This is a genomic window from Ramlibacter henchirensis (assembly GCF_004682015.1).
In the GTDB taxonomy this organism is placed as follows: domain Bacteria; phylum Pseudomonadota; class Gammaproteobacteria; order Burkholderiales; family Burkholderiaceae_C; genus Ramlibacter; species Ramlibacter henchirensis.
The window spans coordinates 667,093-777,931 of sequence record NZ_SMLM01000001.1 but is presented as its reverse complement, the minus strand read 5'-3'; the positions used below and the strand labels follow the sequence as shown (position 1 = coordinate 777,931).

107 protein-coding genes and 2 tRNA genes (2 of these 109 running past the window's edge) are annotated in these 110,839 nt (G+C 68.8%); 62 read left to right on the top strand and 47 right to left on the bottom strand.

The window, feature by feature from the left end:
• The 3 genes from rfaE1 to EZ313_RS03845 all read left to right on the top strand — a co-directional run.
• On the top strand, window positions 1-183 hold the end of the coding sequence (rfaE1, locus tag EZ313_RS03855) for a D-glycero-beta-D-manno-heptose-7-phosphate kinase (protein ID WP_135261885.1). Its footprint begins 747 nt before the window's first position; the window shows 183 of its 930 coding nt (coding positions 748-930); the start codon falls outside the window, past its left edge; its stop codon occupies window positions 181-183.
• An 82-nt stretch (window positions 184-265) separates the two neighbouring features.
• Window positions 266-1,261 (top strand): ADP-glyceromanno-heptose 6-epimerase, encoded by a 996-nt coding sequence (gene rfaD, locus EZ313_RS03850; protein WP_135261884.1) that lies wholly within the window; start codon window positions 266-268, stop codon window positions 1,259-1,261.
• 72 nt (window positions 1,262-1,333) lie between these two features.
• Entirely contained in the window at window positions 1,334-1,840 is a 507-nt protein-coding gene (locus tag EZ313_RS03845; RefSeq protein ID WP_135261883.1) for a ComEA family DNA-binding protein, read from the top strand.
• 54 nt (window positions 1,841-1,894) lie between these two features.
• Here the strand turns inward: EZ313_RS03845 and EZ313_RS03840 are convergent, their stop codons facing one another.
• Window positions 1,895-2,440 carry a DinB family protein gene (locus tag EZ313_RS03840; RefSeq protein ID WP_135261882.1) on the bottom strand — a complete coding sequence of 182 codons (546 nt, stop codon included), beginning with the start codon at window positions 2,438-2,440 and terminating at the stop codon, window positions 1,895-1,897.
• A gap of 81 nt (window positions 2,441-2,521) precedes the next feature.
• Window positions 2,522-3,232 carry an aspartate/glutamate racemase family protein gene (locus EZ313_RS03835; protein WP_240788522.1) on the bottom strand — a complete coding sequence of 237 codons (711 nt, stop codon included), beginning with the start codon at window positions 3,230-3,232 and terminating at the stop codon, window positions 2,522-2,524.
• A 50-nt stretch (window positions 3,233-3,282) separates the two neighbouring features.
• Between EZ313_RS03835 and EZ313_RS03830 the strand changes: the two genes are divergently transcribed.
• Window positions 3,283-4,251 carry a TRAP transporter substrate-binding protein gene (locus EZ313_RS03830; protein ID WP_135261881.1) on the top strand — a complete coding sequence of 323 codons (969 nt, stop codon included), beginning with the start codon at window positions 3,283-3,285 and terminating at the stop codon, window positions 4,249-4,251.
• Between the two features lie 54 nt (window positions 4,252-4,305).
• Here EZ313_RS03830 and EZ313_RS03825 read toward each other — a convergent pair whose 3' ends face one another.
• The 3 genes from EZ313_RS03825 to EZ313_RS03815 form a co-directional block, all read right to left on the bottom strand.
• Complete coding sequence (locus EZ313_RS03825) at window positions 4,306-5,265, bottom strand: alpha-E domain-containing protein (RefSeq protein WP_135261880.1); 960 nt, start codon at window positions 5,263-5,265, stop codon at window positions 4,306-4,308.
• Window positions 5,266-5,267: 2 nt separating this feature from the next.
• Complete coding sequence (locus EZ313_RS03820; protein ID WP_135261879.1) at window positions 5,268-6,764, bottom strand: circularly permuted type 2 ATP-grasp protein; 1,497 nt, start codon at window positions 6,762-6,764, stop codon at window positions 5,268-5,270.
• Between the two features lie 111 nt (window positions 6,765-6,875).
• The gene (locus tag EZ313_RS03815; protein WP_135261878.1) at window positions 6,876-9,329 is read right to left on the bottom strand and encodes a ComEC/Rec2 family competence protein; all 2,454 of its coding nucleotides are present in this window, start codon (window positions 9,327-9,329) and stop codon (window positions 6,876-6,878) included.
• Between the two features lie 135 nt (window positions 9,330-9,464).
• Here EZ313_RS03815 and EZ313_RS03810 point away from each other — a divergent pair, with 135 nt between their 5' ends.
• From EZ313_RS03810 to EZ313_RS03765, 10 genes are all read left to right on the top strand, one after another.
• Window positions 9,465-12,698: an AfsR/SARP family transcriptional regulator gene (locus EZ313_RS03810; RefSeq protein ID WP_135261877.1), complete on the top strand. Its 3,234-nt coding sequence runs from the start codon at window positions 9,465-9,467 to the stop codon at window positions 12,696-12,698.
• Window positions 12,699-12,756: 58 nt separating this feature from the next.
• Window positions 12,757-13,167 (top strand): pentapeptide repeat-containing protein, encoded by a 411-nt coding sequence (locus tag EZ313_RS03805; protein WP_135261876.1) that lies wholly within the window; start codon window positions 12,757-12,759, stop codon window positions 13,165-13,167.
• 16 nt (window positions 13,168-13,183) lie between these two features.
• Entirely contained in the window at window positions 13,184-13,867 is a 684-nt protein-coding gene (locus tag EZ313_RS03800; RefSeq protein WP_338106309.1) for an ADYC domain-containing protein, read from the top strand.
• 72 nt (window positions 13,868-13,939) lie between these two features.
• Window positions 13,940-17,446 (top strand): transglutaminase family protein, encoded by a 3,507-nt coding sequence (locus tag EZ313_RS03795; RefSeq protein WP_135261874.1) that lies wholly within the window; start codon window positions 13,940-13,942, stop codon window positions 17,444-17,446.
• Window positions 17,447-17,608: 162 nt separating this feature from the next.
• Window positions 17,609-17,980, top strand: coding sequence for a DUF4148 domain-containing protein (locus tag EZ313_RS03790; RefSeq protein WP_135261873.1), 372 nt, complete (start codon window positions 17,609-17,611; stop codon window positions 17,978-17,980).
• Window positions 17,981-18,119: 139 nt separating this feature from the next.
• A complete protein-coding gene (locus EZ313_RS03785; protein ID WP_135261872.1) occupies window positions 18,120-19,379 on the top strand; it encodes a phospholipase D-like domain-containing protein in 1,260 nt (419 codons plus the stop codon).
• Window positions 19,380-19,407: 28 nt separating this feature from the next.
• Entirely contained in the window at window positions 19,408-20,166 is a 759-nt protein-coding gene (locus EZ313_RS03780) for a ZIP family metal transporter (RefSeq protein ID WP_205960327.1), read from the top strand.
• A gap of 37 nt (window positions 20,167-20,203) precedes the next feature.
• Complete coding sequence (locus tag EZ313_RS03775; protein ID WP_135261870.1) at window positions 20,204-22,777, top strand: circularly permuted type 2 ATP-grasp protein; 2,574 nt, start codon at window positions 20,204-20,206, stop codon at window positions 22,775-22,777.
• 16 nt (window positions 22,778-22,793) lie between these two features.
• Window positions 22,794-23,723: a transglutaminase family protein gene (locus tag EZ313_RS03770; RefSeq protein WP_135261869.1), complete on the top strand. Its 930-nt coding sequence runs from the start codon at window positions 22,794-22,796 to the stop codon at window positions 23,721-23,723.
• The gene (locus tag EZ313_RS03765; protein ID WP_135261868.1) at window positions 23,720-24,175 is read left to right on the top strand and encodes a RidA family protein; all 456 of its coding nucleotides are present in this window, start codon (window positions 23,720-23,722) and stop codon (window positions 24,173-24,175) included. Before EZ313_RS03770 ends, EZ313_RS03765 begins: the two co-directional genes overlap by 4 nt.
• Window positions 24,176-24,223: 48 nt before the next feature.
• Here EZ313_RS03765 and EZ313_RS03760 read toward each other — a convergent pair whose 3' ends face one another.
• From EZ313_RS03760 to EZ313_RS03740, 5 genes are read right to left on the bottom strand one after another with little or no spacing between them, the layout of a single operon-like run.
• The gene (locus tag EZ313_RS03760; protein WP_135261867.1) at window positions 24,224-24,640 is read right to left on the bottom strand and encodes a PaaI family thioesterase; all 417 of its coding nucleotides are present in this window, start codon (window positions 24,638-24,640) and stop codon (window positions 24,224-24,226) included.
• A gap of 2 nt (window positions 24,641-24,642) precedes the next feature.
• Entirely contained in the window at window positions 24,643-26,970 is a 2,328-nt protein-coding gene (parC, locus tag EZ313_RS03755; protein WP_135261866.1) for a DNA topoisomerase IV subunit A, read from the bottom strand.
• A gap of 3 nt (window positions 26,971-26,973) precedes the next feature.
• Complete coding sequence (locus EZ313_RS03750; protein WP_135261865.1) at window positions 26,974-27,750, bottom strand: lytic transglycosylase domain-containing protein; 777 nt, start codon at window positions 27,748-27,750, stop codon at window positions 26,974-26,976.
• Complete coding sequence (locus EZ313_RS03745) at window positions 27,747-28,307, bottom strand: GNAT family N-acetyltransferase (protein ID WP_135261864.1); 561 nt, start codon at window positions 28,305-28,307, stop codon at window positions 27,747-27,749. The genes EZ313_RS03750 and EZ313_RS03745 overlap by 4 nt, the downstream gene beginning before the upstream one ends.
• Window positions 28,308-28,320: 13 nt before the next feature.
• Entirely contained in the window at window positions 28,321-30,294 is a 1,974-nt protein-coding gene (locus EZ313_RS03740; protein ID WP_135261863.1) for a DNA topoisomerase IV subunit B, read from the bottom strand.
• A gap of 182 nt (window positions 30,295-30,476) precedes the next feature.
• Between EZ313_RS03740 and EZ313_RS03735 the strand changes: the two genes are divergently transcribed.
• The 7 genes from EZ313_RS03735 to EZ313_RS03710 all read left to right on the top strand — a co-directional run bounded on the left by EZ313_RS03735 (window position 30,477) and on the right by EZ313_RS03710 (window position 36,137).
• Window positions 30,477-31,670, top strand: coding sequence for an MFS transporter (locus EZ313_RS03735; protein WP_135261862.1), 1,194 nt, complete (start codon window positions 30,477-30,479; stop codon window positions 31,668-31,670).
• Complete coding sequence (locus EZ313_RS23180) at window positions 31,667-31,807, top strand: hypothetical protein (protein WP_167772492.1); 141 nt, start codon at window positions 31,667-31,669, stop codon at window positions 31,805-31,807. The genes EZ313_RS03735 and EZ313_RS23180 overlap by 4 nt, the downstream gene beginning before the upstream one ends.
• A 66-nt stretch (window positions 31,808-31,873) precedes the next feature.
• Entirely contained in the window at window positions 31,874-32,713 is an 840-nt protein-coding gene (locus EZ313_RS03730) for an SDR family oxidoreductase (protein WP_135261861.1), read from the top strand.
• 1 nt (window position 32,714) lies between these two features.
• Window positions 32,715-33,287 carry a class I SAM-dependent methyltransferase gene (locus tag EZ313_RS03725; RefSeq protein ID WP_135261860.1) on the top strand — a complete coding sequence of 191 codons (573 nt, stop codon included), beginning with the start codon at window positions 32,715-32,717 and terminating at the stop codon, window positions 33,285-33,287.
• Window positions 33,284-34,171 carry a 4-hydroxy-tetrahydrodipicolinate synthase gene (dapA, locus tag EZ313_RS03720; protein ID WP_135261859.1) on the top strand — a complete coding sequence of 296 codons (888 nt, stop codon included), beginning with the start codon at window positions 33,284-33,286 and terminating at the stop codon, window positions 34,169-34,171. The genes EZ313_RS03725 and dapA overlap by 4 nt, the downstream gene beginning before the upstream one ends.
• 20 nt (window positions 34,172-34,191) lie before the next feature.
• Window positions 34,192-35,280, top strand: a complete 1,089-nt coding sequence (gene bamC, locus EZ313_RS03715; RefSeq protein WP_135261858.1) for an outer membrane protein assembly factor BamC — start codon at window positions 34,192-34,194, stop codon at window positions 35,278-35,280.
• Window positions 35,281-35,363: 83 nt separating this feature from the next.
• Window positions 35,364-36,137 (top strand): MBL fold metallo-hydrolase, encoded by a 774-nt coding sequence (locus EZ313_RS03710; RefSeq protein WP_135261857.1) that lies wholly within the window; start codon window positions 35,364-35,366, stop codon window positions 36,135-36,137.
• A gap of 538 nt (window positions 36,138-36,675) precedes the next feature.
• On the opposite strand, the gene EZ313_RS03700 is transcribed toward EZ313_RS03710, so the two are convergent.
• Both EZ313_RS03700 and EZ313_RS03695 read right to left on the bottom strand, forming a co-directional pair.
• The gene (locus tag EZ313_RS03700; protein WP_135261855.1) at window positions 36,676-37,167 is read right to left on the bottom strand and encodes a hypothetical protein; all 492 of its coding nucleotides are present in this window, start codon (window positions 37,165-37,167) and stop codon (window positions 36,676-36,678) included.
• Complete coding sequence (locus EZ313_RS03695; protein WP_135261854.1) at window positions 37,164-38,291, bottom strand: JmjC domain-containing protein; 1,128 nt, start codon at window positions 38,289-38,291, stop codon at window positions 37,164-37,166. The genes EZ313_RS03700 and EZ313_RS03695 overlap by 4 nt, the downstream gene beginning before the upstream one ends.
• Window positions 38,292-38,320: 29 nt before the next feature.
• Here EZ313_RS03695 and EZ313_RS03690 point away from each other — a divergent pair, with 29 nt between their 5' ends.
• Window positions 38,321-38,815, top strand: coding sequence for an FKBP-type peptidyl-prolyl cis-trans isomerase (locus EZ313_RS03690; protein ID WP_135261853.1), 495 nt, complete (start codon window positions 38,321-38,323; stop codon window positions 38,813-38,815).
• A gap of 46 nt (window positions 38,816-38,861) precedes the next feature.
• Here the strand turns inward: EZ313_RS03690 and EZ313_RS03685 are convergent, their stop codons facing one another.
• From EZ313_RS03685 to coaBC, 3 genes are all read right to left on the bottom strand, one after another.
• Complete coding sequence (locus EZ313_RS03685; protein WP_135261852.1) at window positions 38,862-39,446, bottom strand: glycine zipper 2TM domain-containing protein; 585 nt, start codon at window positions 39,444-39,446, stop codon at window positions 38,862-38,864.
• Between the two features lie 165 nt (window positions 39,447-39,611).
• Window positions 39,612-40,058: a dUTP diphosphatase gene (gene dut, locus EZ313_RS03680; RefSeq protein ID WP_135261851.1), complete on the bottom strand. Its 447-nt coding sequence runs from the start codon at window positions 40,056-40,058 to the stop codon at window positions 39,612-39,614.
• Entirely contained in the window at window positions 40,055-41,281 is a 1,227-nt protein-coding gene (gene coaBC / locus EZ313_RS03675) for a bifunctional phosphopantothenoylcysteine decarboxylase/phosphopantothenate--cysteine ligase CoaBC (RefSeq protein WP_135261850.1), read from the bottom strand. The genes dut and coaBC overlap by 4 nt, the downstream gene beginning before the upstream one ends.
• 196 nt (window positions 41,282-41,477) lie before the next feature.
• Between coaBC and EZ313_RS03670 the strand changes: the two genes are divergently transcribed.
• From EZ313_RS03670 to EZ313_RS03645, 6 genes are all read left to right on the top strand, one after another.
• A complete protein-coding gene (locus EZ313_RS03670) occupies window positions 41,478-43,148 on the top strand; it encodes a CTP synthase (RefSeq protein WP_135261849.1) in 1,671 nt (556 codons plus the stop codon).
• 1 nt (window position 43,149) lies between these two features.
• Window positions 43,150-44,004, top strand: coding sequence for a 3-deoxy-8-phosphooctulonate synthase (kdsA, locus tag EZ313_RS03665; protein ID WP_135261848.1), 855 nt, complete (start codon window positions 43,150-43,152; stop codon window positions 44,002-44,004).
• Window positions 43,997-44,287 (top strand): DUF1330 domain-containing protein, encoded by a 291-nt coding sequence (locus tag EZ313_RS03660; protein ID WP_135261847.1) that lies wholly within the window; start codon window positions 43,997-43,999, stop codon window positions 44,285-44,287. Before kdsA ends, EZ313_RS03660 begins: the two co-directional genes overlap by 8 nt.
• A 136-nt stretch (window positions 44,288-44,423) precedes the next feature.
• Window positions 44,424-45,707: a phosphopyruvate hydratase gene (gene eno / locus EZ313_RS03655; protein ID WP_135261846.1), complete on the top strand. Its 1,284-nt coding sequence runs from the start codon at window positions 44,424-44,426 to the stop codon at window positions 45,705-45,707.
• Between the two features lie 11 nt (window positions 45,708-45,718).
• Window positions 45,719-46,000, top strand: a complete 282-nt coding sequence (ftsB, locus tag EZ313_RS03650) for a cell division protein FtsB (RefSeq protein WP_135261845.1) — start codon at window positions 45,719-45,721, stop codon at window positions 45,998-46,000.
• Between the two features lie 34 nt (window positions 46,001-46,034).
• Entirely contained in the window at window positions 46,035-46,655 is a 621-nt protein-coding gene (locus EZ313_RS03645) for an AAA family ATPase (RefSeq protein ID WP_135261844.1), read from the top strand.
• A 4-nt stretch (window positions 46,656-46,659) separates the two neighbouring features.
• On the opposite strand, the gene hslO is transcribed toward EZ313_RS03645, so the two are convergent.
• Together hslO and EZ313_RS03635 are read right to left on the bottom strand one after the other, a co-directional pair.
• Window positions 46,660-47,637 (bottom strand): Hsp33 family molecular chaperone HslO, encoded by a 978-nt coding sequence (hslO, locus tag EZ313_RS03640; protein WP_135261843.1) that lies wholly within the window; start codon window positions 47,635-47,637, stop codon window positions 46,660-46,662.
• 35 nt (window positions 47,638-47,672) lie between these two features.
• Window positions 47,673-48,197: a gamma carbonic anhydrase family protein gene (locus tag EZ313_RS03635; RefSeq protein ID WP_135261842.1), complete on the bottom strand. Its 525-nt coding sequence runs from the start codon at window positions 48,195-48,197 to the stop codon at window positions 47,673-47,675.
• Between the two features lie 38 nt (window positions 48,198-48,235).
• Here EZ313_RS03635 and EZ313_RS03630 point away from each other — a divergent pair, with 38 nt between their 5' ends.
• Complete coding sequence (locus EZ313_RS03630; RefSeq protein ID WP_135261841.1) at window positions 48,236-49,057, top strand: ferritin-like domain-containing protein; 822 nt, start codon at window positions 48,236-48,238, stop codon at window positions 49,055-49,057.
• On the opposite strand, the gene EZ313_RS03625 is transcribed toward EZ313_RS03630, so the two are convergent.
• The 5 genes from EZ313_RS03625 to EZ313_RS03605 are packed head-to-tail and all read right to left on the bottom strand — an operon-like array spanning window position 49,043 to window position 54,204.
• Window positions 49,043-50,281: an MFS transporter gene (locus tag EZ313_RS03625; protein WP_338106285.1), complete on the bottom strand. Its 1,239-nt coding sequence runs from the start codon at window positions 50,279-50,281 to the stop codon at window positions 49,043-49,045. The two genes, EZ313_RS03630 and EZ313_RS03625, sit on opposite strands and share 15 nt — an antisense overlap.
• 17 nt (window positions 50,282-50,298) lie before the next feature.
• Window positions 50,299-51,267 carry a threo-3-hydroxy-L-aspartate ammonia-lyase gene (locus EZ313_RS03620; RefSeq protein WP_135261840.1) on the bottom strand — a complete coding sequence of 323 codons (969 nt, stop codon included), beginning with the start codon at window positions 51,265-51,267 and terminating at the stop codon, window positions 50,299-50,301.
• Window position 51,268: 1 nt separating this feature from the next.
• Window positions 51,269-52,246, bottom strand: a complete 978-nt coding sequence (locus EZ313_RS03615; protein WP_135261839.1) for a Bug family tripartite tricarboxylate transporter substrate binding protein — start codon at window positions 52,244-52,246, stop codon at window positions 51,269-51,271.
• Between the two features lie 40 nt (window positions 52,247-52,286).
• Window positions 52,287-53,219, bottom strand: coding sequence for a site-specific tyrosine recombinase XerD (xerD, locus tag EZ313_RS03610; RefSeq protein ID WP_135261838.1), 933 nt, complete (start codon window positions 53,217-53,219; stop codon window positions 52,287-52,289).
• A 13-nt stretch (window positions 53,220-53,232) separates the two neighbouring features.
• Window positions 53,233-54,204, bottom strand: coding sequence for a tripartite tricarboxylate transporter substrate binding protein BugE (locus tag EZ313_RS03605; RefSeq protein WP_135261837.1), 972 nt, complete (start codon window positions 54,202-54,204; stop codon window positions 53,233-53,235).
• Between the two features lie 113 nt (window positions 54,205-54,317).
• On the opposite strand from EZ313_RS03605, the gene EZ313_RS03600 reads away from it, so the two are divergent.
• Window positions 54,318-55,223 carry an AEC family transporter gene (locus EZ313_RS03600; protein WP_135261836.1) on the top strand — a complete coding sequence of 302 codons (906 nt, stop codon included), beginning with the start codon at window positions 54,318-54,320 and terminating at the stop codon, window positions 55,221-55,223.
• 16 nt (window positions 55,224-55,239) lie between these two features.
• Here the strand turns inward: EZ313_RS03600 and queG are convergent, their stop codons facing one another.
• On the bottom strand, window positions 55,240-56,310 hold the full coding sequence (queG, locus tag EZ313_RS03595; RefSeq protein ID WP_420849277.1) for a tRNA epoxyqueuosine(34) reductase QueG: 1,071 nt from the start codon (window positions 56,308-56,310) through the stop codon (window positions 55,240-55,242).
• Window positions 56,311-56,328: 18 nt separating this feature from the next.
• Between queG and tsaE the strand changes: the two genes are divergently transcribed.
• From tsaE to EZ313_RS03580, 3 genes are all read left to right on the top strand, one after another.
• Entirely contained in the window at window positions 56,329-56,835 is a 507-nt protein-coding gene (tsaE, locus tag EZ313_RS03590; protein WP_240788611.1) for a tRNA (adenosine(37)-N6)-threonylcarbamoyltransferase complex ATPase subunit type 1 TsaE, read from the top strand.
• A complete protein-coding gene (locus EZ313_RS03585; protein WP_135261834.1) occupies window positions 56,832-58,139 on the top strand; it encodes an N-acetylmuramoyl-L-alanine amidase in 1,308 nt (435 codons plus the stop codon). Before tsaE ends, EZ313_RS03585 begins: the two co-directional genes overlap by 4 nt.
• A 154-nt stretch (window positions 58,140-58,293) precedes the next feature.
• The gene (locus EZ313_RS03580; protein ID WP_135261833.1) at window positions 58,294-58,506 is read left to right on the top strand and encodes a glycine zipper 2TM domain-containing protein; all 213 of its coding nucleotides are present in this window, start codon (window positions 58,294-58,296) and stop codon (window positions 58,504-58,506) included.
• Between the two features lie 6 nt (window positions 58,507-58,512).
• On the opposite strand, the gene EZ313_RS03575 is transcribed toward EZ313_RS03580, so the two are convergent.
• From EZ313_RS03575 to EZ313_RS03560, 4 genes are all read right to left on the bottom strand, one after another.
• The gene (locus EZ313_RS03575; RefSeq protein WP_135261832.1) at window positions 58,513-59,037 is read right to left on the bottom strand and encodes an aromatic-ring-hydroxylating dioxygenase subunit beta; all 525 of its coding nucleotides are present in this window, start codon (window positions 59,035-59,037) and stop codon (window positions 58,513-58,515) included.
• A complete protein-coding gene (locus tag EZ313_RS03570) occupies window positions 59,034-60,359 on the bottom strand; it encodes an aromatic ring-hydroxylating dioxygenase subunit alpha (RefSeq protein WP_135261831.1) in 1,326 nt (441 codons plus the stop codon). The genes EZ313_RS03575 and EZ313_RS03570 overlap by 4 nt, the downstream gene beginning before the upstream one ends.
• Window positions 60,360-60,453: 94 nt before the next feature.
• The gene (locus tag EZ313_RS03565; RefSeq protein WP_135261830.1) at window positions 60,454-60,915 is read right to left on the bottom strand and encodes a tetratricopeptide repeat protein; all 462 of its coding nucleotides are present in this window, start codon (window positions 60,913-60,915) and stop codon (window positions 60,454-60,456) included.
• An 88-nt stretch (window positions 60,916-61,003) separates the two neighbouring features.
• The gene (locus EZ313_RS03560; RefSeq protein WP_135261829.1) at window positions 61,004-63,400 is read right to left on the bottom strand and encodes a UvrD-helicase domain-containing protein; all 2,397 of its coding nucleotides are present in this window, start codon (window positions 63,398-63,400) and stop codon (window positions 61,004-61,006) included.
• Between the two features lie 31 nt (window positions 63,401-63,431).
• Between EZ313_RS03560 and EZ313_RS03555 the strand changes: the two genes are divergently transcribed.
• Together EZ313_RS03555 and EZ313_RS03550 are read left to right on the top strand one after the other, a co-directional pair.
• Window positions 63,432-64,124, top strand: coding sequence for a hypothetical protein (locus EZ313_RS03555; RefSeq protein WP_135261828.1), 693 nt, complete (start codon window positions 63,432-63,434; stop codon window positions 64,122-64,124).
• 122 nt (window positions 64,125-64,246) lie between these two features.
• Window positions 64,247-65,224: a GMP reductase gene (locus tag EZ313_RS03550; protein WP_135261827.1), complete on the top strand. Its 978-nt coding sequence runs from the start codon at window positions 64,247-64,249 to the stop codon at window positions 65,222-65,224.
• On the opposite strand, the gene EZ313_RS03545 is transcribed toward EZ313_RS03550, so the two are convergent.
• Window positions 65,225-66,076: an alpha/beta hydrolase gene (locus tag EZ313_RS03545; protein ID WP_135261826.1), complete on the bottom strand. Its 852-nt coding sequence runs from the start codon at window positions 66,074-66,076 to the stop codon at window positions 65,225-65,227. It abuts the gene before it with no gap.
• A gap of 67 nt (window positions 66,077-66,143) precedes the next feature.
• Between EZ313_RS03545 and EZ313_RS03540 the strand changes: the two genes are divergently transcribed.
• The 4 genes from EZ313_RS03540 to EZ313_RS03525 all read left to right on the top strand — a co-directional run bounded on the left by EZ313_RS03540 (window position 66,144) and on the right by EZ313_RS03525 (window position 69,194).
• Entirely contained in the window at window positions 66,144-66,827 is a 684-nt protein-coding gene (locus EZ313_RS03540) for a GntR family transcriptional regulator (RefSeq protein WP_135261825.1), read from the top strand.
• Between the two features lie 10 nt (window positions 66,828-66,837).
• Entirely contained in the window at window positions 66,838-67,719 is an 882-nt protein-coding gene (locus tag EZ313_RS03535) for a phytanoyl-CoA dioxygenase family protein (protein ID WP_135261824.1), read from the top strand.
• The gene (locus EZ313_RS03530; RefSeq protein ID WP_135261823.1) at window positions 67,719-69,077 is read left to right on the top strand and encodes an NAD(P)H-dependent oxidoreductase; all 1,359 of its coding nucleotides are present in this window, start codon (window positions 67,719-67,721) and stop codon (window positions 69,075-69,077) included. The genes EZ313_RS03535 and EZ313_RS03530 overlap by 1 nt, the downstream gene beginning before the upstream one ends.
• A 41-nt stretch (window positions 69,078-69,118) precedes the next feature.
• Window positions 69,119-69,194, top strand: a tRNA-Ala gene (locus tag EZ313_RS03525).
• Window positions 69,195-69,262: 68 nt separating this feature from the next.
• Here EZ313_RS03525 and EZ313_RS03520 read toward each other — a convergent pair.
• Window positions 69,263-69,709, bottom strand: coding sequence for a CopD family protein (locus EZ313_RS03520; protein ID WP_135261822.1), 447 nt, complete (start codon window positions 69,707-69,709; stop codon window positions 69,263-69,265).
• Window positions 69,710-69,877: 168 nt separating this feature from the next.
• On the opposite strand from EZ313_RS03520, the gene EZ313_RS03515 reads away from it, so the two are divergent.
• A complete protein-coding gene (locus tag EZ313_RS03515; RefSeq protein WP_135261821.1) occupies window positions 69,878-70,432 on the top strand; it encodes a hypothetical protein in 555 nt (184 codons plus the stop codon).
• Here the strand turns inward: EZ313_RS03515 and EZ313_RS03510 are convergent.
• Window positions 70,429-71,931: a leucyl aminopeptidase gene (locus EZ313_RS03510; RefSeq protein ID WP_135261820.1), complete on the bottom strand. Its 1,503-nt coding sequence runs from the start codon at window positions 71,929-71,931 to the stop codon at window positions 70,429-70,431. The two genes, EZ313_RS03515 and EZ313_RS03510, sit on opposite strands and share 4 nt — an antisense overlap.
• A gap of 30 nt (window positions 71,932-71,961) precedes the next feature.
• Window positions 71,962-73,443: a RimK family protein gene (locus tag EZ313_RS03505; RefSeq protein WP_135261819.1), complete on the bottom strand. Its 1,482-nt coding sequence runs from the start codon at window positions 73,441-73,443 to the stop codon at window positions 71,962-71,964.
• 297 nt (window positions 73,444-73,740) lie between these two features.
• Here EZ313_RS03505 and EZ313_RS03500 point away from each other — a divergent pair.
• Window positions 73,741-73,816: transfer RNA gene (locus EZ313_RS03500), tRNA-Lys, on the top strand.
• A 254-nt stretch (window positions 73,817-74,070) separates the two neighbouring features.
• Here the strand turns inward: EZ313_RS03500 and EZ313_RS03495 are convergent.
• From EZ313_RS03495 to EZ313_RS03480, 4 genes are read right to left on the bottom strand one after another with little or no spacing between them, the layout of a single operon-like run.
• The gene (locus EZ313_RS03495) at window positions 74,071-75,522 is read right to left on the bottom strand and encodes an aldo/keto reductase (RefSeq protein ID WP_135261818.1); all 1,452 of its coding nucleotides are present in this window, start codon (window positions 75,520-75,522) and stop codon (window positions 74,071-74,073) included.
• The gene (locus tag EZ313_RS03490) at window positions 75,522-76,829 is read right to left on the bottom strand and encodes an ABC transporter substrate-binding protein (RefSeq protein WP_135261817.1); all 1,308 of its coding nucleotides are present in this window, start codon (window positions 76,827-76,829) and stop codon (window positions 75,522-75,524) included. The genes EZ313_RS03495 and EZ313_RS03490 overlap by 1 nt, the downstream gene beginning before the upstream one ends.
• A 22-nt stretch (window positions 76,830-76,851) precedes the next feature.
• On the bottom strand, window positions 76,852-77,874 hold the full coding sequence (locus EZ313_RS03485; protein ID WP_135261816.1) for an aldo/keto reductase: 1,023 nt from the start codon (window positions 77,872-77,874) through the stop codon (window positions 76,852-76,854).
• On the bottom strand, window positions 77,871-78,209 hold the full coding sequence (locus EZ313_RS03480) for a TIGR04076 family protein (protein ID WP_135261815.1): 339 nt from the start codon (window positions 78,207-78,209) through the stop codon (window positions 77,871-77,873). The genes EZ313_RS03485 and EZ313_RS03480 overlap by 4 nt, the downstream gene beginning before the upstream one ends.
• Before the next feature lie 32 nt (window positions 78,210-78,241).
• On the opposite strand from EZ313_RS03480, the gene EZ313_RS03475 reads away from it, so the two are divergent.
• The 4 genes from EZ313_RS03475 to EZ313_RS03460 are packed head-to-tail and all read left to right on the top strand — an operon-like array spanning window position 78,242 to window position 81,598.
• Window positions 78,242-78,997, top strand: a complete 756-nt coding sequence (locus EZ313_RS03475) for an ABC transporter ATP-binding protein (protein WP_135261814.1) — start codon at window positions 78,242-78,244, stop codon at window positions 78,995-78,997.
• Window positions 78,994-79,722 carry an ABC transporter ATP-binding protein gene (locus tag EZ313_RS03470; RefSeq protein WP_135261813.1) on the top strand — a complete coding sequence of 243 codons (729 nt, stop codon included), beginning with the start codon at window positions 78,994-78,996 and terminating at the stop codon, window positions 79,720-79,722. Before EZ313_RS03475 ends, EZ313_RS03470 begins: the two co-directional genes overlap by 4 nt.
• Window positions 79,722-80,630 carry a branched-chain amino acid ABC transporter permease gene (locus tag EZ313_RS03465; RefSeq protein WP_240788520.1) on the top strand — a complete coding sequence of 303 codons (909 nt, stop codon included), beginning with the start codon at window positions 79,722-79,724 and terminating at the stop codon, window positions 80,628-80,630. The genes EZ313_RS03470 and EZ313_RS03465 overlap by 1 nt, the downstream gene beginning before the upstream one ends.
• Before the next feature lie 14 nt (window positions 80,631-80,644).
• Window positions 80,645-81,598 (top strand): branched-chain amino acid ABC transporter permease, encoded by a 954-nt coding sequence (locus EZ313_RS03460; protein ID WP_135263556.1) that lies wholly within the window; start codon window positions 80,645-80,647, stop codon window positions 81,596-81,598.
• Between the two features lie 159 nt (window positions 81,599-81,757).
• Here the strand turns inward: EZ313_RS03460 and EZ313_RS03455 are convergent, their stop codons facing one another.
• From EZ313_RS03455 to EZ313_RS03425, 7 genes are read right to left on the bottom strand one after another with little or no spacing between them, the layout of a single operon-like run.
• Entirely contained in the window at window positions 81,758-82,471 is a 714-nt protein-coding gene (locus EZ313_RS03455; RefSeq protein WP_135261811.1) for an MBL fold metallo-hydrolase, read from the bottom strand.
• The gene (locus EZ313_RS03450; RefSeq protein WP_135261810.1) at window positions 82,468-83,280 is read right to left on the bottom strand and encodes an alpha/beta fold hydrolase; all 813 of its coding nucleotides are present in this window, start codon (window positions 83,278-83,280) and stop codon (window positions 82,468-82,470) included. The genes EZ313_RS03455 and EZ313_RS03450 overlap by 4 nt, the downstream gene beginning before the upstream one ends.
• The gene (locus EZ313_RS03445; RefSeq protein WP_167772491.1) at window positions 83,273-83,599 is read right to left on the bottom strand and encodes an NIPSNAP family protein; all 327 of its coding nucleotides are present in this window, start codon (window positions 83,597-83,599) and stop codon (window positions 83,273-83,275) included. The genes EZ313_RS03450 and EZ313_RS03445 overlap by 8 nt, the downstream gene beginning before the upstream one ends.
• Entirely contained in the window at window positions 83,596-84,435 is an 840-nt protein-coding gene (locus tag EZ313_RS03440) for a sulfurtransferase (RefSeq protein WP_167772490.1), read from the bottom strand. Before EZ313_RS03440 ends, EZ313_RS03445 begins: the two co-directional genes overlap by 4 nt.
• Window positions 84,436-84,452: 17 nt before the next feature.
• Complete coding sequence (locus EZ313_RS03435; protein WP_240788519.1) at window positions 84,453-85,430, bottom strand: Bug family tripartite tricarboxylate transporter substrate binding protein; 978 nt, start codon at window positions 85,428-85,430, stop codon at window positions 84,453-84,455.
• 36 nt (window positions 85,431-85,466) lie between these two features.
• Window positions 85,467-85,946: an aromatic-ring-hydroxylating dioxygenase subunit beta gene (locus tag EZ313_RS03430; protein ID WP_135261807.1), complete on the bottom strand. Its 480-nt coding sequence runs from the start codon at window positions 85,944-85,946 to the stop codon at window positions 85,467-85,469.
• 1 nt (window position 85,947) lies between these two features.
• Window positions 85,948-87,237, bottom strand: a complete 1,290-nt coding sequence (locus EZ313_RS03425) for a Rieske 2Fe-2S domain-containing protein (RefSeq protein ID WP_135261806.1) — start codon at window positions 87,235-87,237, stop codon at window positions 85,948-85,950.
• A 110-nt stretch (window positions 87,238-87,347) separates the two neighbouring features.
• Here EZ313_RS03425 and EZ313_RS03420 point away from each other — a divergent pair, with 110 nt between their 5' ends.
• Genes EZ313_RS03420 through EZ313_RS03410 form a run of 3 tightly spaced genes read left to right on the top strand, consistent with a single transcriptional unit; the run spans window position 87,348 to window position 89,842 of the window.
• On the top strand, window positions 87,348-88,310 hold the full coding sequence (locus EZ313_RS03420; RefSeq protein ID WP_135261805.1) for a LysR family transcriptional regulator: 963 nt from the start codon (window positions 87,348-87,350) through the stop codon (window positions 88,308-88,310).
• 27 nt (window positions 88,311-88,337) lie between these two features.
• Complete coding sequence (locus tag EZ313_RS03415) at window positions 88,338-89,372, top strand: ABC transporter substrate-binding protein (RefSeq protein WP_135261804.1); 1,035 nt, start codon at window positions 88,338-88,340, stop codon at window positions 89,370-89,372.
• A 26-nt stretch (window positions 89,373-89,398) separates the two neighbouring features.
• Entirely contained in the window at window positions 89,399-89,842 is a 444-nt protein-coding gene (locus EZ313_RS03410; RefSeq protein WP_135261803.1) for a cupin domain-containing protein, read from the top strand.
• Window positions 89,843-90,123: 281 nt separating this feature from the next.
• Here EZ313_RS03410 and EZ313_RS03405 read toward each other — a convergent pair whose 3' ends face one another.
• Window positions 90,124-90,729: an amino acid synthesis family protein gene (locus EZ313_RS03405; RefSeq protein WP_135261802.1), complete on the bottom strand. Its 606-nt coding sequence runs from the start codon at window positions 90,727-90,729 to the stop codon at window positions 90,124-90,126.
• Window positions 90,726-91,409, bottom strand: coding sequence for an isochorismatase family protein (locus tag EZ313_RS03400; RefSeq protein WP_167772489.1), 684 nt, complete (start codon window positions 91,407-91,409; stop codon window positions 90,726-90,728). The genes EZ313_RS03405 and EZ313_RS03400 overlap by 4 nt, the downstream gene beginning before the upstream one ends.
• A 105-nt stretch (window positions 91,410-91,514) precedes the next feature.
• Between EZ313_RS03400 and EZ313_RS03395 the strand changes: the two genes are divergently transcribed.
• On the top strand, window positions 91,515-92,471 hold the full coding sequence (locus EZ313_RS03395; protein ID WP_135261800.1) for a Bug family tripartite tricarboxylate transporter substrate binding protein: 957 nt from the start codon (window positions 91,515-91,517) through the stop codon (window positions 92,469-92,471).
• Between the two features lie 3 nt (window positions 92,472-92,474).
• Here the strand turns inward: EZ313_RS03395 and EZ313_RS03390 are convergent, their stop codons facing one another.
• Window positions 92,475-93,305 carry an alpha/beta fold hydrolase gene (locus tag EZ313_RS03390; RefSeq protein ID WP_135261799.1) on the bottom strand — a complete coding sequence of 277 codons (831 nt, stop codon included), beginning with the start codon at window positions 93,303-93,305 and terminating at the stop codon, window positions 92,475-92,477.
• Between the two features lie 53 nt (window positions 93,306-93,358).
• Here EZ313_RS03390 and EZ313_RS03385 point away from each other — a divergent pair, with 53 nt between their 5' ends.
• On the top strand, window positions 93,359-94,168 hold the full coding sequence (locus EZ313_RS03385; protein ID WP_135261798.1) for an alpha/beta fold hydrolase: 810 nt from the start codon (window positions 93,359-93,361) through the stop codon (window positions 94,166-94,168).
• A 447-nt stretch (window positions 94,169-94,615) separates the two neighbouring features.
• Complete coding sequence (locus EZ313_RS03375) at window positions 94,616-95,446, top strand: alpha/beta hydrolase (RefSeq protein ID WP_135263554.1); 831 nt, start codon at window positions 94,616-94,618, stop codon at window positions 95,444-95,446.
• A gap of 87 nt (window positions 95,447-95,533) precedes the next feature.
• On the opposite strand, the gene EZ313_RS03370 is transcribed toward EZ313_RS03375, so the two are convergent.
• Window positions 95,534-96,424, bottom strand: a complete 891-nt coding sequence (locus tag EZ313_RS03370; RefSeq protein WP_135261797.1) for a LysR family transcriptional regulator — start codon at window positions 96,422-96,424, stop codon at window positions 95,534-95,536.
• Window positions 96,425-96,543: 119 nt separating this feature from the next.
• Between EZ313_RS03370 and EZ313_RS03365 the strand changes: the two genes are divergently transcribed.
• The 7 genes from EZ313_RS03365 (at window position 96,544) to EZ313_RS03340 (ending at window position 103,113) form a co-directional block, all read left to right on the top strand.
• Window positions 96,544-97,749, top strand: a complete 1,206-nt coding sequence (locus EZ313_RS03365) for an MFS transporter (protein WP_135261796.1) — start codon at window positions 96,544-96,546, stop codon at window positions 97,747-97,749.
• 16 nt (window positions 97,750-97,765) lie between these two features.
• The gene (locus EZ313_RS03360) at window positions 97,766-98,260 is read left to right on the top strand and encodes a (R)-mandelonitrile lyase (protein ID WP_205960324.1); all 495 of its coding nucleotides are present in this window, start codon (window positions 97,766-97,768) and stop codon (window positions 98,258-98,260) included.
• Between the two features lie 4 nt (window positions 98,261-98,264).
• On the top strand, window positions 98,265-98,996 hold the full coding sequence (locus tag EZ313_RS03355) for a carboxymuconolactone decarboxylase family protein (RefSeq protein WP_420849274.1): 732 nt from the start codon (window positions 98,265-98,267) through the stop codon (window positions 98,994-98,996).
• Window positions 98,997-99,012: 16 nt separating this feature from the next.
• The gene (locus EZ313_RS23175) at window positions 99,013-99,150 is read left to right on the top strand and encodes a hypothetical protein (protein ID WP_167772488.1); all 138 of its coding nucleotides are present in this window, start codon (window positions 99,013-99,015) and stop codon (window positions 99,148-99,150) included.
• A gap of 113 nt (window positions 99,151-99,263) precedes the next feature.
• Window positions 99,264-99,905: an aldehyde dehydrogenase iron-sulfur subunit PaoA gene (paoA, locus tag EZ313_RS03350; RefSeq protein WP_135261794.1), complete on the top strand. Its 642-nt coding sequence runs from the start codon at window positions 99,264-99,266 to the stop codon at window positions 99,903-99,905.
• Window positions 99,902-100,852, top strand: coding sequence for an FAD binding domain-containing protein (locus EZ313_RS03345; protein ID WP_135261793.1), 951 nt, complete (start codon window positions 99,902-99,904; stop codon window positions 100,850-100,852). The genes paoA and EZ313_RS03345 overlap by 4 nt, the downstream gene beginning before the upstream one ends.
• 2 nt (window positions 100,853-100,854) lie before the next feature.
• Window positions 100,855-103,113 (top strand): xanthine dehydrogenase family protein molybdopterin-binding subunit, encoded by a 2,259-nt coding sequence (locus EZ313_RS03340; RefSeq protein WP_135261792.1) that lies wholly within the window; start codon window positions 100,855-100,857, stop codon window positions 103,111-103,113.
• A 123-nt stretch (window positions 103,114-103,236) separates the two neighbouring features.
• On the opposite strand, the gene EZ313_RS03335 is transcribed toward EZ313_RS03340, so the two are convergent.
• On the bottom strand, window positions 103,237-104,196 hold the full coding sequence (locus EZ313_RS03335; RefSeq protein ID WP_135261791.1) for a LysR family transcriptional regulator: 960 nt from the start codon (window positions 104,194-104,196) through the stop codon (window positions 103,237-103,239).
• 146 nt (window positions 104,197-104,342) lie between these two features.
• Here EZ313_RS03335 and EZ313_RS03330 point away from each other — a divergent pair, with 146 nt between their 5' ends.
• From EZ313_RS03330 to EZ313_RS03315, 4 genes are all read left to right on the top strand, one after another.
• A complete protein-coding gene (locus EZ313_RS03330; RefSeq protein ID WP_135261790.1) occupies window positions 104,343-105,161 on the top strand; it encodes an alpha/beta hydrolase in 819 nt (272 codons plus the stop codon).
• Between the two features lie 117 nt (window positions 105,162-105,278).
• Window positions 105,279-106,493: an efflux RND transporter periplasmic adaptor subunit gene (locus EZ313_RS03325; RefSeq protein ID WP_135261789.1), complete on the top strand. Its 1,215-nt coding sequence runs from the start codon at window positions 105,279-105,281 to the stop codon at window positions 106,491-106,493.
• A gap of 19 nt (window positions 106,494-106,512) precedes the next feature.
• A complete protein-coding gene (locus tag EZ313_RS03320; RefSeq protein ID WP_135261788.1) occupies window positions 106,513-109,743 on the top strand; it encodes an efflux RND transporter permease subunit in 3,231 nt (1,076 codons plus the stop codon).
• 14 nt (window positions 109,744-109,757) lie between these two features.
• Window positions 109,758-110,839, top strand: partial view of an efflux transporter outer membrane subunit gene (locus EZ313_RS03315; RefSeq protein WP_240788517.1) — the 5' portion only. 358 nt of this gene lie beyond the right edge of the window; 1,082 of the gene's 1,440 nt are visible here — the first part of the coding sequence; it begins with the start codon at window positions 109,758-109,760; the stop codon falls past the right edge of the window.

Genomic DNA, 110,839 nt, shown 5'->3' with positions numbered 1-110,839 from the left:
GCACAGGCGCGCGAGGTGTTCGACGTCACCGGCGCCGGCGACACCGTCATCGCCACGCTCGCGGCGATGGTCGCGGCGGGCCTGCCGCTGCGCGACGCCGTGCCCATCGCCAACCGCGCCGGCGGCATCGTGGTGGGCAAGTTCGGCACCGCCACCGTTTCGTACGAGGAGCTCTTTTCATGAGCGCAGCGCAGAACCGCTTCAGGCAAGCTCGCGCCCCCTTGTGGGGCAGCGCAGTACACGAAGTGACAAGCGTGGGGGCCCTATGACGCGTGTCGTGGTCACCGGAGCCGCCGGCTTCATCGGCAGCAACATCGTCAAGGGCCTCAACGAGCGCGGCATCGACAACGTCATCGCGGTCGACGACCTCACGCAGGGCGACAAGTTCCGCAACCTGGCCGACCTGAAGATCGAGGACTACCTCGACGCCGACGAGTTCTACGGCGCGTTCGCCGAAGGCGCGTTCGGCAAGGTCGAGGCAGTGTTCCACGAGGGCGCCTGCAGCGACACGATGGAGCAGGACGGCAAGTACATGATGGACAACAACTACGGCGTGTCCTGCTCGCTGTTCGAGTCCTGCCGCGAGCGTGGGACCCGGCTGCTGTACGCATCGTCCGCCGCGGTGTACGGCGGCTCCGCCACCTTCCGCGAGACGCCGGAGTTCGAGCGCCCGCTCAACGTCTACGGCTATTCCAAGCTGCTGTTCGACCAGCGCATGCGGCGCGAATGCGGTCGGGATTTCCGCCGCACCAAGCGGCAGGTGGTGGGCTTCCGCTACTTCAATGTCTACGGCCCGCGCGAGCAGCACAAGGGCCGCATGGCCAGCGTCGCCTTCCACCAGTTCAACCAGTTCCGCGAACAGGGCAAGGTCAGGCTGTTCGGCGATTACGGCGGCTACGGGCCCGGCGAGCAGAACCGCGATTTCGTTTTCGTCGACGACGTCGTGGCCGTGAACCTGTGGTTCTTCGACCGGCCGGAGAAGTCCGGCATCTTCAACCTGGGCACCGGCCGCGCGCAGCCCTTCAATGACGTGGCCACGGCGGTCGTGTCTTCGCTCACCGGCAAGGCGCACACGGCGGAATCGGCGGCGCAGGAAGGTTTGCTCGAATACATCCCGTTCCCGGATGCGTTGCGCGGCAAGTACCAGTGCCACACGCAGGCCGACCTGGGCGCCCTGCGCGACGCGGGCTGCGAGCACGCCTTCGCGGACGTGCAGACAGGCGTCGCACGCTACATGGCGGCGCTGGGCGCGCACGGCTGAGCTGGGCCCAGGGTCAACGGGCATGGCGAATGCCCCGTTGAGGAAATCCCAACCCCAGCGAAGGAGACGCGAATGTTCAAGAAGATCCTGGCCATCGTGGCCATGCTGTTCTACACGGCGCTGGCCCTGGCCGCCGTCGACGTGAACAAGGCCACCGAGGCCGAGCTCGACAGTGTCAAGGGCATCGGCCCCGGCACCAGCAGACTCATTCTGTCCGAACGCAAGAAGGGCGAATTCAAGAGCTGGGAAGACTTCATCAGCCGCGTCAAGGGTGTCGGCGAGACGCGCGCGGCCAACCTGTCCGAAGCGGGCCTGACGGTCGGCGGCAAGTCGTACAAGCCCACGACGACGACCGGCGCGAAGAAGGACGACAAGGCGGCCACTGCCAAGTCCGAAGCCAAGGCGGAGAAGAAGGAAGCGAAGGCCGAGGCCAGTGCCGAGAAGAAGAAAGCCAATGCGGACGCCAAGGCGAAGGAAGCGCGCGCCGAAGCCAAAGCCGAGCGCAAGGAGGCCAGCGCGGAGAAGAAGGAAGACCGCGCCACCGCTTCCCGCCCCGCTGCGAGCGCCGCCAGGAAGTAAGCGGACCCCGCATCAGGAAGACGACCCGCCTCGGCGGGTCTTTTTCTTTAGCGCTCAGGGCATCGCGAGCATGTCCGTCACGCCGGGGTCCACGCCGGCTTGCATCAGCAGCGTGGTCACCTGCCCGCGGTGGTGCGTCTGGTGGTTGAAGAAATGCGTCATCGCCTTCCATGCCGCGTGCTCGCGTCGCACGCCCTTCGTGTTCGCGTAGCGCATGGTGCTGGCCAGGAAATCCGGCGACATGGCGCCGACCCAGCTTTCGATCGCGTCATCCAGTTGCCGCCTGGCGGCGCGCAACTGCCCCCAGTCTTCGTACAGCTGCGTCTCGTAGAGGGCGCCCTCCGGCACCCAGAGCACCTCCTCCGTCAGCGCCTCGAAGCGCACCCCCTGCTCCGCGAACCGCCGCAGCCAGACCCGATCGCCCCACATCAGGTGGTTCAGCGTGCCGTGGACCGAGCGGAAGAAGGCGCCGCGGTCGCGACGCCGCTCCTCGTCCGGCAGGCGTTCGCACGCGTCGTACAGGCGCGCGTTGAACCAGCGGTTGTAGGTGGCCAGCCAGCGGTACTGGTCGAGGAAGAGGTGCGGCACGGGGTTGTCCATGCGCTGATTCTCTCGAAGATCGAGCAGGGCGCGCCCCGCTCAGGTCATTGGTCCAGGCCCCCGCCGATGGCGTGACGATGCTCAGCGCCGCAGGCGCTCGTCATCCAAGAGGGACAGCAGGCGCAGCCCGCTGGCCTGGCTCGCCGCGGCCGCATGCGGAGGCATGTTCGTGCATTCCAGGACGGCAGTGCGCAGGTGCGGAGCGCGCTCGCGCAAGGCCCGGGCCGCGTTGACGACGTCGGCGCATGCGCCTTCGACATCCATGTCCGGCTGGTTGCCCAGGATGGCGCTCGCGAAAGGCCCGGCGGCATCGACGCCCTGCACGATGACGTCGGCCAGCCGTTCGCGCGGCACGCCTGCCGCCAGCAGGTGATCCGGCCCCAGGCGCTGCGAGCTGATCGTGAGCACGCCCACCTGTGGCTCGCTCGCCAGCAGTCCCGGCAACTGCAGCAGGCTCGACGTCACCACCGGAACCGGCACCGCGGCCTGAAGCTCATCCTGCAGCAGCACCAGGAAGCCGCAGCTGGTGGTGATGGCCCTCGCTCCCTGTGCGGCGAGGGCGCGCGCCGCTTCGATGAAGGGCGCGGCAAGGCCGCTGTCCCGCAGCGCCTGCGCATCCGCGACCACCCGGCGAGGCACCGCGCCCTGGATCACGGCGTGACGCACCGCGCCCCCGAAGCATTGCGGATGGCCGACGTCACCCGGCAGGCGCGGAAACCTCGTGTCCAGCATCAGCACGCCCACGAAGCCCCCGCCCGCTTGGGGTAACACCGCATCCGCCGGCGCGGACATTGCACCTATCCTGACCCGGCTTTCCATCACCCCATTCTCCCGGAGCGACCATGAAACTCAAGTTCGCGATCACCGCGGCGGCCCTGGCCCTGTCAGGCCCGGCCATGGCACAGACCAAGTGGGACCTGCCCGCGGCCTATCCCGCCTCCAACTTCCACACCGAGAACCTGGTGCAGTTCGCCAATGACGTGGAGAAGGCCACCGGCGGCAAGCTCAAGATCACCGTGCACCCCAACGCGTCGCTTTTCAAGGCGCCTGAGATCAAGCGCGCCGTGCAGGGCGGGCAGGCGCAGATCGGCGAGATCCTGCTGGTGAACTACCAGAACGAGTGGCAGATCTTCGGCGCCGACGGCATCCCCTTCCTGGCCGACAGCTACGACGCCTCGATGAAGCTGTGGCGAGCCCAGAAGCCGGTGCTGGAGAAGAAGCTCGGCGAGCAGGGCATGATGGTCCTGTTCGCGGTGGCCTGGCCGCCGCAGGGCATCTACACCAAGCGCCAGCTCAACTCCGCCGCCGACATGAAGGGCCTGAAGTGGCGTGCCTACAGCCCGGCGACGGCCCGCATCGCGGAACTGGTGGGGGCGCAGCCCGTCACGGTGCAGGCGGCCGAACTTTCGCAGGCCCTGGCCACGGGCGTGGTGGACTCGTACATGTCGTCCGGCTCCACCGGCTACGACTCCAAGACCTACGAGCACATCAAGAACTGGTACGACACGCAGGCCTGGCTGCCGAAGAACGCGGTCATCGTCAACAGCGCGGCTTTCAAGGGGCTGGACAAGCCCACGCAGGACGCCGTGCTCAAGGCCGCGGCGGACGCCGAGAAGCGCGGATGGGAGGCCAGCAAGAAGGCCAACAGCGACACGCTGGAAAAGCTCAAGGCCAACGGCATGCAGATCCTCACCCCGCCGGCGCAGCTCAAGGCCGACATGAAGAAGGTCGGCGACACCATGCTCAAGGAATGGCTGGAGAAGGCCGGCCCCGAAGGCCAGCAGCTCGTCGACGCCTATCGCAAGCTGTAAACCATCCCGCCCATGGACAAGGCGCCGCATGCGGCGCCTTTTTTCATTCGCGCTTCAGGTCGTCGCGGGCACCAGGAAGTCGCGGCTGATTCGCACGCCCAGCTCGTTCACGCGATCGAGGAACTGGGTCAGGAAGGCGTGCAGCCCGGTCGCGAGGATCTCGTCGATGCTGCCGTACTGCAGGTCGGCCCGCAGCTTGCCGGCGCGGCGCAGGGTTTCGGCCGACTGGTCGTTGGCCACCATGCCCAGGTTCTGCACCACCTCGTTCATGCTGGCGTGCAGCGAGCGCGGCATGTCCGCCCGCAGGATCAGCAGGTCGGCCACGCGCTCGGGCTTGATCACGTCGCGGTACACCTTGCGGTAGATCTCGAAGCCGGACACGCTGCGCAGGATCGCGCTCCAGTGGTAGAAGTCGTACTCCTGGTCCTGCTCCGTGGCGGCGCCGAAGAAGTCGCTCTGCACCGCGTGGAACTTCACGTCGACCAGGCGCGCCGTGTTGTCGGCGCGTTCGAGGAAGGTGCCCAGCCGCATGAAGTGCAGCGCCTCGTCCATCAGCATCGTGCCCACCGTCACGCCGCGAGACAGGTGCGAGCGGAACTTCACCCACTCGAAGAACTGGCCGGGGTCGCGCTCGAACTCGCCGATGCGCAGCATCCGGTTGAGCTCCAGCCAGGTCTGGTTCTGCGTCTCCCAGGCCTCCGTCGTCAGTGAGCCCCGCACGGCCCGCGCGTTCTCGCGCGCAGCGCGTATGCACGACAGGATGGACGAAGGATTGGTCTCGTCCTTCACCATGAACTCCATCACCCGCGAAGGCTCGATGTCGCCATGCCGCGCCGTGTACGAAGGCACCAGTTCGCTGATCGACAGCAGCCCCTGCCAGCCGACCTGCGCGACGGCCGCCGATTGCGGCAGCAGCGAGGTCTGGTAGTTCACGTCGAGCATGCGGGCCGTGTTCTCCGCGCGCTCGGTGTAGCGGGCCATCCAGAAGAGGTGATCGGCGGTCCTGGAAAGCATGGTCACACCTCCAGCACCCACGTGTCCTTGGTGCCGCCACCCTGGGACGAGTTGACCACCAGCGAGCCTTCCTTGAGCGCCACGCGCGTCAGGCCGCCGGGCACCATCTGCACCTGCTTGCCGGAGAGCACGAACGGCCGCAGGTCGATGTGGCGCGGCGCGACGCCGCTTTCCACGAACGTCGGGCACGAGGAGAGGCTCAGCGTCGGCTGCGCGATGTAGCCGGCGGGGTTCGCGATCAGCGCCTGCCGGAAGTCCTCGATCTCCTGCTGCGTGGAGGCCGGCCCCACCAGCATCCCGTAGCCGCCGGCGCCGTGCACTTCCTTGACCACCAGGTCCTTGAGGTTGGACAGCACGTACTTGAGGTCGTCCGGGTTGCGGCACATCCAGGTGGGCACGTTCGAGAGGATCGGCTTTTCGCCCAGGTAGAACTCGATCATCTTCGGCACGAACGGATAGATCGACTTGTCGTCCGCCACCCCGGCGCCGATGGCATTGCAGATCGTGACGTTGCCCGCGCGATAGGCGTCCACCAGACCGGGGCAGCCCAGCGTGGAATTGGGGCGGAACACCTTGGGATCGAGGAAGTCGTCGTCCACGCGGCGGTAGATCACGTCGACTCGGCGGGGCCCGCGCGTGGTGCGCATGTAGACGTAGCGGTCCTTGACGAACAGGTCCTGCCCTTCGACCAGCTCCACGCCCATCTGCTGCGCGAGGAAGGCGTGCTCGAAGTACGCGCTGTTGTACATGCCGGGCGTGAGCACCACCACCGTGGGATCGGGCGCGCCGGGCTGGGCCGAGGCGCGCAGCGTCTCCAGCAGCAGGTCCGGGTAGTGCGCGACCGGCGCCACGCGGTACTGGCTGAAGAGGTCGGGGAAGAGCCGCATCATCATCTTGCGGTCTTCCAGCATGTAGCTCACGCCGCTGGGCACGCGCACGTTGTCTTCCAGCACGTAGTACTCGCCCTCCCCCTTCGCGTTGGGGGCACGCACGATGTCGACGCCCGCGATGTGCGAGTACACATGGTGCGGCGTGTAGACGCCCATCATCTCCTTGCGGTACTGGGCGTTGTTCAGCACCTGGTCGGCCGGGATCACGCCCGCCTGCAGGATCTCCTGCTCGTGGTAGACGTCGTGCAGGAAGCGGTTGAGCGCGGTCACGCGCTGGATCAGACCCTTCTCGATCTCGGCCCACTCCTGCGCGGGAATGATGCGGGGGATCAGGTCGAAGGGGATCAGCCGCTCGGTGCCGGCGCCGTCCTCGTCCTTGGCGCCATAGACGGCGAAGGTGATGCCCACGCGGCGGAAGATCATCTCCGCCTCCTCGCGCCGCGCGGCCATGGCCTCTTTCGGCTGCCGGCCCAGCCAGCCGGCGTAGCGCTCGTAGTGGGCACGCACGCCCTGCAGCTGGGTCTGCGTCATCCCGCCCAGCGTCTGGGTCTGGAACTGCAGCGGACCCGAATCGGGCAGCTGCCGGAACATCTCGTCGAATCGAAGCATGCGGCCTTCTCCGTCAGCCACAGGATAGCAACAACCGGGCCTGCGAAAGGGCGGCCAACGCGCCATCGCGCAATTGCGATGCGTGCGCGGCAAGCTCTTCCGTGGGCGCGATCAGGGCGGCTGCGGCGCGGTCGCACCCGATCCGCCCTCGTCCGCTGCGGGCGGGCGGTGGTGCCAGTAGCGGCGCGCCACTTCGCGCTCGCACCGCATCTCCTGCGGGCGCGCCGACGTCCACCAGGCCGCCCCGCAGCGGTCGGATGGCACCACGGCTGCCCCGCGCTCCACGTAGCGCTCGACCACCGACGCGGCCGGATGCCCGAACCGGTTTCGGTAGCCCGCCTGCACCAGCGCCCAGCGCGGTCGCACCGCGTCCAGGAATGCGGCGCTCGACGAGGTCTTGCTCCCGTGATGCGGCACCAGCAGCACCTGCGCCTGCAAGGGCGCGACCCGATCGAGCAGCGCCCGCTCCTGCGCCGCTTCGATGTCGCCGGCCAGCAGCGCCGATGCGCCGTTGCCCGAGACCCGCAGCACGCAGCTGATGGCGTTCGCCTTCCCCGCTTGCTCCTGTCCCGTCGGGTGCAGCACGTCGAAGCGGATGCCGTCCCACTCCCACCGCTGTCCCGCCTGGCACGGTGTCACCGGCCGCAACGAAGCCAGCGGATGCCCGGGCTCCAGCGACGCGAACAGATCCGCGTCGGGATGCGCCGCCAGCACGGCGGCCGCGCCTCCGGTGTGGTCGCTGTCGCGGTGGCTCAGCATCAAACGGTCGACGCGCTCGCCCAACGCGCGCAGGAGGGGCACGAGCACGCGCTCTCCCGCGTCGCTGTCGGTGCTGAATCGCGGGCCGGTGTCGTAGACCAGCGTGTGCCGCGCGGTGCGGACGATCACGGCATTGCCCTGGCCGACGTCGGCGCCGAGCAGTTCGAACTCACCTTGCACCGGCCGCGGCGGCTGCCACAGCAACGCCGGCAGCAGCAGCGGCACGCCCAGGGCGCGCAGGGGCGGCGGCCACCGCAGCGACAACAGCAGCCCGCCCACCACGCCTGCCGCGCCCGCCCACAGCGGCGGCGCGGCGCCGCTCCACACCGCGAAGGGAAATCCCGCCAGCCATTGCAGCGCGCCGCCGAGGGTCTGCACCGCCCAGGCCGCCAGGTCCCACACCGGCGAAAGCAGCACGCCCGCCATCGCGAGCGGCGTGACGACCAGCGTCACCCACGGGATCGCCGCGAGGTTGGCCACCAGGCCGACCAGCGAGACCTGCCCGAAGAGCAGCAGCGACAGGGGCGCCAGCGCCACGGTGACGACGGCCTGCTCGCGCAGCAGCGTTCGAAGCCTCGCCAGCCCACCGGCCGCGGCGGACTCACCGGCGGCGGTGGCGAACAGCACGCCGACGGCCACGAAGCTCAGCCAGAACCCGGCGTGCATCAGTGCCCAGGGATCGGCCGTGACCACGACGGCGCACGCGAACAGCCAGGTGACCGGCCACGGCCACCGCCGCCCCGAGAGCCGCAGCCAGCCGACCGCCGCCAGCATCAGCACCGTGCGTTGCGCGGGAACGCCCCAGCCGCTGAACAGCGCGTACGCGGCGGCCAGCACCAACCCGCCCGCGAGCGCCGCGTGCGGCGCGGGCCACAGGAGACACAGGCGCGTGCTGCGTCTCCAGGCCGCGCCCAGAACGGCGGCGGCAAGCCACGCGAACATGGTGACGTGCAGTCCCGAGATCGACATCAGGTGGGCCACACCGGTGGCGCGGAACACGTCCCAGTCGGCCCGGTCGATCGCGGCCTGGTCGCCGGTCACCAGCGCGGCCACGACACCGGCTGCCTGTCGATCGACCAGGCGGGCAAGGATCGAATCACGCACCGCTTGCCTCGCCTGCTCGACCGGATATCGAAAGCTCGATCCGAGCTTTCGGGGCGCCAGATGCGCCGGGCCCGCGCGGACGTACCCGGTCGCCTGCACGCCCTGCTCCCACAGCCACAGCTCGTGGTCGAAGCCATGCGGATTGAGCTGGCCGTGCGGCGCGCGCAGCCGGACGGTGAACTGCCAGCGATCGCCGGCGCGCAGCACGGGGCCGCTCGGCTGGTCTTCGAGGCCTGCGGCAGCAGCCGGCGCTCCGGCGAACCACGCCAGCGACAGCCGCCGTGGAACCCGCACCGCGCCCGAACGATCACCGGCCCCCTCGGTTTCGAAGCGGAACCGCGGCCCGAGTTCGCTGTGCCGGGGCATGGCCGCGATGGTCCCGACAACAGTGATGTCGCGACCTTCGACAACGGGATCGAGCCCCCGGCCGGCGAAATCGCACGCGCGCAATCCCGCCAGCGCGAAAGCGATCAGCCCCGACGCCAGCACCACCAGCCCGAACGCCACGAAGCGTCCCGCGACACCCTCACGCCGCGCGCGCGCGACGCAGCCCAACAGCAGGGCAGCCACTGCGCCGGCAACGCCGAGCGCCGAGTACACCTCGCTTGACCACAGCGCCGCCTGGTGCACCTGCACCACGGCCCCGAGCACGGCGCCGCCGAGCAGCGCCTCCAACAGCCGTCGATCACCGGATGCATTCATGAGCAGCACGAGTTTGCGGCGGCATCCACGTGCGGCGCTCGTCCAGTCGCAGGAGGGCTGCGCCTCTCGGGATTTCCACCAACCCGCGCGGCGCAGCGCTGGACATCCCGCGGCGCGCCTCCCCAGAATGAATCCATGGCCAACGCCGAAGCAGTTGCGCGCGTCGTCCCCGCGAAAGTGACCCGCCCCGGCGGCAGCGACGTGCTGGTGCGCGAACGGCTCTTCCAACTGCTCGATGACCCGCGCCATCCGGTGGTGTGGATCAGCGCCCCGCCGGGGTCGGGCAAGACAACGCTGGCGAGCAGCTACATCGCGCAGCACGGCCTCACACACCTCTGGTACCAGCTGGATGCCGGCGACGAGGATCCCGCGACGTTCTTCCACTACCTCGGGCTCGCGGCCAAGCATGCGGCGCCGCGGATGCGCAAGCCGCTCCCCGCGCTCACCGCCGAGTACCTGGCGGGCCTGCCGGTGTTCGCGCGCCGCTACTTCGAGGCGCTCGCTTCACAGCTGAAGCCACCGGTCTTGCTGGTGCTGGACAACTACCAGGACGTCGCGCCGGGCGCGCCGCTTCATGCGTTGCTGCGGGACGGGATCTCGGCGCTCCCCGAAGGATTCCGCACGCTGGTGCTCAGCCGCACGCCGCCGCCGCCCGAACTGTCGCGGATGCTCGTCAACGAACGCATGCGCCTGCTGGGCTGGGAAGAGCTGCGGCTCACCGTCGACGAGGTGCGGGGGTTCGAGCAGCTTCGCCAGCGTGGGGCGCGCCAAGGCCGCTCGCTGTCATCCGAGGAACTGCATGGAAGGACGTACGGCTGGGCGGCGGGCCTCGTGCTGCTGCTGGAGCACGACGTGCGGACCGCCCCGCAGGGGCCGGCCGGCGGCGGCCACCAGATCCTGTTCGACTACTTCGCGGACGAGATCTTCCTGCGGCTGGATGCACGGGTGCAGAAGATCCTGCTGGCCGCCGCGTTGCTGCCGAAGATGCGCGCGCAGACGGTCGCAGCGCTGACAGGTGATGCTTCGTCCGAGGCGCTGCTCGCGGACTTGCACCGTCGCAACTACTTCACCCTGCAACACGGCGGCGCGCCCGCGTACGAATTCCATCCGCTGTTCCGCGACTTCCTGCTGGGTCGCGCGAGGGCGACATTCACTCCGGCCGAACTTGCCGACCTGCAACGCAAGGCCGCCGCGCTGTCGGAGGCCGAGGGGCAGATCGAAGTCGCGGCGGAGCTGCTGCGCGAGGCGGCGGACTGGGATGGGCTCGCCCGCCTTGCGCTCGGCCATGCGCAACCCCTGCTGGAGCAGGGGCGCAGCCAGGTGCTGCAGGGCTGGATCACCAGCCTGCCACCGGACAGGTTGGCAGCGAACGCATGGCTGTCCTACTGGCTGGGGCTGTGCCGGCTCGCCTTCAACCCGGCGGAGGCGAGAGGGCATTTCGAACGCGCCTACGACGCCTTCAAGGCGGCCAATGACCTGGCAGGCCGCTGCGTCACCTGGTGCGCGCTGGTGGACAGCGTTGTCTTCGAATGGGGCAACTTCAAGCCGCTGGCCCCCTTGCTGGCGGACATGGAGCCGCTGCTTGCGCACGCAAGCCAGCTGCCGCCGCCACTCGACGCGGAGCTGGCCTGCGGCATGTTCCTCGCCACGATGTATGCCCGCCCGCAGCACCCCGACATGCCGTTGTGGGAGCAGCGGGTGCGCGAGGTCATCCTGCGCGGCGGCAACCCGCGTCTCCAGGTGAAGATCGGCAACCACCTGATCCTCTACCACACGTGGTGGATCGGCGACTTGGCGAAGGCCGAGTTGCTCGTCAACACGCTTCGCGCGCAGGTCACCGCCCCGGGCGTGGCGCCGCTCGTGCGGATCACGTGGGATGCGATGGCGGCGGCCTACTACTGGATGTCGGCCGAGAACGCCGAGTGCGTCGCCTGCGTCGACCACGGCCTGCAGACCGCCCAGTCCACCGGCGTGCACCTGTGGGACATGCTGCTTTGCTCGCAGGGCGTGTTCGCGACGCTCTCGTCAGATGACGCCGCAGCGGGGGCGCGCTACCTGCAACGGATGGAGGCGGGCCTGAGCAACAGCCGGCCGATGGACCAGGCCATGTACAGCTATCTCTCGGCATGGTTGCGAGTGATGCAGGGCAGCCTTCCGTCCGCGCGCGAGTTCGCCGAGACGGCCGTGGCGATGGCGACGCAGGCGGGAGCGGAATTTCCCGCCGCCGTGATGCGCATCGACCTCGGGCGCGTCCGGCTCCGTCAGGGCGACGCGGCCGGCGCGCTGTCGCTCGTGCGCCAGGCGCGGGCCGAAGGGCGCACGATGAATGCGCGCACCGTCGAATACCTCAGCCTGCTGGCGGAGGCGGAGATCGCGATGCACATGGACAACGAGGCGCTGTGCCTGGAGACGCTGCGGCTTGGCCTGCAGGTCGGCGCCGCGCAGCAATTCCGCAACCAGACCTGGTGGTTGTCCTCGACGATGGCGCGGCTCTATGCGAAGGCGCTCGAGCACGGCATCGAAGTCCCGTATGTCACGGCGGTGATCCGCAAGCGGCGCCTCGCGCCACCCGCCAACGTGAGCGGGCTCGACCGCTGGCCCTGGCCGCTGCAGATCCGCACGCTGGGTGAATTCGCCGTGCTGAAGGACGGCGAGCCGATGCGGTTCGCCGGCAAGGCGCCGAGGAAGCCGCTCGAGCTGCTGAAGGCGCTGATCGCTTTCGGCGGCAGCGACGTGAGCCAGGAGCTCCTGACCGATGCGCTCTGGCCCGATCTCGAAGGGGGTCATGCCCAGCAGGCCTTCGAGACCACGCTGTATCGGCTGCGCAAGCTGTTCGGAGACGAAGCGCCGTTCGTGCTCAAGGACGGCAGGCTCACGCTGGACGCAAGCGCGGCCCATGTCGACGTCCGGGCCCTGGAGCGGCTGCTGGACACCACCGACGAGGAGCTGCGCGGACGCGCCCTCGCACCTGCTGAACTGGACGAGCGCCTGCGCCGCCTGTGCACGCTCTACGCCGGCCACTTCCTTGCGCAGGAGAGCGGGCCCTGGGCGCTGCCGCTGCGCGAACGCCTGCGCAGCCGCTTCCTGCGCACGATCGAGGAACTCGGCCGCGCGTTCGAAGGCCGGCAGGACAGCACGGGCGCGGTGCGTTGCTACCAGCGCGGGCTCGAAGTCGAGCCCACCGCGGAAACGCTGTACCTGCGCCTGATGTGCTGCCACCAGGCCGTCGGGCAGCCCGCCGAAGCGCTGGCGGTCTACCGCCGCTGCCGCCGCGCCCTGTCCACCCTGCTGGGCGTGCCGCCGTCGCGCGACATCGAGGCCGTGGTCGCCTTGCTCAACCGGTCCGCCGCGCCATCGCCGGATCCGTGAGCTTTCCGTGAGCCCGCGGGCCGCACGATGGGTGTCACCACGAAGCAAGGAGATCGCAATGAAGACACTCTTGGCGGCCATCATCAGCTCTGCCTTGTTTGCCGCGGCCACGGCGCACGCGGGCCTTGAGGCGAATGGGACGGGTTTCCAGGGCACGGATTTCCAAGGCACTGATTTCCAGGGCACTGATTTCCAGGGTACAGATTTGCAGGGGGTCAGCGCTCAAGCCCTCGACTCTCAAGGAGTCGATGGGCAAGCCATGGACTCGCAAGGCATTAGTCCGCAGGCCGCCGACACGCAGGGCGTCGATGGCCAAGGGGTCGACGCGCAAGCCACGCAACCCCCCGCGCCCCTCTCGCACGAACTCGACACGCTCAAGCTGAAGGGCGAACCGCTGGCGGACGCACAAGTGGTCGAAGGCGAGCTGACGGCCCGCACGGCCCAACAGGTGTCGCTTCCAGGGCAGTGAGCTCGAAGGCGCGGAGATCCTCGGCGGCCGGCCCGGTCAGCCGCGCGCGCTGTTCCGCATAGCCCAGGTCGTTCCGGAGCAGCACGCGCTGCCGGACGGCTATCCCTATCGCCCCGGCAGGACGTCCCTCTACGTCCTGCAGTACAAGGCCCGCGACGGCGAATGGAAGCCGTTCTGCGCACCGGACGCTCAGGGCGAACGCACGGCGGTCGTGCTGCCCGGCACGTACGACGCGCAGAACAAGGCGCGCGCGGATGCGGCGCGCGTGACGTTCGCGTGCACGCGCGGTGTCCTCGCGAAGTGCTATCGCTGGGGTTACCGGCCGTGGCTCGGGGAGCGCCTGGCGGGGGCCCACCAGGCCTGCGTCCGCATGGCCATGGCCGACTACTGCGGCGATGGCCGCTCCTGGACGCGCGATGGAACACTGATCGACAAGTGGGACACGCTCGTGCCGCCGGTCCAGCGGCGCGACGGCACCGACCGCGACATGTTCTTCGAGGCCGCCTGGACGCCCGCGGGCGCGGCCTGCCTGGCGCACCGCCGCTGGACCGGACTTCCCGAGGAGTTCTATCCGCAACGCTGTGCAAGGCCCCTGCCCTCCTGCGCGTCCGCACAGGAGGCGCGACGGCGGTTCGGTGACCCGCTGCTGTTCAACGATTCGCGCCACAACCGTCTCGGCGATCACCAGCAACGGGATTGAGGCGCCTTGCGAGGCCTACGCATCGTCGCGCAGCCCGTTGATGTGCACGCTCCTTGCTAGGATGCGACGGCCATGTCCATCCACGCCGCGCTGAACCACGTCACCCGCTACAAGTACGACCGACCGGTTCGGCTGGGGCCCCAGGTGGTGCGGCTGCGGCCCGCGCCGCACTCGCGCAGCAACGTGCTCTCGTACTCGCTGCGCGTCGAGCCCGCGCAGCACTTCATCAACTGGCAGCAGGACCCATTCGCCAACTACCAGGCGCGGCTGGTGTTTCCGGAGCCCGCGACCGAGTTCACCGTCACGGTGGACCTGGTCGTGGAGATGGCGGTCTACAACCCGTTCGACTTCTTCCTCGAGCCCAGCGCCGACAAGTTCCCCTTCAAGTACGAGAAGACGGTGGCCGATGAACTCGCGCCCTACCTCGCGTGCGAGCCGCTGACGCCGCTGGTGCGGCGCTACCTGGACAAGATCGACCGCACCCCGCGCACCACGATCGACTTCCTGGTCGAGCTCAACCAGCAGGTGCAGAAGGATGTGCGCTACCTCATCCGCATGGAGCCGGGCGTGCAGTCGCCCGAGCAGACGCTGGCCAATGCCAGCGGCTCCTGCCGCGACTCGGGCTGGCTGTTGGTGCAGCTGATGCGCAACCTGGGCCTGGCGGCGCGCTTCGTATCGGGCTACCTGATCCAGCTCACGCCCGACGTCAAGGCGCTGGAAGGTCCCAGCGGCACCGCGGTCGATTTCACCGACCTGCACGCATGGTGCGAGGTGTACCTCCCCGGCGCGGGCTGGATCGGGCTCGATCCCACTTCGGGCCTCCTGGCCGGCGAAGGCCACATCCCGCTGGCCTGCACGCCGCAGCCTTCGGGCGCCGCGCCGATCGAAGGCCTGGTGGACGACGCCGAAGTCGAATTCAGCCACCACATGAAGGTCACGCGCATCCACGAGTCGCCGCGCGTGACCAAGCCGTACACCGAGGAGCAGTGGCAGGACGTGCTGGTGCTGGGCGAGAAGGTCGACGCCGACCTGCGCGAAGGCGACGTGCGACTGACCATGGGCGGCGAGCCGACATTCGTCGCGACCAGCGACCGCGATGCGCCCGAATGGAACACCGACGCGCTCGGCCCCACCAAGCGCGGTTACGCCACCGAACTGGTGCACAAGCTGCGCAAGCGCTACGGCCAGGGCGGCTTCCTGCACTTCGGCCAGGGCAAGTGGTACCCGGGCGAGCAGCTGCCGCGCTGGGCCCTCTCCATCTACTGGCGCGCCGACGGGCAGCCGTGCTGGCGGAACCCGGCGCTCTTCGCCGACGAGCGCCGGCCGCAGCAGTACACGAGCGACGATGCGAAGCGCTTCGTCCAGCATCTCGCTCGGCACCTCAACCTCAGCGACAGCTATATCCAGCCCGGCTACGAGGACGTCTTCTACTACCTGTGGCGCGAGCGGCGCCTGCCGGTCAACGTCGATCCCTTCGACTCGCGCGTGGACGACGAGCTGGAGCGTGCACGCCTGCGCCGCGTGTTCGAGCAGAAGCTCGATGCGGTCGTCGGCTACGTGCTGCCGCTGCAGGCCAATCCGCAGCCGCGGCGGCGGCGCGACGGGCCCGTGTGGTCCACCAGTCCCTGGTTCCTGCGCGATGAGCGCATGTACCTCGTGCCGGGTGATTCGCCCATGGGCTATCGCCTGCCGCTCGACTCGCTGCCGTGGGTGAGCAAGTCCGACTACCCGTACATGATCGAGCTCGATCCGATGGAGCCCCGCGCGCCCCTTCCGCCGGCGGGCGAGGACAAGGCGCAGCGCGTGCAGGGGCCGGTGCCCCGTGGAGGCGAGACGCCGCGCGTCTCGCAGGACGCATCCGGTCGCCAGGAGACCCGTGGCGACGCGCGCGCCCGCGGACCGGCGCAGCCCGAGGACTTCTCGCCGCCGGACCGCTTCGAATCCGACCGCGATACCCCGCGCACGGCGCTTTGCGTGGAAGCGCGCGACCCGCGCCGCGCCAACGGTCCGCAGGCCGAGAAGGCTGGCGAGAAGTCCGGCGTGCTGTACGTCTTCATGCCGCCGCTGGCCGATGCGCAGGACTATCTCGAGCTGCTCACCGCGGTGGAGGACACGGCGCAGGCGCTCGGCGTGCAGATCGTGCTGGAGGGCTATCCGCCGCCGCGCGACCCGCGCCTGAAGCTGCTGCAGGTGACGCCCGACCCCGGCGTGATCGAAGTCAACATCCATCCGGCGCACGACTGGCGCGAGCTGGTCGACCACACCGAATTCCTCTACCAGGCGGCATTCGAGACGCGCCTGTCGGCCGAGAAGTTCATGACCGACGGGCGACACACCGGCACCGGCGGAGGCAACCACTTCGTCATGGGCGGCGCCACGCCGGCCGACTCGCCCTTCCTGCGCCGGCCCGAGCTGCTGGCCAGCCTGCTGCTGTACTGGCACAACCATCCTTCGCTCTCGTACCTGTTCTCGGGCCTCTTCATCGGCCCGACCAGCCAGGCCCCGCGCGTGGACGAAGCGCGCAACGACCAGCTGTACGAGCTGGAGATCGCCGTGCGCGAGATCGAGCGCAACCGGCAGGTCCACGGGCAGGACATGCCGCCCTGGCTGGTGGACCGCACGCTGCGCAACATCCTGATCGACGTCACGGGCAACACGCACCGCAGCGAGTTCTGCATCGACAAGCTGTACTCGCCCGACTCCGCCACCGGCCGCCTCGGCCTGCTGGAGCTGCGCGCGTTCGAGATGCCGCCTCATGCGCGCATGAGCATCGTGCAGCAGTTGCTGCTGCGCGCGCTGGTCGCCCGCTTCTGGCGCGAGCCGTACCGCGCCCCGGTCACGCGCTGGGGCACGCAGCTGCACGACCGCTGGATGCTGCCCACCTTCGTGCTGGCCGACCTGCACGACGTGCTTCGGGAGCTTCGCCAGGCCGGCTACGACTTCGATGCGGCCTGGTTCGCGCCGCACTTCGAGTTCCGCTTCCCGCTGGTCGGCCAGGTGCAGGCGGCTGGCATCGAGCTGACGCTGCGCAACGCGCTGGAGCCCTGGCACGTGATGGGCGAGGAAGGCGCGATCGGCGGCACCGTGCGCTACGTGGACTCGTCGCTCGAACGCATCGAGGTGCGCGTGACCGGCCTGAACGAAAGCCGCTACGTGGTCACGGTCAACGGCAAGGCGATGCCGCTGCAGCCAACGGGCACCGCGGGCGAATACGTCTGCGGCGTGCGCTACCGCGCGTGGGACCCGCCCACTGCGCTGCATCCCACCATCGGCGTGCATGCGCCGCTGACGTTCGACCTCGTCGACACCTGGATGAACCGCTCACTCGGCGGTTGCCAGTACCACGTGTCCCACCCGGGCGGGCGCAACTACGTCACCTTCCCGGTCAATGCCTACGAAGCCGAGAGCCGCCGCCTCGCGCGCTTCTTCCGAATGGGTCACACGCCCGGGCGCATGCAAGTGCCGGCTGCCACGATCGACGTGGCGGGCAGCCGCGAGTTTCCTTTCACGCTCGACCTGCGATCCCCACCTCTTGCTCCCTCTCACTCCGGGGGAGATGCAACCCGCGCAGCTCGGTAACACGCACCTAATCGCCAGCTAAGACTCCCCGGCGCGCTCACTGCCAGCTAAGTTTTCGCTAAGCGTCACCTCACGGTGCCTCCTTAAAGTTGCTTCCACGGGTTCACTGAAACCAGCGACCCCGGAAGAGAACCTCCTCATCCCAACCGAAAGGAACGCACCATGAACCGCTATGCCGTCGCCCTCCTCGCCGTGTCCGCCGCCGCCTTTGGTGGCCAGGCCCTGGCTGAATCGCCCAACGCCGTCGCCGAGCAGCAATTCGTCTCCGGCAAGAGCCGCGCCGAAGTGCAGGCCGAACTGGCCCAGTACAAGCAAACGGGCGTGAACCCCTGGGCGACCTCGTACAACCCGCTGCGCAGCTTCAAGAGCACGGCCAGCCGCGACGACGTGACCGCGCAGTACATCGCGTCGCGCGACGAAGTCGCCGCCTTCAACCGCGAAGACAGCGGCTCCGCCTTCCTGGCGCAAAGCGGCCAGCGCGGCATCCCGGCCCCCACCACCCTGGCGGGTGAACCCGGCGCCAACCTGCGCTGACCGGACCCCCGGCGCCGGTGCCGGCCGGCGCTGATCCGTCCCCGAAAGCTCCCCGACCGCCTCGCGCGGCGGGGAGCTTTCGCCATCTTGGGAAGGCGTCCGACGCTCATCCGTAATCGGCCGCGTCATCCTTGCGGGCGTGCTGGAGTTCCTCGCCATCCTGGCCGCCGTGGCGGTCGCGCTGCTCGTCGTCAACTTCGGCGCGGCCGAGCGCCGGGTCGAGCAGGAGATCAGCCATCTCTACCCCGTCGACGACCCGCAGTTCGTGCGGGCCATGGCCATGCTGCTGGGGCCGACGATCGTCGAGGGCAACCGCGTCAGCGAGCTGATCAACGGCGACCGGATCTTCCCGGCCATGCTGGAGGCGATCCGCGGCGCGAAGAAGACGGTGCTGTTCGAGACTTTCATCTACTGGTCCGGGCAGATCGGAACCGAGTTCGCCGACGCGCTGTCCGAACGCGCGCGCGCGGGCTTGAAGGTGCACGTGCTGCTCGACTGGGTGGGCAGCACCAAGGTCGACCGCGAGCTGGTGCGCAAGATGCGCCACAACGGCGTCGAGGTCCGCATGTTCCATCCGCTGCGCTGGTACAACCTCGGCCGCATGAACAACCGCACCCACCGCAAGCTGCTGATCGTCGACGGCCGCATCGGCTTCACCGGCGGCGTGGGCATCGCGCCGCAGTGGTGCGGCGACGCGCAGGACCCGGACCACTGGCGCGACTCGCACTTCCGCGTCGAGGGGCCGGTGGTCGCGCAGATGCAGAGCGTGATGCTCTCCAACTGGAGCCGCACCACCGGCTGCGTGCTGCACGGCCAGGAGTACTTCCCGCCGCTGGAGCCCGCCGGCGGCATGCCGGCGCAGATGTTCCACAGCTCGCCCGCGAACGGCAGCGAGAGCATGCTGATGATGATGCTGCTGGCCATCACGGCAGCCATGCGCAGCATCGACATCGCCAGCGCCTACTTCGTGCCCGATGACGTCGCCCTCAAGTCCCTGCGCTCGGCGGTGGAACGAGGGGTGCGGGTCCGCGTGATCACGCCGGGCCCGCACACCGACCAGGACACCGTTCGCCACGCCTCGCGCGGACTCTGGGGACCGCTGCTGGAAGCCGGCGTGGAGATGCACGAGTACCAGCCCACGATGTTCCACTGCAAGATGATGATCGTGGACGGGCTGCTCACGTCGGTGGGCTCGACCAACTTCGATCCGCGCTCCTTCCACCTCAACGACGAAGCCAACCTGAACGTCTACGACGCCGCCTTCGCGCGCCGCATGACCGAGGTGTTCGAGGCCGACCTGCAAAAGGCCAGGCGCATCACCTTCGAGGACTGGAAGCGCCGGCCCGCCGGCGAGAAGGTGCGCGAGAAGATGAGCACCTGGCTCAAGCCGATCCTGTGAGGAGCCCCTGGACGCCTGGACCCTCGTCGTGATCGCGCTGGCCGGCGCGCTGGCGTCCCCGCTGGGCGGCGGGGCGTCGCTGATGCGCCGCCCGACCACGCTGGCACTCTCGATCGCGGTCGGCTTCGCGGGCGGCGCCCTGCTCGGCGCATTCGCATTCGAGATGCTGCCCAAGGCGGCGCAGCACGCCTCGCTGCCGGTCGCCGTCGGCGGGTTCGCGGCCGGCCTGCTGATGGTCTATGCGCTGGACCTGTTCGTGCATCGAGGCGCCAGTGCCGGCGAGAAGGCGTCGCAGCGCGACCGGGTGCTGAGGCTTCGGCGTCGGCAGCGCAGCCGGGGAGACGAAGTCACCGTGCTGGCGGGCGGCACCAGCGCGGAGGAGCTCATCGAAGGCCTCACCATCGGCGTGAGCGCCGCCACCGATGCAACCGCCGGCCTGGTCGTGGGGCTGGCCATCGTCATCGACAACTTCAGCGAGGCCCTGAGCATCGGCGACCTGGTGCTGGAAAAAGGCGGAGAGCGGCCTGCAAGGCGCATCCTGTTCTGGACGGGCCTGATCGGTGCGGCGCTGTTCACGTCGGCGATGGCCGGATGGCTGCTGCTGCGCGACCTGCCGCCGCACATGCTGGGCCTGCTGCTGGCCACCGGCGCCGGCGCGATGTTCTATCTCGTCGTCACCGAACTCGTGCCCGAGGCCGAGAGCCACCAGTACCAGCAATCGGCCGCGATCGCGATGGCCGCCGGGCTGCTGACGATCTTCTCGCTCTCGCGTTGGTCGGCCGGCTAGTCGCGCAAGCGCAGCTGCGTGGGACAATCCCGCCGCCGTGGACTCCCCGATCGACTCGCTCTTCGGCCATGCCGCCGACGAAAGCCCCGCCCGGCTCGCGGCGGCGCTGGCGCCTCCGGCGGTGTCCGGGCACTTCGACGAGCTGCGCGGCCGCGTGTCCTCCGGCGGCGGCGCACGCGATCCGCTCTCGCCGCACTGGTCCGCCTTCTTCGAGCACCTGGGCGGCGGCTTCGCCGACCTCGACGGGCGGCTGCAGGACCTGGCGCGCCAGGTGCGCGACAACGGCATCACCTACAACGTCTACGCCGACGCCGACGGGCCGCAGCGGCCCTGGTCGCTCGATCTCTTTCCGCTGATCGTGCCGCCCGGCAGCTGGCGGCGCATCGAGGCCGGCCTGCTGCAGCGCGTGCGCCTGCTGGACAGCATCCTGGCCGACGTCTACGGCCCGCAGCAGGTGCTGGCGCGCAACCTGCTGCCGCCGGCGCTGGTGCAGGGCCACCCCGGCTACCTGCGCGCGCTGCACGGCGTGCGGCCGGCCGGCGACACCTTCCTGCACATCGCGGCCTTCGACCTGGCACGCGATCCGCGCGGCGACTGGTGGGTGGTGTCGCAGCGCACGCAGGCGCCGTCGGGCCTGGGCTACCTGCTGGAGAACCGGCTGATCATTTCGCGCCTGTTCCCGCAGGCTTTCGGCGCACTCAAGGTGCAGCGGCTGGCCGCCACCTACCGCGCGCTGTTCGAGGGCCTGCGTGCCATGAGCGGCGCGGGCGACCAGGCTCGCATCGTGCTGCTCACGCCCGGCCCCTACAACGAGACCTACTTCGAGCACGCCTACCTCGCGCGCTACCTGGGCCTGACGCTCGTGGAAGGCAGCGATCTCACGGTTCGCGACCAGCGGCTGTACCTGAAGACGCTGCGTGGACTGGAGCCGGTGCACGGCCTGCTCAAGCGCATGGACGACGAGTTCCTCGACCCATTGGAGCTGCGGTCCGATTCGCGCCTGGGCGTGCCGGGATTGCTGCAGGCCATCCGCGCGGGCAACGTGCTGGTGGCCAACGCGCCGGGTTCGGGCTTCCTGGAATCGCCCGCGTTGCTCGGCTTCCTGCCGGCGTTGTCGCGCGCTCTGCTCGGCGAAGAACTGGCGCTGCCCTCGGTGCCGAGCTGGTGGTGCGGCGAGCGAGCGGCGATGGAAGCCGCCGTGCCGCAACTCGCGGCCGGCGTGGTCAAGACCACGTATGGCGGCGCGGGCTCGGCCGCGGTGCTGGGCCGGTACCTCTCGCGGCGCGAACTGGACGAATGGGCGGGCCGCATCGTGCGCGACCCCGACGAGCACACCTTGCAGGCCTACCAGCCGCTCTCGCAGATGCCGACCTGGAAGGACCGGCGGCTCACGCTGCGCTCACTGATCCTGCGCGTCTTCGCCGTGTCCGACGGACCGCAGTCCTGGCGCATCCTGCCCGGCGGGCTGACGCGCATCGCGGGCGGAACGCTGGAGATCGCCTCCATGCAGCGTGGCGGCAGCAGCGCCGACACCTGGGTGATGACCGACGGGCAGGTCGACACCACCAGCCTGCTGCGGCACCAGCATCCCGCCGGCGAGGTGCTGTCGAGCCGGCGCCGCACCGTCACCAGCCGCGCGGCCGAGAACCTGTTCTGGCTGGGCCGCTACACGGAGCGAACCGAGAACACCGCGCGCCTCGCGCGCCTGGTGCTGCAATGCCTCAGCGGCGAGGACCAGCATTCGCAGCCGCTGCTCGCGTGGCTGGGCGAGCTGGCAACGGATCACGGCCTGGTGCTGCCCAACGTGCCGGCGCCCGCCGTGTCGCGCCGGGTATTCGAGCGGTCGCTGGTCGCGACGCTGACCGACACCGTGCGCGCCACCAGCGTGGCATTCAACCTGCGCGCGCTGCGCACCGCGGCATCGGCCGTGCGCGACCGGCTCTCGCAGGAGCACTGGAACCTGATGGTGCGTGCCGAGCAGTCCTTCGTGCGCGGCTGCGAACAGGGCGCGGCCGACGGCGACTACTCGCCCGTCGAGGCGATGTTGGTGCTGGAGACGCTCTCCGGCCACACGGCCGCGATGACGGGCGCGCAGACGGACCGCATGATGCGCGACGACGGCTGGCGCCTGCTCTCCACCGGCCGCCACCTCGAGCGGCTGGGCTTCCTCGCGTCGGCCCTCGCGGCCGCTTTCGAAACCGGCGCCGTGCACAACGAAGGCGGCTACGAGGCCGTGGTCGCCCTGTTCGACAGCACCATCACCTTCCATGCGCAGTACCAGCAGCGTCACGACGTGCCGGCGCTGCTGGACCTGCTGGTGATCGATCGCGACAACCCGCGCTCGCTGGCCTGGGTGGCGCAGACGCTGCGCGGCCGGCTCGCGCGGCTGGAAGGCTCGGCGCCCGGACAGGTGCCGGGTATCGCGCTGACCGTGCCCGACCCGCAGGGCTGGTCGCTCGAGGCGCTGTGCGAACGCAACGAGCAGGGCCGCCACGCGGCGGCCATCGAGCTGCTGGACCAGTGCGCCGCCGCCGCGTACCAGCTCTCCGACGCGCTCGGCGCGCGCTACTTCACCCATTCGGTCGACGCGCGCTTCAGCGTCGGCGCCTGAGCCGCTTCCCTCTTCCATGCTGCTGCACGTCGTCCACGAGACCGTCTACGACTACTCGCCCCCGGTGCGCACGGCGCAGCACATGGCGCACCTGCGGCCTTCGGATCGCGAAGGGCAGAAGCTGCTGCGGCATCGCCTGGACATCGCGCCGCAACCGGTGCAGCACAGCGAATTCGTCGACGTGTTCGGCAACACGCGCTGCTTCTTCGGGCTGCAGGCCTGGCATGAGGAACTGCGGGTCGTGGCCGACAGCGTGGTGTCCACCGTGCCGCACGACGCGCCGGAAACCAGCCTCTCCTGGGAACAGGCGCGCGAGCGGCTGCGCTATCACCGCGGCGCGGAGTACGACCCGGCGGCCGAATTCCTGTTCGCGTCGCCTTACGTGCCGCGACACGATGACTTCGCCGCCTACGCGCGCGCGAGCTTCACACCGGGCCGGCCGCTGATCGAAGCTGCGCGCGAACTCACCACTCGCATCCACGAAGACTTCGCGTACGTTTCGCAAGCCACCGATGCCAGCACGCCGGCGCTCGAAGCCCTGGCCCTGCGCCGGGGCGTGTGCCAGGACTTTGCACACGTGATGCTGGGCTGTTTGCGAAGCCTCGGGCTGCCCGCGCGTTATGTCAGCGGCTACCTGCTCACGGAGCCGCCGCCGGGCCAGTCGCGCCTGGTGGGCAGTGATGCTTCGCATGCGTGGGTGTCGGTCTACCTGCCCGCCGAGAGCGGCCGCGGGCGCTGGGTCGATCTCGATCCGACGAACAACCGCGCGGCGGGCGAGGACTACGTGACGCTGGCTGTCGGGCGCGACTACTCCGACGTTTCGCCGATGCGCGGCGTGATCCACGGCGGTGCGCACCACACGCTTGAAGTGGCCGTGACCGTGACGCCGCTCGATGCCGGCGGCTTCCCTACAATCGCCGACCCCACATCCAAGGACTCACGATGAGCGTCTACGACAAGCTGAAGCAGCTCGGCATCACCCTGCCCCCCGTCGCCACGCCGGCCGCTGCGTATGTGCCCTTCGTCCGCACCGGCAACCTGGTGTTCATCTCCGGCCACACCGCCAAGCGCGACGGCAAGCCTTGGGTCGGGCAGCTGGGCAAGACCATGACCACGGAAGAGGGCAAGACCGCGGCGCGTTCGGTCGCGATCGACCTCATGGGCACCTTGCATGCCGCGGTCGGCGACCTGAACAACGTGCGGCGCATCGTGAAGGTGATGAGCCTGGTGAACTCGTCGCCCGACTTCACCGAGCACCACCTCGTCACCAACGGCGCCAGCGAGCTGCTCGGCCAGCTGTTCGGCGACAGGGGCGCGCACGCGCGCAGCGCGTTCGGCGTGGCGCAGATCCCGACGGGGTCGTGCGTGGAGATCGAGTTGATTGCGGAAGTGGGCTGATCCTGCCCTCACCCCAGCCCTCTCCCGGAGGGAGAGGGAGCAAGGCAGTCAGACCCGCTTGGCCTCCGGTGGCAAAGCATACGTCCCGACCGCATGCGCCACCGGCTCCTCGATGCCTTCCGAGTAGAGCCACACCTCGCCGACGACCAGCGTCTTCCCCAGCTTCATCAAACGGCAGTCCCCGATCACGTTGCGGTCGCCGGGCGGGCGGCGCATGAAGTTGAAGCTGAGGCTCGTGGTCACGGCCAGCGGCACCAGCCCGATCTCGCCGAGGATGGCGACATAGAGCGCTACGTCGGCCGTGGCCATCATCACCGGGCCCGAGACGGTGCCGCCGGGCCGAAGCTCGTTGCGGCCGACCTCGTGCAGCACGCGGGAGGAGCGGTTTCCGACTTCCAGCACCCGCACCTTCGTCTGCGGGAACTCCTTCGCGATGAAGGCGCTGATCTCCTCGCGGCTCGCCATGATCACTCCACGCGGTCGATGGACGAGGGCTCGAACGTGAAGTTGCCCGCCTTGCCCTTGCGGCCGCGCCCGCCGAGCGCGTTGTTGAGCGAGCGCACTTCCAGCGTCTCCTCTCGCTCCTTGCCGCGGAACATGCCGCGGATGATGACGCTGCGCACGTAGGCAGCGGCGCCCACCAGCGTCTCCTTCGCGTCCAGGTCCATCAGCATCAAACCCCGCCCGCCGTTGGCCTGCGGGCGCAGCTCGCCGATCGGGAAAGTAAGGATGCGGCGCGCCGACGAGACGCAGGCGATGTGGGTGGCAGGAGCCTGCGGCGGCACGTTGGCGGGCGAAGGCTTGCACAGCATCTCGCCCGGCGCACAGCTGATGAAGGCCTTGCCGCCGCGCTGCCGCGACATCATGTTTTCCACCGTTGCCAGGAAGCCGTAGCCGCCGCTGTTGGACAGCAGCAGCCACGCGCCCGAAGCGCCGGCGAAGTAGTGCACCAGCTGCGAGCCCGCCTCCAGGTCGATGTAGGTCGTGACGGGTTGGCCGTCGCCGCGCGCGCCGGGCAGCGTCGAGACCGGGATCGAATAGACCCGCCCATTGCTGCCGAACGCCAGCAGCGTGTCGACCGTGCGGCACTCGAAGGTGCCGTACAGCCCGTCGCCGGCCTTGAAGGCGAAGCTGGACGACTCGTGGCCATGGCCCTGGCGGGCACGCACCCAACCCTTCTGCGAGACAACGACCGTCACCGGCTCGTCGACGACGCGCACCTCCGCCACCGCGCGCTTGTCGGCCTGGATCAGCGTGCGGCGCGCATCGGCGAACTGCTTCGCATCCTGCTCGATCTCCCTGACCATCAGCCGGCGCAGCGCCGCCGGGCTGCCGAGGATCTCTTCCAGCTTCTTGCGTTCCTCGCGCAGGTTCTTCAGCTCCTGCTCGATGCGGATCGCCTCCAGCCGCGCGAGCTGCCGCAGCCGGATCTCGAGGATGTCCTCGGCCTGCCGGTCCGAGAGCTTGAAGCGGGCGACCAGCGCCTGCTTGGGCTCGTCGCTTCCGCGGATGATGGCGATCACCTCGTCGATGTTCAGCAGCACCAGCTGCCGCCCCTCGAGGATGTGGATGCGGTCCAGCACCTTGTCCAGGCGGTGCCGCGAACGGCGCTCGATGGTGCGCTGGCGGAACTCGATCCACTCGGCGAGCATCTGCCGCAGCGACTTCTGCACCGGCCGGCCGTCCAGCCCCACCATCGTGAGGTTCACCGGCACCGACGTCTCCAGGCTGGTGTGCGCCAGCAGCGTGGTGATCAGGTCGTTCTGCTCGATCCGGCTGGTCTTGGGCTCGAACACCAGGCGCACCGCCGCGTCCTTGCTCGATTCGTCGCGCACCGCGTCCAGCACGGACAGCACGGTCTGCTTGAGCTGCAGCTGCTCCTGCAGCAGCGCCTTCTTGCCGGCCTTCACCTTGGGGTTGGTGAGCTCCTCGATCTCCTCCAGCACACGCTGCGCGCTCACGCCCGGCGGCAGTTCCTGCACTACCATCTGCCACTGGCCGCGCGCCAGCTCCTCGATCTTCCAGCGCGCGCGGACCTTGAGCGAACCGCGGCCGCTGCGGTAGGCCTCCGCGATGTCGGCGGCGCTGCTGATGATCTGGCCGCCGCCGGGGTAGTCGGGGCCGGGCACCAGCGCGAACAGCTCGTCGTCCGTGAGCCTGGCGTTCTTCACCAGCGCCACGCAGGCGTCGGCGACCTCGCGCAGGTTGTGGCTGGGGATCTCGGTGGCCAGGCCGACGGCGATGCCGCTCGCGCCATTGAGCAGCGCGAAGGGCAGGCGCGCGGGCAATTGCAGCGGCTCCTGCGTGCTGCCGTCGTAGTTGGGCGCGAAGTCGACCGTGCCTTCGTCGATCTCCTCCAGCAGCAGGTTGGTGATGCGCGAAAGCCGGGCTTCGGTGTAGCGCATCGCCGCAGCGCCGTCGCCGTCGCGGCTGCCGAAGTTGCCCTGGCCGTCGATCAGCCGATAGCGCTGGCTGAAGTCCTGCGCCATCCGCACCAAAGCGTCGTACGCGGCCTGGTCGCCGTGCGGATGGAAGCGGCCGAGCACGTCGCCCACGACGCGCGCGCTCTTGACCGGCTTGGCGCCCGCGCCGCCGCCGAAGCCCAGGCCCATGCGCCACATCGAGTACAGGATGCGGCGCTGCACCGGCTTCTGGCCGTCGCACACGTCGGGCAGCGCGCGGCCCTTGACCACGCTCAGCGCATATTCCAGGTAGGCCCGCTGCGCGTAGGCGCCGAGGTCCAGGCCGGTGTCGTCCCCTCCGTCGGGGTGGATGATCAACTCTTCTTGGTCCATGTGTCAGTCGGTTGCGGGCGGCAGGTTGCCGCGGCCGATCGCGCCGCCGGGCAGCTCCATCCGAACCCGCGCCGGCGTGCGCTCGCGGCGGGCGGGCACGGGCGGTTTGAGCATCGAATACAGCTGCAGCACGGTGCGCACGTAGTTCCGGGTCTCGGGGAAATCGGGGATGCGGCGGCCGGCGCGGATCACGGCGCCTTCGCCCGCGTTGTAGGCGGCCAGCGCCAGCTCCAGCCGGCCGGGGAACAGGTCCAGCAGGTAGCGCAGGTAGCGCGTGCCGGTGCGGATGTTGGTGCGCGGGTCGGCCAGCTTTCGTTCGAGCGGAACCCTGGCATCGGCCGATACGCCGTAGCGCTGCGCGGTGGCCGGCATCACCTGCATCAGGCCGATGGCGCCCTTGGGCGACACCGCCGCGGCATCGAAGCCCGACTCGGTGGCGATCAGCGCCTGCAGCAGCTCGTAGTCGATGTTCTCGGCGCGCGAGGCCTCGCGCAGGTGGTGCTTGACCTGCTTGTAGGCGGGAGACACCTCGAAGAAGGCGATGAGGCGCGAGGCGCTGCGCGTGGGCACCGCCACTGCGCGAGGCGTGGGCTCCTGCTGCGGCAGTCCCTGCGCCGTATCGAAGCTGGTGCCGCCGCGGAAGAACAGCTCGTAGCGCTCGTCGACCTTCTCATTGGCGAAGTGCGCGATCCCTTTGGCGTCGACGTAGCCCCACACGTCGGCGTGGGCCCACGGCGCTGCGACTGCGAGCGCCGCGATCAGGAAGGCAGCGGCCTTCATGCCGCCAGCTCCAGCCCCTGCGCGCGACGCTGGGCGAATTCGGACTGCAACATGGACATCACGATCAGCGACTCGAAGCCGCGCGCGGTGCGCACCGATTCGCGCAGCGTGCCCTCGACCACGAAGCCCTCGCCGTCGTACAGCGCCTTGGCCCGCGTGTTGTGCGTCTTCACGTCCAGCCAGAAACGGTGCGCGCCGAGGTCGTCGAATGCGACCTTCTTCGCCACGCGAAGCGCGGCGCGGCCGAAGCCGGCGCCCTTGGCCTGCACCACCATGCGCTTGAGTTCCAGCGACTGGTGCGGGCTCTTGCAGCCGATCAGGATCAGGAAGCCGACGGCTGACAGGTCGGTGCCGCCCTCGACGATGAAGTGGCGGAAATCCGGGAAGCGGATGGCCGCCTCGTGCTGCGTGCGCTCCCACGGCGTGATGAACGGCAGGTTGACCGGGTCGCGCTCGATCGAGAGCACGTACTCGATGTCGCTCTGCATGGTCGGCCGCAGCCGCACGCGCAGCGGCGCACGCGCGGGGCGCTCGTCGGCCGTGGGCAGCTTCGTCATGCAGGAGGCCCGCTCAGATGTCGATCTCGACCGCGTCGCCGTGCAGTTCCATCAGCTCGCGCCGCGCCGCGGCTTCGCCCTTGCCCATGAGCTTGGTGATCAGGCCTTCGGTGCCGGTGAAATCCAGCTTGCCCAGGCGCACCGGCAGGAGCCGTCGCGTGTCGGGGTTGAGCGTGGTCTCCCACAGCTGCTCGGCGCTCATCTCGCCCAGGCCCTTGAAGCGGCTGATGCTCCACGACCCCTCCTTGACGCCTTCCTTGCGCAGCTTGTCCAGGATGTGGGTGAGCTCGCCTTCGTCCAGCGCGTATTCCTTGCCCGCCGGCTTCTTGCCGCGAGCGGGCACGTCCACGCGGAACAGCGGCGGCCGTGCGACGTAGACGTTGCCGGCCTCGATCAGCTTGGGGAAATGGCGGAAGAACAGCGTGAGCAGCAGCACCTGGATATGCGAGCCGTCGACGTCGGCGTCGGACAGGATGCAGACCTTGCCGTAGCGCAGGCCGGAGAGATCCGGCTCGTCGTTCGGCCCATGCGGGTCGACGCCGATGGCCACCGCGATGTCGTGGATCTCGGTGTTGGCGAACAGGCGGTCGCGTTCCACTTCCCAGGTGTTGAGCACCTTGCCACGCAGCGGCAGGATGGCCTGGCATTCCTTGTCGCGGCCCATCTTGGCGCTGCCGCCGGCCGAGTCGCCCTCGACCAGGAACACCTCGTTGTGCGACAGCTCGCGGCTCTCGCAATCGGTGAGCTTGCCGGGCAGCACGGCCACGCCGGAGCCCTTGCGCTTTTCCACCTTCTGGCCGGCCTTCTGCCGCGTCTGGGCCGCCTTGATGGCCAGCTCGGCCAGCTTCTTGCCGTACTCGACGTGCTGGTTGAGCCACAGCTCCAGCGCCGGCCGGACGAAGCTGGAGACCAGCCGCACCGCATCGCGCGAGTTCAGCCGCTCCTTGATCTGGCCCTGGAACTGCGGGTCCAGCACCTTGGCCGAGAGAACGTACGAGGCGCGCGCGAACACGTCCTCCGGCAGCAGCTTCACGCCCTTGGGCTGCAGCGAATGCAGCTCGATGAAGCTCTTGACCGCGTTGAACAGCCCGTCGCGCAGCCCGCTCTCGTGCGTGCCGCCGGCGCTGGTCGGGATGAGGTTGACGTAGCTCTCGCGCACCGGCGCGCCGTCCTCGGTGAAGCCCACGCACCAGGCCGCGCCCTCGCCTTCGGCGAAGGTCTCGTTGTTCTCGGCGTAGCCCTCGCCTTCGAACAGCGGGATCACCGGGTCGGCCGGCAGGGTCTGCATGAGGTAGTCGCGCAGGCCCCCCTTGTATTGCCAGCTCTGGCTTTCGCGCGTCTTCTCGTTGACCAGGTACACGGCCACGCCGGGCATGAGCACGGCCTTGCTGCGCAGCAGGTGGGCTAGCTCGGCCATCGGCAGCTGGTTCGATTCGAAGTACTTGCCGTCGGGCCACGCGCGCACGGTGGTGCCCTGCCGCCGGTCGCCCTCCGCCGCCTTGCGCAGCTTCAGCGGCTCGATCACGTCGCCACCCGAGAACACGATCGTGGCGACCTGGCCCTCGCGGTGGCTGGTGACCTCGAGGCGCTTGGCCAGCGCGTTGGTGACGGACACGCCCACGCCGTGAAGGCCGCCCGAGAAGCTGTAGGCGCCCCCCTTGCCCTTGTCGAACTTGCCGCCGGCGTGCAGGCGGGTGAACACCAGCTCGATCACCGGCGCCTTCTCTTCCGGATGCAGGCCGAACGGGATGCCGCGGCCGTCGTCCTCGACGCTGACGGAGCCGTCGGTGTGCAGCGTGACCTTGATCCGCTTGCCGTGCCCGGCCAGCGCCTCGTCGGCGGCGTTGTCCAGCACTTCCTGGACGATGTGCAGCGGGTTGTCCGTGCGGGTGTACATGCCCGGACGCTGCTTGACAGGCTCCAGCCCCTTGAGGACGCGGATGGAACCTTCGGAGTATTCGGTGGCGAGAGAGGAACGCGTGGCCATATGGGAGGCGGATTGTAGTGGTCGCTCGCGGCGAGGCTGTATGAATTTACAGGCCCGCGTGATTGATGCCCGCCCGTCATCATTCGCCGGGCCAAAGAGCATCGGGGTTGTCAGCCCCGCGTCGGGCGGGGAAGGGGCCGATTGACTACAGTCGCCCGATGCTTCCGAACGACCGACTTTCCATGCGACAGGTGCTCCTTTGCGGCGCCGCCGTCGTCACCGTGTCCATGGGCATCCGCCACGGCTTCGGGCTGTGGCTCCAGCCGATCACCCAGGCGCAGGGCTGGACCCGCGAGACCTTCGCGTTCGCCATCGCCATCCAGAACCTGGCGTGGGGCCTGTTCGGCGTCTTCGCCGGCATGGCGGCGGACCGCTTCGGCGCCTTCCGGGTGCTGATCGCCGGCAGCCTGGTGTACGCGCTCGGGCTGGCGGGCATGGCGCTGTCGCCCACGCCACTGCTGTTCGCGCTGACCGCGGGCGTGTTGATCGGCGCGGCGCAGGCCGGGACGACCTACGCGGTGATCTTCGGCGTGATCGGCCGCCAGCTCGACCCGGCCCGGCGTTCGTGGGCCATGGGCATGGCGGCCGCGGCCGGCTCGTTCGGCCAGTTCCTGATGGTGCCGGTGGAAGGCTTCCTGATCTCGGGCATCGGCTGGCAGCAGGCGCTGCTGGTGCTTTCGCTGCTGTCGCTGGTGATCGTGCCGGTGGCCTTCGGCCTGCGCGAGCCGGGCTTCAAGGCCGGTGCGCCTGCGAAGCGCGACCAGACCATCGGGCAGGCGCTGGCGGAGGCTTTCAAGTACCCGAGCTTCCAGATGCTGATGGCCGGCTATTTCGTCTGCGGCTTCCAGATCGTGTTCATCGGCGTGCACATGCCCAGCTACCTCAAGGACAAGGGGCTGTCGCCGCAAGTCGCCAGCTACGCGCTGGCCCTGATCGGCCTGTTCAACATCTTCGGCACCTACATCGCCGGCTCGCTCGGCCAGAAGCTGGCCAAGCGCAAGATCCTGGCCTTCATCTACCTCGCCCGCGCGGTGGCGATCGCCGCGTTCCTGTGGGCGCCGCTGTCGCCGATGTCCGTCTACGTGTTCTCCGCGGTGATGGGCCTGCTGTGGCTGTCCACCGTGCCGGTGACCAATGCGACGGTGGCGCAGATCTTCGGCGTGGCCCACCTCTCGATGCTGAGCGGCTTCGTGTTCTTCAGCCACCAGGTGGGCTCCTTCATGGGCGTCTGGCTGGGCGGCCTGCTGTACGACCGCACCGGCAGCTACGACATCGTCTGGTGGCTCGCCATCGCGCTGGGCGTGTTCGCCGCGCTGGTGAACCTGCCGGTGCGAGAGACCGCCATCCACCGCGTGCCCGCGGCGCAACCGGCATGAACCTGACGCCGCACGCCCGCAAGCTGGCCGCCTGGGCCGGCGCCGCCGTGGCGCTGGGGGCGGTGTTCGCGATGTACACGCACCCCGAGATCGCGGTCATGGTCGCGGAGCAGATCTGGGCCTGCTTCGGCCGCTGACGCCTGCCTGATGCGCGGGAATGACCCGACATCCACCAGCGCGTGAATGAGGGAACATCCCGGCCCATGAAGACCTACGTCATCACCGGAGCCTCCGACGGCATCGGCGCCGAGCTCGCTCTCCAGCTGGCCCAGCGCCGGCGCGGTCATGCGGCCCTGGTGCTGGCCGCCCGCAACCGCGAGAAGCTGGCGCGGGTGGCTACGCAGTGCCAGGAGGCCGGCGCCGACGCAGTGATCGTGCCCACCGACGTCACGCAGCAGTCCCAATGCCGCGCGCTGATCGAGCAGGCGGTGCGGCACTTCGGCGGCATCGACTGCCTGGTGAACAACGCCGGCATGTCGGCCCATGCGCTGTTCGAGGACATCGCGCCCGCGGACCTGGGCTGGTACCAGGACCTGATGACGGTGAACCTCTGGGGCAGCGTCTGGTGCACGCATGCGGCGCTGCCGCACCTGAAGGCCACGCGGGGCCAGATCGTGGCCGTTTCCTCTCTCGCCGGGCTGATGGGGGTTCCGGGCCGCACGGCCTACAGCGCCACCAAGTTCGCGATGACCGGCTTCTTCGAGGCGCTGCGGGCGGAACTCAAGCCGGCGGGCGTCGCGGTAACGATCGCCTATCCGGGCGTGGTCGCGACCGAGATCCGCCGCCGCGGGTTCAACGCCCAGGGCCGCCCTGCGTGCCGCAGCGGACTGAAGGAAGAGGGCGCGATGCCCGTCGACGAATGCGCGAGGCAGATCGTCGAGGGAATGGAAGACCGCCGCCGCGAGATCGTGATGACCGCCGGAGGCAAGCTCGGCCGCCTGATGAAGCTGCTCGCGCCCGGCGTGGTCGAGAAGATCGCCTTGAGGGTGCTGGCCGACGAGGTCCGGCCCGGCGCCGCACGGCCGGCAAGGGCGGGCGACTGAGATGCACGGCACCGAAGCGCCCTCGCCCTGGGTGCAGCGCTGGTCGCACCTGGTGCCGACCGGCGCCACGGTGCTCGACGTGGCGTGCGGCCGCGGCCGCCACATGCGGTGGTTCGCGGACCGCGGCCACGCCGTCACCGGCATCGATCGCGATCCGGAAGCGATCGCCGCGGTAGGCTCCGCCGGCCGCGCGATCCAGGCCGACATCGAGGGCGGTCCCTGGCCGCTGCCCGGTGAAACCTTTGGCGCGGTGGTCGTCACCAACTACCTCTGGCGGCCGCTCTGGCCCGCGATCCTCGCCAGCGTCTCGCCCGGCGGGGTGCTGATCTACGAAACCTTCGCCGAAGGCAACGGGGAAGTCGGCAAGCCCTCGCGGCCCGACTTCCTGCTGCGCAACGGCGAGCTGCTGGAAGCCTGCCGCGGCTTGCGGGTCGTCGCGTACGAGGACGGCTTCCTCGAGGACCCGCCGCGCTTCGTGCAGAGGATTGCGGCCCTGCGGCCCCAGCCCGACCGTGGGCGGGTGCGCTACCCGCTCCAGATAGAATCCCCCATCCCCGAGCGAACCCGACAATGACCCCGATTACAGGCAGCATCGTGGCCCTGGCGACCCCGATGCACGACGACGGCAGCGTGGACTACCCCGCGCTGCGCAAGCTGATCGACTGGCACATCGCCGAGGGCACCGACTGCATCGGCGTGGTCGGCACCACCGGCGAATCGCCCACGGTCAACGTGCAGGAGCACCAGGAGATCATCCGCGTCTCGGTCGAACAGGCGCGCGGCCGCGTGCCCATCATGGCCGGCTGCGGCGCCAACTCCACCGCCGAGGCGATCGAGCTCGCGAAGTTCGCCAGGAAGGTCGGAGCCGACTGCCAGCTGCAGGTCGTGCCCTACTACAACAAGCCCACGCAGGAAGGCCAGTTCCAGCACTTCAAGGCCATCGCCGAAGCGGTGGGCGACCTGCCGATGGTGCTGTACAACGTGCCCGGCCGGACGGTGGCGGACCTGCTGCACGACACGGTGCTGCGGCTGGCCGAAGTGCCTGGCATCGTCGGGATCAAGGAAGCCACCGGCAACATCGAGCGCGCCCAGTGGCTGCTGCGCGATGCGCCCAAGGGCTTCTCCATCTATTCGGGCGACGACCCCACCGCCGTGGCGCTGATGCTGTGCGGCGGAAAGGGCAACGTGAGCGTCACGGCCAACGTGGCGCCGCGCCTGATGCACCAGCTGTGCGTGGCGGCCATCCAGGGCGACGCTCGCGGCGCCATGGAAATCCAGAACCGCCTGCTGCCGCTGCACCGCCACCTGTTCGTCGAAGCGAACCCGATCCCGCTGAAATGGGCGATGGCGCGCATGGGCCTGTGCGGCCCGGCGCTGCGGCTGCCGATGACGCCGCTGGCGCCCGCCTACCACGCGCAGGTCGAGGCCGCGCTGCGCTCGGCCGGCCTGCTGCGCTGACTACACGAGGACCTGAAGAAGTGAAGCGATCTGCTGCAAAGCTCGGCGTGCTGGCGGCCTGCGCCGCCCTGGCGGCCTGCTCGGTCCTGGACAACGACCGCGTCGACTACAAGTCGGCCGGCAAGGGCCCGACGCTCGACGTGCCGCCCGACCTCACCCAGCTCTCGCGCGATTCGCGCTACCAGGTGCCCGGCGGCCCGGTGACGGCCAGCTCCTACCAGATCGGCCAGTCGGCGCCTTCGCTGCCGACGGCGGCCACCACGGTCGGCGACGTGCGCATCGAGCGCGCGGGCGACAAGCGCTGGCTGGTGATCAACCGCCCGGCCGACCAGCTGTGGGGTCCCGTGCGCGAGTTCTGGCAGGAGAACGGCTTCCTGCTGTCGCTGGACCAGTCCAACCTCGGCATCATGGAGACGGACTGGGCCGAGAACCGCGCCAAGATCCCGCAGGACTTCATCCGCAATTCGCTCGGCAGGCTGCTCGACTCGGTCTATTCCACCGGCGAGCGTGACCGCTTCCGCACGCGCTTCGAGCGATCGCCCACCGGCGCCACCGAGATCTACATCACCCACCGAGGAATGATCGAGGTGTACAGCAACACGCAGAAGGACCAGACGGTGTGGCAGCCGCGGCCTTCGGATCCGGAGCTGGAGACCGAATTCCTGCGGCGCCTGATGGTCAAGCTGGGCGTGCCGCAGGAGCAGTCGCGCGCCATCACCGCTTCGGGCGCGGCCAAGACCACTTCTCGCGTCGCCACCCTGAACAACACGCCGGTGGTGCAGATCGACGAAGGCTTCGATCGGGCCTGGCGCCGCGTGGGCCTGGCGCTGGACCGCACCGGCTTCACCGTGGAAGACCGCGACCGCAGCCAGGGCACCTACTTCGTCCGCTACGTGCCGCCCAATCCCGACAAGAAGGAACAGGGCTTCTTCGGCCGCATGTTCAACTTCATGCGCACGGAGAAGACCGAGCAGCCGCTCAAGTACCGCATCGCCGTGCGCAGCCAGGGCGAATCGACGACCGTGTCCGTGCTGGACGCGCAGGGGGCGCCGGAGGCTTCGGCCAACGCGCAGCGCATCGTGCAGGTCATCGCGGACGACCTGAAGTAAGGCGGGAACGAGGGGCAACAGACGATAACGAGGCTCGCTGCGCGAGCACTCGTCCTTCGACGCACGCGTTCTCGGCGCACCCAATGATCCGTTTCAAAAGCCTGGGCAGCGGCAGCACCGGCAATGCCACGGTTGTGCAGGCCCGATGCGGCAGCAGCGTCACGCACCTGCTGGTCGACTGCGGGCTGGGCATCCGCCAGCTGGACAAGCGCCTGGGCCAGGCCGGCATGCTGGCCGAGCAGATCGACGCCATCTTCATCACCCACGAGCACGCCGACCACATCGGCTGCGCGCAATCGCTCGCGCTGCGTGAGCGCATCCCGGTCTACATGAGCGAAGGCACCTGGCTCGGATTGGGCCAGCCGGACTTCGACGGCCTGCTGCGCATCGCGCGCGACTCGGTGGACATCGAGATCGGCGGCCTCCACGTGCGCCCCTTCACCGTGCCGCACGACGCGCGGGAGCCCTTGCAGCTGACGTGCACCGACGGGGCCGTGCGCATCGGAGTGCTTACCGATCTCGGGCACGCGACGCCTCACGTGATCGGCCATCTCTCGGGCTGCACGACGCTGCTGCTCGAATGCAACCACGACCCCGAGATGCTGCAGGCGGGGCCGTACCCCTACTTCCTCAAGCGGCGCGTCGGCGGCCAGTGGGGGCATCTCGCCAACGACGCGGCTGCGGCGATCGCACAAGCTGTGCTGCCGCACGGATTGCGGCGCGTGGTCGCTGCGCACCTGAGCGAGCAGAACAACCGGCCCGACCTCGCGCGTACCGCGCTGGTGTCGGCGCTCGGCGAATCCGTGGAGATCCACGTGGCGGACGGTCCGAGCGGCAGCGGCTGGCTCGACGCCTGACCGCGCGCGCAGCGCCAAACAAGAAAGCCGCCCGGGGGCGGCTTTTGTTTTGGACGCGGACGCTGCTTACTTGCTGGCAGCGGAAGCGGCCGGGGCGGCAGCCGGAGACGAAGCGGGAGCCGGAGCCGACGCCGGAGCGGCGGCAGCGGAAGCGGCGCCCGAGGAGGACGCAGCAGCGGCGCTCGAAGTGTCCGAAGCGGAAGCGGCGGCGGACGGAGCGGAAGCAGCCGAGGCCGCGGGAGCAGCAGCTTCGGCGGGCGCGGGCGCCGGGGCCGGGGCGGCGGCCGGAGCGGGCGCCGGAGCGGGAGCCGGAGCTTCGGACTTGCTGCAGGCGGCCAGGCCAACGGCGGCGACGAGCGACGCCAGGACGAGCGATTTCTTCATTTCGGTTTCCTTTGGGAATGTGGACTTCAAGAAGCCGCGCGGCCGAAGCGGTGCGCCGGCTGACAGCGAGGACGCCAGTGGTCTCTGCTCAGCGGGAAATTATATGTCTGGCGTAACCAACATCATGGCCAAACCTGCCACGCCCGAGAGGAAATCAGAGGCCCAGCGTGGTGGCCGGAAACGCCGGCGAACTCTTCTGCAGCCACTCGTCGAGCAGCTCCCGCAGCGCCACCCGCCGCTCAGGCTCGCTGCCGCTGACGCCGGTGCTGTGCTCGACATCCAGCCGGCGCATCACCCACTGCGGACTCCAGATCGCGCTGGGCAGTTCCAGCGGATCGGCCGAGGGGCAGCCGCGCGCTTCGACGATGTGCGACCAGGTGCGGCGCCAGGCCACGAAGCGCGCATGCTGCCGCAGGACGTCATCGTACCGGCGCGCCAGCAGCACGCACCTGCGGCCGCCCTTCGACCAGGCCTGCAGCGACTCGGCCACGGCGCGCTCGCCCAGCGGCCAGTCGGCGAAGCTCGCATCGCACAGGATGATCTCGCGCCAGCCCTCGCGCGCGGCGCAGGCGAGCGCGTCGCGCACGAGCTGGCCGAAGGCCTTGCGGCCCTCGAAGCGCCCCTGCGGCAGGTGGTCGTCGTTCATCGTTCCTCCTCGTGCGCCCAGCCTGCCTCGCACCAGGACGCGAGCAGTTCCAGGGCTTCGTCGCTGGCGCGGGCCAGGTCGGGTTCGTCCAGTCGTCGCTCGTCGGCCAGCTTGCGCATCAGGCGCGCGTCGGGTCCGGAAGCTCGCCAGCTCTCGCCGTTGACGAACAGATGGCGGCCGTCGTAGAGCATGCGCGTGCGCCGGTCCAGCACCACCGAGCGAAGCGCGCGCGGCGTCTCGCCGGCCTCGAACCAGACGTTGGGCTTGGGTTCGCTGAGGTACTCGCCGAGTGCGCGCGCCAGCGAATGCGGGTCTTTCAGCGCCGCCTTGAGCGCGTCCCGCGCGAAGCGCTCCAGCTCCGCGGGGATGGCGCCGGGCTCGCGCACCGCGCTCTGCGCCGAATCCCGGTAGAGCGTGTCGCCGGCCGCGTCCCCCGCATCCTCCGAAAGGCGCTGCAGCAGCTCTCGCGCGAGTTCGCCACGGCGGGGTGAACGAAAGCCGATCGAGTAGGTCTGGCACTCGCCCTCGGCGATACCGTCATGCGCATAACGCGGCGGCAGGTAGAGCATGTCGCCCGGCTCCAGCACGTGTTCCTCCTGCGGCTCGAAGCGCTCCAGGATCTTGAGCGGCACGCCCTCGCGCAGCGTCAGGTCCTGCTGGCGGCCGAAACGCCAGCGGCGCCGCCCTTCGGCCTGCAGCAGGAAGACGTCGTAGCTGTCGAAATGCGGACCCACGCCGGCTGTGTCGGTGGCGTAGCTGACCATCAGGTCGTCCAGCCTGGCCTCGGGCACGAAGCGGAAGCGCTGCAGCAACTCGTGCGCCGCGTCCACGTGCAGGTCCACGCCTTGCACGAGCAGGGTCCAGCGAGGACGCGCGAGCGGCGGCAACGAGCGCCGGTTGAAGGGGCCGCGGCGCATCGACCAGCGGCCGTCATCGCGCTGCTCCACGAGGCGCGACTCCACTTCATCTCGCGAGGCCAGCGCGAACAGCTCGCCGCGCTGGAGCAGCGGCTTCATCGCGGGCACGGCGCCGCGCACCAGCAGCGGCTTGCGTTGCCAGTGGCGCTTCATGAATTGCCGGGGAGTCAGGCCGCCGAGCAGGGGCGTGGGCAGGTGGACGTCCATGGATCGCGGTGAACTGCGAGAATTCTTCCATGGAAGTCACCCCGCAATGCGTCGTCGCGCTGACCTGGACGCTGAAGGACACCCTGGGCGAGGAGCTGGATGTGCTCACCGAACCCGTGGAGTTCCTGGTCGGCGGCAACGACCTGCTCGCCCGCATCGAGGAGGCGCTGCAAGGCCACGAGCCGGGCGACCGCCTCGACCTGCACCTGGAGCCGGAGGATGCGTTCGGCGACTACGACGACCAGCTGGTGTTCCTGGAGCCGCGCACGCTGTTCCCCGGGGAGCTGGAGGAAGGCATGACCTTCGAGGGCCTGCCCGCGGGCGGCAACGAGCAGGCGCCCAAGGACCTGCTCTACACGGTCACCGAAATCTATCCGGAGCACGTGGTGCTCGACGGCAACCACCCGCTGGCCGGCATCGCGCTGCGGCTGCACCTGAAGGTCGAAGGCGTGCGCGAGGCCACGGAAGAAGAGATCGGGCGCGGCACGACCGGCACCGGTTTCTTCCGCGTGCAGCAGCCGTGAAAAAGGGGCGCGCTGCGCCCCTTTTCGTTCTGGCCGCGACGACCCCTTACGACCTGTAGATCACGCCATTTTCGACGCGCACGCGGTCGCCCACGCGCAGGTCGCCCAGCGCGCCGACTTCATAGGTGCGCCAGGCGCCCTGGTCGGTCTGGACCACCACGCGGTAGGCCGGCCCGCCCGCGCCCGAAGACGCGGTGTTCGGCTCCTGGCGCTGGCCCATGCGGTTGCCCAGGGCGGCCCCGCCGGCGGCGCCGATGACGGTGGCTGCCGTGCGGTTGTCACCACTGTTGATGTGCTTGCCGGCCACGTTGCCGACCACGGCGCCGATGATGCCGCCCACCACCGCATTGCGCACGCTCGGGTTGGTGGCGCTGGTGGCGCCCATCTGCACCGTCTGAATGTCGGTCACGCGACCGACCTCGACGCCGGCGGCGGGCGTGCTCTGCACGGTGCCCGACGGCGCGCTGGCGGAAGGCGTGCTCTGCGCCGGAACGCTCGGGTAGCTGCTCGAGGTCGGAAAGACCGGCGTGCTCGGATAGCTGGCGACCGGCTGGGTCGGGTTGCTGCCGCAGGCGGCCAGCAGGGCGGCCGCCGCGGTCGCGCCCGCGATGGAAACGATTCGATTGCGCATGGGGACTCTCCTTCGGTAGTGCGAAACCACGGCGCAGCCGGCAGGCGCGCCCCGTATGTTTCATTACAGGCACTGCCGCGTGGATCGGCCCCCCGCCATTGCCGCGTAGGGGTGTAGGAACCCTCGGGACCGGCTGTAGGAACGCCCTGTCGGGCGGAACCCGGCTCAGCCTTTGCCGGTCGAGCCGTAGCCGCCTTCGCCCCGCTGAGTGGGCGGGAACTCGGCCACGACGTTGAACTGCGCCTGCGCCACCGGCACGATCACCAGTTGGGCCAGGCGTTCCATCGGTTGGAGCGTGAAGGCCGTGTCGCTGCGGTTCCAGCAGCTCACCATGAGCTGGCCCTGGTAGTCGCTGTCGATCAGCCCCACCAGGTTGCCCAGCACGATGCCGTGCTTGTGGCCCAGCCCGGACCGCGGAAGGATCAGCGCGGCATAGCCGGGGTCCTTGAGCCAGATGGCGATGCCGGTGGGCACCAGGTGCCACTGGTTGGGGCCGAGCTCGATCGGGCGATCGATGCAGGCGCGCAGGTCCAGGCCGGCGCTGCCGGGCGTGGCGTAGTGAGGCAATTGATCCGTCATGCGCGGATCGAGGATCTTGACGTCGACTTTCATGCTTTGTAGTTGGAGGGCAGGCGGCGGGCGATCTCGGCGATGAGCGTGCGCGCCAGCTGCAGCTTGGGCGCGCGCGGCAGCTCCTGGGAGCCGTGCTCGTCCACCAGCAGCAGCTGGTTGTCGTCCTGCCCGAAGGTGAGCGGGCCGATGTTGCCGGCCAGGAGCGGGATGCCCTTGCGTTCGCGCTTGGCCTTGGCGTTCGTCTGCAGGTCGTGGCTCTCGGCGGCGAAACCCACGCAGTACAGCTCGCGCCGCTTGGCGCGGTCGCTCTGCGCGACGGTCGCGAGGATGTCCGGGTTCTCGGTGAAGGAGACGGCCGGGGGCTGGCCCGAGCCGTCCTTCTTGATCTTCTGTCCGCTCTCGCTGGTGGGCCGCCAGTCGGCGACGGCGGCCGTGGCGACGAACACGTCGGCGCGAGGCACCGCGGCCAGTGTCGCTTCCAGCATCTGGCGGGCGGACTTCACGTCGATGCGGGTCACGCCGCGCGGCGTGGCCAGGTGCACCGGGCCGGCCACCAGCGTGACGTCCGCGCCGGCTTCACGCGCAGCGCGCGCGATCGTGAATCCCATCTTGCCGGACGAGTGGTTGGTGATGCCGCGGATCGGGTCCAGCGCCTCGAAGGTCGGCCCGGCCGTCACCACGACCCGCTTTCCCGCGAGCGACTTCGGCTGCAGGAAAGCGACGATGTCCTCCAGCAGTTCGGGCGGCTCCAGCATGCGGCCGTCGCCCGTCTCGCCGCAGGCCTGGAAGCCGCTGCCCACGCCCAGGATGGTGGCGCCGTCGTCGGCCAGCTGCTGCATGTTGCGCTGCGTGGCCGGGTGCGCCCACATCTCGCGGTTCATCGCCGGTGCGATCAGCAGCGGCACCCGCCCGATCGGGCGCGCCAGGCACATCAGGCTCAGCAGTTCGTCGGCGCGGCCGTGCACCAGTTTCGCCATGAAGTCGGCGCTGCACGGCGCGATGACGATGGCGTCCGCCTCGCGCGAGAGGTTGATGTGCGGCATGTTGTTCGGCTCTCGCACGTCCCACTGCGAGTTGTAGACGGGCCGCCCCGAGAGCGCCTGCATGGTCACCGGCGTGATGAAGTGCTCCGCCGCCTCGGTCATCACGACCTGCACGGTGGCGCCCTCCTTGATGAAGGCGCGGCACAACTCCGCGGCTTTGTAGCAGGCGATGCCGCCCGTGAGGCCCAGAACCAGGTGCTTGCCCTGCAGGTCGTTCATGCGCGGCAATGTAGCAAATGCGGACAGCCGTACGCAGAGGTCGCGGAAAGAACGCAGAAAGCGCAGGAGAGATTCTTCGAGTTGTTGTTCTGTGTTTTCTGCGTGATTTCTGCGTTCTCCGCGTACGGCTGTTCAGGTGCGCCCCCGTATAATCGCGCATTACCACCTCCCCGGAAGCGCCCGCTTCCGACCGACAATGACCAGATTCGTCTTCGTCACCGGCGGTGTGGTGTCTTCCCTCGGCAAGGGAATCGCCTCAGCCTCCCTCGCCGCGATCCTGGAATCGCGGGGCCTCAAAGTCACCCTCATCAAGCTCGACCCGTACATCAACGTCGACCCGGGCACGATGTCGCCGTTCCAGCACGGCGAGGTGTTCGTCACCGACGACGGGGCCGAGACGGACCTGGACCTGGGGCATTACGAGCGCTTCGTGACGACCCGGATGGGAAAGGTCAACAACTTCACCACCGGCAAGATCTACCAGGCGGTGCTCGAGAAGGAAAGACGCGGCGACTACCTGGGCAAGACCGTGCAGGTCATCCCGCACGTGACGAACGAAATCCAGGAGTTCATCAAGAAAGGCGCGCGCCTCGGCGAGCCAAATAGCGCCGACGTGGCGATCGTCGAGATCGGCGGCACCGTGGGCGACATCGAGTCCCTGCCCTTTCTCGAAGCCGCCCGACAGATGAGCCTGCGCCTGGGCGCCAACCAGACGGCCTTCGTGCACCTCACGTACGTGCCGTGGATCGCCGCGGCCGGCGAGCTCAAGACCAAGCCCACCCAGCACACCGTGCAGAAGCTGCGCGAGATCGGCATCCAGGCCGATGCGCTCCTGTGCCGGGCCGACCGCAAGATCCCCGAGGAAGAGCGCGCCAAGATCTCGCTGTTCACCAACGTGCCCGAGTGGGGCGTGATCTCCATGTGGGACGTGAACACGATCTACAAGGTGCCGCGCATGCTGCACGAGCAGGGCCTGGACGGCCTGATCTGCGACAAGCTGCGCCTGAACACGCCTCCGGCCAGCCTCAAGCGCTGGGACGACCTGGTGTACGAGACCGAGCATCCGCAGGGCGAAGTCACCATCGCCATGGTCGGCAAGTACGTCGACCTGTCGGACAGCTACAAGTCGCTGAACGAGGCGCTGCGCCACGCGGGCATGAAGAACCACGTGCGCGTGAAGATCGAGTACGTGGACTCGGAAACCCTCAACCCGGAGAGCGTGCGCCAGCTGGCCAAGTACGACGCGGTGCTGGTGCCCGGCGGCTTCGGCAAGCGCGGCATCGAGGGCAAGATCGAGGCGGCGCGCTTCGCCCGCGAGAACAAGCTGCCCTACCTGGGCATCTGCCTGGGCATGCAGGTCGCCACCATCGAATACGCGCGCCACGTTGCCGGCCTCAAGGACGCCAACAGCACCGAGTTCGAGCCCGAGACGCCCAACCCGGTGATCGCGCTGATCACCGAATGGCGGGGCGCGGACGGCATCATCAACAAGCGCGACGCCAACTCCGACCTGGGCGGCACCATGCGCCTGGGCGCGCAGAGCTCGGACGTCGCCAAGGGCACGCTGGCCCACAGCATCTACGGCGACGTGGTCAACGAGCGGCACCGCCACCGCTACGAGGCCAACGTCAACTACCTCGACCAGCTGCGCCAGGCCGGCCTGGTGATCTCCGCCCTCACCCAGCGCGAGCACCTGACCGAGATAGTGGAGCTGCCGCGCGACGTGCACCCCTGGTTCATGGGCGTGCAGTTCCACCCCGAATTCAAGTCCACCCCCTGGGACGGACACCCCCTCTTCAACGCCTTCATCAAGGCCGCGCTGGAACACCAGTCGGCGGCCGGCAAGAAGCTCAAGGCGGTTGCCTGACATGAAACTCTGCGGCTTCGACGTGGGCCTGGACAGGCCCTTTTTCTTGATCGCGGGCCCCTGCGTGGTGGAGTCCGAACAGCTCCAGATGGACGTGGCCGGCCAGCTCAAGGAGATCACCTCCTCGCTGGGCGTCCCGTTCATCTTCAAGAGCAGCTACGACAAGGCCAACCGCTCCTCGGGCACCAGCTTCCGCGGCCCCGGCATGTCGCGCGGGCTGGAGATCCTGGCCAAGGTGAAGAAGCAGCTGCGCCTGCCCATCATCACCGACGTGCACAGCGAGGCCGAGGTGCCGCAGGTCGCCGAGGTGGTCGACGTGCTGCAGACGCCCGCCTTCCTGTGCCGCCAGACCGACTTCATCCGCGCGGTGGCGCAGTCGGGAAAGCCGGTGAACATCAAGAAGGGCCAGTTCCTGGCGCCGCACGACATGAAGAACGTCATCGACAAGGCCCGCGCCGCCGCGCGCGAGAAGGGCCTGCCGGAGGACAGCTTCATGGCCTGCGAACGCGGCGCGAGCTTCGGCTACAACAACCTGGTCTCCGACATGCGGTCGCTGGCCATCATGCGCGAGACCGGCGCGCCGGTGGTGTTCGACGCCACGCATTCGGTGCAGCTGCCGGGCGGCCAGGGCACGAGTTCGGGCGGCCAGCGCGAGATGGTGCCGGTGCTCGCCCGCGCCGCTGTCGCCGTCGGCGTGGCGGGCCTGTTCATGGAAACGCACCCGGATCCCGCCAAGGCACTGTCCGACGGGCCCAACGCGGTGCCGCTCAAGCACATGAAGGCCCTGCTCGAGACGCTCGTCGCGCTCGACCGGGTGACCAAGAAGAACGGCTACCTGGAGCAGCACTTTGCCTAGCGCCTACATCCTCGCCAACGTCGACGTCACCGACCCGCAGCAGTACGAGCAGTACAAGAAGCTCTCGACCCTCGCGCAACAGAAACACGGCGCCGAAGTCCTCGTGCGCGGCGGCGCGGTGCAGGTGCTCGAGGGCGACTGGACGCCCAATCGGCTTGTCTTGCTGAAGTTTCCTGGGGCCGACAAGGCGCGCGCCTTCTACGATTCGCCCGAGTACCAGGCGGCCAAGACGGCTCGGCAGGGCGCCGCCGTGATGAGGATGGTCCTCATCGAAGGTGTTTGAATCGCCGGATGAACAACCGTACGCAGAAAGCGCGGAAATGACGCAGAAAGCGCAGAACAACTTGTTGTCTCTGCGCTTTCTGCGTTCCTCTGCGTTTTCTGCGTTCATGCTTTTTGACTTGAAGAGAAACTAACGAATGAGCGCCATCGTTGACATCGTCGGCCGCGAGATCCTCGACTCGCGCGGCAACCCCACCGTGGAATGCGACGTGCTGCTGGAGTCGGGCACCATGGGCCGCGCGGCCGTGCCCTCCGGCGCCTCCACCGGCTCGCGCGAAGCGATCGAGCTGCGCGACGGCGACAAGGGCCGCTACCTGGGCAAGGGCGTGCTCAAGGCCGTGGAGCACATCAACACCGAGATCTCCGAATCGGTGCTGGGCCTGGACGCCTCCGAGCAGGCCTTCCTGGACAAGACGCTGATCGACCTGGACGGCACCGAGAACAAGAGCAAGCTGGGCGCCAACGCCATGCTGGCCGTGTCGATGGCGGTGGCGCGTGCCGCCGCCGAGGAATCGGGCCTGCCCCTGTACCGCTACTTCGGCGGCATGAACGGCTGCCAGCTGCCGGTGCCGATGATGAACGTGGTCAACGGCGGCGCGCATGCCAACAACAACCTCGACCTGCAGGAGCTGATGATCATCCCCGTGGGGGCGCCGAGCTTCCGCGAGGCGTTGCGCTACGGCGCCGAGGTGTTTCACGCCCTCAAGAAAATCATCCACGACAAGGGCATGAGCGTGGCCGTCGGCGACGAAGGCGGCTTCGCGCCCAACGTGGAGAACCACGAGGCCGCCATCGGCATGATCCTGCAGGCCATCGAGGCCGCCGGCTACCAGCCCGGCATGCAGATCGCGCTGGGGCTGGACTGCGCCTCCAGCGAGTTCTTCCGCGACGGCCGCTACCACGTCGAGGCCGAGGGCAAGGTGCTGGAAGCGGGCGCCTGGACCGACATCCTGGCCTCCTGGTGCGACAAGTACCCGATCATCAGCATCGAGGACGGCATGGCCGAGGGCGACTGGGACGGCTGGAAACAACTCACCGAGCGGCTGGGCAAGCGCGTGCAGCTGGTGGGCGACGACCTGTTCGTCACCAACACGAGGATCCTGAAGGAAGGCATCGACAAGAAGATCGCGAACTCCATCCTGATCAAGATCAACCAGATCGGCACGCTGACCGAGACCTTCGCCGCGATCGAGATGGCCAAGCGCGCCAACTACACCGCGGTGATCAGCCACCGCTCGGGCGAGACGGAGGACAGCACCATCGCCGACATCGCGGTGGGCACCAATGCCGGCCAGATCAAGACCGGCTCTCTCTCGCGCTCGGACCGCATGGCCAAGTACAACCAGCTGCTGCGCATCGAGGAAGACCTGGGCGACATCGCCCAGTACCCCGGCCGCTCGGCGTTCTACAACCTCCGATAGGCCGCCTACCCTTGGGTGTCCGCGCCGTCCCCGTCCTGCTGGTCGCGCTGCTCATGGTGGTCCATGGGCAGCTGTGGTTCGGCCGGGGCAGCGTGGGCAACGTGGGCGAGATGCAGCGCAAGCTCCAGCAGCAGCAGCAGGCCAATGCCCAGGCGCAGCAGGCCAACGCACGCCTCGCCGCCGAGGTGCGCGACCTGAAGGAAGGCCTGGAGATGGTCGAGGAAAAGGCGCGCGCCGAGCTGGGCATGGTCAAGCCCAACGAAATCTTCGTCAACGTCGTCACGCCCAAGTGACGCGCCGCTCCACGAGCGGGTTGCGCCCATCCCCATGAAGATCGCCCTGCTCGGCGCCGAGAGCACGGGCAAGACCACCCTTGCCCACGCGTTGGCCCAAGCGCTGCGCGAGCGCGGGCGCCGAGTCGAAGTCGTCGGCGAGGTGCTGCGCGAATGGTGCGTGCGTGAAGGGCGCGAGCCGTCACCGGACGAACAGCTCCTGATCGCGCAGGAGCATGAACGGCGGGTGGATGAAGCGGCGGCGCGCGTCGACATCGTGATCGCGGACACCACGGCGCTAATGGTCGCGATCCACGGGGCGATGCTGTTCGAAGAGCATCCGGTGTACCGGTTTGCACTGGAGCGTCAGGGCGGCTACGACCTGACGCTGCTCACCGGGTTGGACGTGCCGTGGGTCGTGGACGGACTGCATCGTGAGGGGCCGCACGTCCGGGAGCGGGTTGATGCTTTGGTGCGCGAAACGTTGGCCAAGGCGGGTGTGGCGTATCGCGTCGTGTACGGCACGGGTGAGGACCGGGCAAGGAACGCGCTGGCCCCGGTGTTGGAGTTGCTCGGTGAGCGGCCGGCTTTCTCCGGCGAGACGCGTTGGAAGTGGGTGTGCGACAAGTGCAGCGACCCGGAGTGCGAGCACCGGCTGTTCACCGGCCTCGCGTAGCGGCTTACTGCACAGCCGAGGTCACGGGCGGCTGATCCCCCGGCGACTTGAACAGCTGCGCCGCATCGACGGCGTCGAACCGGTACTGCGCGCCGCAGAAATCGCAGCCCACCTCGATCTGCCCCTGCTCCTCGATGATGCTTTCCGCCTCCGGCCGACCCAGCCCGCGGATCATGCCGGCCACGCGATCGCGGCTGCAGGTGCAGGCGAAGCGCGGCGTCTGCGCCGGGAAGCGCAGCAGCTTCTCTTCCCAGAACAGGCGGCGCAGCACGGTGTCGACGTCCAGCTCCAGCAGTTCTTCGCGCGTGAGGCTGGAGGCGAGCGTGGCGATGCGGTTGTAGTGCTCGTTCAGGCCGATCTCGTCCTCGTTGGCCTTGCTGACCATCGAGCCTTCGAGGTTGCCCTCGCCCTGCACCGGCAAGCGCTGGATCAGCAAACCCGCGGCGACCTTCCCGTCGGCGGCGAGAACGAGCGTGGTGTCCAGCTGCTCGGATTGCAGCATGTAGTGCTGCAGCACGTCGCTCAGCCGCACCAGCTTTTCGCGCCGGTCGCCGTACAGCGGCACCACGCCCTGGTACGGCTGCTGCCCGGGGAATTTCTCCTTCGGGTCGAGCGTGATCGCGCAGCGGCCGTGGTTGTGCGCGTTCACCAGTTCGGGCAGGCGGTCGCCCGCCTGCACATCCCCCACCACCTTGGCCGTCGCGCGCAGCGTCAGGTCATGCTGCACCTCGGCCACGGCGACCTTGACCGGGCCATCGCCGAAGATCTGCAGCACCAGCGCGCCGTTGAACTTGATGTTGGACTGCATCAGCACGCCCGCGGCCGCCATCTCGCCCAGCAGCTCGGCCACGGGCGGCGGCCACGCGCCGGTGGCGTTGTTGTCCTGCCGCCGGGCCAGGATCTCGGTCCAGGCGTCCGTCAGGCGCACCAGGGCGCCGCGAACGGGCAGGCCGTCGAAGAGGAACTTGTGGAGTTCGGACATGGAAGGGGCGGGCCCAAAGCTGCAGCAGATGGCGCCTAGCCCACCTTCTTCAAGCCCCGCGCGAACCGGCGGGCGTTCTCGACGTAATGTGCGGCGCTTTCCGCCAGCTTCCCCGCGGCCGCGTCATCCAGCGTGCGCACGACCTTGGCCGGCGAGCCGATGATCAGCGAGTTGTCGGGAAACTCCTTGCCCTCGGTGATGACGCTGCCCGCGCCCACGATGCAGTTGCGGCCGATGCGCGCCCCATTGAGCACCACCGACTGGATGCCGATCAGCGAGTTGTCGCCGATGGTGCAGCCGTGCAGCATGACCTGGTGGCCCACCGTGACGTCGCGGCCGATGGTCAGCGGCTTGCCGATGTCGGCATGCAGCACGGAGAGGTCCTGGATGTTGCTGTTGGCGCCGATGCGGATGGTCTCGGTGTCGCCGCGGATTACGGTGCCGAACCAGACGCTGGCGTTCTCCGCGAGTTCCACTGCGCCGATCACCTGCGCGGTTTCGGCCACCCATGCGCCCTGGCCGAGCTTGGGAGAGGTGCCGTCGAGTTCGTAGAGGGCCATGGACAATACCGGTGGATGAAGACCATGGGATTTTAGGGATGGCCCTGAGGGCTGGAGCCGTGCAGGCGCTGTGCGCCGTGCAGCCGCGCGAAAAGGTGGCGCTGACGCAAGCCCTGCACCGGGATGCGGAGCGGCTGGACGTCGAGCGCGAGCGCCCGCCCGCCCCTGGGCCGGTGCCCGGCCGTCCGGAGAAGCCGCTGCTGGTCCACCCGGCCCGCGTGCCGCGTCGCTCGCCCGCCAAGCCGAAAGGGCTCGCCGCCCTGCTGCACGCCATCGCCCACATCGAGTTCAACGCCATCAACCTCGCGCTGGACGCGGCGTGGCGCTTCGAGGGCATGCCGCGCGAGTTCCACCTCGATTGGCTGCGCGTCGCGGCCGAGGAAGCCTTCCACTTCACGCTGCTGAGCGATCACCTCGCATCGCTGGGACACACGTACGGCGACTTCAGCGCGCACGACAACCTCTGGCAGATGTGCGAGAAGACCGCGGGTGACATCGTGGCCCGCATGGCCCTGGTGCCGCGCACGCTCGAAGCGCGCGGACTCGACGCCACGCCGCAGATCCAGTCCAAGCTGCGCCAGGTGGGCACGCCGGCGGCCTTGCGCGCCGTTGAAATCCTGGACGTGATCCTGCGCGACGAGGTCGGCCACGTGGCGATCGGCAACCACTGGTATCGCAGCCTCTGCAGACGTGACGGGCTGGACCCGGTGGCGCACTACGGCGTGCTGGTCGAGCGCTATTCCGCGCCTCGCCTGCAGCCACCGTTCAACGAAGACGCGCGGCGCCGGGCCGGGTTCTCCGAGGACGAACTCGCCTGGCTCAGCGGCGAGACGATCCGCCCGCCATCAGGCGGCCGATGAAACCGCCGGCGCCGGCAGCAGCCTGAATGCGATCGCCGCCAACGCCAGCAGCCCGCCCGTCGTGGCGAGCACCGCCTGGTAGGTCTCGATGCCCAGCGCCGGTGCGGCTCCGGCGGCCACGCCGGTCACCCACTGCATCAGCGCGACACCCAGGAACAGCGCCATGGTGAAGACCGCCATCGCCCGGCCGGTCATGCGCGCCGGGTAGGCCGAGCGCACGTCGGCGTACTGCAGGACGATGTAGCCGGCCACGAGGCTCATCACCGTGCTCACCACCACGTCGAACACGGCATGGCGGCTGAACGCCATCGCCAGGTACATCGCCGCCACGACCAGCGTGCCCGCAATGATCCAGCGGCGCCGCAGGCGATCGCCGGGATCGAGGCGGCCGAACAGCGGCGGGCCGAACATGCCCACCACCGAGACCAGCAGCACCACGTGCCCGGTCTGCACCAGGCCGAAGCCGTGCCGCTCCACCAGCAGCGGCCCCAGCCACAGGCCCCGCAGCGTGAGGAATGAGGCATAGGTGAAGCTGGCCAGCACCACGATGCCCCAGGTGTGCCGCAGCGCGAACAGCTCGCCGTAGCCGCGCAAGGCGGCCACTGCGTTGGCGGGCGCAGCGCGATCGGCGGCGGGCTCTTTCGATTCGTTGACCAGCAGCAGGATCGCCAGCCAGGCGGCCGCGGCCAACACTGCCAGCACCAGGAAACCCGCGCGCCACGAAGCCTGGTCGACCACCCACGCCAGCGGCGTGCCGGTGACCAGCAGGCCGACCGAACCGATGCCCAGCGCGGCCCCGTTCACCGCTGCGAACCGCTCCGGCGCGAAGCGGCGCGAGATGAATACCGTGCACGCCAGGAAAGCCGGCGCGCAGCCCACCCCGATGACGAACTGGGCGACCAGCAGTTGCGTGAAGCCATCGGCCGTGGCGGCGATCAGGGCGCCGGCAACCGTGAGCGGAAAAACCGCCAGCACCGTGCGGCGCGGGCCCCACACATCGATGCCCATCCCCATGAACAGCTGCAACCCGCCGAACGCGAGGTGGAAGGCGCCGGCGAACAGCCCCAGCTGCTGCGGCGACAGGCCCAGTTCGCGTTGCAGCGGCGGCGCGAGGATCGCGGCGACGGTGCGGAAGGCCTGGCTGAGGGCGAAGCCGCAGATCAGGGCCATCAGCATGGCCCAGGCCGAACGCGTGGCGCCGTCGGATGTGGAGGCGGTGCCCAAGGCGCGGCCGTGCTGCTTCAGTCCACGGCTTCCGCGCCGCTGAGAAGCGCCACGAAGCGATCGGTGCCGATGTTGCCGCCCGAGAGCGTGACGCCGACGCGCAGCCCGCGGAACTGGTCGCGGTGGTGCATCAGCGCCGCCAGCGCGCAGGCGCCGGAAGGCTCCAGCACGACCTTGAGCCGCTCGAAGGCGAATCGCATGGCTTCGACGACGACCGGGTCGGGCACCGTGAGCACGTCCTCGACCAGCGCCTGGATCACCTCGAACGTATGCCGGCCCACCGCTTGCGTCTGCTGGCCGTCGCAGATCGTGCGCGGCACGTCGATGCTCACGATGCGGCCCTCGCGCAGCGAGCGGCGCATGTCGTCGCCGCGTTCCGGCTCGGCGCCGAACAGGCGGATGCCGGGCAGCAGGTGCCGGGCTGCGACGGCGCAGCCCGAGAGGAAACCGCCGCCGCCGGCGCAGACGATCAGCGCATCGAGCGAACTCACGTCCTGCACCAGCTCCAGCGCCGCCGTGCCCTGCCCCGCCATCACGCGCAGGTCGTCGAATGGCGGGATCAGGTTGGCGCCCTGCTCCTGCACCAGCCGCGCGGCGATCGCGGCACGGTCTTCCTTGTAGCGGTCGTACACGACGACTTCAGCCCCATAGCCGCGCGTCGCTTCCATCTTGAGCGCGGGGGCATCGTGCGGCATGACGATGGTGGCGCGGCAGCCGTGCAGGCGCGCGGCGAGCGCCACCGCCTGCGCATGGTTGCCCGAGGAGAACGCCACCACGCCCCGCGAGCGCTCGTCGGGCGAGAGCGAGTTGACCGCGTTGTAGCCGCCGCGGAACTTGAAGGCGCCCATGCGCTGCAGGTTCTCGGCCTTGAGAAAGGCGTTCGCGCCGAGCAGGTCGTCCAGCGTGCGCGAGGTGAGCACCGGCGTGCGGTGCGCGACGCCCTCCAGGCGCCGTGCGGCGGCTTCGACGTCGACGAACTGCAGCATCTCAGTCGGCCCGGATGTTGGCCGCGCGGATGATGCGGGCGTTGTTGTCCGACTCGGTGGCGATCTGCCGTGCGAACTCGGCCGCCGTGCCGCCGGTGGGCACGTTGTCGCTGGCGACCAGCCGGGCGCGCAGGTCGGGATGGGCCAGGGCCTTGTTCACTTCGGCGTTCAGCCGCTCCAGCACGCCCGCGGGCAGGCCGGCGGGCGCGAACAGGCCGAACAGCGACGTCATGTTGGCGGCCGGGAAGCCCAGCTCCGCGAGAGTGGGCGTGTTCGGGAACGCCTCGAGCCGGGCCGGCGCGCCGATGGCCAGCACGCGCAGCTTGCCCGCCTTGACGTGCTGCGAGACGGTCGGGCCGGTGTTGACCGACAGCACCTCGAACTGGCCGCCGAGCGCATCGGTGATCTGCTGGCCGCCGCCCTTGTACGGGATGTGGGTGATGTCCACCCTGGCCGCGGCCTTGAGCTGCTCCAGCATGACGTGGCCGAGCGAAGCAGGACCTGAAGTGGCCCAGCGCACGGCGCCCGGCCTGGCACGCGCCGCCGCAAGCAGCTCCTGCATGTCCCGGACCGGCGTCGCCGGCGTGGCCAGCAGCAGCACCGGCGAGTACATCACGCTCGCCGCCGGCACCAGGTCGCGCGCAGGGTCGAAGGGCGACTTGCCCAGGTGCGGGTTGAGCGCCACCGGGCTGATCGCCGCGAAGCCGAACGTGTGGCCGTCAGTGGACTTGGCCACCGCGTCCAAGCCGATGCTGCCGCTCGCGCCGGCCTTGTTCTCGATCACCACCGACTGGCCCAGCGAAGCCGCCATGCGCTCCCCGAGCGCTCGGGCCACGACGTCGCTCACGCCCCCGGGCGGGTAGGCGACGACGATGCGAACGGGCCGCGAAGGCCACGCCGCCTGCGCATGGACGGCGGGAAGGGCAAGGCCGGCGAGCGCGGCAATGGCGCCGCGGCGGGAGAAGCAGGAAGCTGGCATGGCGGGCTGGAACGAGGGCGTGCGAAAGCGCCCGAGGTTATCAGCCCCGCGGGTGGTGCTGCGAATGCAGCTGCCGCAGCCTCTCGCGCGCTACGTGGGTGTAGATCGTGGTGGTGGAGATGTCGGCATGCCCGAGCAGCATCTGCACCGCGCGCAGGTCCGCCCCGTGGTTCAGCAGGTGGGTGGCGAAGGCGTGCCGCAGCGTGTGCGGCGACAGCGGCGCGGTGATGCCCGCGATGCGCGCGTACTTGCGCACCAGCACCCAGAACATCGCCCGTGTCATCCCCTGCCCGCGAGCGGTGACGAACAGGTCCTCGCTCTGCTGGCCGTCGAGGATGGCCGCGCGCGCCTCCTTCATGTAGCGCGCGATCCAATCGCGCGCCACCTGCCCGAAAGGCACCAACCTTTCCTTGCCGCCCTTGCCCATCACGCGCACCACGTGGTCGGCCATGCTCAGGTGGATCACCTTCAGCGTCACCAGTTCGCTCACGCGCAGGCCGCTGGCGTAGATCAGCTCCAGCATCGTGCGGTCGCGCAGGCCCAGCGGGGTGTCGACGTCGGGGGCGGCGAGCAGCGCCTCGACCTGCGCCTCGGTCAGCGTCTTGGGCATGCGCGGCGTGCGCTTGGCCGCCTCCAGCTGCAGCGTGGGGTCCTCGGTGATGCGACGCTCGCGCAGCGCCCAGCGGAAATACCGCTTGAACACCGTCAGCCGGCGATTCGCCGTGCTGGACTTGGTGGACGCATGGCGCGCGGCGAAGTAGGCCTGCAGGTCGTGCTTGGCCGTGCCATCCAGGCTGCCGCCGCGCGCGTGCAGCCAGCGCGCGTAGAGCGTGAGGTCGCGCCGGTACGCAGCGAGCGTGTTGCGCGACAGGCCCTCTTCGAGCCAGAGCGCGTCGATGAAGTCGTCGATCGAAGCGAACAAGCCGCCCGCGGGCGGCTTGTTCTTCGGGAGAGCAGACGAAGCGGCTGCCATCCTGGCCAGGCCGTCAGTCCAGTTTCAGCTTGGCGGTGTCGACCACCTTCTTGTAGACGTCGAATTCGGCCTTGATCTGCTGCGCGAACTGGTCCGGAGTGTTGGCGACGATCAGGGAGCCGGTGTCCTCGATGCGCTTGCGTACCGCGGGGTCCTGCAGCGCCTTGATCGCGGCGCCGTGGACCTTCTCGACGACGTCCTTCGGCAGGCCCTTGGGGCCGAGGATGCCGTAGTACGCCATGCGGTTCACGGGCTCCAGGCCCACCTCCTTGAACGTGGGCACGTTCGGGAGCTCCTTCAGGCGCTGCGGCGCGGCGACCACGATGGGAACCAGGCGGCCGTCCTTGATGAAGGGCAGCGCCGAAGGCAGGTTGTCGAAGATCATCGGCACCTGGCCGGCGACCGTGTCATTGAGGGCCGGGCCCGCGCCTCGGTACGGAATGTGGATGACGAAGGTTCCCGACAGGCTCTTGTAGAGCTCCATCTGCAGGTGGCCGATGCCGCCGGTGCCGGACGACGAATACGAATAGCGGCCCGGGTTCTTTTTCAGTTCCGCGACGAAGGTCTTGTAGTCCTTGGCCGGGAAGCTGGGGTGTACCGCGATGATGTTGGGCGTCGCCGCGATGTTGATGATGGGCGTGAAGTCCGTGGTGGGGTTGTACGGGATCTTCGGGTTGATCGCGGGGTTGGCCGCGGTGGTGGACACGGTGGCCATGCCGAGCGAATAGCCGTCCGGCGCGGAACGCACTGTCTCGGTGGCGCCGATCACGCCGCCCCCGCCGGCCTTGTTCTCCACGATGACGTTCTGGCCCAGGTTCTTGCCCAGGGGCTCGGAGATCACCCGCGCGATGATGTCGGTGGTGCCGCCCGGCGCGAACGGGACCTGCAGCTTCACGGGCTTGTTCGGATAACCCTGGGCCAGCACGGGGCCGGCGGCCACCGTCAGCGCGGCGGCGGCAAGAGCGATCCAGTCACGGCGTTGCATTCGAACTCTCCTTTTTTGGGTCAGCATCAACCCGCGAATCCTACAGAAGGCCGGGACCGTGGAGCCTTGTGGATTACGCATAAGGGTGAACCCGCAACGGCTATCCTCGACCGGTGGAGTTCGCCCGCCTGCTGTTCCCCGACTTCTCGCTGATCGCCACCGGCTACCTGATCTGCCGGTACACGGCCCTCGACCGGCCGGTGTGGGAGCAGGTCGAGAGCCTCGTCTACTACGTGCTGTTCCCCGTGCTGCTGTTCCAGTCCATCGTGCGGGCGCCGCTGGACCTGGACGCCGCATCCGGCCTGATCGCCGCGGGCCTGCTGCTCGGGCTCTCGGGCATCGCCATGGCGTACGCGGTGCCACACGTGCCGCTGCTCGGGTCGCAGATCGACCGGCGCGAGCATGCCGCCGCCGCGCAGGTTGCGTTCCGCTTCAACTCCTTCATCGGCCTCGCGCTGGCCGAGCGGCTGGCCGGCCCGCAGGGCCTGCAGCTGATCGCCGTGCTGATCGGCGTGTGCGTTCCGCTGTTCAACGTGGGCGCGGTGTGGCCGATGGCGCGGCATGCGCAGACCGGTTTCATCGCGGCGCTGGTGCGCAATCCGCTGATCGTCGCGACGGCCGCCGCCCTCTCGGCCAACCTGCTCGGGTTGTCGGTGCCGGCGTGGCTGGAGCCCACGGTCAATCGCATCGGCGGCAGTTCACTCCCATTGGGCCTGATGGCCGCGGGTGCGGGGATGCAGTTCGGGACTCTGATGCAATCGCGCGCGCTCACCGTGTCCGTGCTCACCATCCGCCATGCGCTGCTGCCGCTGGTGGCAGCGACGCTCGTGATGCTGCTGCGGCTCGACGCCTCGCAGGCCGCGGTGCTGCTGGCGTTCTCCGCGCTGCCGACTGCGTCCAGCTGCTACGTGCTGGCTTCGCGAATGGGCTACAACGGCTCGTATGTGGCGGGGTTGGTGACGCTGTCGACGCTGCTGGGGGTGGCGAGCTTGACGTTTGCGCTGGGGGTGTTGCGGTAGCTTCGCGAGTCCCACGTCATCCCCGCGCGTCGGCTTCCACTCGGGCCCCGGCCAGCGCCCAAGCCACGTGCTCGCGCACCAGCGAACTCGGGTGATCGACGAGCTTGCGCAACGCACCCCGCAGCGGCTCATCGTCCGCGACCCGCAACGCATTCCCCGCCGCCACCGCCACATTCCGCAACCACCGCTCATGCCCGATGCGGCGGATCGCGCTGGCCTCGGTGCGGCGCAGGAACTCCCCTTCGCTCCAGCCCAGCAGTTCCGCCAGCGCCGCCCCCGACATCCCCGGCCGCTCGTCGAAGTCCGGCAGCGCGCTGCGGCCCGCGTACTTGTTCCAGGGGCAGACGAGCTGGCAGTCGTCGCAGCCGTAGATGCGGTTGCCCATCAGCGGTCGCAGTTCGACCGGGATCGGCCCGGCGTGCTCGATCGTCAGGTACGAGATGCAGCGGCGCGCATCCAGCCGCTGTTCGCCGACGATGGCCCCGGTGGGGCAGATGTCGATGCACGCGGTGCAGCTGCCGCAATGCGCCGTCACGGGCGCGCTGGCGGGCAGCGCGATGTCGACGTAGATCTCGCCCAGGAAGTACATGGAGCCGGCCTCGCGGCTGAGGATCAGCGTGTGCTTGCCGCGCCAGCCCTGGCCGCTGCGCGCCGCCAGCTCGGCCTCCAGGACCGGTGCCGAATCGGTGAACGCGCGATGCCCGAACGGGCCGATCTCCTGCGCGATGCGATCGCTGAGCTTCTGCAGCCGGTTGCGCATCACCTTGTGGTAGTCGCGGCCGCGGGCGTAGAGCGAGACGGCGCCTTCGCGCGGCCGCTTCAGGCGGTCCCATTCGATCGCCTGCCAGCCCTCGGGTGTTGCTTGCGGGAGATAGTCCATTCGGGCCGTGATCACGGACAGCGTGCCCGGCACCAGTTCGGCCGGCCGCGCGCGCCTGAGGCCGTGCGCTTCCATGTAGGCCATCTCGCCGTGAAAGCCGTTGGATAGCCACTGCAACAGGCCCGGTTCGGCGGACGACAGGTCCACGCCGGCCACGCCGATTTGGGAGAATCCAAGCTCATGGCCCCACCGGCCGATGGACACCACCAGCGAAGGACCGTCGATCTGACTGCCAGCCCGAGTCACCCTCCGATTGTAGGAAGCGCCCCCCGGCCGGGCAGCGCCGTCCTGCTGCGGTGGGCGCGCGAGGACGACACGCGCGCCTTCGCCGAACGCATCGCAGCGCATCCCGCGCTCGGTCACGCTTTCATCGAGCTGCACGGCGACCTCGGCGCGGGCAAGACCACCCTCGTGCGGCACCTGCTGCGCGCACTAGGCGTGACGGGCCGCATCAAGAGCCCCACCTACACGCTGGTCGAACCGCACGACGCGCTGGGCTTTCCCGTCTGGCACTTCGACTTCTACCGGTTCGACGACCCGCGCGAGTGGGAAGACGCGGGGTTCCGGGACATCTTCGACCAGCGCGGGCTCAAGCTCGCCGAATGGCCGGAGAAAGCGGCCGCCCTCTTGCCGCGAGCGGACCTGGCGCTGCACATCGAAGTGCAGCCGGACGGGTCTCGCACCGTGCGAGTAGAGGCCGGCACCGATACCGGCCGGGAGCTCGCCGCATGAAGCGCCGCGGCCTGCTGCAGGGCGGCACGCTGGTGCTGCTGCTCGGCGCGGCGCAGATCGCGCGCGGCGCCACCATCGTCGCGGTGCGCATCTGGCCGGCGCCGGACTACTCGCGCGTGACCATCGAATCGGATGCGCAGCTCAGCTCCAGGCAGATCGTGGTCACCAGCCCGCCGCGGCTGGCGGTGGACATCGACGGCATCGACCTCAACCCGGCCCTGCGAGAGCTGGTGGCCAAGGTGCAGGCGGACGATCCCTACATCGCCGGCATCCGCGTCGGCCAGTTCGCGCCGGGCGTCGTCCGGCTGGTCATCGACCTCAAGCAGCAGGCCCTGCCGCAGGTGTTCACGCTTGCGCCGATCGCCGCATACCAGCACCGGCTGGTGCTGGACCTGCACCCCATGCAGCCGGCCGATCCGCTGGAGCAGCTGATCGCGCAGCGGATGCGAGAGAGCACCGGCGGCGGCCCGGGCGCGCCCGACCCATTGGGCGAGCTGATCGCGCGTCAGTACGACCCGCCACGCTCGCGTCACGACCTGCCGCCCGCGGTGGCAGGGCCCGCCGCGCCGGCGGCCAAGACCGACCGGCTGATCATCATCGCGCTCGATCCCGGCCACGGCGGCGAGGATCCCGGTGCCATCGGCCCCGGCGGCACGCGCGAAAAGGACGTGGTGCTGCAGGTGGCGCACCGCCTGCGCGACCGTATTAACGCGGCCAGCATCAACGGCAACCCGATGCGCGCCTTCCTCACGCGCGACGGCGATTTCTTCGTGCCGCTGCATGTGCGCGTGCAGAAGGCGCGGCGCGTGCAGGCCGACCTGTTCGTCAGCCTGCATGCCGATGCCTTCATCACGCCCACCGCGCGCGGCGCCAGCGTGTTCGCGTTGAGCCACAGCGGCGCGTCCAGCTCGGCGGCCCGCTGGATGGCCGACAAGGAAAACCGCGCCGACCTGGTGGGCGGCGTCAACGTCAAGTCGCAAGACCAGCACGTGGCCCATGCATTGCTGGACATGAGCACCACGGCTCAGATCAACGACAGCATGCGGCTCGGCGGTGCGCTGCTCGGCGAGATCGGCAACGTGGGCCGGCTGCACAAGAGGCAGGTCGAACAGGCGGGCTTCGCGGTGCTCAAGGCACCCGACATCCCCAGCGTCCTCGTGGAAACCGCCTTCATCAGCAACCCGGAAGAGGAAGCCAAGCTGCGCAGCGACGAGTACCAGGAACAGCTGGCTGATGCATTGATGCGCGGCATCAGCCGCTACTTCGCGGCCAACCCGCCGCTGGCGCGCAATCGTCCCGTCTGACGCCTGGCCTCCCGTTTGCGCCGTCAGGACGCGGCGGGGGGTGCCGACAGCCCCTGTCTTGCTGCTCCTACAGTCCGCTGACGGGCTGGTTTCCACAATGCAACGCACAGGCAGGCCGCGCCTTCCGCGGTCGTCAAGATTGAAGGTGAACGGTATGAAGACCAAGTTCCTGGCGGCCATCGCCGCCGTCACGATGATGACCCTGACCGGCTGCGGCACGATGGACCGCCAGACCGCCGGCACGCTGGGCGGCGCCGCCGTGGGTGGCGTGGTCGGCAACTCGGTGTTCGGCGGCACGCTGGGCACGCTGGGCGGCGCGGCCGCCGGCGGCTACATCGGCCACAAGGCCACGGAGCCGAACCGCTAAGCCGATTCAGATCGGATAGATCAGCGAGTTGAGGACCATCTCGCTGTCATAGATGCAGCGCCGGCTGCGAAGGCGCAGGCCGTCCGGGGTGCGGACGATCTCGTCGATGTAGCGGCCGACGTTGTAGACCTCGCTCGCATCGCCCGGCCGGGTGCGGAAGACCGCGTAATGCGCCTGGGCCCGAACCAGGCCCCCTTCGTCACCGTCCTGCACCGGCAGCACCCGCGCCGGGCCCACCACGTGGCGCGTGTAGTACGGCCGGTGGAAGATGGTCTGCGTCACTCCGTACACCCGGTCCTTCATCATCCCGCGGCTCTCCAGCGCGATCAGCGCGAGCGGCAGGCCGCGGTCGAAGTTCTCGCGCGCCTGCACCGTGTAGCGGCCCTCTTCCACGAAGAAGCCGGGCCAGTCGTCGAACCGTCTTTCATCCAGCGCCGCAGCGTAGTCGGCGTTGAAGCGGTCGATCTCCCGTTCGAGGAGAAGCGCTTCGACGAGCTCGGGCCGCAGGAACCCGGGAACGGCCGCCGTCATACGCCCATCACCTTGCGCCAGTAGGCGTACATGCTGCGGATCAGGGTCTCGGTGACCATGTGCTCGGTGCCGCCGGTGCCGGTGCCACCGAGTTCGCACAGCGTGCTGCCCTCCTCGCCCCACTGGCGGAAGCCGTCCTGGCTGAACTCGATCACCTCGCCGTCGTCGGCGCTCACGAAACCGGCGGGGCCGAACAGGTTGGCCTGGCGCAGGCGGCGCTGCGTCATCTCGGGCGTGTCGTCGGCGAAGCCGAAATGCGTCCAGACGAAATCGAACTCGCCTTCGCCGCGCGGCACGATGTGGCGGGTGGAGAGGGAGTTGACCTGCTGCTGGACGATCACGCTGGGGAACAGCGTCATCATCGTGACGGTGGGATTGATCTCGGTGCCGGGGTTCGCGGGATCGGGCACCTTCCACCACGGCTCCGGGACCACGTCCAGCAGCCGCGCGTCGTTCAGGACCATGTTGGCCTTGAACGAGGTGACGCCCTCGGTCACGGCCCTGTTCTCGCCGCCTTCGTTGCGGCGCGAGACCATCACCGCATGACGCCCGTGGTCGTCCATCACCATGCGGCTCTTCTGGTCGGCACGCCACAGCCCGAAGGTGACGAACCAGGTGTGCAGCAGGCCCGGGTGGTACGGGTCCTTGATGTTCTCCATCATCAGCTTCCAGTTGCCCGGAATCCGCTGGCGGTTGTAGCCCAGCAGACTCAGCTCACGCCCTTTGAAGATGCGGTCGAGCCACGGAAGGATGTTGGGCCCGAGATAGTCGGCCAGCGGCTCGGCCTCCTCGCTGAACGTTGCGAACACGAGGCCGTGCAGCACCTCCACGCGCAGCCGCGTGAGACCGTGCGCCTTGAGGTCGAAGTCGGGCGGCATGCCGCCCTGCACGCACGGCGTGCCGTCGGCCTCCGTGGCCTTGACGCCTTCCTTGAACGGCAGCCCGGCCAGTTCGCCATTGAGCTTGTAGGTCCACTGGTGATAGGGGCAGACGAAGCTGCGCGCGTTGCCCTGCGGCTGCTGGCAGAAGCGCACGCCGCGGTGGGCGCAGCGGTTCTCGACGACGCGGATGCCGTGATCGGTGCCGCGATCCTTCGGCGCGACGCGGTCGCGCACCATGACCACCTGCCGCTCGCCGACCCAGGTGAGCCGGAAATCGCCCGTGTTCGGGATCTCGACCGCGAGGCCCACGTAGCTCCAGTGCGGGCCGTAGAAGATCTTCTCCAGTTCGCGCTGGTAGAGCTGGGCGTCGGTATAGGCCCAGAAGGGAACGCGGCTGGAGGTGGCCTGGTTCCAGCGCGACAGGGTTTCGGGAGCATTCATGGCGGCGGTCTCCGGGAGCGCGTCATCCCGCGCAGGCGGGGACGACGCAGGCAAATGATAAGCGTACTTATCGTTGAGGCCGCCGCCCCGCGGGCTAGTTCTTCGCCTTGTACTCCGCGATGGCCTTGGCGAGGTCCTGGTATTCCTCGCAGCTGGTGCCGCCGCAGATCTTCTGCAGCTCGGCCAGGTGCTTCTCGGCCTCGTCCGGCCTGCGCTCCATCAGGTAGGCCTCACCGATGTACTCGTGCGCCCCCTTGTGAGCGGGGTCGAGCCGCAGTGCGGTGCGGTAGTGCTCCATGGCCTTGGGCAGGTCCGGGTTGGCGCGCTTGCGGTACGAGTAGCCCAGCAGGTTGTGCACGTCGGGATTGCGCGGCTCGTCCCGCGCGGCGGCGTTGAGCTCGCGCATCGCGCGGCTCCAATCCTTGCTGTCGATGGCCTTGCGCGCATTGGCCAGGCGCTCGGCCGCGGTGGGTGTGGCAACCGTGGGCGTATCAGCCGCGTGGGCCGAAAGAGCGGCCGCGAGGGACAGGGCGAGAGCGGAAAGCACGAGCTTCATCAGGGACTCCTCCAGAACAAGACGGTGCCTCAGATACGGCGCGAGTGTCGATTCCGGATGCAGCCGCGGCGCACCGGGTTTGCCCGGGTCAGGTCACCGGCGTCAGCTTGGCGACCGCCAGCGCCAGCCACTTCACGCCGTGGCGCGTGAACTTCACCTGGGCCCGCGCATCATCGCCCTGCCCTTCGATCGACAGCACCGTGCCCTCGCCGAACTTGGTGTGGAACACCTGCAGCCCCGCCTTGAGGCCGTGCGAGGGCTCGGCCTTCTGCGCGGGCACCGGCGGGCTCGCGAACCTGTCCGCATTCCAGCCGCCGCCACCACCGCCGCCGGACCGCGTCGACGCATAACCGGCTCCGAAGCCGAACGCCGAGCCGCCGAAGCTCTGGTTCTTCGGCGTGAGCCACTTGAGCGCATGCTCGGGCAGTTCGTCGAAAAAGCGACTTCGCACGTTGTAGCGGGTCTGGCCATGCAGCAACCGAGTCTGCGAATGGCTGAGGTACAGCCGCTTGCGTGCGCGCGTGATCGCCACGTACATCAGGCGGCGCTCTTCCTCCAGCCCGTCGAGGTCGGACATCGAGCGCTCGCTGGGGAACAGGCCTTCCTCCAGGCCGGTGACGAACACCACGTCGAATTCCAGGCCCTTGGCCGAGTGCACCGTCATCAGCTGGACGGCGTCCTGCCCGGCCGAGGCCTGGTTGTCGCCGGCTTCGAGCGCCGCATGCGTGAGGAAAGCCGCCAGTGGCGAAAGCGTCTCGCCGGTTTCGGCATCGGGCGGCACGTAATCGGGGGCCGGCTCGTTCAACAGCGGCTGGTCCGGGTCGAGTCCCTGGCTCACCGGCGACTGCGAGAGTTCGTCCACGGGCAGCGCCACCGCATCGCGGCCGAAGCCCTCCTGCATGACGAAGCTTTCGGCGGCGCTGGCAAGTTCCTCCAGGTTCTCGATGCGTTCGGCGCCATCGCGCTCGGCGCGGTACTGCTCGATGAGGCCCGAGTGCTGCAGCACCAGCTCGATGATCTCGCGCAGCGAGAGGTTCTGCGTCTGCTCGCGCAGGACGTCGATCTTCGCGACGAAGGCGCCGAGGTTGGCCCCCGCCTTGCCGGTGGTGGCGCTCACCGCGTCGTGCAACGAGCAGCCGGCGGCGCGCGCCGCGTCCTGCAGCTGCTCGATGCTGCGAGCGCCGATGCCTCGCGGCGGGAAGTTCACCACCCGCAGGAAGCTGGTGTCGTCGTTCGGGTTCTCCAGCAGCCGCAGGTAGGCCAGCGCATGCTTGATCTCCGCGCGTTCGAAGAACCGAAGGCCGCCGTAGACACGGTACGGCACGCCGGCGTTGAACAGCGCCGTCTCGATCACGCGGCTCTGCGCGTTGCTGCGATAGAGCACCGCGATCTCCCGCCGCGCGGTCCCGCCTTCCGGGCCGTCGCCGCGCACCAGGTGCCGCATCTCCTCCAGCAGCCACTGCGCCTCGGCCAGGTCCGTGGGCGCCTCGTACACCCGCACCGGCTCGCCGGGGCCCTGGTCCGTGCGCAGGTTCTTGCCGAGCCTTCCCTTGTTGTGGCTGATCAGGGCATTGGCCGAATCGAGGATGTTGCTGTAGCTGCGGTAGTTCTGCTCCAGCTTGATCTGGTGCCGCACCTGGAACTCGCGCACGAAGTCGGCCATGTTGCCCACCCGTGCGCCGCGGAAGGCGTAGATGCTCTGGTCGTCGTCGCCGACCGCGAAGATCGAGTTGCCCGCCCCGGACGAGCCGTCGGGGTTGAACGCAAAGATCTTGATCCAGGCGTACTGCAGCTTGTTCGTGTCTTGGAACTCGTCGATGAGGATGTGGCGGAAGCGCCGCTGGTAGTGGGCGCGGATCGCGTCGTTGTCGCGCAGCAGTTCGTAGCTGCGCAGCATCAGCTCGCCGAAGTCGACCACGCCCTCGCGCGCGCACTGCTCCTCGTACAGCTGATACAGCTCGACGCGGCGGCGGTCCTCCTCGGTGCGCACCTGCACGTCGCGCGGGCGCAGGCCGTCCTCCTTGCAGCCGCCGATGAACCACTGCGTTTCCTTGGCCGGGAAACGCTCCTCGTCCACGTTGAACTGCTTCATCACGCGCTTGACCGCGGACAGCTGGTCCTGCGTGTCCAGGATCTGGAAGCTCTGCGGCAGGTTGGCGAGTTTCCAGTGAGCGCGCAGGAAGCGGTTGCACAGGCCGTGGAAGGTGCCGATCCACATGCCGCGCACGTTCACTGGCAGCATCGAGGACAGGCGGGTCATCATTTCCTTGGCCGCCTTGTTGGTGAAGGTGACGGCCATCACGCCGCCGGGCGACAGCTGTCCGGTGGACAGCAGCCAGGCAATGCGGGTGGTGAGCACCCGGGTCTTGCCGGAACCGGCGCCCGCGAGGATCAGCGCGTGCTCGTTCGGCAGGGTGACGGCGGCGCGCTGCTCCGGGTTGAGGTGCTGCAGGAGCGGCGACGGCGTCTCGACATCTGGGAACATGCGACATTGTAAAAAGCCGTCCGGAAAGCAAATGTCACCGCGAGCCGTTCTTCCATCCGCCTTCGCCGTCCTGGCCGTGCTGTCGCTGCCGGGCGGCGCACATGCGTTCGGGTCCTGCTCCAGCGACGGCCAGTTCCAGCCCGCCGGGTTGCTGGAGCGCTTCATCAGCGCCGACTGCGAGGCGTGCTGGACGGCCAGGGACACGCGCCGCCCGCGACAGGGCGAACTGGCCCTGGACTGGATCGTGCCCGGCTCGCGCGGCGACGACGCGCCGCTGTCGGCCGCGGCCACCCGCGATGCGCAAACCCGGCTGCTGGCGCTGCGCCGCAAGCCGCCCGCGACCTCCGACGCGGTGCACACCGCCCGGGAAGCGGAGACCGGAGCGCTGCGCGTGGCGATCGGGCCGGCGTTCAACGGCTACGTGGGCACCTCGATCGAGTCGCAGGGCGCCGGCGAGGGGCCGTTCACCGCCTGGCTGGCGCTGGTCGAGACGCTGCCGGCCGGCGTGGAGGGCACGCCGGTGGAGCGCAACCTCGTGCGCAACCTGCTGCAGGTGTCCTGGCCCGCTCAGCCCGGCGTGCCGCGCTTCGAGTCGCGCCCGATGAGCATCCCGCAAGGCGCCCGCCCGGAGCGCCTGCGCGTGGTCGGCTGGGTGCAGGATTCACAGGGCCGGATCAGGGCCATATCGGAATCCAGATGCGACCCTGAAGAACAGAAACGATAGAATTCCGCACCGGGCCCAAGCATTTGGGACCCGGTTTTTTTTGCTCCTTCGCGGGGCACGGCCGGGCCCAGTCCAAGCGTCCACTCGTTCTTCAACGATTCCTCCTCCAGGAGCTTGGGTTTATGGAAATCTTCGACTACGACAAAGTCCTGCTGCTGCCGCGCAAGTGCCGCGTGGAAAGCCGCTCCGAGTGCGACGCCAGCGTGGAGCTGGGCGGCCGCAGCTTCCGCATTCCGGTGGTCCCCGCCAACATGAAGACGGTGGTGGACGAGAAGATCTGCCTCTGGCTCGCGCAGAACGGCTACTTCTACGTGATGCACCGCTTCGACCTGGACAACCTGAAGTTCGTCCGCTGGATCAAGGAGCACGGCGCGTACGCCTCGATTTCGCTGGGCGTCAAGAAGGCCGACTACGAGACGGTGGACCGCCTCGCGGCCGAGGGCCTGGCGCCCGAGTACGTGACGATCGACATCGCGCACGGCCATGCCGACACGGTGAAGAACATGATCACGCACCTCAGGGCGAAGCTGCCGTCGACCTTCATCATCGCGGGCAACGTCGGCACACCCGAAGCCGTGATCGACCTGGAGAACTGGGGCGCCCACGCCACCAAGGTCGGCATCGGCCCCGGGAAGGTGTGCATCACGCGCATGAAGACCGGCTTCGGCACGGGCGGCTGGCAGCTGTCGGCGCTCAAGTGGTGTGCCCGCGTGGCCACCAAGCCCATCATCGCGGACGGCGGCATCCGTGAGCACGGCGACATCGCCAAGAGCGTGCGCTTCGGCGCGACCATGGTGATGATCGGCTCCATGCTCGCCGGCCACGAGGAGTCGCCCGGCCAGACGGTGGAAGTCGACGGCCGCCTGTACAAGGAGTACTACGGCAGCGCATCCGACTTCAACAAGGGCGAGTACAAGCACGTCGAGGGCAAGCGCATCCTCGAGCCGGTGAAGGGCACGCTCGCCGCCACCCTGCGGGAGATGCAGGAGGACGTCCAGAGCTCGATCAGCTACGCGGGCGGGCGCAAGCTGCTGGATATCCGCAAGGTCAACTACGTCATCCTCGGCGGCGACAACGCAGGGGAACACCTGCTGATGTGATCAGCGCCAGACCAGCTCCAGCGCCAGCTGCTGGAGCGGGTGCCCCGGCGCAGCCAGCGCCTCCAGCACGCTGAAGTGGTTGAGGTCCGGCAGCGCCTCGCAGACCTCCACCACCTCTTCGCCCCACGCATCGCGGATCAGCCGGTTCTGCCGGATGAACTCCTCGCTCTCGTCCGCGCCGCAGACAGCGTAGAGCGTGGCGCCGCGCGGCGCGGATATCAGCGCCGGGCTGCAACGCAGCGCGTCTTCGTCGGTGAGCCGCAGCGTCTCCTGCAGGAAGGGCGTGCGCTGGATCGGATGCAGGTCGTGCAGCCCCGAGATGGACAGGCCCTTCGCGACGACGTCCGACGGGAGCTCGGAATCCAGCGCCTGCCAGTCGCACGCCAGCATCATGGCGGTGAGGTGCCCGCCGGCCGAATGGCCCATCACCGTGATCTGCCGCGGATCGCCGCCGTAGTCCGGCGCGTGCTTCCACGCCCACGCCACCGCGCGCGCGCACTGCAGCACGATCTGCGGAATGGTCACCGCGGGGCACAGGTCGTAGTTGGGGACCATCACGCAGGCGCCCGACTCCTGGAAGGGCGCGGCGACGAAGGAGTGGTCGCTCTTGTCCAGCGAGCGCCAGTAGCCGCCATGCAGGAAGACGACGGTCTGCGCGCGGGCGCGCGGCGCCGGGAACACGTCCACCTTGTCGTTCGCGCCCGGCCCGAAGGGCACGTCTAGAACGCACTCGCAGGCCTCTCGCGCGATCTTCGATGCGCGCCGCCAGCGGTCGAAATGCTCGGGATGCTCGGGCACCAGCGCCCGGTTGTTGTACATGCGGTCGTGCCACTGGCTGTCGTGCTCTTCCATGCCGTCCTTGACCTTTCGCGCCGATTCGGCGTATTCTGTATACAGAGTTCAGAACCTGCGCCACCCCATGACGCCCAAGCTCGTCCGCATCGAAGCAGCACCCGACCTGGTGGACCAGGTCTACCGCAGCCTGCTGGACGCGATCAGCGAAGGCGCCCTCGCACCGGGGCAGCGCATCACCCAGGAAGATATCGCAGAGCAACTGGCCGTGTCGCGCCAGCCCGTGCTGCAGGCGCTGCGGCTGCTCAAGAAGGACGGCTTCGTGCAGGACGCGCCCGGCCGAGGGCTGCTCGTCACGCCGCTCGATGCGCAGTGGACGATCAACGTCTACCAGGTACGCGGCGCGCTCGATGCCCTGGCCGCGCGGCTGGCCGCGGCGTCGCGCTTCCGGCTCGACCCCAGGCTGATCGAGCAGGGCCGCAAGGCCGCGCGCGGGCGCAACGTCAAGGCCATGATCGATGCGGACCTGGCCTTTCACGACGCGATCTACGCGGCTTCGGGCAATCCGCTCATCGAGCAGAGCGCGCACCAGCACTGGCGCCACCTGCGCCGCGTGATGGGCGCGGTGCTGCAGCAGTCGCGCCAGCGCGAGCCCGTTTGGGACGAACACGAAACGATCGCAAAAGCCATCGCCGCGGGCGACGGCGACACGGCCGCCCGCCTGATGCAGGACCACAGCCGGCAGGCCGCGCAGAACCTGGCGCGGCGGATGGCCGAGACCCTCACCTCCCCTACCCTTCAGACCCGATAGGAGACAAGCCATGCAATTGACGAAGGAGCAACTCGAGCATTTCGACCGGGAGGGCTACCTGTTCTTCCCCAGCCTGTTCTCGCCGCAGGAGACCCAGAAGCTGCTGGACGCCGTGCCCGAGCTGTACAGCCGGCGCGAGGCGTACAACGTGCGCGAAAAAGGCAGCGACGCGGTGCGCACCAACTTCGCGGGGCACCTGGTGAGCGAGCCTTTCGCCCGGCTGGCGCGGCATCCACGCATGGTGCAGCCGGTCGTGGACCTGTTCGGCGAGCAGGTCTACATGCACCAGTTCAAGATCAACGGGAAGATGGCCTTCGAGGGCGACGTCTGGCAGTGGCACCAGGACTACGGCACCTGGCTCAATGACGACCTGATGCCTACCGAGCGCGCGATGAACGTCGCGATCTTCCTGGACGACGTCAACGAGTACAACGGCCCGCTGATGTTCATCCCGGGCAGCCACAAGAAGGGCGTGGTCGAAGCCAGGCACGACCTCACCACCACCAGCTATCCGCTCTGGACCGTGGACAACGACCTCATCGCGCAACTGGTCGAACGCGCGGGCGGCAAGAACGGTGGCATCGTCAGCCCGAAGGGGCCGGCCGGGTCGATGATCCTGTTCCACAGCTGCCTGCTGCATGCGTCCAGCAGCAACCTGTCGCCGTGGAACCGCGTGAGCGTCTACCTGAGCCTGTGCGCCGTGTCCAACCACATCCGCCGCTTCAAGCGGCCCGAGTACATCGCGCACCGCGACTTCACGCCGATCGAGTGCCTGCCGGATGACTGCCTGCTGAAGGACTACCCGGTCGACGTCCCCTGGAAGAACGGCCTGCCGCCCAGCGCGCTGCAGACCAGCAGCGTCCCGATCGACGAGATGAGGAAGGCGGCCTGATGAATCTGCACGCCAAGCTCCAGCGGCGGCAGGCCGAGGGCCGGCCGATCCGCGTCGGCCTGATCGGCGCGGGCAAGTTCGGCTCCATGTACCTGGCGCAGGTACCGCGCACGCCCGGCGTCCACCTGGCCGGCATCGCCGACCTGTCGCCGGCCAACGCGCGCGCCAACCTCGCCCGCGTGGGTTGGGAACCGGCGCGAACGGAAGCAGCGTCGCTGGACGCCGCAGTGAAGGCGGGCACCACGCACGTCGGCGAAGACTGGCAGGCGCTGGTGCGGCATCCGGCCATCGACGTCATCGTCGAATGCACCGGACACCCGATCGCCGCGGTCGACCACTGCCTCGAAGCCTTCGCGCACGGCAAGCACGTGGTGAACGTGACGGTGGAAGCCGATGCGTTCTGCGGCCCGCTGCTGGCGCGCAAGGCAGCCGAGGCCGGCGTGGTGTATTCGCTCGCCTTCGGCGACCAGCCGGCGCTGATCTGCGACCTGGTGGACTGGGCGCGCACCTGCGGCTTCCCCGTGGTGGCGGCCGGACGCGGCCACAAATGGCTGCCGCATTTCAGCGAGTCGACGCCGGAAACGGTTTGGGGCTACTACGGTCTGACGCCCGAGCAAGCGAAACGCGGCGGCTTGAACCCGAAGATGTTCAACAGCTTCCTGGACGGATCGAAGCCTTCGATCGAGAGCACCGCCGTGTCGAACGCGACGGGCCTCGCGGTTCCGAGCAACGGCTTGCTGTACCCGCCCGCGAGCGTCGAGGACATTCCGTACGTCACGCGTCCGAAGAGCGAGGGCGGCGTGCTCGAACGCAAGGGCATGGTCGAAGTGATCTCCTCGCTGGAGGCCGACGGCCGCAAGATCCCGTACGACATCCGCATGGGCGTGTGGGTCACCGTCGAGGCGGAGACCGAGTACATCAAGAACTGCTTCGAGGAATACAACGCCCACACCGACCCGAGCGGCCGCTACTTCACGCTGTACAAGCGCTGGCACCTGATCGGCCTGGAAGTCGGCGTCTCGGTGGCGTCCGTCGCGCTGCGTGGCGAACCGACCGGCGTGGCCACGGCTTGGAACGCGGACGTGGTCGCCACCGCCAAGCGCGACCTGCAGCCCGGCGAGGTGCTCGACGGTGAGGGCGGCTACACCGTGTGGGGCAAGCTGTTGCCGGCCGAGAAGTCGGCGCGCCTCGGCGGCGTGCCGCTGGGCCTGGCCCACGACGTGAAGGTCGTGCGTCCGGTGCGCAAGGGCCAGAGCCTGAGCTGGTCGGATGTGGCGATCGACACGAGCACCCGTGCGTGGCAGGTGCGCAAGCAGATGGAAGACCTGTTCGCGCCGCCCGTGTTGAAGGCCGCGTGATTCGAAACGCGCCCCGCTTGCGCTAGAATACGTGTCGTTGTGGGGGGGTAGCTCAGCTGGGAGAGCGTCGCGTTCGCAATGCGAAGGTCGGGAGTTCGATCCTCCTCCTCTCCACCACAATCTTTCCAAGGCCTTGCTCTGCAAGGCCTTTTTTCTTTTCCGCCGGCGAGCTGTGCAGTGGGTGCTCAGCGCCAGAGGAGCACGGCCAGGATCGCCATCCAGCCGAGCGCAAAGTTGATCCGCACGAGCAGCGCGATCTGCCCCATGCGGAGCGCCCCTTCGGGCCAGTCGGACGCGGCCACCGCTCGCCGTAGCCGGCGGTAGGGAGCGGCCACGATATGGGCGAACAGCAGCATCATGACTGCGCCGATGCCCGCCATCGCATGCCAGCCGCGCGGCATGCCTTGCCCCCAGGCGGAAAACATCACCGCGCCGCCGGAGAGCAGCAGCACGACGATCGAGATACCCACCACCGGGAAAAAGCGGCGCAGCACGTCGGTCAGCAGTCGAAGGCGCTCGGCCGGCTGCAGCGTTGCGGCGGCAGCCGGACGCAGGGCAAGCAGCATGAAGCCCATGCCGCCCATCCAGAAAATCGCGCCGGCCAGATGGAAGAAGAGAAGGAGGTTGCGCATGCGTGCCCGCGTTGGTGAAGCCGCGATTGTGCTGGCCCTCGAAGTCGTGGAGATGTCCCGCTCGCCGAACTCCCGTCGCATGTGCCTGGTGTCCACCTGCACCCTTCTTCGCGCTCGTTGTTGCAAGCGCAAACAGGAAACGGGCTCGCAGCATGAGAAAGTCGGCTTATGGATGAGATAGCCATTTACCTTCTGTTGGGTGCCGGTGGCGCCCTGGTCGCGACCCTTTTTCTGATGACGCTCAAGGACGCGTGGGTGCATCACGTGCTGCCACTGTTGCGCAACTGGAGGTATCGAGGGGACAGGATTGCCGGCGTGTGGACCGGCTTGGGCAGTGCACCGGTCCCGACCGCGGGGGAATGGACCGAAATCCGCCTGAGCCTCGAGCAACAAGCGCGTGATCTGCGCGGGCTCCTCTGGATCCGGCATTGTTCCGGCGACCGCAGCGCGAAACTGCAGGTGCACCTGGAAGGCAGGATATCGGACGGGTATGTCACGCTCGGACCGTCGCCGGGCGGTGACGCGCCTTTGCTGGCGGCCACCGCACTGCTGAAGATCCAGGACCGCGGTTCGTCCCTGGACGGCCAGCTCGTCTACCGCGACGTCCAGACGGACGCCATTCAGGGCATCCACGTGTCCGTGCATCGCACGGCATCCATGGCGTTGCCGTGGATGCGCCCCCTCGTGGCCGCTGCCGAAAGCGCCCAGGCGGAGTACATCTAACAGCGTCGCCGCTTGTCCGCGCGGGCAGCGAGGAAATGCGCAAGAAGCGCCACGGGCCGGCCCGTCGCACCCTTGTCCGCACCGCTCTTGGACGCCGTTCCCGCAATGTCCAGGTGCACCCACGCGTAGCCATTCGTGAACCGCGAGAGGAAGCAGGCTGCGACAGGCGCGCAGTCGGCGCGCGAGCCGATGTTCGGCAGGTCCGCGAAGCTCGACTTGAGCGCGTCCTGGTACTCGTCCCAGAGCGGCATCTGCCAGGCGCGGTCCCACGCTTCTTCGCCCGCCTCCAGGACTTCGCGCGCCAGCGCGTCGTCATTGGAGAACATGCCGCTGGCGACGTCGCCGAGCGCGCTCACGATCTCGCCCGTCAGCGTCGCGATGTCGACGACGGCAGCGGGGTTGTACTTCCCGGCGTAGGTGAGCGCGTCGCAGAGAACGACGCGCCCTTCCGCGTCCGTGTCGAGGATTTCCACGGTCTGGCCGGACATCGTGGTCACCACGTCGCCGGGCTTGATCGCGTTGCCGTCGGGCATGTTCTCCGTGGCCGGAATGATGCCGACCACGTTGAGCGGCAGCTTCATGAGCGCGGCCGCGTGCAGTGCGCCGAACACGCTCGCCGCTCCGCACATGTCGAACTTCATTTCGTCCAGCTCCGACGCGGGCTTGATGGAGATGCCGCCCGTGTCGAACGTAATCCCCTTGCCGACGAGGGCCACCGGCTGCGCGTCGCGCTCGGCGCCCCGGTACTCCATGACGATGAGCTTGGGCGGCTGGCGGCTGCCGCGCGCGACCGCGAGGAATCCGCCCATGCCGAGCTTCTCCATGTCGTCCCGCTCGAGGACCTTCACCTCGAAGCCATGGCGCTGGCCGGCTTCCCGCGCCTGGTCGGCGAGATACGCCGGGGTGCAAAGGTTCGCGGGCATGTTGCCCAGATCCTTGGCGACCACGATGCCCTCTCCGATCGCCACGGCCCGATGGATGGCAGCCTCGCCCTCTTCCGCCTCAGACCGGTGAGCGACATGGAAGACCACCTTCCCCAGTGCGCGCCTGCCTTGCGAAGGTTTGCTCTTCAGCTTGTCGAAGCGGTACATGCCCTCCATCACGGCAAGCACCGCCTGCTCGATCTTCCATCCGCCGTCGCGGCCGTTCACGGGCAGCTCGTTGAGGCAGATCGTCGCCTCCGCGGCCCCTGTGGTCCGAAGCGTGTCCATCGCGCAGGAGAGCGACTTGCGATAGCTGCCCTCCAGGAATTCGCGCTCGGGGCCCAGGCCGACGAGAAGCACGCGCTCGGAGGCGATCTTCGGCAGCGCGTGGAGCAGGAGCGTCGTGCCGAGCTCGCCTTCGAGGTCACCGCGCCGGATCACGTCATCGAGAGCGTGGGCCGATGCGGTGTCGAGCTCCACCGCAGGAGGCGAAAGCTTGCGCCCTTCGTAGACCCCGACCACGATGCAGCCTGTGCGCTGCTGCTCGGGGCTGCCGCAGTTGACGCTGAATTCCATGGGTGACGGGCGGATTGCGCGCAGGCCGGTTCATGCGGCGGAGATCCGGGCCGCGCCGCTTCGGAGCTCCGCGATGCGGCGCGCGAACACGCCAAGGACTTCGCGGTAGAGCGCCTCGCCCAGCACCTGGTCTTCGTTGCCCGCGTCGATGTTCGGATTGCAGTTGACCTCGATCAGGTAGACGCGGTCCTCGACTTGCTTCAGGTCCACTCCGTACAGCCCTCGGCCGATCAGGTTGGCCGCGCGCACCGCCGTGTCGACCACCTGCTCCGGCGCCTCGCCGACCGACATCGCCTCCGTCTTGCCCTCGATCAGCCGCTGCCCTTCGGCGACCTGGTTCACCTTCCAGTGGCCGGGCGCCATGAAGTATTTGCAGACGAACAGCGGCCGCCGGTCGTAGACGCCCACTCGCCAGTCGAAGCCGGTGGGCAGCCACTCCTGCGCGACGAAGAGCTCCGACACCTTGAAGAACCGCTCTGCCTCGCGCCGCAACTGGCCTTCCGATTCGATCTTCACCACGTCCAGGCCGAAGCCGCTGTCCGGCAGCTTGAGCACGCATGGGAGCCCCAGCGACGGCACGACCTGCTCGACGTTGGCGCGGTGCACGACGAGGGTGCGTGGCTGGGCAATGCGATGCCGGCTCATCAGCTCGTGCATGTACACCTTGTTCAGGCACCTGAGGATGGACTCGGGATCGTCGATGACCGGCATGCCCAGCGACTCCGCACGGCGCACGAACTCGTAGGTCACGCCGTCGACCTCGGGGCTCGCCCGGTTGAACAGGCCGTCGAATTCCGGGAGGCGCTCCAGTGCGTCGGGCCCGATGAGCTCGGCCTCCAGTCCCACCAGGGGAGCGGCACGCAGGAGCCGTTGCAGCGCTTCCTCGTTGGACGGCTTGTGCGGTTCATCCGGGTCCCACAGGATGGCCAGGCGCGGCCGGACCGCGCCGGTGCGCTGCGGCTTGGGCGCCGACGCCTCGGCCACGAATGCCTTGGCCGCCTCCAGCAGGAATGCGCGGTGCTGCGCCGGAATGTCGGCGATGCCGATCGCCTCGAGTCCATCGAGGCGCCAGCGGCCCTCGACGCGGCGAAACAGGGCGCGCAGCAGCGGCGCGCGCACTTTCGCGAAGAGTTGCTCGGCGAGTGCCTGGTGGCGCTGCGCCGGATCCCTCCCCATATAGACGTCGAGCTCGAAGAGGTCGCTCTCATCGTGATGCAGCGTCTCGCGCACCAGCGCTTCGAGCTGGGCCGAGAGCGCCTGCACGCGGGCCTCGGACTTCAGGTCCTCGACCGTCTTCACGTCGGGAATCGGCCGATCGCCACGGGCCTCGGCGAGCAGCGAAACGTAGTACCCCCGTCCCTGATAGCGGCCGGTGCGGCACAGGTTGAGCACCCTGACGCTGGCCCCACGGCCGCTCTCGTGCTCCGCCAGGTAGCTGCGGGCGCCCAGGACAGTAGCGTCGGGAATCTCGAACCACTCCAGCTTCTTGTCGGTCACCATGACAGTGCGCATGGGGTCATGCTGGTTGCCAGCCGCCGTTTGCGCAGTCGGCTGGGGCCGACGGGCCCTGTCGGGCAAGGATGGCACCCGGGCTGTGGCAAGGCGATGAGATGGCCTGCCTGCGGCTCGATAGGCTCGGTGTGATACACTCAACACATACGTATTCACCAAGTCCAAGGACTAGCTGAACAGAGTCAAGGCCTTGTTAGATACAATAGTGGATACATTTGTGCGGGGAGTCGATATCCACTTCTCCACCACAACACCGTTTCCCAAACGCCGCCGCAGCGCGGCGTTTGTCCGAAAAGTGGGTTCTTAGCTCAGTTGGTAGAGCAGCGGACTCTTAATCCGTAGGTCGTAGGTTCGAATCCTACAGGACCCACCACCTCCCTACACGGACTCTGCATCGGCCGCTATGTAATTCCTAGCAGCCGACACCGTTCAGCTGCCGGTGACAGATGGCGCGACAGCTTCCAGCCCTGCAGTCCGCTCGGCGCGACCAGCAGGATGCCCGAAAGCGGCTTCAGCGCCCCGGAGGCTCTCCCCCCACTCGCGACGCGATCTCGGCGGCAACCAACGGCTGCTCGCCGCTCCCCTGTATCTCGCTATGCGGCGGCCTGCAGCAGCTAGCGCGAAACCCTAGGGGTGACTGACCTGTGCCTCGGCCTCGATCTCAACGCGGTAGCCTGTGCCGATCAGGGCGCCCACCTGCAGCATTGTGTTGGACGGGCGGATGTCGCCGAACACGCGACCGTGCGCCCGCGCCACGGCCTCCCAGTCGTCCACCTCCCGCAGGTACACGCGGGTACGTACCACGTCGTCCAGGCTGCCGCCCAGGCTGCGCAGGCTGGCGGAGATCTTGTCGAGGATGAAAGTCGTCTGCGCCCCTGCGTCCTCGGGCGCCACCACGCCAGCGCTGCCGTGCGTGGCGGTGGTGCCGGACACGTCGATGCGGTCGCCGTCGCGCACCGCGCGCGCGTAGCCGGCCAGCGGCTCCCAGACGCTGCCACTGTCGACACGCAGCCGGCCAGGGCGCCCGGGCACGGGTTCGGCCCGGTACACCGGCGACAGGCTTTCCAGGTGGTGGCTCAGGTCGCCCGACGCGGTCAGGAAGGGCGGCTTGCGGTACTCGTCGCCGCAATCGCCGGGAATGGGGCGCGTCTGCGCGAAGGCCTCCTCCAGCCAGGACCGGTCCTCGTCGTCCAGCGAGAACCGGAACAGGGCTAGGTTGTCGGCGCGGTGTTCCGATTCGCCCAGGCGCGCGCCGACGATCACCGCCGCGACCGCGGGCTGCTCGAGCACCCAGCGCGTCGCCACGTTGGCGATGGAAACGCCGTGCTTGCGGGCGATGCCGTCAGCCGCCCGCAGCACCGCCTGCAGCGCCGCCCAGCCGCCCGCCGCGTCGATGAAGCGGCGGTACTTCATCTTGCTCCAGTCGTCCACGCGCGCCGGCTCGGGCACGCCCAGCCAGCGCTCCGACAGGAAGCCGCCGCCCAGCGTGCCGTACGCCAGCAGGCGCACGCCGCGCGTGAGGCACAACGCCGACATGTCGCCCAGCGCGCGCCGATCCAGCAACGAGATGCACACCTGATTGCTGGCGACCGGAATGCCCTGGGCCAGTAGCACCCGCAAGTGCGCGGTATCGAAGTTGGTCAGGCCCAGGTGCCGCACGAGGCCCTCGGCTCGCAGCGCCGCCAGCTCCGCCATGGCATCCAGGTACTGCGGGTGCTCGAACGTCCACCAGTGGAACTGCATCAGGTCGATGCACCCGGTGCGCATGCGCTCGAGCGCCCGCTGCACGCCCGCGCGCACCACGTCGCGTGGCATCGGCCCCGGCCGCGGGCACCACTTGGTGAAGGCCTGCAGGGCCACGCCCTGCGCTCGTGCCTGGCCGGTGATGACCTCGGCCGAGCCGTAGTGGTCGGCCATGTCGAACGCGGTGAAGCCTTCGGCCGCATACGCGGCCATCGCACCCGCGCCGGCCACGGGATCGAGCAGCTGGCCCCCGCGTTCCATGTCCGCCACCTGCCACAGGCCGGTGACGATGCGCGGGATGACGAGCCCGGGTGCGAGCTCGGTCGTAGGCAGCATCAGCGCGGCAGCTTCGACTGCACGCCCTGCACTTCCTCGGCGCTCATCTGGCCGGTGGTGACCACTTCGCCGTTCTGGATGCGCCACAGGCGGAACGGGCCGACGATGTCGCCGTTGCGGTCGAAGTCCACCGGGCCGATCACGCCCACGTAGCGCACCGGCTTGCGGTCGCGGATCAGCTGCAGCGCCTTGGTGAAGCCTTCCGGCCCCGCATGCACCACCTCGCCGCCCGGGCGGGTGACCTCGCGGATGGCGTCGCGGATCGCGCCGGCCTCGAACTTGCCGGCCCGGGCGATGGCCAGCCCGACGATCGCGGCCGCGTCATAGGAGCGGTCGGCGGCGGGCGCGTTGGCATCGAAGCCGCCGCTCATGGCGGGATAGGCGCGGCCGAAATACTCGGTGCTCGGGGTGCGCGTGGTGCCCGAGGAGGTGCCGTACGCGTTGTTCATGAACTGCGGTCCCACGCCCTTGATCAGGTCGGCGGAGTTCATGCCGTCGTTCAGCAGGATGCGCTGGGGCCCGCCCTGCTGGATCCAGGTGCGCAGGATGGTGGTGCCGTCGCCGGGATAGCCGATCAGGTAGAGCGCGGGCGGGTTGGACTGCAGTGCCCGCGTAACTTCCGGTGCATAGGACGACTGCGCCTGGTTGTAGGGCGTGACCGTGTGGATCTTGCCGCCCAGGGCCTCGTAGGCCTTGCGGAACTCGGCCAGCATGTTGACGCCGAAGTCGTTGTTCACGTGGATCACGGCCAGTTCGCGCAGCCCCTGGTCGAGCGCGTACTTGGCCGCCGCGGTGCCCTGCAGCGCGTCGGACGTGATGGTGCGGAAGAACCAGCCCTTGGTCTGGCCTTCCGTCGCGAGGCGCGTGAGCGTTGGCGAGGAGGACGCGGGCGACACCTGCACCACGCCGGCCGGCCCGGTGACCGAGGTGGCCATGGGAATCGAGTCGGACGAGATGATGCTGCCGATGATGACCGGCACCTTGCGCAGGTCGACCAGCTGGCGGGCCTGGTCCACCGCCACGGCGCCCTGGCTCTGGCTGTCGCGCACCTCGTGCACCAGCTGGCAGCCGGCGATGCCGGCGGCACCTGCGGCGCGGTTGAGGTCGGCGAACGCCAGCTCCACGGACTTGGATGCGGCCTGGCCGAAGCGGCCGGCCGGGCCGGTGAGCGACACCACCATGCCGACGGTATGCCGGCAGCCGACGCCCGGAGCGGCGGGCGCGGATGCAGCAGGGGCCTGCGCAACGGCGGGCAGGACGGCGGCCGACGCGAGCGCGGCCAGCAGCAGGGACCAGGTGATGCGCATGGCGATGTTCTCCTTGAAGTGATCAGTCGGCCTTGTTCAGGTTGTACTTCATGATGCGTCCGTGCCGGCCCGCGCGATCGCGCTCCAGCGCGTAAGTATCGCCCTGCGGCCCGGGGCAGCGTGCCAGCAGCCGGTCGATGCCGGCGCGGTCGGCCGCGTCCAGGCGGAAGTCGAACACCTGCAGGTGCTCGGGAAGGTGGGCGGCGTAGCGCGCGCCGACGATCGCAGCCGCCACATGGGGTTGGTCCAGCACCCAGCGCGTGGCCACCGCCGACAGCCCCACGCCGTGCTTGTCGCCGATGCGCTGCAGCAGCGCCAGCAAGTCCTGGAAGGCGGCCCAGCCGCCGAAGTCGTCGATGACCAGCTTGTACTTGATGTGCGAACGGTTGGACAGCTGGCCCGGCTCCTCCGCGCCCAACCAGCGGGCGGTCAGCAAGCCGCCGGCCAGCGTGCCGTAGCACAGCAGCCGCACGGGCGAGCGGGCGCACAGGGCGGCCATCGCGCCGGCGGGCCGGCGATCCAGCAGGGAGTACTGCACCTGCATGCTCACCAGCGGCAAGCCCGCATCGAGCATCTGCTCCGTATGCGGCGCGTCGAAGTTGGTGCCGCCCAGGTGCCGCACCAGCCCCTCCTCGCGCAGGCGCGCAAGCAGCTGCGCCACAGGCACCATGCCCGGCACGGCGTAATCCCACCAGTGGAACTGCACGAGATCGAGCGCCAGCGTGTGCAGGCGTTCGCGCGAGCGCGCATTGATGCGCCGAACGTAGACCTCGTCCACCCGCGGCAGGTCCTCCAGGTCGGGCACGAACTTGGTGTGCACCTTGAGCGAAGGGTCGCGCAGCCGGTACTGGCCGATCAGCGCCTCCACCCCGGTGTAGATGTCCGCACAGTCGAACGTGTTGATGCCCGCGCGCACGAACTGCGCCATGTCGTCGATGGCGCGGGCGGCATCGACTTCGCCGTGGTCGCCGGCCAGCTGCCAACCACCGCGCACCAGGCGCGGGATGACGTAGCCCGGTGCGAGCTCGAAGGTCTCGACCTTCATGATTTCACCAGCGGCACGGCCGTCGTGTCGGCATGGCGGAAGTGCCGCTTGCCGATACGGGTGATGCGAAAGCGCGTGGGGCAGTTCGGGTCCGGGCAGGCGACCTCCGCGTCCGTGGACATCCAGTCGTTCGGATCGGTGGCGCGCTGCTTGGCCGGCAACAGGGGCAGCAGCGCCGCGAGCGAGTAGATGGAAAAGCCCTGGCCGGGCGGCAGGTGCAGCATCTCGCCGCGCAGCTCGAAGGAATCGCCCAGCCGCGCGCCGCAGAAGATGCGCGCGTCGGGCGGGCCCACCACTTCAACGCGCAGGTCGTGCAGCTCGAATCCGTCGTCCATGGCGTGCTCCGATTCAATGCAAGAATCGACGTATGTTAGTTCTGGACGGGGTGGTCAAGTCGTTCGGCGGCAATCGCGCGGTGGACGGCGTTTCCTGCTCCCTTGCGCCGGGGCGCATCACCGGCCTGATCGGCCCGAACGGCGCCGGCAAGACCACGCTGTTCAACCTCATCGCGGGCGCCCATCGCCCGACGGCCGGGCGCATCACGCTGGACGGCCGCGACATCACCGGCCTGCCGCCGCACCGCATCTTCGCGGCGGGCTTGGCGCGCACCTTCCAGATCCCGCGCCCTTTCGCCGCCATGTCGGTGCTGGAGAACGTGATGCTCGCCCCCGGCGGGCAGGCCGGCGAGGCCTTCTGGCGCAACTGGCTGGCCGGCGGCAGCGTGGCGGCGCAGGAGCGCCAGGTGCGCGAAAGCGCCCTGCACTGGCTGGATTTCGTCGGCCTGTCGGCGCTGGCGGCCGAGCCGGCCCGCGTGCTCTCCGGCGGCCAGCGCAAGCTGCTGGAACTGGCGCGCGTGATGGTGGCGCAGCCCCGGCTGGTGCTGCTGGATGAGCCCGGCGCGGGTGTCAACCCGGCGCTGCTGGACACCATCGTGGACCGCATCGCCGCGCTGCACCGGCAGGGCACCAGCTTCCTCATCATCGAGCACAACATGGACCTGGTGGCCTCGCTGTGCGACCCGGTGCTGGTGATGGCGCAGGGCCGGCTGCTCGCTTCGGGCACGCCTGGCGACGTGCTGCGCGACCCGCAGGTGGTCGAGGCCTACCTGGGCGCGACGGCATGAGCCTTCCGCTGGTGATAGCCGACCTCGAGGCCGGGTACGAGCCGGGCCTGCCCATCGTGCGCGGCGCCAGCCTGGCCGCGCAGCCGGGCGAGATCGTCGCAATCCTCGGCCCCAACGGCGCGGGCAAGTCCACGCTGGTCAAGGCGGTGGCCGGCCTGGTGCCCGTGACGGCGGGCAGCGTGCGCCTCGGCGAGCAGGACATCACGCGCGTGCCCGCGCACCGGCTCGGCGCCCTGGGACTCGGCTTCGTGCCGCAGACCGAGAACGTGTTCACCAACCTCACGATCGCCGAGAACCTGGAACTGGCCGCGGCGCTGCAGAAGGTGCCGGCGCGCGACCGACTGCCGGCCTTGTATGAGCTGTTCCCGGACCTGGCGCGCCAGCGCACGCTGCTGGCCGGGCGCCTGTCGGGCGGCCAGCGGCAGATGCTGGCCATCGCCCGCGCCCTGGTTCGCATCCCGCACGTGCTGATGCTCGACGAGCCCTCGGCCGGGCTGTCGCCGCGCATGGTGGTGGAAGTCTTCGGCAAGCTGCGCGAAATCCGCGCCGCCGGCGTGACGCTGGTGCTGGTGGAGCAGAACGTGAAGGCGGCCCTGGGCATCGCCGACCGCGCGGCGGTGCTGGTCGAAGGGCGCGAACGCGTGGTCGCCCCCGCGGCGGAACTGGCGCGCGACGCGCGCATCGCCGAGCTGTACCTCGGCCGCCACGTGGAGGCCGCCTCCTGATGCTGCAGGTGCTGGCCGACGGCCTCATCGTGGGATCCGCGATCGCGCTGGGCGCCATCGGGCTCACGCTCACGTTCTCGATCCTGCGCTTCGCCAACTTCGGCCACGGCGAGCTGCTCTCCTGGGGTGCGTACATCGCGTTCACGGCGGGGGGAGCCTTCGCTGCCGTGCAGGCCGCGCCGTGGGCGCCCTTCTCCTTCGGCTGGCCCCTGGCCGCCGGGCTGCTGCTGGCCATGGCCGGCACCGCGCTGCTGGCGCTGGGCATCGACTGGCTGCTGTTCCGGCGACTTCGGGCCCAGGGCGCCATCACGCTCGTGATCGCCAGCTTCGGCGCGGCGCTCGCAGCGCGCAACCTGCTGTTCTTCTTCTACGGCGGCGTGCCGCAGTACTACACGCAGGAACTGCAGATCGCGATCGCGCTGCTGCCGCGCACCGTGTACGGCGGTTTGCGCTTCACGCCCGATCAGCTGCTGGTGCTTGCGCTCACGCTGGCCAGCGTGGTGGCGCTGCACCTGTTCCTGGGCCGCAGCACGCTGGGCCGCGCGATGCGGGCGACCTCGCTCAATCCACAGCTGGCCCGCGTCAGCGGCATCGACCCGGAGCGCGTGATGCGCGCCACCTGGATCCTGGGCGGCGTGCTTGCCGCCATCGCCGGCGTGTTCGTGGGCCTGACGGTGCAGCTGCGACCCACCATGGGAATGGACCTGCTGCTGCCGCTGTTCGCCGCCGTCATCCTGGGCGGCATCGGCTCCGTGTGGGGCGCGGTGCTGGGCGGCCTGATCATCGGCCTGGCGGAGAGCTTCTCCGTCACCCTCGTGGGCGCCGAATACCGGGCGGCGGCCTCGTTCGTGGTGCTGATCGCCATCCTGTGGCTGCGGCCCACCGGCCTGTTCGCGGAGAAAGGTTAGAGGCTGTGAACGTCATGCCCGGCATCGCCGACCTGCTCTCCTACGGCAGCTTCTTCCTGGTGTTCGCCAGCGTGTTCGCGGTGATGGTGCTGGGGCTGAACCTGCAGTGGGGCTCCACCGGCCTGTTCAACGTGGGCATCGCCGGATTCGTGGCCATCGGTGCCTACACCTCGGCCCTGCTCACCACGCCCGACGACCCGGGCCGAGTCGGCGGGCTCGGCTGGCCCGTGGTCGCGGGGTGGATCGGCGCGATGGCCGTGTCCGGCCTGGCGGGACTGGTGGTCGGTACGGCGGCGCTGCGCTTGCGACACGACTATCTGGCCATCGCCACCTTCGGCTTCGCGGTCGTCGTGCAGCTGGTCGCCCTCAACGCGAAGTGGCTCACCGGCGGGCCGTTCGGGGTGCAGTTCATCCCGCGCCCGCTGCAAGGCGCATTGGGCGCCGGCGCGGCCTGGAACCTGGCCTACCTGGCACTCGTCGGTCTGCTGCTGGTGCTGGCCTACTGGGGGCTGGAGCGGCTGGTCCGCAGCCCCTGGGGGCGGGTGCTGCGGGCGATTCGCGAGGACGAGGAAGCCGCCGCCTCACTGGGCAAGAGCGCCTTCAGCTTCCGGCTTCAGGCCTTCGTGATCGGCAGCATGCTGATGGGGCTGGGCGGCGCGCTCTACGCGCACTTCGTCGGCTACATCGCGCCGGAGGACTTCCTCCCGATCCTCACCTTCCAGCTGTGGGCCATGCTGATCGTCGGCGGCTCGGGCAACAACCGCGGCGCGATGCTCGGGGCGTACCTGGTTTGGGGCATCTGGGCCGCTTCCGGCGGAGTGCTGCGCAACCTGGTGCCCCAGGCCGAACAGGCCCGCGCCGCAGCCTTGCAGGTCGTGCTGATCGGAGTGCTGATCGCGCTGATGCTCCTGTGGCGGCCGCGGGGGCTGGTGGGCGAGGCAACTGCGGTTTCGCGGCACGCGCAGTGAGCAACGCCTCGCGGGCGGGATGAGCAAAGTGGCCTCACCTCGGGCCATCGTCGTCGCGGCGAGTTTCAAGTCGATGCCGTCGAGCTTCGTCGGTACGCCGCCGAGGACGACAAGGCCGCTGGAAGCGTTGTCCGCCGCTAGACGGCCGACAAGCTTAGTTCAACGACCACGATCGCCCAGACATAAGTTCGCCGGAACCGCCTCCTCCAGCCGCTTTGGAAGCGGCAGTCGAAGGCCTGCCATGAGTTGCTGGAAAGCATCCCGCGTTCGACCGCTCACGCGCGGATTGGATGTCCGCTCTGTTCCAATCGTCGTGTGGATCTTCTCGCCGTAGTCGTGGCCGGGCCAGACCAGAGTGTCGTCGGGAAAAGCGAAGAGCACGCGCGTGATGCTGTCGTACATGGCACCGGCGTCGCCCCCCTGCAGGTCCGTGCGCCCGCAGCCGCCGATCAGCAGCGTATCGCCCGTGAAGAGGTGCAGTCCCCCGTCCGGTGAGCGGAAGGAGAAGCACATGCTGCCTGCGGTATGCCCGGGGGTGTGCAGCGCTTCGACGTGGCTGCTGCCGAAGTGGATGCGATCTCCATGGACCAGCTCCCGCGTCGCGCCGCTCACGCCGCAACGGGCCGGTGTCGCAATCCTTGCCCCGGTCCGTCGACGCAGTGAGCTGGCACCGGTGATGTGGTCCGCATGGACGTGGGTTTCCAGAATCCACAGCAGTCTCAGTCGCATTGCCTCGAGCACACCGAGGTCGCGCTCGACCTGCTCCTCCACGGGATCGATCAGCACGGCGGTGGCGGACGCTTCGTCCACCAGGAGGTAGGTGCAGGTGGACGACGCCGGATCCGGCAGCCGATGGACGCAAGTGGGGGTCATTGCGCGACGCGGAGGAAATGCTGATCGAGGGCTTGATTGAAAAGCAGGGGCTGGTCCAGGTTCGGCAGGTGCCCGGCGGACGGGATAACGACCAACTGTGCAAAGGGCATGGCGGCGGCAAGCCTTGCCATCACGTCCGGAAGCACGCCGTCGCTCTCGCCCACGATCAGTGTCGACAGCGATGGCATCCGGTGGAGTTCCGCCGTGTAGTCGAAGGCCTGCAAAGCGCGCGCGGTGGCGATGAAGCCGTCCACCGAGGTGCCCGCGATGGAGTCCCGAAGGCTCGCGTGCGAGGACGCATCGAGGTCAGAGAGCCGGCTGCCGAACCAGCGCTCCAGTGTCGGTTGCACCAGGAGGGCCATGCCCTGCTCGCGTGCCTGAGCGATCCGCGCATCCCAGGGTTGCGCGAACGCCGGCGGGGAGTCGGCGCGCGCATCGCAGATGACCAGGCTGGCGAGACGAACGGAATGCTGCTGTCCGAGCGCGAAGCCCACCATGCCGCCCAGCGAGAGGCCTACGTAGTGCGCACGGTCGAGTCCGAGCGTGTCGAGAACCGTCACCACGTCTCGCGCCAGGCGGTCGATGGTCAGGCGGGTACTCCCCAGCGTGCTTCTCCCATGCCCCCTGCTCTCGAGCCGCAGGACACGGAAACCCTGCTTCACGAGGTGCGCGGCCTGCGGAGCCCACATGCGTGCATCTGCCATGATCGAATGGGCGAGCAGCACGCAGGGGAGGCTCTCTGCCCCATCGTCCAGGACGCTCAGGACGGCGTCTTCACTCGCGATGGAATGCTGGCGCGCCTCACCCATGATGCTGCGGCGAGAAGCTGGTGGGCTCCAGGCGCACGGTGCTCTGGGACGCCAGCAGAGGGCCGTCCTTCTCGCTGGCTTCCTTGGCCGCCTTCCAGTCGGGATCCGCCGCAAAGGCGGCCCATGCCTGCTTGCTGGCGGCCTCGTCCGGAAAGCGGACCAGGTAGTAGAAAACGCCCGGCTCTGCGGGTGCTGTCCAGCACTGCACCAGGTCGATGCCTACCCGGCGGAACACCGGAATGGTCTTGTCTGCAAAGCGCTGTTGCAGCGCCTCGGCCTTGCCATCGTGGGCGACATAGCGCTTCAGTTCGAAAATCATGCCGTTTGCTCCAAGCTTGTTCTCTGTGCCCATTCCGACCACGAGCCGTCGTACACGGCAACGTCGGGATGGCCAATCGACTCGAGCGCGAGGGCGAGCACGCATGCGGTCACCCCCGAGCCGCAACTGCACACCACCGGCGCCTCTTTCGTCACTCCGGCTGCCTGCAGCCGCTGCCGCAGCAGCGAGATGGGAAGCAGGGTTCCGTCGCCAGCCAGCAGCTCCTGGTAGGGAAGGTTCCGGCTGCCCGGAATGTGCCCGCTGCGAATGCCTGCGAGCGGCTCCGGTGCCTCGCCACGGTAGCGTGCGGCGGAGCGCGCATCCAGGATCAGCTGGCCCTCCTGCGCCGCCTGCTTGACCCGCGCGAAATCTGCAACCCTTTTCGGGTTGGGCGGCGAGAGCTGTTCCGGCGCTTCCCGAAGGTCGGCCACGGGCCCTTGCGCCAGCGGAAATCCCGCCCGCTCCCATGCCGCAAGACCACCATCGAGCACGTGGACCTCGCGAAAGCCGTACGTGGACAGCATCCACCACACGCGGGCAGACGGCGCCAGACCCGCCGAGTCGTACAGCACGATACGGCGGTCGCGCCGCGCACCCACCGCAGCCGCACAGGCGGCCAGATGGTTCGGGCCCGGCAGCGTGTGCGACAGCCGCGCGTCGGGATCGGCCGCCCCGGCCAGATCGAAGAAGCGTGCGCCCGGAATGTGCGCGCGTTCGAACTCGGCGCGAGCATTCCGGCCCGTTGCGGGCTGGTGCCAGCTGACGTCGAGCACACATACATCAGGGGCGTCCAGCCGCGCCGCCAGCCATCTCGCATCCACCAGGATCTGAGTCATGCCCGTACCGGCTTGCGTCATTGCGCGACCTTGATGCCCGTGCGCTTGACGAACTCTGACCACTTCTGCATATCGGCGTCGATCATGGCCCGGAACTCGGCGGGCGAATTGCCGCCGGGCTCGGCACCGATGTCCGCCCAGCGCTTGCGTACGGCCGGGTCCTCGTATCCCTTGCGCACGGCAGCGGCCACGCGGTCGACGATGGCCGGGGGAGTTCCGGCTGGCGCGAGCAGGCCGCTCCACCCGTTGACTTCGTAGCCCGGCAGGCCGGACTCGGCGATCGTCGGGACCTCGGGTGACTGCGGGAAGCGCTTGGCGCTCGTCAAGGCGATCGGCCGCAGCTTTCCGGACCGCATCCAGGTGAGTGCATCCGAGTAGTTGGCGAACGTCAGTTGCACGTCGCCGGCCGCCGCAGCGGCGACGGCGGGCGCGCCTCCCCGGTACGGCACGTGCACCATGTCGATGCCTGCCATCTGCTTGAAGATCTCGCCGCTGAACTGCGTGAATCCACCGGCGCCTGCGAAGTTGAGCTTGCCTGGGTGCTCCTTGGCGTAGGCGATCAGCTCCCTGACAGTGCGCACCGGCAAGCTCGGGTGCGCCATCAGCACCATCGGATTGGTGTTGATGAGCGTGATCGGCGCGAAGTCCTTCAGGCCGTCGTAGTTCACCTTGTAGATGAACTGGTTCAGGGTCTGGGGCGCCGCGAGTGCGAGCAGCAGCGTGTAGCCGTCGGGCGCCGCGCGCGCGACGAACTCGGTGGCCAGGCTGCCGCTGGCGCCGGGCTTGTTCTCGATGACGATCGGCTGGCCCAGTTCCTTCTGCAGGATGGGCTGGATGATGCGCGCCCCCAGGTCGGCGATCCCCCCGGGCGCGTAGGGAACGATGATGCGGATCGGCTTCTCGGGCCAGCCGGACTGCGCCTTGGCCACGCCGGGGCCGGCCACGCAAGCAGCGGCAGCCATTGCCACGAAGGCACGACGACGGATCGTTTGCATGCTTGTCTCCTGATTGTCTGGTGCTGGCTTGCCGCGTCAGAGCGGATACACCAGAAGGGTGTCGATGCACCGTGAATCGATGACCACGATGCGCTCCGCGAACAGGGCGGCACCGCTGCTGGTGTCCACCACGTCGAGGTACTTGCCGCTGGCGAACAGTTCCGCCTGGCCCGTGTACATCGTGCGGTAGACGACGAAGTTGGACCGCACGGTATGGCGGCCCTCGAACTCCTCGCGCACGTCCAGCGGCCCCGTGACATGGCAGTACGTGTGGCTCTCGAAGATGTTGGCGGTCTGCAAGGCCTTGATGCGGTCCTCCATCATCCCGCGCCCCTGGCAGTTGATGATGCCCAGGGGATAGTTCGCGGCGATGTTCTCCCGCGTCGTGATCTGGTAGACGGCGTCGTCCAGGAAGAATCCGGTCCAGCGGTCGACCTGGCCTTCGTCCAGAGCGTGGCAGTAGTCCCGCAGCAACTGCTCGATCTGCTCGCCGGGCGACTTCGATTTCATCAGCATGTCAGAACCCCATGATGTTGCGGTAGCCGTGCCAGAAGCCGCGCACGGCCGCCTCGGTCGCGCGGGAAGATTCGTTGGATTCGGCGACACGGCCCCCCATCTCGATGAAGGCGGCCCGGTCGGGGCTGGTGGCGGTGCCCCGCTGCACGAATGAGTTGATGCAGCCGTCTTCCAGGGCGACCAGCCCGGCGGCGCCAGTCAGGTTGCCCTGCATGACCCGCATGTGCTCCTGCTCCGGGGTGTCCGTCTCGTAGCCCAGGAAGACCCAGAACAGCTCCGTCTTGTCGACCCCGCGCGGAACGAAGAAACGCACGGCAAGCGAGTTCAGCGTGAGCTGCATCACCAGGGTCGGGAAGACCGTCTGGATGCTGTGCGTGATGCCGTCGTCGAAGCCTTCCCAGGCCTTGAGCAGTTCGGGCCCTTCCAGGTCGGAGTCGAACTTCGCCGAATGGACGTTGGCCTCCTTGTACTCCGCGGCGGCCTGGAGCGTGGCACGCTTGGAATAGCTGATGTGGTGCCACTTCTTGTCCGACAGCACGATGCCGCCGTCCATGTCGAGGCGGTTGACCTTGAACGTCGTATAGAACGTGTGCAGCAGCGTCGCGTGGTAGGAGTCGCGCACGTTCTCCGCGTAAAGCTTCCAGTTGTTGTGGATCATCTGGCTGTGGACGCCGAGGATCTTCAGCGGATGCTTCATGTTGCGTTCCATGAAGGCGCGGGTGCTGTCACCGAGGAAGTCGTGCAGCGGCTCGGTTTCTGCGGAGTACGTCCCGAAAACCATGCCGCAGTAGACCTCGACGCGCAGGGGTTCCAGCCGGTGCCTGGAAGGGTCGAAATCCTCCGGCATGCCGCCCTTGCCGCGAAGGCCGTTCTGGAACGCGACGGTCTTCAGCCGGCCGTCGAGCCCGTAGTTCCAGGCGTGGTACACGCAGGTGAGCGACTCCCGGTTGTCCCGGTCCTTCAGGCACACGAGTGCGCCTTTGTGCGCGCAGCGATTGATCATCGCGTGGACGATTCCGTCCGCGTCGCGGGTCACGATGATCGGGGTTTCCCCCAGCCACGTCGTCTTGATGTCGCCACGCTTTCCAACCTCCAACTCCATGCAGAGGTAGTGCCACACCGGCCCCCGGAAGATTCGTTCCTGCTCCATGGCGTAGATGGCAGGGTCGGAGAACACTTGGAACGGAACGCGTGAAACGCCGCCTTCCGGCCAGCGGAAGTCCTCCGGCGGCTGGGCTTTCGCCGATGGGATCGATGGCGCGACGGCAGGGCAGGTGTGTGCGGAGTGCATGGTGGAAGCGGGTCCAGGTGGAGGTGACACCGCATTCTTGGATCCCCGCGTGAATCGGGCAATGGGATGCGGGAGATACAGCAGATCGCGATTCGAGATACAAACGCGGGATGGACCCTCCGCGCAACCTCGACACCAAGCTGCTGCGCGTCTTTGCGTGCATCTACCAGAGTGGCAGCGTCAGCGTTGCGGCCCGCGAACTCGACATGAGCCAGCCGGGACTCAGCACTGCGCTGATGAGGCTGCGAGAGCAGCTGCAGGATCCCCTTTTCACACGAACCACGGGCGGAATGGAACCCACCCGGCGCGCGCGGGCCCTCATCGGGCCGGTCCGGCAAATCCTGCAGACGCTCGACAAGGATCTGCTTGCGCCACCGCAGTTCGACCCGGCAACCTCGACAAAGGAGTTCCGGCTGGCGCTCTCGGACATCGGCGAAGGCATCTACCTTCCACTCGCCATTCGAAGCATCCAGTACACGGCTCCCGGCATTTCCCTGCGCACGGTCGTGATGCCGCCGCGGGAACTCGAGGAAGCGATGGCCTCGGGCGAAGTGGACCTGGCGGCGGGGTTCTTTCCGGATATCCGTGGCACGCAGGTGATCCAGCGGCGGGTCGGCTTGCACTCGTTCAGCTCGATCGCGCGCGTGGGGCACCCGGCTGCCAGCGAGCCGTTGACGGTCGAGCAGTACGCGCAACTGGGCCACATCGTGGTGGAGGCGCCCGGCCGCAGCCAGGAGGTCTTCGACCAGTTCCTGCGGGAAAAGCGCATCCGCCTCAAGGTGCTGCTGCGAACGCCGCATTTCATGAGCGTGCCGATCGTCGTCGCCGAAACCGACGCCGTGGCGATCGTGCCGCAAGCGCTCGCCGATTTCGTCCGAAATTACGGCGGCATCCAGGAGCTCCCGATGCCCTTCGTGCCGCCCACGTTCCAGGTGAACCTGTTCTGGCACCGCAGCGCGCAGAACGATCCGTCCAACATGTGGCTGCGCGAATTGATGATCAGCCAGTTTCCCGCGCTTCGTGCGCGCCGCTACGCCCGCAATGGCGAACCGAGGGGCAGGCGCAGGGCGTAGCCGACCCCGTGCCCTCGCGGCCGGGCCATCGAGGAGTTCGGCGGCAAGGTCAATGGCGTGAAGGTCGAACTGGTGTCGGGCGACCACCAGAACAAGGCCGACGTGGGCGCGACCATCGCACGGACTTGGATGGACCGCGACGGCGTGGATGCGATCGCCGATTTCTCGAACTCGAGCGTCGGCCTGGCCGTGCAAGCGCTGGCGACCGAACGCAAGAAGATCACGCTCGTCACAGCCGCATCGACGCAGTTCACCGGAAAGTCGTGCACGCCCTATTCGAGCCAGTGGGTCTACAACAGCTACAGCAACGGCCACGGACTGGCCAAGCTGCTCACCGAGCGGGGTGCGGACACCTGGTTCCTGGTCACCGTCGACTACGCTTTCGGGCACGCCTTCGCCGCCGACATCCGCAAGACCGTGATGGCCGCGGGCGGCAAGGTGGTCGGCGAGGTCCGGCATCCGCTGAACGCCTCGGACATGAGCTCGTTCCTGCTCCAGGCGCAGGCTTCGAAGGCCAAGGTCGTCGCCTTCGCCAGCGCAGGTGGGGACCTGACCACGGCCATCAAGCAGGCGGGCGAATTCGGCTTGACGCGCAACCAGCTGCTCGCGGCGCCCTCGGTGTTCGTCAACGACGTGCACAGCCTGGGCTTGAAGACCTCGCAAGGGTTGCAGTTCCTCACCGCTTTCTACTGGGACCGTGACGACAACTCGCGCGCCTGGGCCCGCAAGTTCTTCGAGCGCCGCAAGGCAATGCCGACGATGACCCAGGCGGGCGTGTACTCCAGCGTCCGGCACTTCCTGAAGGCCGTCGAAGCTGCGGGCAGTGATGACGGCGACCGCGTCGCCAAGAAGATGAAGGAACTGCCAATCCGTGACGCCTACACGGCCAACGGCCGCGTGCGCGAAGACGGCCAAGTCATGCACGACATGTACCTGGTGGAAGTGAAGAAGCCTGCAGATTCCAAGGGGCCTTGGGACTACTACAAGGTCCTGGCCACCGACCCGGCTGATCAGGTCTTTCAGCCGCTCGCCACGAGCGAGTGCGCGCTGGTGCGCAAGTGACTCCACCAATCAACAAGGAGCAATCGATGGACTTAGCCCAGAAACCTGGCGACCGCACCGATCCGCCGCCCACCGTGCGCCACATCGACGACATCGAATGGGAAACCATTCGCTGGCCCGGCGAGACCGGCAAGATGCTCTTCCACCCGCGACCCGAAAACCCGACCGAGCCGAACGCCGGCCTGCTGCGTTTCGAGAAGGGTTCCTACCATCCCTGGCATCGCCACGACTTCGCGCAGGTCTGGTACGTGCTCGAGGGCGAGTTCACGGTTGGCGGCAAGACGCATGGGCCCGGCACCATGTTCTTCCACGGCGATCCCCATTGCGAGGAGGAGCTGCGGACGGAGACCGGTGGCTTGATGGTGATCGTCCAGTACCCCGGACCGACGACCGGGGGGCGGCCGATTTATGACAAGCGCTTCAACATGGAGCAGCGGCGCGAGGTCGCGAAAGAGCGAACGGACATCTGAAGCCATTTCATCGAGCGAATGCCGGGGGGCCGTTTGGCTGCCCCTCAGCGATAACTCTGCGAGTCCACGTCCGCTATTGGCCGATAGCAGACATCGGCAAGTCGGGACTAGCGCCGCACTCCCCTGCCCGCCAACCGACGGAGTCTCAGTCCGACGCTCTTGTCGCGGCCACGTGAGCGGCGCGGATAGGCAAATGATGCGTTACGTGGCCCTCAGGCCCGCCTCTTCGGAATAGGGAGGCGGTCTCTGCGCGAGACGTCCGCAGCAAATCTCCTGAGCACTCAGCGCAGCCCGTCCTTGCCCTGAATTCTCTCCGCCTGGATGCCGCCGAGTCGCGCGTGCAGCCGTCCACGCGTTGCCACCGCGAACAGGATTAGCACTTCATCCGGGTTCGGACCGTCGGGGAAGCTGACCGTCACAGTGTCGTAATGTGATCGCACATACAGCGCGTCCTTGTGGGCCAGCGGGATGTCGATGGTGGTGCCTGGCACGCCGCGCTTCCCAGTCGAGGCGATCCAAGCCTTGCCCCCGCCTAGAGCTTCGCGCAGCGGGTCCGCGAAAGTGGCCGTCAGAAACGCATTGCCGTGCTCATACTCGCCCGCCGTTCCAACGATGCAGGCCTTGCCGAAGCTTTCGGGCCTGTCGTCGCCCAGCAAGGCGTTCAGGCGCCGGCCGAACTCCACGCCTAGCGCGGCGGAGTGCTGTACAACCTCGTCCAGCGCTTGTATGGAGTTGCTGCCGGCATAGGGATTGCGAATGACGGCGCCCAGCACAATCTTGCGCACGGGCTTGCCGTCGGCAGGCACGCCCGCTTCATTGGCGAGCGTTTCCTCAGTGTACGTATGCCAGCGGCGGAAGCGGAAGTAGCTCAGGGAGGGGCTTGTCATGTCGGTCTCGCTGGGGGCTCGAGGCGCGCGGCAACGTCGTCGAAATTCATGACGTCGCCAAAAAAAAGCTGGAAGGTATTGAGAGTGGCGGCATGCTCCTCGTCGCTCGATGTGGCCGTGCAGTCCGAAAGCATTGCCACCCGGAAGTCGAGCATGTACGCGTCGCGCGCGGTAGATTCGCAGCACACGTTGGTCTTGGTACCCGCGATAAGCAGCGTGTCGATGCCGTGCTCCGCCAGGGTGTCGAGCAGATTGGAAGAGGGGCCCGGAAGCATCGCGCTGTACATCACCTTGCTGGTGAGTATGTCTGTCGGGTGCACCTCGAGCTCCGGATAAATCCTGTGCCCCTCGCCACCTTCGGCAAGGCTGGCGATGCGACGGGCCGCGTTCTCGGGCGAGAGATTGTGGATGTGGTGATTGGGCCAGAACTCCATCGCCTTCGACGAGCCCGTGAGCACCCAGATGACCTTGGCGCCTGCAGCCCGTATGGCAGAGCTCATGCGGTTGATATTGGGAACGATGCCTCGCGCCTGCGCACTCCCCGAGGGAAACCCCTCGGCAACGTAGTAGTTCTGCATGTCGATGATGACGAGCGCGGTGCGCGAGGCATCGAAGCGACCGATGGCGTGTCGCTTTCCAAGCCGGCGAAGTACCCGCTGCTCGACGTTGGCTGGTGTCACGTAATGATGCATCGTTACCGCCGGGTTTCCTGTGATCTATTGTCTAGGCTCCCGTACGAGGAGCCCTGCTAGACGCACTTGATTGCCACTGATTAGACTCGACGAATGAAAGCAATCTTCCGGTTTCTCCTGCTGCTGACGTTCGCCGTCGGCGCGGCACACGCTCAATTTCCCAACAAGCCCATCCGGTTGATCTTGAGCACCTCGCCGGGCGGCGGGGCCGACGTCACGGCCAGGCTCATTGCCCCGAAGCTGTCGGAGGGCCTCGGCCAGAACGTTGTGGTGGAGAACAGGCCCGGTGCTTCCGGCATGATCGCTGGCGAGTATGTCGCACGCCAGCCGGCAGACGGCTACACGATCCTGTTGGACATTACGACCCATGCAGTGAACCCGGCTCTGTACCCCAAGATGCCGTACGAGCCGCTCAAGGACCTTGTGCCCGTGACGCAGGTGATGCAGGCGCCTAACGTGCTGGTGGTCCATCCCTCGGTGCCCGTGAACAACGTTAGGGAGTTCATCGCCTATGCCAAGGGGCAAACGCCACCGCTGGCGGTTGCGTCTTCCGGAAACGGTTCAGCCCAGCATCTCGCGGCAGAGATGTTCAAGATGCGCACGGGCCTCGATCTCGTGCATGTCCCGTACAAGGGTGGTGGCCCTGCGCTGGCCGACGTGGTCGCCGGCCAGGTGCCCGTCTTCTTCGCGCTCCTGTCTTCTGCCACGCCGCACATCAAGGCGGGCAGGCTCAAGCCACTTGCCGTGACGGGATCGACGCGAGCGCAGTCCATGCCGGAACTGCCCACGATCGCGGAAGCGGGCTTGAGCGGCTACGAGATTTACGATTTCAATGGGCTTTTCCTCCCGGCGCGCACGCCGCCCGAGATCGTCCAACGCTGGCAACGCGAGGTGGCACGTGTGCTGGCCATGCCCGAGATTCGCGAGCGGTTCGCGGCACTCGGCACCGAACCTGTCGGCAGCACACCCCAGGCGTTCGAGGCCTTCCTTCGCTCCGAGATCACCAAGTGGACTAAGGTCGTGAAGGACGCCAACATCAAGGTGGAGTGACAGCTATTCGATGATTGCCGCGGCGCGCGCGAACGACATGATTTCCTCCACCACGCGATCCGGGATTTCTTCCGGTACGTAGTGGTCGGCGTTCGGCAATTCGAGCGCCTTCAGGTCGGGACGCGCCGACGTGGCCCGACGCCAAGCCTCGACCGTCACCAACTTGGACAGCGAACCTCGAATGAGTAAGGTGGGAACCTTGTTGGCGCGGAATGCGGGCTCCATGTCTCCCCGCAGCCCAGCGGCCGTAGCGGCCATTGCCTTCGGATCGGCGAGCGGGCGCCAACCCGCATCTGTCTTGAGGTAGCCATAACGCGCACGCCTCGCTACGGCGTCGGCAGGCATCAGCGGATAGCGGCCAGCAAGGTATTCCTCGATCTCCTCAACCGACGCAAAGATCCTGTCGCCGCCGCCCACACGCGCGGCCAAGTCGTCGAGAACCTGCTCTTCAATAAACGGGATGAATTCGATCCCGATTACGCCGCTGATCAGCTCGGGGTGCCTGGCGGCGGCTTCGATGGCGTTGCGGGATCCAAGCGAGTGGCCAATCAGCAGCGCCGGACCGTGGCCAAGATGGCGAATGATGGCAGCGATGTCTTCCGCAAAATCCGAGGCGTCATAGCCTGCCGCCGGCTTATCCGAGCGCCCATGGCCGCGCTGGTCAAACGCCAGGCAGCGAAAGTACGGCGCGAGCTGTCTGATCATGGGCTCGAACACGTGTGCGTTGGCCGTGATCCCGTGGAACATCAGGGCGAGCTGGCCCTCGCCCGCTTCGACCGCGTGCAGCTTGATGTGGGGCAGAGCCAGCGTGACTGAGTTGAGCTCCATAGCCATCGAAGACACTCCGGAAAAGCTAATCCATCCAAAATGTACCGGATGATTCGAAGATGCAAGAACAGGTCTTCCAGCTCCGCGGCACTTCTATCTTCGCCATAGCACAGGGCGCAGGCATTCCCCTCGTGTGTCTGCATGGGATTAGCGCCAATGCTTACGTCTTCGAACCCGTTATGACGATGCTTGCGCCAGACTTCCGCGCCGTGAGCATCGACCAGCGCGGCCACGGCCGAAGTGGCAGACCCGGAAGTTACCGCGCGCTGGATTTCGCGGGCGACGTCGCGGACCTCATTGAGCACCTGGACATCGGACCCGCGGTCGTCCTTGGCCATGCGCTGGGCGCACGCAACGCGTTTTTCGCCGCCAATCGGTTTCCGCAACATGTTCGAGGCATCGTCGCGGTCGACTTCTCACCCTTCATCGAACCGGCCGTGATCGATGCATTGGCCACGCGCGTGAAATCGGGGGACCGCGCCTTCGCAGACCTCTGCGAAGTCGAGTCTTACCTTGCAGCACGTTATCCCAAGCTGCCGCGGGACGCGATCGCGCGACGTGCGCGCCACGGCTATCGTGTCGCAGCGGATGGCTCGTGGCGGCCGTTCGCCGACGGGAACGCAATGGCACTCACGGTGGAGGGCATGCGGGAAGACTTCGAGGACGAAGTCCGACGACTCCGCCAGCCTTCTCTGATGGTGCATGGCGCCGACAGCATGATGCTAAGCGGCAGCGCTTGGTCGAAGACGAAGGAGCTCAGGCCCGATATAGAGGCCGTCGCAATTCCGGGCGCGGATCACTATGTTCCCGAGACAAGCCCCACCGAACTTTCAGCAGCTGTCCGAGGCATGCTGCCGAAGTGGGAATGACGCTTGTCCGGCCGCATGCAGCCGAGCTCGACCGCAACCTCCGGCTCTGCAGAGGCATCAGCAGCTTCGGAGCCGTCAATCCGCCGGTGTCCTCGTCTGTTGCGACCCGAAGCCGCATCCAATTTTCTACCCACTGGGCAGACCAGCCGACTGACAAGTCCCGCGCGAACTACCCCCCGGTCCGTTTCGCCTTGAAGCCTTGCGCCGCCAGCAGGAGCAGCAGCTTCTCGCAGTGGTCTCCCTGCACTTCCACCACCTCACCGCAGGATTGATCTCGGGAACAACCGCTACATTCCAGAAGGTTGCAGCGTTACTTGCGAAAGGACAGCCGTGCGCCATGCTCTTGCCCTTGCCGGACTCCTCCTTGCTTCCTGCGCCGCAGTGCCGCCGCCGCCGGACTACGTGCCCTCCCAGGTGCCGCCGGCAGTTGAGGCCAGCCTGCGGCAGATGGGACGCGTGGTCGACCCGCCGCGAACTGCCGCGCTCTACGCGCCACTCGCGCGCAAGGAGCCCTATGCCGGCGTGAGGGTCGCTCGCGACATCGCCTACGGGCCGGATGCGCGCCACCGTCTCGACGTCTTCGAGCCGGAGGCGAAAGGCGCGCCGCGTCCCGTGCTTGTGTTCGTGCATGGCGGTGGCTTCACGGCCGGCAACAAGCGCAGCGGCACGAGCCCCTTCTACGACAACATCATGCTGTGGGCAGTCGCCAGCGGCATGGTCGGCGTCAACATGACTCACCGACTCGCGCCGGATCACCGGTGGCCCGCCGCGCAGGAGGACATCGCCGCGGCGCTGCGGTGGGTGCATGGCAACGTCCGCGGGCACGGCGGCGATGCGGCGCGGATCTACCTCATGGGACATTCGGCCGGCGCTGCGCACGTCGCGCACTATGTCGCCCATCCGCGCTTCCACGTGCAGCCGGAAGGTGGCATCGCCGGCGCGATGATCGTCTCGGGCCTGTTTGCAGTACCTGCTGGATTGACGAACGCGCCGATCAATGCCTACTTCGGCAACGACGGTTCGCAACACGCCGGGCAATCCGCACTGCCTGGACTGGCTTCGACGCGGGTGCCCCTGATGTTCGCGTTCGCCGAGCTGGACCCGGCCGAATTCCCGGTGCAAGCGAAGCTGCTGCAGGATGCCATGTGCGCAGCGAATCGCTGCCCGCGCATTCACTGGCTGCTCGGACACAGTCACATGTCCGAGGTGTATTCGATCAACACCGCCGACCGCGCGCTGACCGACCTGATGCTCGCGTTCATGAGCCGGCAACGCTGAGACAACTGGCAGCGCCGAATCGATCCGACGCCCTCGGCTTGGCACCCTCGCGGGCCTGCAGCAGTGATGATTGGTTGAAGTCGGGAATCAATCCGTGGCGCGGATCGCATCGATCACCATCCGCAGGGCGCGGGACGAGTGCCGGCGGCTCGGGTAGTAGGCATGCAGGCCCGGGAAGCTGGGGCAGCAATCGTCCATCACTCGCACCAGCCGGCCAGCTCGAACATGGGGCTGTGTCATCTCCTCGGGCAGGAATGCCAGGCCGTAGCCGCTGAGCGCCGCGCTGAGCATCTGGTAGGCGCCATTGAAGGTGACTTGCCCGGTGACGCGCGCCTCGACCTCGCGACCGCCATCGCGCAGTTCCCAGGCGTAGATGCCGCCGCCGGCGAGCCGCAGCGTGATGCAGTTGTGCCGCACCAGATCCTGCACACGCACCGGGACGGGGTGGGTCTCGAAGTAGCGCGGCGCGGCCACGATGGTCATGGGCACATCGGGCGTGAGCCGCACCGCCACCATGTCCTTCTCGACCTGGTCGCCGTAGCGCACGCCGATGTCGTAGCGCTCGGCCGCGACGTCGATCAGCCGGTAGTCGGAGCTGATCTCCACCCGGACGTCCGGGTACTTCTCCAGCACCGGGGCAAGGCGCGGCCACAGCACCGAGTCGATCACGTGGTCGATGGCGGTGATCCGCACGGTGCCTGAAGGCCGCTCGCCCAGGTCGCTGACGGCGCTGATCTCGGCCTCGATTTCTTCAAGCCGCGGCGCCACGGTCTGCATCAGTCGTTCCCCGGCCTCGGTCGGCGAGACGCTGCGCGTGGTCCGGGTCAGCAGGCGCACGCCCAGCCGCTCCTCGAGGCTGCGGATGGTGTGGCTGAGCGCCGACTGAGACACACCGAGCCGGGCCGCCGCACGGGTGAAGCTGCGGTCCTGCGCCACGGCCAGGAAGGCAAGGAGGTCGTTGAGGTTCTCGCGCGGCATGGATGGGATGGCGGATGCCTCTTCGATTCTAGGAGCGTGCGATTCATGAATCCGACTCATGGACCCGTGCGGCCGCAGGCCGGTCGCGCGCGGCGTTTCGTTCCTAGGATCACCGACCCATGCAAACGACCTCGACCTTCGTTCTTCGCGCCACCCCGGCCGCGGGCCTGGCTCTCGGTGCCTGGAGCGCCGTCGGCTCGATGACCCTGTGCGTCGCCCTGCTCATAGCCGCCGAGTTCATGCCGGTGAGCCTGCTGACGCCGATGGCGCAGGACCTGAACGCGACCAGCGGCATGACGGGGCAGGCCATCTCCATCTCGGGACTGTTCGCTGTGCTCACCAGCCTGCTCATTGCACCGATTGCGGGGCGCTTCGACCGCCGCGTGGTGCTGATGACGCTGACGGGCTGCATGCTGGCGTCGCTGGTGCTGATCGCGCTGGCGCCGAACTTCACTGTGCTGATGGCTGCCCGGGCGCTGCTCGGCGTCACGGTCGGCGGGTTCTGGGCGCTCTCGACCGCCACGGTCATGCGGCTGGTGCCGCGCGCTTCGCTGCCGAAAGCGATGGGCGTGCTGTACATGGGCAATGCGGTCGCGACCGCCGTGGCGGCGCCGGTGGGCAGCTACCTCGGCGGCGTGATGGGCTGGCGCGGCGTGTTCTGGATCCTGGTGCCCCTGGCCGCACTCAACCTCGCGTGGCAATGGACCAGCCTGCCCGCGATGCGCCCGCCGGCGACCATCCCGTTGCGGCGCGTGCTCGGCCTCCTGGGGCGCCGCAACGTGGCGTTCGCGATGCTGGGCGTGATGCTCTCGTTCGGCGGCGCGTTCGCCACGTTCACCTACCTGCGCCCGTTCCTGGAGACCTCGGCGCAGGCCACGCTACCCCAGATCTCCCTGCTGCTGCTGGGCCTGGGCGCCGCGGGCTTCGCGGGGACCTCGGCCGCGACGGCGCTGCTGCGGCGGCACCTGTACGCGCTGCTCGGCGCGCTGCCGCTGGCCTTGGCGGCGGTGACGCTCGCGATGTTGGCCGGCGCCGGCGACCTGCGCGCCGTCGGGCTGGCGATGGTCGCGTGGGGCGCGATCAACGCCGCGATCCCGGTGTGCTGGTCGAACTGGCTCGCGAAAGGCGTGGCCGACGAACCGGAAGCGGGTGGCGGGCTGCTGGTCGCCGCCATCCAGCTGGCGATCATGCTCGGCGCCGCCCTCGGCGGCTGGCTGCTCGACCACTTCTCCATCACCGCGACATTCCTCGGCGGCGCCGCCCTCCTCGCGCTCGCCGCGCTGGCCGTGGGCCGAGGCACGCGCCTGCAACCCCGCGCGGCCTGATCCCCGAAAGGAAACCATGACGATGAAGTCGACACTGGCCACCACCTGCGCTGTCCTGATCCACCTGGCGGCGGGCACCGGCCATGCGCAGACCCCTCCCACGTCGGCTGCGCAGCAGATCACGCCCGCGGGCTCGCAGCCGTCGGCGGCCGGCCGCGCCGAGTACTTCACCGGCCGCGTGCGCGTCGACCCCCTGTGGCCGGCCGACCCCGGCATCAACGCCTCCGGCGCCTACGTCACGTTCGAGCCGGGCGCCCGCTCGGCGTGGCACACGCACCCGGCAGGCCAGCGCCTGGTCGTGATGTCCGGCGTCGGGCTGACGCAGGAGCAAGGCAAGCCGGTGCAGGTCATCCGCCCCGGCGACGTGGTGTGGTGCCCACCGAACGTGAAGCACTGGCACGGCGCGGCGCCGGGAACCGCCATGACCCATCTTGCCGTGACCGGCACGCTGGACGGCAGGAACGTGACATGGATGGAGAAGGTCGGCGATGAGCAATACAAGGCCCGCTGACGCGATGCGCCGCCGTGCCGTCTTCGCCGCCGCCGCGTCCCTCACCGTCTTCGCGCACCCACCACTGCACGCGCAACCCACGCCCGCCGCCATGGACACCACGAACGCCCTCACCCGCAAGCAGCTGGCGATCGCGCCGATCGGCGCCGCCGCCGCGCGCGGCGACCTGCCGCAGCTGTCCGCGGCGCTGGAAGAAGGCCTGGATGCGGGCCTGTCCATCAGCGACGCGAAGGAGATCCTGGTCCAGATGTATGCCTACGCCGGGTTCCCGCGCAGCCTGAACGCACTCGGGGAACTGATGAAGGTGCTGCAGGCGCGCAAGCAGCGCGGTTTGCATGACGCAGCGGGCCGCGACCCGGCCCCGCTGCCCACGGGCCAGGCATTGCGCGCACTCGGCACCGCCAACCAGACCCGGCTGTCGGGCGCGCCCGTGACAGGGCCGTTGTTCGAGTTCGCGCCCACCATCGACGAGTACCTGAAGACGCACCTGTTCGGCGACATCTTCGGCCGCGACAACCTCGATTGGCAGAGCCGCGAGCTGGCCACTGTTGGCGCGCTGTCCGCAATGGAAGGCGTGGACTTGCAGTTGCAGGCCCACATCCGCATCAGCATGAACGTCGGCCTGACCACCGCGCAGCTGCGCGCCGCCGCCGGCGCGATGGCCCAACGCGGACAGGCCGATGCCGCACGGCGCGCGCTCGTCGCGCTCGACCGGACTCCCGCACCCTCCCGCTGAACGAAAGGAACGCACCATGGCATCGCTCCAAGCACGCACCGTCGCCCACTTCGGCGTCTTCGATCCCGCCACGCTGGCCGGGCTGTGGAGCAGCCTGTCCCTGCTCGGCGCCGCCGCGTCGCTGCTGCTCGGGGGCGCGGCCCTCTCCTGCTGAGACCCCACCGCCGTGCCGCTGACGCCCGCACCTTCAGACCGCCTACAGCGCGGTCCCCATCGCTCCGCCATGCTGCGGCGCTCATGCGCGTGATGCGCGCAGAAGGAAACCCCATGAACCTCCACGACGAACCGACTCTCCGGCGCCGCGAACTGCTGCTGGCCGGCGCTGCTTCCGCCGCTGCCACCGTGCCGACGCTGGCCGAGGCGCAGGACGGCCAGCGCGCCGCCCCCGAAGTGCCGGTCACGTCCAGCGTCACCCTGGAAGTGAACGGCACGCCGCGCACGCTGAACGTGGACACCCGCACGACGCTGCTGGACGCATTGCGTGAGAACCTGCACCTCACGGGCACGAAGAAGGGCTGCGACCAGGGCCAGTGCGGCGCCTGCACCGTGCTCGTGAACGGCCGCCGCACCGTCTCCTGCCTGAGCCTCGCGGTGATGCACCCCGGCGCGAAAGTCACCACCATCGAAGGGCTGGGCACGCCCAAGCGCTTGCACCCGATGCAGGCCGCTTTCATCAAGCACGACGGCTACCAGTGCGGCTTCTGCACCCCGGGGCAGATCTGTTCCGCCGTCGCCGTGCTCGACGAGATCCGCCGTGATGTTCCCAGCCATGCCACTTCCGACCTGAATGCCCGTCCGGTGTTGTCCGCCGCCGAGCTGCGCGAGCGCATGAGCGGCAACCTCTGCCGCTGCGGCGCGTATTCCAACATCGTCGACGCGATCTCGGAAGTCGGGGGGGTCAAAGCATGAAGCCCTTCACCTTCGAGCGCGCCACCACCCCGGCGCAGGCGGCTGCGGCCGTCGCCGCCCGCCCGGGCGCGAAGTTCGTGGCCGGCGGCACCAACCTGCTGGACCTGATGAAGCTGCAGATCGAGGCGCCCACGCACCTGGTGGACGTCAACGGCTTGGGCCTCGACAAGATCGAGGGCATGCCGGAAGGCGGCCTGCGCATCGGCGCGCTGGTGCGCAACACCGAACTGGCCGCCGACCGCCGCGTGCGACGCGATTACGCCGTGCTGTCGCGCGCCTTGCTGGCCGGGGCTTCGGGCCAGTTGCGCAACATGGCGACGACCGCGGGCAACCTGCTGCAGCGCACGCGGTGCCCGTACTTCTACGACACGAACATGCCGTGCAACAAGCGCCTGCCCGGCAGCGGCTGCTCGGCGATCGGCGGCTTCAGCCGTCAGCATGCCGTGGTCGGCTGGAGCGACGCCTGCATCGCGACGCACCCGAGCGACATGGCCGTGGCGCTGCGGGTGCTGGACGCCAACGTCGAGACCGTACGGCCCGACGGGGCGCGGCGAGTGATCCCCATTGCTGACTTCCATCGCCTGCCCGGAGCGACACCCCACGTCGAGACCGAGTTGCAGCAGGGCGAGCTGATCACGGCCGTGACGCTGCCGCGGCCCGTGGGCGGCCGGCAGGTCTATCGCAAGGTGCGCGACCGCGCTTCCTATGCCTTCGCGCTGGTGTCGGTGGCCGCGATTGTGCAGCGCGACGGCAGCGGCCGGGTGGCGCTGGGCGGCGTCGCGCACAAGCCGTGGCGCGTGGAAGCATCGGAAGCCGAACTGCCGCGCGGCGCCGGCGCCGCGGCCGCGGCCTTGCTCGCCGGCGCGCGCACGACCCATGACAACGCATTCAAGGTGCCGCTGGTTCAGCGCACCCTCGCCTCCGTGCTGGCGGAAGCCAAGGGCTGATCATGAAATTCGACACTCCTGCCACCACCAATCCGATCGACCAGCTCAAGGTGGTCGGCAAACCCGTGGACCGCATCGACGGCCCGTTGAAGGTGACCGGGACGGCCGGTTACGCCAACGACCGGCACGACGTGGCGGCCCACCAGGCGCACGGCTACATCGTGGGTTCAGCGATTCCGAAGGGGCGCATCGTCTCCATGGACGTGAGCGCCGCGCGCGCCGCGCCCGGCGTGCTGGCGATCGTGACAGCCGACAACGCCAGCCAACTCGGCAAGGGCACCTTCAACACGGCACGCCTGCTCGGCGGCCCGGCCATCGAGCACTACCACCAGGCCATCGCCGTCGTCGTGGCGGAGACTTTCGAGCAGGCGCGGGCCGCGGGCCACCTGCTCAAGGTCCGGTACGAACGGGCGCCCGGAGCGTTCGAGCTCGACGCGCGCAAGGACTCGGCCAAGCCAGTGGAGAGCAACGGCGCCGCCGCCGAGACGGCGGTCGGAGACTTCGCCGGCAACTTCGCCAACGCGCCGGTGCAGGTGGATGCGACCTACACCACGGCGCACGAGTCGCATTCGATGATCGAGCCTTTCGCCAGCGTGGCCGCCTGGAACGGTGAGCAACTGACGCTGTGGACCTCGAACCAGATGATTGCCTGGACCGCCGCCGACGTCGCCAAGACGCTCGGCATCCCCAAGGAGAATGTCAGGGTCAGCTCGCCCTTCATCGGCGGCGGCTTCGGCGCCAAGCTCTGGCTGCGGGCAGACGCCCTGCTGGCTGCCCTTGGCGCTCGCGCGGCCCTCCGTCCGGTGCGAGTGGCCATGCCTCGTGCCCTGATTCCGAACAACACGGTGCATCGCTCGGCGACCATCCAGCGCATCCGCATCGGCGCCACGCGCGATGGCAGGATCACTGCGATCGCGCACGAGAGCCTGTCCGGCAACCTGCCGGAGGGCGGGCCCGAAGCGGCGGCCATCCAGACGCGCTCGCTTTATGCCGGGCCGCACCGCATGACGGCCAACCGGATCGCGTTGCTCGACCTGCCTGAAGCCAACGCGATGCGCGCACCGAACGAAGCGCCCGGCCTGGCTGCGCTCGAAATCGCGATCGACGAGGTGGCGGAAAAGCTCGGGATGGATCCGGTTGCGTTCCGCATCGCCAACGACACGCAGTTCGTTCCCGACAATCCGGCCAAGCCCGCGTCCAACGATCCGCAATCCAAGGCGGGCGAAGAAAAGCACAACCCACGTCCGCCCTTCTCGCAGCGGCAATTGGTCGAATGCCTGCGCCTGGGCGCCAGGCGCTTTGGATGGGACAAGCGCAACGCTCAACCCGGCCGCGTGCGGGACGGCCGCTGGCTGGTTGGCATGGGGGTGGCTGCAGCCATCCGCGACAACCTGGTCATGAACTCCGGCGCGCGCGTGCGCCTCGACCAACGCGGCTTCGTGACCGTCGAGACCGACATGACCGACATCGGCACCGGCAGCTACACCGTCATCGCCCAGACCGCAGCGGAAATGATGGGCGTGGGGCTGGAACGGGTGCTGGTTCGCCTCGGCGACTCGACCTATCCGGTGTCGTGCGGCTCCGGGGGGCAGTGGGGCGGAAACAGCGCCACCGCCGGCGTGTACGCGGCGTGCCTGAAACTGCGGGAAGCGGTGGCACGCAAGGCCGGCTTGGCTTCGACGGATGCCGTGTTCGCCAACGGCCAGGTGCGCGGCGGGACCCGCAGCGTGCCGCTCGGCGAGGTGGCAGGACCGGACGGACTGGTGGCGGAAGACTCCATCGAATTCGGAGACCTGAACAAGCAGATGCAGCAGGCGACGTTCGGGGCGCACTTCGTCGAAGTCGGCGTGGACGCCGCGACGGGAGAGACGCGCGTGCGGCGCATGCTGGCCGTCTGCGCGGCGGGCCGCATCCTCAACCCCAAGACCGCCCGCAGCCAGGTGATCGGCGGCATGACCATGGGCGTAGGCGCGGCGTTGATGGAGGAACTGGCCGTGGATACGCGGCTCGGCTTGTTCGTCAACCACGACCTCGCGGGCTATGAGGTGCCTGTGCACGCGGACATCCCGCACCAGGATGTGATCTTCCTGAACGAAACGGACCCGACCTCTTCGCCGATGAAGGCCAAGGGTGTGGGAGAGCTCGGCATCTGCGGCACCGCGGCGGCCGTGGCCAATGCGGTCTACAACGCGACGGGCGTGCGAGTGCGCGACTACCCGATCACGCTCGACAAGCTGTTGAAGGGTCTCTCGGCGGTTTGAGGGGGAGCGGCGCCGGCCGCCGCAGACCTCACCCCCGGCTGGTAGGTGCTGGCCTTGCGCTTGGCCACCCCAGCCATTCCGCCCCTCGGCTTCAGATGACGACGCATGCTGCTGAGGCGCCGGCTAGGCGCTGAGGGAATTCGACAGACCGTCATCACGGCGTTGCCCGAGGGGGGCGGCGTGCTCCCGCCCATCGAACAGCTCCACCACCCAATCCACGAACGCGCGCACCTTCGCGCTGAGGTGGCGGTTCGGCGGGTAGACGACGTGCAGCGGAATGGCGGGCCGGGTCCATCCGGGCAGTACCTCCACCAGGTCCCCGCTGCGCAGGTGCGGCGCGGCGCCGAATTCGGCGACCTGTGAAACGCCGAGGCCAGCCAGCACGGCAGCCAGGTGCGCGTTCGCCTCGTTGACCGACACCTTGTAGCGACCCGAGACCTCCAGCGCGTCGTCGCCCCGTTCGAACACATGGGGATAAGGCCGGCCGGTGCGCGTCGAGAAGTAATTGACTGTCGTGTGCCCATCGGACTCCAGGTCGGACGGGTGCTTCGGCTGTCCGCGCTCGCGCAGGTACGAGGGCGCCGCCACCGTCACCAGCCGCATGTTGCCGACCCGGCGCGCCACGAGCGACTGCTCCAGCAGTTCGCCACCGCGGATCACGCAGTCGACGTTGTCGCCGATCAGGTCCACCATGCGGTCGGTAACGCCCAGGTCGATGCTGATGTCGGGATACCGCCTGCAGAACTCGGGCAGGGCGGGGATGACGATGAGCCGGGCCACCGAAGTGCCGACGTCCACGCGCAAGCGCCCACTGGGGTTGGCCTGCGCGTTGCTCATGCTGGCCTCGATGTCGTCCAGGTCGTTGAGCAGCCGCGAAGTGCGCTCGTAGTACGCGGCGCCGTCGGCGGTGAGCGTCACCTGGCGCGTGGTGCGATTCAGCAGGCGAACCTTGAGCCGCGCCTCCAGCTGCTGCACGAGCTTTGTCACCGAGCCCTTCGGCAGGTTCAACGATTCGGCCGCGCGGGTGAAGCTGCCTGTTTCCACCACGCGCGCGAACACCTGCATGGCCTGGATCCTGTCCATTCTTTTTCGCTCCTTCGGGCGCCTCGTGGGCGCCGTTCGGCCGGGTCGGCCGTTTCCCTTCCGGGCGCCATTGTTCATCGCCCGGAAACACAGAACTGGCCGGCGGCTGCTTTATCCGCAGAGATTGCGTGCCTATCCTTCGCGTCATGGCTGCCCCTGCGTCCACACCTGGCTTCCGCGTCCTGCCCGTCCCCGGGCTGGGCCGCGACGTCCGCGTGTGGGGCCGCAAGGCGCGCGGCAAGGCGATGCCGCTGGTGCTGCATTTCCACGGCGGCAGCTTCACCACGGGCGACCTCGACAGCGGCGCGCAGCTGGCAACGCTGATCGCCGGCGCCGGCGCAGTGGTCGCGTCCTTCGACTACCCGCTCGCGCCGCAGCACCGCTTTCCCGAAGCGGTCGAGGCCGGGTATGCGGTCCTGCTGTGGCTGCACCGGCAGCGCACGGTCCTGGCGGGCCGCGACGCGCCGCTGCACGTGGCGGGTGAGGAGGCCGGCGCCAGCCTTGCAGCGGCGGTGGCGATGATGGCGCGCGACCGGCGCCAGCCCGCCTTGGCCGGGCAGATCCTCGTCTCACCGATGCTCGACCCCTGCACCGCCACGCCGTCGCTGCGCGACAAGCTGGGCGAACAGGTGGAATGCCGCTGGGCCGAAGGCTGGCAGAACTACCTGCGCGGTCCGATGGACGCCGAGCACCCCTATGCCGTGCCCGGCCGTGCGCGGCGCCTGGTCGACCTGCCGCGCACGCTGGTGCTCACGGGCAGCGACGATCCGATGCGCGACGAGGCCGCCGCCTATGCGCAGCGGCTGCGCGGCGCCGGCGTATCCGTGACCTGCGCGATGCTGGAGGTCCCCACCGGCTGGCCCGAGTCGCTCGAGCACGCCCTGCCGCAGGACTGTCCGTGCGCCGGCCAGGCGTCGTGCCGGCTGGCCGACTTCTTCCAGGCGCCGATACCGCCGCCCAGCTAGCGCGCTTCACGCGCGCGGATGTTCGCGCGCCCCTTGACCTTGCCCCCGTGGCAGGCCGAACGATGGCCTGCGGGGCTCGCTCGTCCCGAAAAGAATCGTCCCGAAGGAAAGATCGCCATGAAGAACCTGTTCGAACGCTCCTCGTACCGGTGGTGGGCCGCCGCCGGCACCATGGCGGTGGCCGCCGCCGCAGCCATCGTCTTCACGCCCCGGCAAGGCGCGCATGCCGGCGCGCCGCCGTCGGCGCCCGCCGCGGTGCCGGTGTCCGTGGCCACCGTCGCGGAGCACGAGGTCACCACCTGGGACGAGTTCTCCGGCCGGCTCGAGGCGGTCGAGCGCGTCGAGGTGCGATCGCGGGTGGCCGGCGCGGTGCAGGCCGTGCACTTCCGCGAGGGCGCCATCGTGGGCACGGGCGACCTGCTCGTCACCATCGATCCCGCGCCGTACGCCGCCGAGGCCGAGCGTGCCGAGGCGCAAGTGGCCGCGGCGCAGGCGCGCCTGACGCACGCCGGCAGCGAACACGCCCGCGCGCGCCGGCTCTGGGAAGAGAGCGCGATCGCGCAGCGCGAGGTCGACGAGCGCGTGAACGGCCTTCGCGAAGCCGAGGCGAACCTGCGCGCCGCCCAGGCGCAGTTGCAGGCCGCGCGCCTGAGCCTGTCGTACACGCAGGTGCGCGCGCCGGTCTCGGGCCGCATCGGCAAGCTGGAGGTGACGGTGGGCAACCTGGTGGCCGCCGGGCCGGGCGCGCCCGTGCTCACCACGCTGGTGTCGGTCAGCCCGATCTACGCGAGCTTCGAGGCCGACGAGCAGACCATCGTGCGAGCGCTGCGCGAGCTGCCCAGCGGCGCGAGCGCGCGGCAGCTGGTCGAGCGCATCCCGGTGCGCATGGAAACGGCGGCCGGCAGCGAGCGCGCGCACGAGGGGCGCCTGCAGCTGATCGACAACCAGGTCGACGCCCGCAGCGGCACGATCCGCGTGCGCGCCGCTTTCGACAACCCCGACGGCAGCCTGATCCCCGGCCAGTTCGCGCGCATCCGCATGGGACAGCCCAAGCCTTCGCGCGTGCTGCTGGTCAGCGAGCGCGCGGTCGCAACCGACCAGGACAAGAAGTTCGTGCTCGTCATCGGCGACGGCGACAAGGCCGAGTACCGCGAAGTCGCGCTCGGCGCGCCGGTGGACGGGTTGCGCGTCGTGCGCAGCGGCCTCAAGGCCGGCGAGCGCATCGTGGTCAACGGCCTGCAGCGCGTGCGCCCCGGCGCGGTGGTCCAGCCGCAGCCGGTCGAGATGGCGGCCCGCCCGGAGGCGGCGCCGCAGACGGTCGCCACCCGCTGACCGGCGCGAAAGGCCTGCCATGAACTTCTCGCGCTTCTTCATCGACCGCCCGATCTTCGCGGGCGTGCTGTCGGTGCTCATCTTCCTGGCGGGCCTGATCGCGCTGCGCGGCCTGCCGATCTCCGAATACCCCGAGGTGGTGCCGCCCACCGTGGTGGTGCGGGCCAACTATCCCGGCGCCAACCCGAAGGTGATCGCCGAGACCGTGGCCACTCCGCTGGAGGAGGCGATCAATGGCGTCGAAGGCATGCTCTACATGAGCAGCCAGGCCACCACGGACGGCCTGCTCACGCTCAACGTCACCTTCCGCCTGGGCACCGACCCGGACAAGGCGCAGCAACTGGTGCAGAACCGCGTCTCCCAGGCCGAGCCGCGGCTGCCGGAGGAAGTGCGCCGCCTGGGCCTGTCCACGGTCAAGAGCTCGCCGGACATCACGATGGTGGTGCACCTCGTCTCGCCCAACGGCCGCTACGGCATGGACTACCTGCGTAACTACGCAGTGCTCAACGTCAAGGACCGGCTGGCCCGCATCCAGGGCGTGGGCCAGGTGGGCATCTGGGGCGGCGGCGAATACGCGATGCGCATCTGGCTCGATCCGCAGAAGGTCGCGCAGCGCGGCCTGTCGGCCGGCGACGTGGTGCGGGCGGTCCGCGGCGAGAACGTTCAGGCCGCCGCGGGCGTGGTGGGCGCCTCGCCGGGGCTGCCGGGGGTGGACACGCAGCTGTCGATCAACGCCCAGGGCCGCCTCACGAACGAGGAGGAGTTCGGCGACATCATCGTCAAGACCGGCCCCGAGGGCGCGGTGACCCGGCTGCGCGACGTCTCGCGGCTCGAGCTGGGCGCGGCCGACTATTCCCTTCGCTCGCTGCTGGACAACCAGCCCGCGGTGGGCATCGGCGTGTTCCAGGCGCCCGGCTCCAACGCCCTGGAGATCTCGGCCCAGGTGCGCGCCACCATGCAGGAGATCGCCCGCGCCATGCCCGAGGGCGTGGAGTACCGCATCGCCTACGACCCGACGCAGTTCGTGCGCGCCTCGATCAGCTCGGTGGTGCAGACGCTGCTGGAGGCGATCGGGCTGGTGGTGCTGGTCGTGATCCTGTTCCTGCAGACCTGGCGCGCGTCCGTCATCCCGCTGCTGGCGGTGCCGGTGTCGGTGGTGGGCACCTTCGCGGTGCTGCACCTGCTGGGCTTCTCGATCAACGCGCTCAGCCTGTTCGGCCTGGTGCTGGCGATCGGCATCGTGGTCGACGACGCCATCGTGGTGGTGGAGAACGTCGAGCGCAACATCGAAGCGGGACTGTCGCCGCTGCAGGCCACCTACCAGGCGATGCGGGAGGTATCGGGGCCGATCATCGCGATCGCGCTGGTGCTGGTGGCGGTGTTCCTGCCGCTGGCGTTCATCAGCGGCCTGACGGGCCAGTTCTACCGGCAGTTCGCCGTCACCATCGCGATCTCCACGGTCATCTCGGCGATCAATTCGCTGACGCTGTCGCCCGCCCTGGCGGCGCTCCTGCTGCGCGGCCACGACCAGCCCAAGGACGCCCTCACCCGCTTCACGGACCGCTGGTTCGGCTGGCTGTTCCGCGGCTTCAACCGCGCGTTCGGCCGCGGCGCGCACGCCTACGGGGACGGCCTGCGCGGCGTGATCGGCCGCAAGGCGCTGATGCTGGGCCTGTACCTGGTGCTGGCCGCGGCGACGTTCGGCCTGTTCAAGGCGGTGCCCGGCGGCTTCGTGCCGGCGCAGGACAAGCAGTACCTGATCGGCTTCGCGCAGCTGCCCGACGGCGCCACCCTCGACCGCACGGAGTCGGTGATCCGCCGCATGGGCGAGATCGCCCAGAAGAACCCGAATGTCGAGAACACCCTCGCCTTCCCCGGCCTGTCGATCAACGGCTTCACCAACAGCTCCAACTCGGGGATCGTGTTCGCGATGCTCAAGCCGTTCGAGGAGCGCCGCAACGCCGACCAGAGCGGCGCCGCGGTGGCGATGCAGCTCAACCAGGCGTTCTCCGGCATCCAGGACGCGTTCATCGTGATGTTCCCGCCCCCGCCGGTGCAGGGCATCGGCACCACGGGCGGCTTCAAGCTGCAGCTGGAGGACCGCGCCTCGCTCGGCTACGACGCAATGGACGCGGCGGTGAAGGCCTTCATGGCCAGGGCATCGAAGGCGCCGGAGCTCGCCGGGCTGTTCACCAGCTGGCAGGTCAACGTGCCGCAGCTGTGGGCCGACATCGACCGCACCAAGGCCCGCCAGCTGGGCGTGCCCGTGCAGGACATCTTCGACACGATGCAGATCTACCTGGGCAGCCTGTACGTCAACGACTTCAACAAGTTCGGCCGGACGTACTCGGTGCGGGTGCAGGCGGACGCCGCCTATCGCGCGCGCGCAGACGACATCGGCGCGCTGAAGGTGCGCGCGTCCTCGGGCGAGATGGTGCCGCTGTCGGCGCTGATGAAGGTGCGCGAGAGCTACGGGCCCGAACGCGCGATGCGCTACAACGGCTACCTCTCCGCCGACATCAACGGCGGGCCGGCGCCGGGCTTCTCCTCGCACCAGGCGCAGTCGGCCGTCGAGCGCATCGCCGCCGAGACGCTGCCGCCGGGCATCGCGTTCGAATGGACCGACCTGACCTACCAGGAGATCCTGGCCGGCAATTCCGCGGTTTGGGTGTTCCCGCTGGCCATCCTGCTGGTATTCCTCGTGCTGGCCGCGCAGTACGAGAGCCTCACGCTTCCGCTTTCCATCATCCTGATCGTGCCCATGGGCCTGCTGGCCGCGATGACCGGCGTGTGGCTCTCCGGTGGGGACAACAACATGTTCACGCAGATCGGGCTGATGGTGCTGGTGGGGCTGTCGGCCAAAAACGCCATCCTGATCGTGGAGTTCGCGCGCGAGCTGGAGTTCGCGGGACGCACGCCGGTACAGGCGGCGCTCGAGGCGGCGCGGCTGCGGCTGCGGCCGATCCTGATGACCTCGTTGGCCTTCGTGATGGGTGTGCTGCCCCTGGTGCTGTCCACCGGCGCCGGCTCGGAGATGCGGCAGGCCATGGGCGTGGCCGTGTTCGCGGGAATGATCGGTGTGACGGCTTTCGGCCTGTTCCTCACCCCGGTCTTCTACGTGGCGCTGCGCCGGCTGGCCGGCAACCGCCCGCTGCGGCAGCACCAGCCCTCCACCCACGTCGACCTGCCGCAGCCCGCCGGCGCCGGTGGTGCCGCGCGCGTCGTGCCCGCGGCACCCCACCAGGAATGAACACGGAGTCATCCATGAAGCAACTCGCATTCGCCCCGCTCATGGCCGCGCTGCTCCTGGCCGGCTGCGCCACCGCGCTGCCGCCGCTGCCGCAAGCCGCGCCGGTCCCCGCGCAATTCAAGGAAGGCGCACGGTGGACCGTCGCCGGCCCCGCCGAGGCGCAGGACCGCGGCGAGTGGTGGAAGGCCTTCCGCGACCCGCAGCTGGACCGCCTCGTCGAACAGGCGGGCGAGCGCAGCACGGCGTTGCAGGAAGCCGCCGCGCGGCTCGCGCAAGCGCGCGCCCTCGTGCGCAGCGCGCGGGCCGATCGCCTGCCGCAAGTCGGCGTGGGCGCCAGCGCCGTGCGCCAGGCCGGCGCCAACACGCCGCAAGGCGCGACGCCCGGCACGCTGCTGCAGGCGGGCGCCAGCCTGTCGTGGGAGCTGGACCTGTTCGGCCGCCTCTCGCGCGCGCAGCAGGCCTCGGTGCTCGATGCGCAATCGCGCGAAGCGCTGCTCCAGAGCACGCGCCTGCTGGTGCAGGCCGAGGCGGCGCAGCTGTACCTGTCGCTGCGGGCGCTGGACGCCGAGCGCGCCCTGGTGCGCGAGACCGTCGCCGCCTACGACGGCACGCTGCGCCTGACGCAGCGCCGCCACCAGGCCGGCGACGTGGCCGAGCTCGACGTCGTGCGGGTGCAGGCCGAACTCGCGGGCACCGAGGCCGACGCGCTGGCGCTCGATCGCCAGCGCGCGCAGCTGGAGCACGCGCTGGCCGTGCTGGTGGGCGAGAGCGCGTCCGCGTTTTCGCTCGAGCCGGCCCCGTGGACGAGCGCGCTTCCCGTGATCCCGGCCGGCGTGCCGGGCACGGTGCTCGCGCGCAGGCCGGACGTCGCGGCCGCGCAGTCGGCGCTGCTGGCCGCGCAGGCCCGCGTGGGCGTCGCGCAGGCGGCCTGGTTCCCCGACGTGGCCCTCACGGCGGATGGCGGCTTCGCCTCGCCCGAGCTGGGCGACCTGTTCAAGTGGTCGGCCCGTGCGTGGTCCATCGGCGCGCTGTTGTCGCTGCCGCTCTTCGACGGGGGGCGGCGCGAGGCCGCCGTGCAGTCCGCGCAGGCGCAGCT

Excerpts from the sequence above, each read along its gene's own strand:
- rfaD (WP_135261884.1), top strand. The coding sequence starts at position 266 with ATGACGCGTGTCGTGGTCACCGGAGCCGCCGGCTTCATCGGCAGCAAC.
- EZ313_RS03845 (WP_135261883.1), top strand. The coding sequence starts at position 1,334 with ATGTTCAAGAAGATCCTGGCCATCGTGGCCATGCTGTTCTACACGGCG.
- EZ313_RS03840 (WP_135261882.1), bottom strand. The coding sequence starts at position 2,440 with ATGGACAACCCCGTGCCGCACCTCTTCCTCGACCAGTACCGCTGGCTG.
- EZ313_RS03835 (WP_240788522.1), bottom strand. The coding sequence starts at position 3,232 with ATGTCCGCGCCGGCGGATGCGGTGTTACCCCAAGCGGGCGGGGGCTTC.
- EZ313_RS03830 (WP_135261881.1), top strand. The coding sequence starts at position 3,283 with ATGAAACTCAAGTTCGCGATCACCGCGGCGGCCCTGGCCCTGTCAGGC.
- EZ313_RS03825 (WP_135261880.1), bottom strand. The coding sequence starts at position 5,265 with ATGCTTTCCAGGACCGCCGATCACCTCTTCTGGATGGCCCGCTACACC.
- EZ313_RS03820 (WP_135261879.1), bottom strand. The coding sequence starts at position 6,764 with ATGCTTCGATTCGACGAGATGTTCCGGCAGCTGCCCGATTCGGGTCCG.
- EZ313_RS03815 (WP_135261878.1), bottom strand. The coding sequence starts at position 9,329 with ATGAATGCATCCGGTGATCGACGGCTGTTGGAGGCGCTGCTCGGCGGC.
- EZ313_RS03810 (WP_135261877.1), top strand. The coding sequence starts at position 9,465 with ATGGCCAACGCCGAAGCAGTTGCGCGCGTCGTCCCCGCGAAAGTGACC.
- EZ313_RS03805 (WP_135261876.1), top strand. The coding sequence starts at position 12,757 with ATGAAGACACTCTTGGCGGCCATCATCAGCTCTGCCTTGTTTGCCGCG.
- EZ313_RS03795 (WP_135261874.1), top strand. The coding sequence starts at position 13,940 with ATGTCCATCCACGCCGCGCTGAACCACGTCACCCGCTACAAGTACGAC.
- EZ313_RS03790 (WP_135261873.1), top strand. The coding sequence starts at position 17,609 with ATGAACCGCTATGCCGTCGCCCTCCTCGCCGTGTCCGCCGCCGCCTTT.
- EZ313_RS03770 (WP_135261869.1), top strand. The coding sequence starts at position 22,794 with ATGCTGCTGCACGTCGTCCACGAGACCGTCTACGACTACTCGCCCCCG.
- EZ313_RS03765 (WP_135261868.1), top strand. The coding sequence starts at position 23,720 with ATGAGCGTCTACGACAAGCTGAAGCAGCTCGGCATCACCCTGCCCCCC.
- EZ313_RS03760 (WP_135261867.1), bottom strand. The coding sequence starts at position 24,640 with ATGGCGAGCCGCGAGGAGATCAGCGCCTTCATCGCGAAGGAGTTCCCG.
- parC (WP_135261866.1), bottom strand. The coding sequence starts at position 26,970 with ATGGACCAAGAAGAGTTGATCATCCACCCCGACGGAGGGGACGACACC.
- EZ313_RS03750 (WP_135261865.1), bottom strand. The coding sequence starts at position 27,750 with ATGAAGGCCGCTGCCTTCCTGATCGCGGCGCTCGCAGTCGCAGCGCCG.
- EZ313_RS03745 (WP_135261864.1), bottom strand. The coding sequence starts at position 28,307 with ATGACGAAGCTGCCCACGGCCGACGAGCGCCCCGCGCGTGCGCCGCTG.
- EZ313_RS03740 (WP_135261863.1), bottom strand. The coding sequence starts at position 30,294 with ATGGCCACGCGTTCCTCTCTCGCCACCGAATACTCCGAAGGTTCCATC.
- EZ313_RS03735 (WP_135261862.1), top strand. The coding sequence starts at position 30,477 with ATGCGACAGGTGCTCCTTTGCGGCGCCGCCGTCGTCACCGTGTCCATG.
- EZ313_RS23180 (WP_167772492.1), top strand. The coding sequence starts at position 31,667 with ATGAACCTGACGCCGCACGCCCGCAAGCTGGCCGCCTGGGCCGGCGCC.
- EZ313_RS03730 (WP_135261861.1), top strand. The coding sequence starts at position 31,874 with ATGAAGACCTACGTCATCACCGGAGCCTCCGACGGCATCGGCGCCGAG.
- EZ313_RS03725 (WP_135261860.1), top strand. The coding sequence starts at position 32,715 with ATGCACGGCACCGAAGCGCCCTCGCCCTGGGTGCAGCGCTGGTCGCAC.
- dapA (WP_135261859.1), top strand. The coding sequence starts at position 33,284 with ATGACCCCGATTACAGGCAGCATCGTGGCCCTGGCGACCCCGATGCAC.
- EZ313_RS03710 (WP_135261857.1), top strand. The coding sequence starts at position 35,364 with ATGATCCGTTTCAAAAGCCTGGGCAGCGGCAGCACCGGCAATGCCACG.
- EZ313_RS03700 (WP_135261855.1), bottom strand. The coding sequence starts at position 37,167 with ATGAACGACGACCACCTGCCGCAGGGGCGCTTCGAGGGCCGCAAGGCC.
- EZ313_RS03695 (WP_135261854.1), bottom strand. The coding sequence starts at position 38,291 with ATGGACGTCCACCTGCCCACGCCCCTGCTCGGCGGCCTGACTCCCCGG.
- EZ313_RS03690 (WP_135261853.1), top strand. The coding sequence starts at position 38,321 with ATGGAAGTCACCCCGCAATGCGTCGTCGCGCTGACCTGGACGCTGAAG.
- EZ313_RS03685 (WP_135261852.1), bottom strand. The coding sequence starts at position 39,446 with ATGCGCAATCGAATCGTTTCCATCGCGGGCGCGACCGCGGCGGCCGCC.
- dut (WP_135261851.1), bottom strand. The coding sequence starts at position 40,058 with ATGAAAGTCGACGTCAAGATCCTCGATCCGCGCATGACGGATCAATTG.
- coaBC (WP_135261850.1), bottom strand. The coding sequence starts at position 41,281 with ATGAACGACCTGCAGGGCAAGCACCTGGTTCTGGGCCTCACGGGCGGC.
- EZ313_RS03670 (WP_135261849.1), top strand. The coding sequence starts at position 41,478 with ATGACCAGATTCGTCTTCGTCACCGGCGGTGTGGTGTCTTCCCTCGGC.
- kdsA (WP_135261848.1), top strand. The coding sequence starts at position 43,150 with ATGAAACTCTGCGGCTTCGACGTGGGCCTGGACAGGCCCTTTTTCTTG.
- eno (WP_135261846.1), top strand. The coding sequence starts at position 44,424 with ATGAGCGCCATCGTTGACATCGTCGGCCGCGAGATCCTCGACTCGCGC.
- EZ313_RS03645 (WP_135261844.1), top strand. The coding sequence starts at position 46,035 with ATGAAGATCGCCCTGCTCGGCGCCGAGAGCACGGGCAAGACCACCCTT.
- hslO (WP_135261843.1), bottom strand. The coding sequence starts at position 47,637 with ATGTCCGAACTCCACAAGTTCCTCTTCGACGGCCTGCCCGTTCGCGGC.
- EZ313_RS03635 (WP_135261842.1), bottom strand. The coding sequence starts at position 48,197 with ATGGCCCTCTACGAACTCGACGGCACCTCTCCCAAGCTCGGCCAGGGC.
- EZ313_RS03630 (WP_135261841.1), top strand. The coding sequence starts at position 48,236 with ATGGCCCTGAGGGCTGGAGCCGTGCAGGCGCTGTGCGCCGTGCAGCCG.
- EZ313_RS03620 (WP_135261840.1), bottom strand. The coding sequence starts at position 51,267 with ATGCTGCAGTTCGTCGACGTCGAAGCCGCCGCACGGCGCCTGGAGGGC.
- EZ313_RS03615 (WP_135261839.1), bottom strand. The coding sequence starts at position 52,246 with ATGCCAGCTTCCTGCTTCTCCCGCCGCGGCGCCATTGCCGCGCTCGCC.
- xerD (WP_135261838.1), bottom strand. The coding sequence starts at position 53,219 with ATGGCAGCCGCTTCGTCTGCTCTCCCGAAGAACAAGCCGCCCGCGGGC.
- EZ313_RS03605 (WP_135261837.1), bottom strand. The coding sequence starts at position 54,204 with ATGCAACGCCGTGACTGGATCGCTCTTGCCGCCGCCGCGCTGACGGTG.
- EZ313_RS03585 (WP_135261834.1), top strand. The coding sequence starts at position 56,832 with ATGAAGCGCCGCGGCCTGCTGCAGGGCGGCACGCTGGTGCTGCTGCTC.
- EZ313_RS03580 (WP_135261833.1), top strand. The coding sequence starts at position 58,294 with ATGAAGACCAAGTTCCTGGCGGCCATCGCCGCCGTCACGATGATGACC.
- EZ313_RS03575 (WP_135261832.1), bottom strand. The coding sequence starts at position 59,037 with ATGACGGCGGCCGTTCCCGGGTTCCTGCGGCCCGAGCTCGTCGAAGCG.
- EZ313_RS03570 (WP_135261831.1), bottom strand. The coding sequence starts at position 60,359 with ATGAATGCTCCCGAAACCCTGTCGCGCTGGAACCAGGCCACCTCCAGC.
- EZ313_RS03565 (WP_135261830.1), bottom strand. The coding sequence starts at position 60,915 with ATGAAGCTCGTGCTTTCCGCTCTCGCCCTGTCCCTCGCGGCCGCTCTT.
- EZ313_RS03560 (WP_135261829.1), bottom strand. The coding sequence starts at position 63,400 with ATGTTCCCAGATGTCGAGACGCCGTCGCCGCTCCTGCAGCACCTCAAC.
- EZ313_RS03555 (WP_135261828.1), top strand. The coding sequence starts at position 63,432 with ATGTCACCGCGAGCCGTTCTTCCATCCGCCTTCGCCGTCCTGGCCGTG.
- EZ313_RS03550 (WP_135261827.1), top strand. The coding sequence starts at position 64,247 with ATGGAAATCTTCGACTACGACAAAGTCCTGCTGCTGCCGCGCAAGTGC.
- EZ313_RS03545 (WP_135261826.1), bottom strand. The coding sequence starts at position 66,076 with ATGGAAGAGCACGACAGCCAGTGGCACGACCGCATGTACAACAACCGG.
- EZ313_RS03540 (WP_135261825.1), top strand. The coding sequence starts at position 66,144 with ATGACGCCCAAGCTCGTCCGCATCGAAGCAGCACCCGACCTGGTGGAC.
- EZ313_RS03535 (WP_135261824.1), top strand. The coding sequence starts at position 66,838 with ATGCAATTGACGAAGGAGCAACTCGAGCATTTCGACCGGGAGGGCTAC.
- EZ313_RS03530 (WP_135261823.1), top strand. The coding sequence starts at position 67,719 with ATGAATCTGCACGCCAAGCTCCAGCGGCGGCAGGCCGAGGGCCGGCCG.
- EZ313_RS03520 (WP_135261822.1), bottom strand. The coding sequence starts at position 69,709 with ATGCGCAACCTCCTTCTCTTCTTCCATCTGGCCGGCGCGATTTTCTGG.
- EZ313_RS03515 (WP_135261821.1), top strand. The coding sequence starts at position 69,878 with ATGGATGAGATAGCCATTTACCTTCTGTTGGGTGCCGGTGGCGCCCTG.
- EZ313_RS03510 (WP_135261820.1), bottom strand. The coding sequence starts at position 71,931 with ATGGAATTCAGCGTCAACTGCGGCAGCCCCGAGCAGCAGCGCACAGGC.
- EZ313_RS03505 (WP_135261819.1), bottom strand. The coding sequence starts at position 73,443 with ATGCGCACTGTCATGGTGACCGACAAGAAGCTGGAGTGGTTCGAGATT.
- EZ313_RS03495 (WP_135261818.1), bottom strand. The coding sequence starts at position 75,522 with ATGCTGCCTACGACCGAGCTCGCACCCGGGCTCGTCATCCCGCGCATC.
- EZ313_RS03490 (WP_135261817.1), bottom strand. The coding sequence starts at position 76,829 with ATGCGCATCACCTGGTCCCTGCTGCTGGCCGCGCTCGCGTCGGCCGCC.
- EZ313_RS03485 (WP_135261816.1), bottom strand. The coding sequence starts at position 77,874 with ATGAAGGTCGAGACCTTCGAGCTCGCACCGGGCTACGTCATCCCGCGC.
- EZ313_RS03480 (WP_135261815.1), bottom strand. The coding sequence starts at position 78,209 with ATGGACGACGGATTCGAGCTGCACGACCTGCGCGTTGAAGTGGTGGGC.
- EZ313_RS03475 (WP_135261814.1), top strand. The coding sequence starts at position 78,242 with ATGTTAGTTCTGGACGGGGTGGTCAAGTCGTTCGGCGGCAATCGCGCG.
- EZ313_RS03470 (WP_135261813.1), top strand. The coding sequence starts at position 78,994 with ATGAGCCTTCCGCTGGTGATAGCCGACCTCGAGGCCGGGTACGAGCCG.
- EZ313_RS03465 (WP_240788520.1), top strand. The coding sequence starts at position 79,722 with ATGCTGCAGGTGCTGGCCGACGGCCTCATCGTGGGATCCGCGATCGCG.
- EZ313_RS03460 (WP_135263556.1), top strand. The coding sequence starts at position 80,645 with ATGCCCGGCATCGCCGACCTGCTCTCCTACGGCAGCTTCTTCCTGGTG.
- EZ313_RS03455 (WP_135261811.1), bottom strand. The coding sequence starts at position 82,471 with ATGACCCCCACTTGCGTCCATCGGCTGCCGGATCCGGCGTCGTCCACC.
- EZ313_RS03450 (WP_135261810.1), bottom strand. The coding sequence starts at position 83,280 with ATGGGTGAGGCGCGCCAGCATTCCATCGCGAGTGAAGACGCCGTCCTG.
- EZ313_RS03445 (WP_167772491.1), bottom strand. The coding sequence starts at position 83,599 with ATGATTTTCGAACTGAAGCGCTATGTCGCCCACGATGGCAAGGCCGAG.
- EZ313_RS03440 (WP_167772490.1), bottom strand. The coding sequence starts at position 84,435 with ATGACTCAGATCCTGGTGGATGCGAGATGGCTGGCGGCGCGGCTGGAC.
- EZ313_RS03435 (WP_240788519.1), bottom strand. The coding sequence starts at position 85,430 with ATGCAAACGATCCGTCGTCGTGCCTTCGTGGCAATGGCTGCCGCTGCT.
- EZ313_RS03430 (WP_135261807.1), bottom strand. The coding sequence starts at position 85,946 with ATGCTGATGAAATCGAAGTCGCCCGGCGAGCAGATCGAGCAGTTGCTG.
- EZ313_RS03425 (WP_135261806.1), bottom strand. The coding sequence starts at position 87,237 with ATGCACTCCGCACACACCTGCCCTGCCGTCGCGCCATCGATCCCATCG.
- EZ313_RS03420 (WP_135261805.1), top strand. The coding sequence starts at position 87,348 with ATGGACCCTCCGCGCAACCTCGACACCAAGCTGCTGCGCGTCTTTGCG.
- EZ313_RS03410 (WP_135261803.1), top strand. The coding sequence starts at position 89,399 with ATGGACTTAGCCCAGAAACCTGGCGACCGCACCGATCCGCCGCCCACC.
- EZ313_RS03405 (WP_135261802.1), bottom strand. The coding sequence starts at position 90,729 with ATGACAAGCCCCTCCCTGAGCTACTTCCGCTTCCGCCGCTGGCATACG.
- EZ313_RS03395 (WP_135261800.1), top strand. The coding sequence starts at position 91,515 with ATGAAAGCAATCTTCCGGTTTCTCCTGCTGCTGACGTTCGCCGTCGGC.
- EZ313_RS03390 (WP_135261799.1), bottom strand. The coding sequence starts at position 93,305 with ATGGCTATGGAGCTCAACTCAGTCACGCTGGCTCTGCCCCACATCAAG.
- EZ313_RS03385 (WP_135261798.1), top strand. The coding sequence starts at position 93,359 with ATGCAAGAACAGGTCTTCCAGCTCCGCGGCACTTCTATCTTCGCCATA.
- EZ313_RS03375 (WP_135263554.1), top strand. The coding sequence starts at position 94,616 with ATGGGACGCGTGGTCGACCCGCCGCGAACTGCCGCGCTCTACGCGCCA.
- EZ313_RS03370 (WP_135261797.1), bottom strand. The coding sequence starts at position 96,424 with ATGCCGCGCGAGAACCTCAACGACCTCCTTGCCTTCCTGGCCGTGGCG.
- EZ313_RS03365 (WP_135261796.1), top strand. The coding sequence starts at position 96,544 with ATGCAAACGACCTCGACCTTCGTTCTTCGCGCCACCCCGGCCGCGGGC.
- EZ313_RS03360 (WP_205960324.1), top strand. The coding sequence starts at position 97,766 with ATGACGATGAAGTCGACACTGGCCACCACCTGCGCTGTCCTGATCCAC.
- EZ313_RS03355 (WP_420849274.1), top strand. The coding sequence starts at position 98,265 with ATGCGCCGCCGTGCCGTCTTCGCCGCCGCCGCGTCCCTCACCGTCTTC.
- EZ313_RS23175 (WP_167772488.1), top strand. The coding sequence starts at position 99,013 with ATGGCATCGCTCCAAGCACGCACCGTCGCCCACTTCGGCGTCTTCGAT.
- paoA (WP_135261794.1), top strand. The coding sequence starts at position 99,264 with ATGAACCTCCACGACGAACCGACTCTCCGGCGCCGCGAACTGCTGCTG.
- EZ313_RS03345 (WP_135261793.1), top strand. The coding sequence starts at position 99,902 with ATGAAGCCCTTCACCTTCGAGCGCGCCACCACCCCGGCGCAGGCGGCT.
- EZ313_RS03340 (WP_135261792.1), top strand. The coding sequence starts at position 100,855 with ATGAAATTCGACACTCCTGCCACCACCAATCCGATCGACCAGCTCAAG.
- EZ313_RS03335 (WP_135261791.1), bottom strand. The coding sequence starts at position 104,196 with ATGGACAGGATCCAGGCCATGCAGGTGTTCGCGCGCGTGGTGGAAACA.
- EZ313_RS03330 (WP_135261790.1), top strand. The coding sequence starts at position 104,343 with ATGGCTGCCCCTGCGTCCACACCTGGCTTCCGCGTCCTGCCCGTCCCC.
- EZ313_RS03325 (WP_135261789.1), top strand. The coding sequence starts at position 105,279 with ATGAAGAACCTGTTCGAACGCTCCTCGTACCGGTGGTGGGCCGCCGCC.
- EZ313_RS03320 (WP_135261788.1), top strand. The coding sequence starts at position 106,513 with ATGAACTTCTCGCGCTTCTTCATCGACCGCCCGATCTTCGCGGGCGTG.